Origin of the sequence: Psychrobacter sp. LV10R520-6, assembly GCF_900182925.1 — a bacterium.
In the GTDB taxonomy this organism is placed as follows: Bacteria; Pseudomonadota; Gammaproteobacteria; order Pseudomonadales; family Moraxellaceae; genus Psychrobacter.
In genome coordinates, this window is the sequence record NZ_LT900024.1 from 287,190 (window position 1) to 402,532 (window position 115,343).

91 protein-coding genes and 5 pseudogenes (2 of these 96 cut by a window edge) are annotated in these 115,343 nt (G+C 42.8%); 62 read left to right on the forward strand and 34 right to left on the reverse strand.

Annotation, left to right across the window (positions count from 1 at the left end; all coding sequences use genetic code 11):
- On the reverse strand, positions 1-198 hold the beginning of the coding sequence (locus U1P77_RS01305) for an LPS-assembly lipoprotein LptE (RefSeq protein WP_321155640.1). Its footprint begins 531 nt before the window's first position; only the first 198 of its 729 coding nucleotides appear in the window; the start codon lies at positions 196-198; the stop codon falls past the left edge of the window.
- Positions 199-252: 54 nt separating this feature from the next.
- Positions 253-2,967 (reverse strand): leucine--tRNA ligase, encoded by a 2,715-nt coding sequence (gene leuS, locus U1P77_RS01310; RefSeq protein WP_321155641.1) that lies wholly within the window; start codon positions 2,965-2,967, stop codon positions 253-255.
- A gap of 204 nt (positions 2,968-3,171) precedes the next feature.
- Here leuS and U1P77_RS01315 point away from each other — a divergent pair, with 204 nt between their 5' ends.
- The gene (locus U1P77_RS01315) at positions 3,172-3,549 is read left to right on the forward strand and encodes a Spx/MgsR family RNA polymerase-binding regulatory protein (RefSeq protein ID WP_321155642.1); all 378 of its coding nucleotides are present in this window, start codon (positions 3,172-3,174) and stop codon (positions 3,547-3,549) included.
- 172 nt (positions 3,550-3,721) lie between these two features.
- Here the strand turns inward: U1P77_RS01315 and U1P77_RS01320 are convergent, their stop codons facing one another.
- The 11 genes from U1P77_RS01320 to U1P77_RS01370 form a co-directional block, all read right to left on the reverse strand.
- Positions 3,722-3,955 (reverse strand): hypothetical protein, encoded by a 234-nt coding sequence (locus tag U1P77_RS01320; protein ID WP_321155643.1) that lies wholly within the window; start codon positions 3,953-3,955, stop codon positions 3,722-3,724.
- Between the two features lie 9 nt (positions 3,956-3,964).
- On the reverse strand, positions 3,965-4,873 hold the full coding sequence (gene argB / locus U1P77_RS01325; protein WP_321155644.1) for an acetylglutamate kinase: 909 nt from the start codon (positions 4,871-4,873) through the stop codon (positions 3,965-3,967).
- A gap of 204 nt (positions 4,874-5,077) precedes the next feature.
- Positions 5,078-6,901: a phosphohexomutase domain-containing protein gene (locus tag U1P77_RS01330; RefSeq protein ID WP_321155645.1), complete on the reverse strand. Its 1,824-nt coding sequence runs from the start codon at positions 6,899-6,901 to the stop codon at positions 5,078-5,080.
- Positions 6,902-6,976: 75 nt separating this feature from the next.
- Positions 6,977-7,441 carry a dUTP diphosphatase gene (gene dut / locus U1P77_RS01335; protein WP_321155646.1) on the reverse strand — a complete coding sequence of 155 codons (465 nt, stop codon included), beginning with the start codon at positions 7,439-7,441 and terminating at the stop codon, positions 6,977-6,979.
- A 142-nt stretch (positions 7,442-7,583) separates the two neighbouring features.
- A complete protein-coding gene (gene mgtE / locus U1P77_RS01340; protein WP_321155647.1) occupies positions 7,584-8,987 on the reverse strand; it encodes a magnesium transporter in 1,404 nt (467 codons plus the stop codon).
- A 98-nt stretch (positions 8,988-9,085) separates the two neighbouring features.
- Positions 9,086-11,119, reverse strand: a complete 2,034-nt coding sequence (locus U1P77_RS01345; RefSeq protein WP_321155648.1) for a UvrD-helicase domain-containing protein — start codon at positions 11,117-11,119, stop codon at positions 9,086-9,088.
- A 312-nt stretch (positions 11,120-11,431) separates the two neighbouring features.
- A complete protein-coding gene (hemB, locus tag U1P77_RS01350; RefSeq protein WP_321155649.1) occupies positions 11,432-12,439 on the reverse strand; it encodes a porphobilinogen synthase in 1,008 nt (335 codons plus the stop codon).
- 187 nt (positions 12,440-12,626) lie between these two features.
- On the reverse strand, positions 12,627-14,483 hold the full coding sequence (locus U1P77_RS01355; RefSeq protein WP_321155650.1) for an efflux transporter outer membrane subunit: 1,857 nt from the start codon (positions 14,481-14,483) through the stop codon (positions 12,627-12,629).
- Positions 14,480-17,818 (reverse strand): efflux RND transporter permease subunit, encoded by a 3,339-nt coding sequence (locus U1P77_RS01360; protein ID WP_321155651.1) that lies wholly within the window; start codon positions 17,816-17,818, stop codon positions 14,480-14,482. Before U1P77_RS01360 ends, U1P77_RS01355 begins: the two co-directional genes overlap by 4 nt.
- A 35-nt stretch (positions 17,819-17,853) precedes the next feature.
- A complete protein-coding gene (locus tag U1P77_RS01365) occupies positions 17,854-19,251 on the reverse strand; it encodes an efflux RND transporter periplasmic adaptor subunit (RefSeq protein WP_321155652.1) in 1,398 nt (465 codons plus the stop codon).
- A gap of 549 nt (positions 19,252-19,800) precedes the next feature.
- The gene (locus tag U1P77_RS01370; RefSeq protein WP_321156579.1) at positions 19,801-20,730 is read right to left on the reverse strand and encodes a polyprenyl synthetase family protein; all 930 of its coding nucleotides are present in this window, start codon (positions 20,728-20,730) and stop codon (positions 19,801-19,803) included.
- A gap of 675 nt (positions 20,731-21,405) precedes the next feature.
- Between U1P77_RS01370 and rplU the strand changes: the two genes are divergently transcribed.
- From rplU to U1P77_RS01455, 17 genes are all read left to right on the forward strand, one after another.
- A complete protein-coding gene (rplU, locus tag U1P77_RS01375; protein WP_201557454.1) occupies positions 21,406-21,717 on the forward strand; it encodes a 50S ribosomal protein L21 in 312 nt (103 codons plus the stop codon).
- Positions 21,718-21,807: 90 nt separating this feature from the next.
- The gene (gene rpmA, locus U1P77_RS01380; protein WP_201557456.1) at positions 21,808-22,065 is read left to right on the forward strand and encodes a 50S ribosomal protein L27; all 258 of its coding nucleotides are present in this window, start codon (positions 21,808-21,810) and stop codon (positions 22,063-22,065) included.
- Positions 22,066-22,584: 519 nt separating this feature from the next.
- Entirely contained in the window at positions 22,585-23,286 is a 702-nt protein-coding gene (gene lolA / locus U1P77_RS01385; protein ID WP_321155653.1) for an outer membrane lipoprotein periplasmic chaperone LolA, read from the forward strand.
- 942 nt (positions 23,287-24,228) lie between these two features.
- The gene (gene ndhC, locus U1P77_RS01390; RefSeq protein WP_321155654.1) at positions 24,229-24,858 is read left to right on the forward strand and encodes an NADH-quinone oxidoreductase subunit A; all 630 of its coding nucleotides are present in this window, start codon (positions 24,229-24,231) and stop codon (positions 24,856-24,858) included.
- A 131-nt stretch (positions 24,859-24,989) separates the two neighbouring features.
- A complete protein-coding gene (locus U1P77_RS01395; RefSeq protein WP_321155655.1) occupies positions 24,990-25,658 on the forward strand; it encodes a NuoB/complex I 20 kDa subunit family protein in 669 nt (222 codons plus the stop codon).
- A 176-nt stretch (positions 25,659-25,834) separates the two neighbouring features.
- Positions 25,835-27,610 (forward strand): NADH-quinone oxidoreductase subunit C/D, encoded by a 1,776-nt coding sequence (nuoC, locus tag U1P77_RS01400; RefSeq protein WP_321155656.1) that lies wholly within the window; start codon positions 25,835-25,837, stop codon positions 27,608-27,610.
- 181 nt (positions 27,611-27,791) lie between these two features.
- Positions 27,792-28,301, forward strand: coding sequence for an NADH-quinone oxidoreductase subunit NuoE (nuoE, locus tag U1P77_RS01405; RefSeq protein ID WP_201557481.1), 510 nt, complete (start codon positions 27,792-27,794; stop codon positions 28,299-28,301).
- Complete coding sequence (gene nuoF / locus U1P77_RS01410; RefSeq protein WP_321155657.1) at positions 28,298-29,722, forward strand: NADH-quinone oxidoreductase subunit NuoF; 1,425 nt, start codon at positions 28,298-28,300, stop codon at positions 29,720-29,722. The genes nuoE and nuoF overlap by 4 nt, the downstream gene beginning before the upstream one ends.
- 10 nt (positions 29,723-29,732) lie before the next feature.
- On the forward strand, positions 29,733-32,867 hold the full coding sequence (nuoG, locus tag U1P77_RS01415) for an NADH-quinone oxidoreductase subunit NuoG (RefSeq protein ID WP_321155658.1): 3,135 nt from the start codon (positions 29,733-29,735) through the stop codon (positions 32,865-32,867).
- Positions 32,868-32,919: 52 nt separating this feature from the next.
- Entirely contained in the window at positions 32,920-33,906 is a 987-nt protein-coding gene (nuoH, locus tag U1P77_RS01420) for an NADH-quinone oxidoreductase subunit NuoH (protein WP_321156580.1), read from the forward strand.
- Positions 33,907-34,254: 348 nt separating this feature from the next.
- Positions 34,255-34,770 (forward strand): NADH-quinone oxidoreductase subunit NuoI, encoded by a 516-nt coding sequence (nuoI, locus tag U1P77_RS01425; RefSeq protein WP_414479059.1) that lies wholly within the window; start codon positions 34,255-34,257, stop codon positions 34,768-34,770.
- The gene (gene nuoJ, locus U1P77_RS01430; protein WP_321155660.1) at positions 34,767-35,492 is read left to right on the forward strand and encodes an NADH-quinone oxidoreductase subunit J; all 726 of its coding nucleotides are present in this window, start codon (positions 34,767-34,769) and stop codon (positions 35,490-35,492) included. Before nuoI ends, nuoJ begins: the two co-directional genes overlap by 4 nt.
- A gap of 113 nt (positions 35,493-35,605) precedes the next feature.
- The gene (gene nuoK / locus U1P77_RS01435; RefSeq protein WP_321156581.1) at positions 35,606-35,899 is read left to right on the forward strand and encodes an NADH-quinone oxidoreductase subunit NuoK; all 294 of its coding nucleotides are present in this window, start codon (positions 35,606-35,608) and stop codon (positions 35,897-35,899) included.
- Between the two features lie 4 nt (positions 35,900-35,903).
- A complete protein-coding gene (gene nuoL / locus U1P77_RS01440) occupies positions 35,904-37,778 on the forward strand; it encodes an NADH-quinone oxidoreductase subunit L (RefSeq protein WP_321155661.1) in 1,875 nt (624 codons plus the stop codon).
- A 1-nt stretch (position 37,779) separates the two neighbouring features.
- Positions 37,780-39,408 carry an NADH-quinone oxidoreductase subunit M gene (gene nuoM / locus U1P77_RS01445; protein WP_321155662.1) on the forward strand — a complete coding sequence of 543 codons (1,629 nt, stop codon included), beginning with the start codon at positions 37,780-37,782 and terminating at the stop codon, positions 39,406-39,408.
- 3 nt (positions 39,409-39,411) lie between these two features.
- On the forward strand, positions 39,412-40,890 hold the full coding sequence (locus U1P77_RS01450; RefSeq protein WP_321155663.1) for an NADH-quinone oxidoreductase subunit N: 1,479 nt from the start codon (positions 39,412-39,414) through the stop codon (positions 40,888-40,890).
- A gap of 220 nt (positions 40,891-41,110) precedes the next feature.
- On the forward strand, positions 41,111-41,977 hold the full coding sequence (locus tag U1P77_RS01455) for a ferredoxin--NADP reductase (RefSeq protein ID WP_321155664.1): 867 nt from the start codon (positions 41,111-41,113) through the stop codon (positions 41,975-41,977).
- Between the two features lie 267 nt (positions 41,978-42,244).
- Here the strand turns inward: U1P77_RS01455 and U1P77_RS01460 are convergent, their stop codons facing one another.
- Positions 42,245-43,033 (reverse strand): hypothetical protein, encoded by a 789-nt coding sequence (locus tag U1P77_RS01460; protein ID WP_321155665.1) that lies wholly within the window; start codon positions 43,031-43,033, stop codon positions 42,245-42,247.
- An 89-nt stretch (positions 43,034-43,122) separates the two neighbouring features.
- A pseudogene (locus U1P77_RS01465) lies at positions 43,123-43,221 on the reverse strand (transposase); the annotation flags it as partial.
- A gap of 46 nt (positions 43,222-43,267) precedes the next feature.
- Here U1P77_RS01465 and U1P77_RS01470 point away from each other — a divergent pair.
- Both U1P77_RS01470 and U1P77_RS01475 read left to right on the forward strand, forming a co-directional pair.
- Positions 43,268-43,753: a winged helix-turn-helix domain-containing protein gene (locus U1P77_RS01470; RefSeq protein ID WP_321155666.1), complete on the forward strand. Its 486-nt coding sequence runs from the start codon at positions 43,268-43,270 to the stop codon at positions 43,751-43,753.
- On the forward strand, positions 43,750-44,304 hold the full coding sequence (locus tag U1P77_RS01475; protein ID WP_321156582.1) for an IS630 family transposase: 555 nt from the start codon (positions 43,750-43,752) through the stop codon (positions 44,302-44,304). The genes U1P77_RS01470 and U1P77_RS01475 overlap by 4 nt, the downstream gene beginning before the upstream one ends.
- Before the next feature lie 35 nt (positions 44,305-44,339).
- Here the strand turns inward: U1P77_RS01475 and tnpA (U1P77_RS01480) are convergent.
- A pseudogene (gene tnpA, locus U1P77_RS01480) lies at positions 44,340-44,615 on the reverse strand (IS200/IS605 family transposase); the annotation flags it as partial.
- A 54-nt stretch (positions 44,616-44,669) separates the two neighbouring features.
- On the opposite strand from tnpA (U1P77_RS01480), the pseudogene U1P77_RS01485 reads away from it, so the two are divergent.
- Positions 44,670-45,823, forward strand: a pseudogene (locus U1P77_RS01485) (RNA-guided endonuclease InsQ/TnpB family protein).
- Positions 45,824-45,836: 13 nt separating this feature from the next.
- Here the strand turns inward: U1P77_RS01485 and U1P77_RS01490 are convergent.
- Positions 45,837-46,586 (reverse strand): SDR family NAD(P)-dependent oxidoreductase, encoded by a 750-nt coding sequence (locus tag U1P77_RS01490; protein ID WP_321155667.1) that lies wholly within the window; start codon positions 46,584-46,586, stop codon positions 45,837-45,839.
- A gap of 434 nt (positions 46,587-47,020) precedes the next feature.
- Between U1P77_RS01490 and U1P77_RS01495 the strand changes: the two genes are divergently transcribed.
- The gene (locus U1P77_RS01495) at positions 47,021-47,908 is read left to right on the forward strand and encodes an energy transducer TonB (protein ID WP_321155668.1); all 888 of its coding nucleotides are present in this window, start codon (positions 47,021-47,023) and stop codon (positions 47,906-47,908) included.
- Positions 47,909-47,992: 84 nt separating this feature from the next.
- A complete protein-coding gene (locus U1P77_RS01500) occupies positions 47,993-48,868 on the forward strand; it encodes a mechanosensitive ion channel family protein (RefSeq protein WP_321155669.1) in 876 nt (291 codons plus the stop codon).
- 5 nt (positions 48,869-48,873) lie between these two features.
- Here the strand turns inward: U1P77_RS01500 and ybeY are convergent, their stop codons facing one another.
- A complete protein-coding gene (ybeY, locus tag U1P77_RS01505; RefSeq protein WP_321155670.1) occupies positions 48,874-49,521 on the reverse strand; it encodes an rRNA maturation RNase YbeY in 648 nt (215 codons plus the stop codon).
- A gap of 109 nt (positions 49,522-49,630) precedes the next feature.
- Positions 49,631-50,731, reverse strand: coding sequence for a PhoH family protein (locus U1P77_RS01510; RefSeq protein ID WP_321155671.1), 1,101 nt, complete (start codon positions 50,729-50,731; stop codon positions 49,631-49,633).
- Between the two features lie 932 nt (positions 50,732-51,663).
- On the opposite strand from U1P77_RS01510, the gene U1P77_RS01515 reads away from it, so the two are divergent.
- From U1P77_RS01515 to U1P77_RS13485, 3 genes and pseudogenes are all read left to right on the forward strand, one after another.
- Positions 51,664-53,028: an FAD-dependent monooxygenase gene (locus U1P77_RS01515; RefSeq protein ID WP_414479028.1), complete on the forward strand. Its 1,365-nt coding sequence runs from the start codon at positions 51,664-51,666 to the stop codon at positions 53,026-53,028.
- Positions 53,029-53,079: 51 nt separating this feature from the next.
- A complete protein-coding gene (locus tag U1P77_RS01520) occupies positions 53,080-54,348 on the forward strand; it encodes an FAD-dependent oxidoreductase (RefSeq protein WP_321155672.1) in 1,269 nt (422 codons plus the stop codon).
- A 93-nt stretch (positions 54,349-54,441) separates the two neighbouring features.
- Positions 54,442-54,645, forward strand: a pseudogene (locus tag U1P77_RS13485) (abortive phage resistance protein); the annotation flags it as partial.
- Between the two features lie 50 nt (positions 54,646-54,695).
- Here the strand turns inward: U1P77_RS13485 and U1P77_RS01525 are convergent.
- From U1P77_RS01525 to nadA, 3 genes are all read right to left on the reverse strand, one after another.
- The gene (locus U1P77_RS01525; protein WP_321155673.1) at positions 54,696-55,607 is read right to left on the reverse strand and encodes a LysO family transporter; all 912 of its coding nucleotides are present in this window, start codon (positions 55,605-55,607) and stop codon (positions 54,696-54,698) included.
- A 171-nt stretch (positions 55,608-55,778) separates the two neighbouring features.
- Complete coding sequence (nadB, locus tag U1P77_RS01530; protein ID WP_321156584.1) at positions 55,779-57,782, reverse strand: L-aspartate oxidase; 2,004 nt, start codon at positions 57,780-57,782, stop codon at positions 55,779-55,781.
- 91 nt (positions 57,783-57,873) lie between these two features.
- On the reverse strand, positions 57,874-59,013 hold the full coding sequence (gene nadA / locus U1P77_RS01535; protein ID WP_321155674.1) for a quinolinate synthase NadA: 1,140 nt from the start codon (positions 59,011-59,013) through the stop codon (positions 57,874-57,876).
- A gap of 317 nt (positions 59,014-59,330) precedes the next feature.
- Between nadA and U1P77_RS01540 the strand changes: the two genes are divergently transcribed.
- Both U1P77_RS01540 and nadC read left to right on the forward strand, forming a co-directional pair.
- Positions 59,331-60,434, forward strand: coding sequence for an NUDIX hydrolase (locus tag U1P77_RS01540; protein ID WP_321155675.1), 1,104 nt, complete (start codon positions 59,331-59,333; stop codon positions 60,432-60,434).
- A gap of 495 nt (positions 60,435-60,929) precedes the next feature.
- On the forward strand, positions 60,930-61,790 hold the full coding sequence (gene nadC, locus U1P77_RS01545; protein ID WP_321155676.1) for a carboxylating nicotinate-nucleotide diphosphorylase: 861 nt from the start codon (positions 60,930-60,932) through the stop codon (positions 61,788-61,790).
- 471 nt (positions 61,791-62,261) lie between these two features.
- Here the strand turns inward: nadC and tnpA (U1P77_RS01550) are convergent, their stop codons facing one another.
- Entirely contained in the window at positions 62,262-62,672 is a 411-nt protein-coding gene (gene tnpA, locus U1P77_RS01550; RefSeq protein WP_321155677.1) for an IS200/IS605 family transposase, read from the reverse strand.
- 48 nt (positions 62,673-62,720) lie between these two features.
- On the opposite strand from tnpA (U1P77_RS01550), the gene U1P77_RS01555 reads away from it, so the two are divergent.
- Together U1P77_RS01555 and U1P77_RS01560 are read left to right on the forward strand one after the other, a co-directional pair.
- Positions 62,721-63,815, forward strand: a complete 1,095-nt coding sequence (locus tag U1P77_RS01555) for an RNA-guided endonuclease InsQ/TnpB family protein (protein WP_321155678.1) — start codon at positions 62,721-62,723, stop codon at positions 63,813-63,815.
- A 528-nt stretch (positions 63,816-64,343) separates the two neighbouring features.
- Entirely contained in the window at positions 64,344-65,726 is a 1,383-nt protein-coding gene (locus tag U1P77_RS01560; protein ID WP_321155679.1) for a trimethylamine monooxygenase, read from the forward strand.
- Positions 65,727-65,857: 131 nt separating this feature from the next.
- Here U1P77_RS01560 and U1P77_RS01565 read toward each other — a convergent pair whose 3' ends face one another.
- Entirely contained in the window at positions 65,858-66,460 is a 603-nt protein-coding gene (locus tag U1P77_RS01565) for a LysE/ArgO family amino acid transporter (RefSeq protein WP_321155680.1), read from the reverse strand.
- A gap of 126 nt (positions 66,461-66,586) precedes the next feature.
- Between U1P77_RS01565 and U1P77_RS01570 the strand changes: the two genes are divergently transcribed.
- The 3 genes from U1P77_RS01570 to U1P77_RS01580 are packed head-to-tail and all read left to right on the forward strand — an operon-like array spanning position 66,587 to position 68,748.
- Complete coding sequence (locus U1P77_RS01570) at positions 66,587-67,387, forward strand: hypothetical protein (RefSeq protein WP_321155681.1); 801 nt, start codon at positions 66,587-66,589, stop codon at positions 67,385-67,387.
- A 36-nt stretch (positions 67,388-67,423) separates the two neighbouring features.
- A complete protein-coding gene (locus tag U1P77_RS01575; protein ID WP_321155682.1) occupies positions 67,424-68,089 on the forward strand; it encodes a hypothetical protein in 666 nt (221 codons plus the stop codon).
- Positions 68,090-68,136: 47 nt separating this feature from the next.
- On the forward strand, positions 68,137-68,748 hold the full coding sequence (locus tag U1P77_RS01580; RefSeq protein ID WP_321155683.1) for a hypothetical protein: 612 nt from the start codon (positions 68,137-68,139) through the stop codon (positions 68,746-68,748).
- Positions 68,749-68,815: 67 nt separating this feature from the next.
- On the opposite strand, the gene rluB is transcribed toward U1P77_RS01580, so the two are convergent.
- On the reverse strand, positions 68,816-69,751 hold the full coding sequence (gene rluB, locus U1P77_RS01585; RefSeq protein WP_321155684.1) for a 23S rRNA pseudouridine(2605) synthase RluB: 936 nt from the start codon (positions 69,749-69,751) through the stop codon (positions 68,816-68,818).
- 345 nt (positions 69,752-70,096) lie between these two features.
- On the opposite strand from rluB, the gene U1P77_RS01590 reads away from it, so the two are divergent.
- The 26 genes from U1P77_RS01590 (at position 70,097) to U1P77_RS01715 (ending at position 102,389) form a co-directional block, all read left to right on the forward strand.
- Complete coding sequence (locus U1P77_RS01590; RefSeq protein ID WP_321155685.1) at positions 70,097-71,170, forward strand: polysaccharide biosynthesis/export family protein; 1,074 nt, start codon at positions 70,097-70,099, stop codon at positions 71,168-71,170.
- Positions 71,171-71,198: 28 nt separating this feature from the next.
- The gene (locus tag U1P77_RS01595; RefSeq protein ID WP_321155686.1) at positions 71,199-71,630 is read left to right on the forward strand and encodes a low molecular weight protein-tyrosine-phosphatase; all 432 of its coding nucleotides are present in this window, start codon (positions 71,199-71,201) and stop codon (positions 71,628-71,630) included.
- Between the two features lie 31 nt (positions 71,631-71,661).
- Positions 71,662-73,893, forward strand: coding sequence for a polysaccharide biosynthesis tyrosine autokinase (locus tag U1P77_RS01600; protein WP_321155687.1), 2,232 nt, complete (start codon positions 71,662-71,664; stop codon positions 73,891-73,893).
- Positions 73,894-73,965: 72 nt separating this feature from the next.
- Positions 73,966-75,243, forward strand: coding sequence for a Vi polysaccharide biosynthesis UDP-N-acetylglucosamine C-6 dehydrogenase TviB (gene tviB / locus U1P77_RS01605; protein WP_321155688.1), 1,278 nt, complete (start codon positions 73,966-73,968; stop codon positions 75,241-75,243).
- A gap of 38 nt (positions 75,244-75,281) precedes the next feature.
- Positions 75,282-76,316, forward strand: coding sequence for an NAD-dependent epimerase/dehydratase family protein (locus U1P77_RS01610; RefSeq protein WP_321155689.1), 1,035 nt, complete (start codon positions 75,282-75,284; stop codon positions 76,314-76,316).
- Between the two features lie 19 nt (positions 76,317-76,335).
- Positions 76,336-78,135, forward strand: coding sequence for an ABC transporter ATP-binding protein (locus U1P77_RS01615; protein WP_321155690.1), 1,800 nt, complete (start codon positions 76,336-76,338; stop codon positions 78,133-78,135).
- A 45-nt stretch (positions 78,136-78,180) separates the two neighbouring features.
- Entirely contained in the window at positions 78,181-79,320 is a 1,140-nt protein-coding gene (locus tag U1P77_RS01620; protein ID WP_321155691.1) for a glycosyltransferase, read from the forward strand.
- A gap of 310 nt (positions 79,321-79,630) precedes the next feature.
- Entirely contained in the window at positions 79,631-80,161 is a 531-nt protein-coding gene (locus U1P77_RS01625) for an acyltransferase (protein WP_321155692.1), read from the forward strand.
- 59 nt (positions 80,162-80,220) lie between these two features.
- A complete protein-coding gene (locus U1P77_RS01630; protein WP_321155693.1) occupies positions 80,221-81,411 on the forward strand; it encodes a UDP-N-acetylglucosamine 4,6-dehydratase in 1,191 nt (396 codons plus the stop codon).
- A gap of 7 nt (positions 81,412-81,418) precedes the next feature.
- Positions 81,419-82,564: a LegC family aminotransferase gene (locus U1P77_RS01635; protein ID WP_321155694.1), complete on the forward strand. Its 1,146-nt coding sequence runs from the start codon at positions 81,419-81,421 to the stop codon at positions 82,562-82,564.
- Between the two features lies 1 nt (position 82,565).
- On the forward strand, positions 82,566-83,714 hold the full coding sequence (gene neuC, locus U1P77_RS01640; protein ID WP_321155695.1) for a UDP-N-acetylglucosamine 2-epimerase: 1,149 nt from the start codon (positions 82,566-82,568) through the stop codon (positions 83,712-83,714).
- A gap of 2 nt (positions 83,715-83,716) precedes the next feature.
- The gene (gene neuB, locus U1P77_RS01645) at positions 83,717-84,784 is read left to right on the forward strand and encodes an N-acetylneuraminate synthase (protein WP_321155696.1); all 1,068 of its coding nucleotides are present in this window, start codon (positions 83,717-83,719) and stop codon (positions 84,782-84,784) included.
- 30 nt (positions 84,785-84,814) lie between these two features.
- Positions 84,815-85,729: a methionyl-tRNA formyltransferase gene (locus U1P77_RS01650; RefSeq protein ID WP_321155697.1), complete on the forward strand. Its 915-nt coding sequence runs from the start codon at positions 84,815-84,817 to the stop codon at positions 85,727-85,729.
- 30 nt (positions 85,730-85,759) lie between these two features.
- Positions 85,760-86,812 (forward strand): nucleotidyltransferase family protein, encoded by a 1,053-nt coding sequence (locus U1P77_RS01655; RefSeq protein ID WP_321155698.1) that lies wholly within the window; start codon positions 85,760-85,762, stop codon positions 86,810-86,812.
- Positions 86,809-87,507: a pseudaminic acid cytidylyltransferase gene (pseF, locus tag U1P77_RS01660; protein ID WP_321155699.1), complete on the forward strand. Its 699-nt coding sequence runs from the start codon at positions 86,809-86,811 to the stop codon at positions 87,505-87,507. The genes U1P77_RS01655 and pseF overlap by 4 nt, the downstream gene beginning before the upstream one ends.
- Positions 87,504-88,538, forward strand: a complete 1,035-nt coding sequence (locus U1P77_RS01665) for a hypothetical protein (protein ID WP_321155700.1) — start codon at positions 87,504-87,506, stop codon at positions 88,536-88,538. Before pseF ends, U1P77_RS01665 begins: the two co-directional genes overlap by 4 nt.
- Positions 88,539-88,898: 360 nt before the next feature.
- Complete coding sequence (locus U1P77_RS01670) at positions 88,899-89,852, forward strand: glycosyltransferase family 2 protein (RefSeq protein WP_321155701.1); 954 nt, start codon at positions 88,899-88,901, stop codon at positions 89,850-89,852.
- 318 nt (positions 89,853-90,170) lie between these two features.
- On the forward strand, positions 90,171-91,088 hold the full coding sequence (locus tag U1P77_RS01675; RefSeq protein WP_321155702.1) for a glycosyltransferase family 2 protein: 918 nt from the start codon (positions 90,171-90,173) through the stop codon (positions 91,086-91,088).
- Positions 91,089-91,438: 350 nt separating this feature from the next.
- Positions 91,439-92,503, forward strand: a complete 1,065-nt coding sequence (locus U1P77_RS01680) for a glycosyltransferase family 4 protein (protein ID WP_321155703.1) — start codon at positions 91,439-91,441, stop codon at positions 92,501-92,503.
- A gap of 10 nt (positions 92,504-92,513) precedes the next feature.
- A complete protein-coding gene (locus U1P77_RS01685; RefSeq protein WP_321155704.1) occupies positions 92,514-93,644 on the forward strand; it encodes a glycosyltransferase in 1,131 nt (376 codons plus the stop codon).
- A gap of 2 nt (positions 93,645-93,646) precedes the next feature.
- Positions 93,647-95,602, forward strand: coding sequence for an asparagine synthase (glutamine-hydrolyzing) (gene asnB / locus U1P77_RS01690; protein WP_321155705.1), 1,956 nt, complete (start codon positions 93,647-93,649; stop codon positions 95,600-95,602).
- A gap of 26 nt (positions 95,603-95,628) precedes the next feature.
- Complete coding sequence (locus tag U1P77_RS01695; protein ID WP_321155706.1) at positions 95,629-96,825, forward strand: hypothetical protein; 1,197 nt, start codon at positions 95,629-95,631, stop codon at positions 96,823-96,825.
- 1 nt (position 96,826) lies between these two features.
- Positions 96,827-97,942, forward strand: coding sequence for a glycosyltransferase family 4 protein (locus U1P77_RS01700; protein ID WP_321155707.1), 1,116 nt, complete (start codon positions 96,827-96,829; stop codon positions 97,940-97,942).
- A 152-nt stretch (positions 97,943-98,094) separates the two neighbouring features.
- Positions 98,095-99,342 (forward strand): sugar transferase, encoded by a 1,248-nt coding sequence (locus tag U1P77_RS01705; RefSeq protein WP_321155708.1) that lies wholly within the window; start codon positions 98,095-98,097, stop codon positions 99,340-99,342.
- A 155-nt stretch (positions 99,343-99,497) separates the two neighbouring features.
- The gene (locus tag U1P77_RS01710) at positions 99,498-100,805 is read left to right on the forward strand and encodes an RNA-guided endonuclease InsQ/TnpB family protein (RefSeq protein WP_321155709.1); all 1,308 of its coding nucleotides are present in this window, start codon (positions 99,498-99,500) and stop codon (positions 100,803-100,805) included.
- Positions 100,806-100,913: 108 nt separating this feature from the next.
- Complete coding sequence (locus U1P77_RS01715) at positions 100,914-102,389, forward strand: capsule assembly Wzi family protein (protein WP_321155710.1); 1,476 nt, start codon at positions 100,914-100,916, stop codon at positions 102,387-102,389.
- Between the two features lie 258 nt (positions 102,390-102,647).
- On the opposite strand, the gene scpB is transcribed toward U1P77_RS01715, so the two are convergent.
- From scpB to tnpA (U1P77_RS01755), 8 genes are all read right to left on the reverse strand, one after another.
- The gene (scpB, locus tag U1P77_RS01720) at positions 102,648-103,220 is read right to left on the reverse strand and encodes an SMC-Scp complex subunit ScpB (protein WP_321155711.1); all 573 of its coding nucleotides are present in this window, start codon (positions 103,218-103,220) and stop codon (positions 102,648-102,650) included.
- A gap of 251 nt (positions 103,221-103,471) precedes the next feature.
- Entirely contained in the window at positions 103,472-104,254 is a 783-nt protein-coding gene (locus U1P77_RS01725; protein ID WP_321156585.1) for a segregation and condensation protein A, read from the reverse strand.
- A 159-nt stretch (positions 104,255-104,413) separates the two neighbouring features.
- The gene (locus tag U1P77_RS01730) at positions 104,414-105,496 is read right to left on the reverse strand and encodes a tryptophan--tRNA ligase (RefSeq protein WP_321155712.1); all 1,083 of its coding nucleotides are present in this window, start codon (positions 105,494-105,496) and stop codon (positions 104,414-104,416) included.
- A 295-nt stretch (positions 105,497-105,791) separates the two neighbouring features.
- Positions 105,792-106,907: an LpxL/LpxP family acyltransferase gene (locus U1P77_RS01735; protein ID WP_321155713.1), complete on the reverse strand. Its 1,116-nt coding sequence runs from the start codon at positions 106,905-106,907 to the stop codon at positions 105,792-105,794.
- 454 nt (positions 106,908-107,361) lie between these two features.
- On the reverse strand, positions 107,362-107,748 hold the full coding sequence (rpsI, locus tag U1P77_RS01740; protein WP_321155714.1) for a 30S ribosomal protein S9: 387 nt from the start codon (positions 107,746-107,748) through the stop codon (positions 107,362-107,364).
- 10 nt (positions 107,749-107,758) lie between these two features.
- Positions 107,759-108,187 carry a 50S ribosomal protein L13 gene (gene rplM, locus U1P77_RS01745; RefSeq protein WP_201555065.1) on the reverse strand — a complete coding sequence of 143 codons (429 nt, stop codon included), beginning with the start codon at positions 108,185-108,187 and terminating at the stop codon, positions 107,759-107,761.
- Positions 108,188-108,383: 196 nt separating this feature from the next.
- Positions 108,384-109,082 carry a 16S rRNA (guanine(966)-N(2))-methyltransferase RsmD gene (gene rsmD / locus U1P77_RS01750; RefSeq protein ID WP_321155715.1) on the reverse strand — a complete coding sequence of 233 codons (699 nt, stop codon included), beginning with the start codon at positions 109,080-109,082 and terminating at the stop codon, positions 108,384-108,386.
- Between the two features lie 57 nt (positions 109,083-109,139).
- Positions 109,140-109,550 carry an IS200/IS605 family transposase gene (gene tnpA / locus U1P77_RS01755; protein ID WP_321155716.1) on the reverse strand — a complete coding sequence of 137 codons (411 nt, stop codon included), beginning with the start codon at positions 109,548-109,550 and terminating at the stop codon, positions 109,140-109,142.
- A 49-nt stretch (positions 109,551-109,599) separates the two neighbouring features.
- Here tnpA (U1P77_RS01755) and U1P77_RS01760 point away from each other — a divergent pair.
- Positions 109,600-110,756: pseudogene (locus U1P77_RS01760) on the forward strand (RNA-guided endonuclease InsQ/TnpB family protein).
- Between the two features lie 24 nt (positions 110,757-110,780).
- Here U1P77_RS01760 and mrdA read toward each other — a convergent pair.
- Positions 110,781-112,778: a penicillin-binding protein 2 gene (gene mrdA / locus U1P77_RS01765; protein WP_321155717.1), complete on the reverse strand. Its 1,998-nt coding sequence runs from the start codon at positions 112,776-112,778 to the stop codon at positions 110,781-110,783.
- Between the two features lie 667 nt (positions 112,779-113,445).
- On the opposite strand from mrdA, the gene U1P77_RS01770 reads away from it, so the two are divergent.
- Together U1P77_RS01770 and U1P77_RS01775 are read left to right on the forward strand one after the other, a co-directional pair.
- A complete protein-coding gene (locus U1P77_RS01770) occupies positions 113,446-114,780 on the forward strand; it encodes a DUF445 domain-containing protein (RefSeq protein ID WP_321155718.1) in 1,335 nt (444 codons plus the stop codon).
- Positions 114,781-115,091: 311 nt separating this feature from the next.
- Positions 115,092-115,343: the beginning of a heme lyase CcmF/NrfE family subunit gene (locus U1P77_RS01775; protein WP_321155719.1), read on the forward strand. It continues 1,761 nt past the right edge of the window; 252 of the gene's 2,013 nt are visible here — the first part of the coding sequence; it begins with the start codon at positions 115,092-115,094; its stop codon lies off the right edge, out of view.

Sequence of the window (115,343 nt, forward strand, 5' to 3'; positions counted from 1 at the left end):
GGCGATATCAAAACGCATTGGTGTATCATAACCGCGTAGCTGAAAGCCGCATCCTGTAAGAGCCGTTGTTGCACCAAGCACCGCAAATATTGGCAAGGTTGTCAGTAGCACCGTGGCTATTTTTTTTGCATGACTTTTTTCTACACGATATTTTTGCGCAAATGGGGGTAACTGCGCAGTTCGGTGCTTGTACGACATAATCGCTATCCTTATTCTCAATAAAAAAGGCTCGAAAACTAAGTTTAAAAAGACCTAGCCTGCCACTACAATATTGACCAACTTATTGGGCACGACGATCTCTTTTTTAATCTCACCAGTGATGAACTTGGCCACACTATCGATAGCGCGTGCTTGTGCTTTAAGTTGCTCAGGATCAGTATTTGGCGCCACATCCATCTTGCCACGCATTTTACCATTGATCTGTACTACCATAGTGATGGTATCTTGCACCAAGGCGCTGGCATCAACAGTAGGGTAGTTCAGGGTCTTAGTCTCAAGCCCTAGCTGTTCAAGTAGATGCTCACCGACGTGCGGCGCGTATACTGATAGCATAATGAGCAAATCAATAAGCGCTTCATGCTGTACTTGAAAGTCTTGCTCGCTACTGGCGTCAAAACTACTCAGCTCGTTAGCAAGCTCCATTAGACTTGATACTGGGGTGTTTAGCGCCAAACGATCACCAAGGTCACCATCAATTTTAGCAATCGTTTCATGAGTCTTACGGCGTAGGTCTTTGGCCGCTTTGGTCAAGCCGTCGGTATTCAAGGCCGTACTGTTTAACGTATCAAGGTTTAAGTTCGCTACCGTTAGGGCCTGCATATGCTCAGTGGCAACTCGCCAAACTTTTTTAACGAAGTTATAAGGACCTTTTAGCGCATCATCTGACCATTCAAGGGTTTGATCGGCAGGGGCGGTAAATAAAGTGTACAGACGAACAGTATCGGCACCATATTGATCTATGGTGGTTTGTGGATCGATACCGTTATTTTTAGACTTAGACATTTTTTCGATTTTGCCAATGGTGACTGGCTGTCCGTCTGTTTTTAATATGGCTTTAATCGGTTGTCCACGCTCGTTATAGTCAATATCAACATCTTGGGTGAAGTAATACGTGGTACTACCATCGGTATTAACACGGTAGAACGTACCCGCCAAGACCATGCCTTGGGTCATCAGATTGGCAAATGGCTCATCGCCTGATACCAAGTTTTCATCACGCATTAGCTTATGGAAGAACCGCGCATAAAGTAAATGCATAACCGCGTGCTCAACACCGCCGACATATTGATCGACTGGTAGCCATTTGTTAGCAGCAGACTTGTTTACCATACTTTGCGTATCATGCGGACTGGCAAAACGCGAATAATACCAACTTGACTCGACAAAAGTATCAAAAGTATCAGTCTCGCGCTCAGCAGGATTACCACATTTAGGGCAGCTGGTATTCACAAATTCTGGGATGTTCTTAAGAGGGTTACCGCGACCATCAGGAACGACATCAGTAGGCAACACTACTGGCAAATCTTGCTCTTCAACGGGAACCGTACCGCAATGCTCACAGTTAACCATAGGGATCGGACAACCCCAATAACGCTGGCGCGATACGCCCCAATCACGTAAGCGGTATTGGATTTTTTTATTGGCAAGTTCTTGTGGCGCAAGTTTGACTAGCATAGCCTCGAAGGCCTGCTCAAAGTTCATACCGTCAAACTCACCCGAGTTGACTAAGGTATTACGCTCGGTGTAGGCACGGTTGCTATCAGTATCATCAGAAGCAGCGTCAGCATTTACATCGTCAAAGTAACCTTCAGGAATGTCAATAACTTGCTTAATAGGTAAGTTATATTTGATCGCAAATTCATAATCACGCTCATCATGAGCAGGTACTGCCATGACCGCACCTGAGCCATAGCTCATTAGCACATAGTTGGCGACCCAGACGGGTACTTTATCGCCTGTTAGTGGATGAGTAACCGTCAGACCAGTATCCATGCCAATTTTTTCAGCTTTAGCAAGATCCGCTTCAGCAACTGAGCCTTTTTTACATAGCGCACAAAATTCTGCAATGATTTCACTGTGCTCAGCCGCATACTGAGCCAAAGGATGCTCAGCAGCAACAGCGACGTACGTGACGCCCATCAAAGTATCGGGACGGGTGGTAAACACGTCTAAGGTATTGTCTTCGCCAGCAAGATTATAAGGGAAATGCACTTCCATACCGGCACTGCGACCAATCCAGTTGCGCTGCATGGTCAATACTTCAGACGGCCAGTGGCCCTCTAACTGATCTAAATCATCGAGCAGCTCGTCGGCATAATCGGTGATATTAAAGTAATACATCGGAATGTCACGCTTTTCGACTGCAGCGCCACTACGCCAGCCTTTGCCATCGATAACTTGCTCGTTGGCCAGTACGGTATTATCGACTGGATCCCAATTGACGGTAGCAAGCTTTTTATAGACCAAGCCTTTTTTGTATAACTGTAAAAACAACCACTGCTCCCACTGATAATACTCAGGGTTACAAGTCGCAAACTCGCGTGACCAGTCAATGGATAATCCGAGTAACTTAAGCTGCGCGCGCATGTTATCAATATTGGCAAACGTCCATTCGGCAGGCGGCGTTTGGTTGGCAATAGCGGCGTTTTCAGCTGGCAAGCCAAACGCATCCCAGCCCATTGGCTGCATGACTTCATAGCCTTTTAAACGGTAATAACGACTCAATACGTCAGAAATTGTATAGTTACGGACATGCCCCATGTGTAGCTTACCGCTTGGATAAGGAAACATCGACAGCATGTAGCGGCTCGGCTTATCGCTTGGCTCGTTATCGACTTCAAAGCGTTTGTCTGTCGCCCATTTGGCTTGCTGCTGCGCTTCAATAATCTGCGGCTGATAGACATTGACACTAATATCGTTTGTATTTTCTGCTTGGTTATTATTTGGGGCAGTTTGCGAGTTACTCATTGTCGGCTCTAATTGGTTAACACAGATAAAAGGGTAAGATTTTATAATGCCATAGCATAGCGTAATTTGGTGAAAATTGCGACGCTATGATAAGGCAATCGTATGCTAGGTCTACGATATTTTTAACTGCTAAAATGCTAGACTGGTATGTAAACAAACGATAATTTATATTAAAAATTTAAATAAAGAAAACTTGGAGACAATATGACCATTACCATTTACGGCATCAAATCATGTGGCACGATGAAAAAGGCATTTACCAAGCTTGATGAACTGGCGGTAATCTATAACTTCCATGACTATAAAAAACAAGGTATTGATAAGGAAAGCGTTCAGCGCTGGGTAAATATTTTAGGCATAGATAAAGTACTAAATAAACGTGGAACCACGTGGCGTAAACTGAGCGACGAGCAAAAGGCCGCAGCTGATGCTAATGAAACTACAGCAATTGAATTATTACTGGCCAATACCAGCATGCTTAAACGTCCTATTGTAGAAGGCCAGATCGAGAGTAAAAACCAAGCTCGGTCAGTATTGTTATGTGGCTTTGATGAAGCAGACTATGAAGCAAATCTTTTATAAAAGTGCTGTTTCTTAGATGGTGATAGCTATGAGAACGAAAATTATTTTTTTACCCAGCGTAAAGGCAATCATTATATGAAAGTGTATGGCAACAGTAGCCACAGCTCGGTAGAGTTCTGCGCTTATTAATAACGCCGAACGGTATTACCAATTGATTTAATTAAGTCCGATTTTAGAAAAGTCTAAGCCCGGGCTTAATAATTCCTAATATGAAATAAACCAGACTGGCCAGCCAAATAATCAATACATACATGCGGATTTGCTCTGCGTTCCAATCTAGCGCAATCCAATCAATTAAAAAGAACGACTTCCAGCCTTCTACCCATTTTGCGCCGCCATAACCGATAATCCACCAGCAGTATAAGCTATGAAAGGCAAAAGTCAGACACCACAGCCACAATGCCATCATCTATTCCTAGCCTGACGTACCTAAATCACGACTGATGAGCGTACCAACCCCTTCATTAGTAAAAATCTCCAACAAGGTAGCATGCGGGACGCGACCATCGACAATAACCGCGCTTTTCACGCCACTACGTACCGCATTCAGAGCACATTGGATCTTTGGAATCATACCGCCTGAAATAATACCATCTGCAATTAAGGCGTCTACCTTTTTCGGAGTCAAGCCAGTAACCACTTGACCATCGCGTCCTAATACCCCTTTAATATTGGTCAATAGCATGAGCTTTTCAGCTTGCAAAAACTCAGCAACTTTACCCGCGACTAAGTCGGCATTGATATTATAAGTATTGCCTTCGCTATCGACTCCAAGCGGCGCAATGACGGGAATGAAATTGGAGGCAATAAGCATATTAATCACGTCTTTATTGACGCTGACCACATCACCGACAAACCCCAAATCTACAGGGACAGCGATACCGTCTGCTCCGATTTTCTCCATCATCAATTTTTTGGCAGTAATCAAGTTAGCATCTTTGCCGGTCAAACCAATGGCGCTGCCACCATGCTTATTAATTAAGCTGACGATAGATTTATTGACACTACCGCCCAGTACCATCTCCACGATATCCATGGTGCTTTTGTCGGTCACACGCATACCATCAATACGTTCAGACTGGCGACCAAGCTCTTTTAGCAGATTATCAACTTGCGGACCGCCACCATGTACGACTACGGGATGCATGCCAACCGTTTTTAACAATACAATATCGCGGGCAAAGGAACTTTCAAGCTCCGGATCGGTCATGGCATTACCGCCATATTTGACCACAATTAGCTTATCTACAAAGCGTTGAATATAAGGGAGCGCCGTGGTTAATACTTCAGCGGTAATTTTGGCATCATCAAAATTAAGCGACATCGTAAACTCCTAAAATACGGTTTTAAAAATTACGTTCAACACACATATATACGTTGATAGTAAAAATTTTGTGTCTGACATTATTGTTATGGAGATATTCGTTTTAAATCAGTATCGGCTTTCCGCCATTGATTGCTGGTCATTATTGTAGTAGCACTTTGCTATAAATGACTTTCTTTTATTTTAAGTCGACTATAACCAAAGCTATTCGGGGTAAAGCGCCATAATTTGCTCAGCCAAATTATTATCAAATAGGCGACATAAAGTCACAAAGCGCATTTGTACGTCTTTGAGATCAGCGGCACTGTCACCGGCAAAACGCACAGTGAGATTATGGCTGGTATTTGATTGGCGCAATATCCCAAAACCACGAGCAAAATCCAACCGCACCCCATCAATACAGGTCAATCTTGTTCCTAGCGGTAATAACTGCTTTGCCTGTACTAACGTCATATGTTGTCTGCTAGCAGAGCAAGTACATAGCGACGGAGTACAGGACGTGGCAAGCCTATTATCAGAGGCGCTAGAAGCTATCGATAGCTCAACTAAGTGCTGTAAATAATGACAAAATGTGGCTAATTGTTGTACTACTGAGCAGTCTGTCGGTGGCGTATCTGGTAGCGGTAAATAGTGATCCGCAGTACTGACCAGCGTTGGTAATTGTCTAGTAATATCAGTTAATCTATGAGGGACTAGCGTGTCAATTCGTTCGCCCCACAAATCGACAGCAGGTGGCAATGTATCACTAGGCGCCGCCGTATATACCAACCAATGCAGTAAGCGTAGTCCAGCGTACATGGCATCATCATAAGGCGTAAAATAACCATCGTTAAAGATAAAATGGCCGGATAATTCACCAGCAAATATAATACGGTTTTCACAAGATTGCAGCTGCTGACGCATCAGGCTACTGCCCGTTTTACTAATAATAGGGGTAGCACCCAGATTGCTTAACAAAATAGGTAGATGATGTGAGCACTTGATATCAAACAGCACTTGCGGTGTCGATGTAGTATCAGCATCCCATGTTTTTGGACGCTCAGTGATGGCCACTTGCGCCAATAAATACAGCAAATGATCAGGCATGACGACTTTACCGCTATTATCAACAATCATGAGCCTATCGCCATCACCATCGAACGCCAGACCAATATCGGCGGCATTGATAATAACCGTTTGTTGTAGCTCTGCTAATCGATTGGGCTCAGTCGGATCAGGGTTGCCCATAGGGAAACTACCATCAGGCGTATCGTTGATAACAATAACGTGCTGGCAAAATTGGCTGAATAAGGGTAAAGCGATTCTACTGGTGGCACCATGCATACAATCAATAACGATCGTTAGATCAAGCTTTTTGACAGCCCATCTATTTGTAGCAGACAGGTTTTGAGGCGGATAAATGGTGGTAAACACTTCTACAATAGCTTGAATATAAGGCGCTGCTACGGTGTCAGTAGGCAAGCCTATAACAGACAGTACAGGGTTCGACTGAGCATCAATATTTTGGATAGCAGCGATGGTTTTACCGTTACTATTGTTATCGCTATTTTGAGTAGAATTAGACGGTATTGAGTCTTGGTAAAGCGCCTGAATATCTTCGGCACTAGGAGAAGCATTGCCAACCAACCATTTGATACCTAAGATACCTTTCGCAGAATGACTGGCGGTCACCATCATACCGTGACCATCATATTGCTCAGTCCAAAATGCCATCATCGGTGTGGTGATCAGTCCCAAGTTGATAACTTGTAGACCTTGCTGCTGTAGTATAGTGGCCAGCGTTTGGGCGATGCTATCGCTACCGTAGCGAACATCATAGCCGATAATAACGGTAGTCGCTTTGGGTTTGGTATGAGGCGTCAGCTCATTATTAGATCTAGATTTCACACTCTTAGCGGAATGATAGCGTTGATAAAGTCGAACAAAAGCCTTGCCCAAAGCCTGCACAAAAATAGGGGTAAAGTACTGCTCGTCACCGCGAATATCATAAGCACGAAATAAGGATTGCTGGGCGGCAAAAAACGGCATCGCTTTACTCTCCTTATGGTCGTTATTTGTGGAAATGAATGTTCGGGCACTATTAAACATACAAACTAGCGATTGCTATTGGCGACCTGAATGACCAAAACCGCCTGCACCGCGTGCGCTTTCATCGCTAAAGTCAGTCACGACTTCGAACTCAGGACGGGCGACTGGTACAACAATATACTGCGCCATACGCTCTGCTGGATTGAGGATAAAATCTTCACTACTGCGGTTCCAAATACTAACCATTAGCTCACCTTGATAGTCCGCATCAATCAGTCCGACCAAATTACCCAATACAATACCATGCTTGTGACCGAGTCCTGAGCGCGGCAAAATCATACCAGCATAATTAGGATTTTGGATGTAAACGGCCAAACCGGTACCGATCAAATGCGTTGAGCCTGCCTTAATCGTCAAAGGCTCATCAATACAAGCACGTAAGTCGATACCTGCCGATCCATCGGTGGCGCGGGTAGGTAGAGAGAATGCTTTATCTTGAGTGATTTTAGGGTTTAGGACTTTGACTTGTACCGCTTGCATAACACACTCACTTAATAGTTTGACTGTTTCTGTAAATAGGGTTTTATGAATAGCTTTGGCTAGATAATTTTTAATACATACGTTTTAATAAATAGCGACAACCACAATGCTACGATTTCTAAATTTATATTGAGATTTGGACCTAAAGTAATAACACACTCGCCAGTCCTAGGAACGACATAAAGCCGACGATATCGGTTACTGTGGTCAAAATAACTGAAGCTGATAATGCCGGATCAATATCCATATTTTTTAATACTATGGGAATAGTGATCCCCGATACATTCGCTGCTGTCATGTTAATAGCAATCGCACAGCCAATCACAGCGCTAATTCTAACATCCTGAAACCACATTTGGGCAATAATCGCCATGATTATCGCCCAAATGATACCGTTTATTGCGCCAACCCACAGCTCTTTATTAAACAACCACCAGCGGTTAGAACCACCAATTTGACCCATTGCCATACCACGGATAACTATGGTAAGTGTCTGGGAGCCGGCAATACCGCCCATACTTGCCACTACTGGCATTAGTATCGCTAGCGCCACTACTTTTGCGAGTACCGCCTCGAACTGACCAATGACCGCTGCTGCTAGTAGCGCGGTACATAAATTAATACCCAGCCAAATACTACGACTTTTGGCACTAGTGAGAATAGGCGCAAACAGCTCTTCATCTTGACTGACACCAGCCAAGTTTTTCATGGTGCTGTCGACATCGTCTTGGATGATTTCCATGATGTCTTCGCCATTTAACTGTCCAACCAGCTCACCATGACTGTTAATCACCGGAGCAAAACGAATATCTTCTGAACGAAAGATAGCTGCCGCATCTTGGATATCTAAGCGATCATTGATAGTGACAGCGGTATCAATGAAGCTGGAAACCAATGAGCTTTGCTCGTGCTTGATCAAATCAACGAGACTGAGTAGCCCGAGCAGTTGCTGGCTTTGATCGACTATCAGTAGTTCTTGGCTTTGGTCATCCAGCAGATCTTCATTATCGCGTAGCCATTGCTGCACTTGTGCCAGAGAGATATCATCTTGTACTTGAATGATATCAGGATCCATATAGCTACCCACTTCCCAATCGGCATAAGTATCGAGCTTATTGACCTGAATCCGTATATCTTCATCCAAGGTCGCCATTACTGAGGTACGGACAGTATCGGTAACGGTCTCCAAAATCTCTGAGATGTCCTGCGCATCAAGATCTTGGGTAAATAATGAGATTTCTTTTGAGGAGATATTCTCCATTAACGGCTGACGCGTATCAAATTCTAGTTCAGCGAGTACTTCACCTTTGAGCTGTTCTGGAACTTGCGCCCAAATCAGCAGTCTATCTTGGGTTGGAAACGACTCGAGTAGGTTGGCAATTTCATATTCAGACTGCTTCGCCAAAAACTCAGTAATGGCTGTATAGGCCTCATCCGCAACCAAATCCTGTAAATATAGCAGTTTATATTCAGCGCTATACTCTAAAGAATTATAGTTTCCCTGTAGCTTGGGCGGGTGTTCAGGGCTAGGCGTAGCGGCGGGCATAAGCATTCCAAAAGTGTTGAAAAGACACAAAATGAGTTAAAGCTAAAAAATAAATGAATAGTAACCTGATGTTATTCATTTAGACCTTAGTATAAATACTAGCGATTACCTAATAACGCTCGAATATTGGCTAAGTATTCATCAGCAACGGCTTCTGGATCTTTAGTGGCTTTTTTCTTTTTAGCTTTGGCTGGCCAGTCGATATGGTCTTCAGGTAGCTCCTCTAAAAATCTAGACTCTGAAGTAACACGCATCTGTCCCCCTGCACGGCGCTGCGTGGCTAAGGTTAAGGTCAGCTCACGACGAGCGCGGGTAATGCCAACATACATTAAGCGGCGTTCTTCTTCTACCGTTTCACTGATAATAGAGTTACGGTGCGGCAGCATCTCTTCTTCTAAACCCATAATATAAACGTAATTAAATTCCAAGCCTTTTGCCGCATGCAAGGTCATTAGATTGACCTTATTGGTGTTTTCGTCTTCTTGCTGTTGCTCCAGCATGTCGAGTAATACTAGCTTGCGGATGATGGTATCAATAGTACGATCTTCATCGTTTTCTGCACGGTTGATGAGTGATTGAATACTGGTATACAGCACTTCAATATTATCTAGACGGTTTTTTTCTTGCTGCGGGGTTTTTGCCTCTGAGCGCACCACATCGACGTAACCGGTTTCATCAATCATCTGCCGCACGATTGGGACAGGGTCAGGATGCTGATCAAGGTCGCGGGTATAATGTTCAATAAAGTCGCCAAACTCTTTTAGGGTACTATAGGCTTTGGTCGGTAATACATGGCTGAGGCCAGCATGGGTACAAGAGGCCAGTAACGAGATACTATGCTCTTGCGAAAATAGACCGAGCTTCTCTAATGTCGCAGGTCCCATACCACGCTTGGGTGTATTAATAATCCGTAAAAAAGCACTGTCATCTTCTGGATTTAGAATTAGACGTAGGTAGCCCATAATATCTTTAATTTCACTGCGCGCAAAAAATGACTGACCGCCAGATATCTTATAAGGGACTTGTAATTGGCGTAATTGTGCCTCTAACATTCGTGCTTGAAAGTTACTGCGATAGAGTACGGCATAATCTTCCCACTCATTACCAAAACGTAGCTTATGGGTGACTATCTCTTTAGCAACGCGTTCAGATTCATCGTCATCATTACGGCAATTGATAATACGGATTTTTTCGCCATGACCTTTATCTGACCAAAGTTTCTTTTCAAATAAATGCTCATTGTTGGTAATAACCGCGTTGGCCGCGGTCAAGATACGACTGGTCGAGCGATAGTTTTGTTCCAGCATAACGATTTTTAATTTGGGAAAATCTTCTTTTAGCAGTGCCATGTTTTCAGGCTTTGCCCCACGCCAGGCATAAATGGATTGGTCATCATCACCCACTACGGTAAAGCGTCCTTGTGGCCCGACTAAATACTTAATCATCTCATACTGAGCAGTATTGGTATCTTGATATTCATCGACCAATAGGTAGCGAATACGGTTCTGCCACTTATCCCGCAGCTGGGTATTGTCACGTAGTATTTTAGTCGGTAATACAATCAAGTCATCGAAATCAACGGCATTATAAGCGCGTAAATTACGCTCATAGAGCGCATATAAAGTTGCAAAGATCATATCTTCAGGATCGTCTAAGGTCTCCATCGCTTTATCCGGGTCAATCAGATCATTTTTCCAGTCAGAGATAAATTTCATCGCTTTACCCACCAGCTCGCGACTCTCAGCGCCACTTAAATTGTCGCGCATCATTAGCTCCATCAATAAGCGCTTGCTGTCCTCGCCATCCATGATGGAAAAGTTGCCTTTTAGTGGCGTATGTATCAACTCATAACGCAAAAACTGTAAGCCAAATTGGTGAAAGGTCGATACGGTCAGGCCGCGGGTCTTATCACTGGGCATTAATTTACTGACTCGAGCTTTCATCTCGCGCGCCGCTTTATTGGTAAAAGTCACCGCCGTAATACGTTCCGCTGGCATGTTGCACTCTTGTATAAGATAGGCAATCTTACGGGTGATAACCGAGGTTTTGCCAGAGCCTGCGCCTGCTAATACCAGTAGCGGACCGGATACGTAGAGCATGGCTTCTTGTTGTTTGGGATTAAGTTGACTCATAGCAAGACCTTTGGGACAAATGGTTCAAAAGCAAAAAAGAGGGTAGTCGCGGAATTAACTAATTAAAGCCCTAGAAAAATGGTTGGGCAGGCGACAGAATAAAGGCAATAAAATGTGGAGGGTGGCGTAAACACACGTTTAAAATTAGGTAGGCTATTATAAAGCAAAAATCGTAAGTTTTGGCAGTAGATGGCGGATGGTTAGTGTTGTTAAGAAGGAACTAAGAATAAGAGAAGAGTAAAAATAAAATCGCGCCAGCTGGCTTAGACCAGATGACGCGAAAAAGTAACGTTTTAAATAAATATATTAATACTAAGCATTGTTTAACTGACGTGCCGCCTCTAACGCAAAATAAGTCAAGATACCATCGGCGCCAGCGCGGCGGAAGCCAATCAGCGATTCTAAAATAACAGCATCACTCAACCAGCCGTTTTGAATCGCGGCCATATGCATAGCATATTCGCCAGATACTTGATAAGCAAAGGTCGGTACGCCAAAGGTATTTTTCACTTCACGAACCAGATCTAAATAAGGCTGACCCGGTTTAATCATCACCATATCAGCGCCCTCATTGATATCCATTGCCACTTCATGCAAAGCTTCTGCGCGATTACCAAAGTCCATCTGGTATTGCTTTTTATGGCCGCCTTTTAGATTACCAGCACTGCCGACTGCGTCACGGAATGGACCATAATAAGCGGAGGCATATTTGGCAGAATAAGCCATAATAGCCGTATTGAAAAAACCTTCTGCTTCCAAAGCATCACGCATGGCTTTAATGCGGCCATCCATCATATCGCTAGGGGAGATAATGTCTGCACCAGCGCGGGCATGTACCAGTACTTGCTTGACTAACACTTCAACGGTCTCGTCGTTGACCACATAACCTTCGTCATCGAGCAGACCATCTTGACCATGTGAGGTATAAGGGTCTAAAGCCACGTCAGTCATCACTACGATTTCTGGTACGGCATCTTTGACTGCTTTTACCGCGCGCGCGCTCAAGCCATTTTCATCATAAGCGGCATGACCATCGGCCGTTTTTAAGCGGTTATCAATGACTGGGAAAATATCAATCGTGGTGACACCTTCTGCTAATAACTCTTTAGCATACTTAATAAGCAGATCGATTGATAAGCGCTCAACGCCTGGCATACTAGCGATAGCCTCACGCTGATTGTTACCTTCTAGGACGAATACTGGCGCAATGAAATGCTTAGGGTGTAGCTCAACTTCACGAATCATCGCCCGTACATTGTCGTTATAACGTAGACGGCGCAGGCGAGTTTCGGGAAATTGGCGATTGAAGGTGTAAGTCATAATGGTTCCTTATTATATTTTCATCTGGTTGTTGTTTATAACATTATTATTTATTAGATAGCCGTTTAAAAGTAGCGCGAAATGTTGTGAGACTACTATAACCAAAAGCGGCGCTCAAAAGCAAAAAACCCCACCGAAGCGGCAAGGCTGATTGTGCGATATTTATCCACTATTGACCAGCAAGCAGTTAAGGCTCAATAATCTGCGTGACTGGTACTTGTTCAACAGGAGTTTCTTCAATCAAAACACCGACTGCTGCATCAGCATCGTTATCATTATCGATATCGACAATCGCAGTTGGTTCAAAGACAGCTGTCGTTGGCGAATTTGACTGCTTAATGGCAATGGCTTCTTGCACAGAAATTACCCGCGCTGAACTGGCGGCATCGATAGCGTAAGCGGCTTTTGCTTCAGCACTATTGCCAGGCGCTCTACCTAATTGTGCCACGTTGGTATATTGTGGTACTGGAATAATGGTTGGCACACCAAAATTAGCACCGCCACCAAGGGCCTGGTACAATTCAACTTGGCTAATAATTTTTTGTAGCTCTAAATCTAAAATCCCTTGTTGAGTTGAGAACAATGAGCGTTGAGCATCGAGTACGTCTAGGTAGTTGGATATACCGGCTTTAAAACGAGCGTCCGCAATTTGATAGGTTTGCTCGAAGTTATCTTGTAGACGGTACTGTGACTCAAGCTGCTCACCTAATGTTGCCCGCGTTGCAAGAACATCTGATACTTCACGAAACGCCGTTTGAATAGATCTCTCGTAACTGGCAAGCGTTTGTTCACGTTCGATTTTAGCCACATCATAGTTGGCATCCAAGAGTCCGGCATCAAAGAGGGGCACGCTGATACTTGGGCCAAATGACCAACCTACTGCGCCACTGCTAAATAAATCATTTAAACTATCACTACTCACGCCCACACTACTGGCAAGGCTAATTGAAGGGTAATAAGACGCGCGTGCCACTTCAATATTAGCACCAGCGGCTTTAAGATTATATTCCGCTTGTAATACATCAGGGCGATAGCGTAGTAGCTCGCTTGGTAGACCGGCACTAAAGATTTCTTGTGTGGTCACATTACTAACAGCAGGCGTTGGAATAAGACCGCCTGGAATGGGAGCACCTACTAAAAACTGTAGCGCATTACGTGAGGTTAAGATGCTGCTTTGCGCCCGTAGTACCGCAAGTTTAGCATTCTCAAGCGATGCACTTGACTGTAACGAGGGCAGTTTAGGATCGATACCTGCTTCAAAGCGCTTACTGGCAATGAATAGCGATCTTTCACGGCTCTCAACCGTCGCTTCTGCCAGTTTTAGCTGCGCTAAGCTATAGCTTAAATTAGCATAGCTTTGGGCAATATTACTAATTAAGCTAATTTGGGTGGCATCTTTTGCCGCAGTCGTTGCTAAGAAATTTTGCAATGCCTGCTCTTTTAGACTGGCAATTTTGCCCCAAAAGTCGAGCTCGTAGTTGGCTAAGCCCAATTGCACATTGTAACTATCGCCAGTTTGACTGCCGCCTATTGGACTGCTTTGACGCCGGCGAGAGTAGCCGGCGCTACCATCAATGGTGGGCAGATCACGAATATCAGTAATTCGATATTGAGCGCGTGCTTTTTCAATAGCCAAGCTGGCACTTTCAAAGTCTTTATTATTCTCAAGACCCAATGCAATAAGACCCTTCAGACGCTCATCACTATAAAAGTTCTGCCAGCGTTGACTGGCGAGACTTGGTTGCTCGGCGTTACTGATAGTCTCACGATCGAATGCACCATAGGCTTGCTCAATCGGTATATTAGGCTCAGCAAGTACAGGGCTCATATCCGCTTTTGGGATGGTATTACACGCTGCCATACTCATTGCTAATGCCGTCAAACCTAATAAGCGTCCACTATTCTTGCGTACCCGCGATACTGAGAAAGTCGCAATCATAGCGGTAGAGACAAACCAAGTGCCTGTCATTGGGCGCACGCTGGCAGTAGAGGTAACTACTGCTTTGGTGGCTGAGTTAGGGGTAAATAACGTACTAAAACTCATTTTGTATTATCTCCAAAGCTTAGAGGCTGATAACTCTCAGAGGGAGTTGGGTCTTGCATATCATCGGTCGGTGTATCTAGCACTTTTGGCGTAACTAGGGTTTCGTCAGGATCATGTGAGCCATTGGGATCAGTCGGTCCATCTTGATTGTTTGGACCATTTGGATCATTGCCGTCATCTTTATCATTCGGATCATTCGGATCATGCGCTTCATTACCTCTATAAGGGAAAATGCTACGCACCCAAATGTAGAACATAGGAATAAAGAAGATACCTAAGAGGGTAGCGCTGACCACCCCACCAACCACACTGGTACCGATCGCATTTTGGCTACCAGACCCGGCGCCAGTGGCTATGAATAATGGCACAACACCCAGACCAAAGGCAAGCGAGGTCATAATAATCGGACGCAAGCGTTGCCGAGCCGCCGTCATTACCGACTCTTTGAGGCTATAACCTTCTTCTTGGTGATCCCTCGCAAACTCGATAATCAAGATGGCATTTTTGGCTGATAGCCCGACTACCGTGAGTAGACCGACTTGTAAATAAATATCGTTGGAGAAACCACGGAACCAGGTAAATAGTACCGCCCCCAATACCCCAAGTGGAATCACTAATAGTACTGAGAATGGCACTGACCAACTTTCATACAGCGCCGCTAGACATAAGAAGACCACTAAGATTGAAATGGCATATAGCATGGGCGCTTGAGCGCCTGACTTTTGCTCTTCTAATGACAGGCCTGTCCATTCGTAGCTGATGCCATCAGGCAGTTTTTCGACCATGGCTTCCATGGCCTCCATCGCTTCACCCGTACTTAAGCCTTCAGCCGCATTACCCTGAATGTTCATTGACGCCAAACTGTTATAGCGCGTGAGACCTGGTGAACCGGTTTGCCATCGGCTACTAGAAAAAGCATCAAACGAAATCATCTCGTTGCTGTCATTGCGCACATACCATTTACCAAGATCATCAGGGTTGGTACGGCTACTAGGCTGACCTTGTACAATCACGCGTTTAACACGACCACGGTCGATGAAGTCATTGATATAACTTGAGCCCCAAGCGGTGGAGATAACACTATTAATACTCGCCAGAGATAAGCCATAAGCAGCGGCTTGCTCTTGGTTGATATCAATTTTAAGCTGCGGTGCATCTTCTTGTCCGTTGGGACGCACACCGGATACTTGATCGTTTTGAGCGGCCATACCCAGTAACATATTACGTGCTTCAAGCAGACCTTCGTGCCCAAGGTTACCAGAATCTTGGAGCATCAAATCAAAACCACTAGAGTTACCAAGCCCACTAATCGCTGGCGGTATAATATTAAAAACAGTCGCTTCGTTAATTTGGCTAGAGAAGTAACCCTGTGCCCGATCAGATATGGCCCGCGCTGTATTCTCATCCCCTTTACGATCTGCCCAGTCACTTAATTTTACGAAGGCGATACCGACATTTTGTCCTTGTCCAACAAAACTGAAGCCCGCGATTGTAAACGCTGAAGCAACATTATCCGGTTCTTGGCTACTATAATAATCGCTAACTTTATCAAGAACATCTTGGGTTTCATCCAATGTCGAACCAGCGGGTAGCTGTACGGCGGTAAACATAATGCCCTGGTCTTCTTCTGGTAAAAATGAGCCGGGGATACGTAAGAATACCACTGCCATAATACCGATAATGGCGGCATAGACAATGAAGTATACCCATTTAAAGCGGAAACTTTTACCGACAAAACTTTCATAAGAGCGACTGGTTTTGGTGAAAGAACGGTTAAACCAACCGAAGAAGCCTTTTTGATGCTCGCTGTTGCCTTTTTCATGGCTCTTATTACGTTTTAGTACAGTCACACAGAGGGCAGGGGTGAAAATAAGGGCCACTAGAGCTGACAGCACCATGCTAGTGATAAGCGTAATGGCAAACTGACGATAAATTACCCCAGTTGAGCCGCCGAAGAATGCCATCGGAATAAATACTGCTGATAAGATAAGCGCGATACCCACCACGATTTTACTAATCTCACCCATTGATTGGATCGTGGCATCTTTAATAGAGATATGCGGGTCTTCTTCCAAAATCCGCTCGACGTTCTCTACTACCACAATGGCATCATCCACTAGTAGACCAATGGACAGCACCATGGCAAACATGGTCAGTACGTTAATACTAAACCCTGCGACATACAGCACCGCAAAAGTACCTAGCAATACCACAGGTACGGCTAGGGTCGGGATAATAGTCGCGCGCCAGTTCTGCAAGAAAACAAACATGACAATAAATACCAATACAATCGCTTCAATTAAGGTCTTAACCACTTGCTCAATAGACAAGCGTACAAATGGAGTGGTGTCGTAAGGAACGACTGACTTTAGACCTATAGGGAAGTTTGCTTCTAGCTCGGCGATTCGATCACCGACCAATTCGCGGGTTTCAAGAGCGTTAGCACCGCTTGATAGTGAGACGGCAAGGCCAGCTGCTGGTTGGCCATTAAACAACGAAATAGTACTATAATTTTCACTACCAATTTCAACGTCTGCAACATCACCTAAGCGCACTTGTGCACCAGAGGTATCTGTTTTTAGTAGAATTTTTTTGAACTCGTCAGGCGTTTTTAGATAACTCTGAATGGTGACTGTCGCATTAATAACTTGTTCATCGACATCAGCGGGTGCTTGACCTAATTGACCGGCGGATACTTGGGCGTTTTGCGCTCGTACGGCATTGATCACATCAGATGGCACCAAACGATAGCCACGTAAGCGTTCAGGGTCGAGCCAAATACGCATTGCGTAAGAGGCACCGAATGTTTGTACTTGACCAACCCCTTCAACACGGCTGAGCGGATCGACGACATTAGAGTTAATATAATCACCAATATCAGCACGATCCATACTGCCATCTTCGGAGACAAACCCAAACACGGCTAAAAAGCCTTCAGAGGCTTTATTGACGTTGACGCCCTGACGCTGTACTTGCTCAGGCAACGAGCTCATTGCGGCCTGTAATTTGTTCTGAACTTGTACTTGCGCCGTATCGGCATCCGTACCGTTCTCAAAGAAAAGCTGTACAGAAGCACTACCATTTGAAGCACTCGACGACTTTATATACATCAAGCCATCAAGGCCCTTCATGCGCTGCTCAATAATCTGTACCACTGAGTTTTCAATGGTTTCAGCGTTAGCACCAGGGTAGGTGGCGCTAATCGAAATGGTTGGCGGCGCAATAGCCGGATACTGCTCAATCGGTAGGTTGATAACCGATATTATCCCGATGAGCATAACCAAAATGGCCATCACCCATGCAAAAATAGGGCGATTAATAAAAAAACGTGACATAGTATATCCCTAAGTCTTCCTAACTTTGAATGGAATTAGTTGGCGGCTGCTTGTGCCGGTTTATTGGCAGTTTTGCCATCGGTAGACTTATCCACATTTTTTGCAGCTTGCTGCGGTGTTTTGGCAGCAGTGCTAGCAGGAGCGCCTTGCTCAGAGGGTGCTGGGTTTGGATTTTCTAAAGGCTTAGCGACCACCTCTTGTTCAGGTTTAACCTTTGCGCCACCGATAATCACCACTTTATCACCACTCTTTAGACCATCAGTGACCACCCACTGTCCATTATAGGTACCATTAATAGTAACCGGACGAACTTGGATTTTGTTATTTTCATCAACGATATAAACTTGAGTTTCGCTTTTAGTTGACCGCATAACCGCACTTTGTGGGACTAAGGCGGCATTGGTAATGACACTTTGGGTCAAGCGTGCGCTGACATACATACCTGGTAGCAGTATATTATTACTATTGGGGAATACGGCACGTAAAGTTATAGCCCCAGTTGACTCATCGACTTTCGCCTCTGACAAAGCAAGCTTACCTTTTACCGGATAGACAGAGCCGTCCTCTAACACCAGCTCAACCGTATTCATGCCGGCTTGGGCTTTACCAGAGGAGATTTGTTGACGTAGATTGAGCAGCTCAGACGACGATTGACTGATATCCACATAGATAGGATCTAAGCGTGAAACAGTGACTAGCGGATCGGCCTGACTGGCGCTAACTAGCGTACCCGCAGTGACGCTTGAGCGATCACTACGACCTGAGATCGGCGCACGGACGATAGTACGATTGAGATCTAGGGTGCTGGCATCTAAACCAGATTTTGCGGTTTGAATACCGGCTTTTGCGCTTTCGATACCGGCTCGCGTTTGCCCAATAGCGGCATTTGCACTTTGGACGGCCGCTTGCGCGGTACGCACTTGTGTTTGAGCCTGCTCATACTGTTGCTTGGAGATGGCGTCAATACTGACTAACCCTTGCAGACGCTGTAGGTCATTTTGCGCTTGGGCTAGTGACGCTTGGCGACTGACCCGTTCAGCTTTCGCATTGGCATTATTAGCCAAGGCTGTCTGGTAGTTGGCTTCCGCCTGTGCTACCGCAGCCTTACCACTAGTAATAGAGGTTGCGTAGTTATCGGTATTGATACGATATAGGGGCTGGCCCTTTTTGACGGTGCTGCCCTCACGGAACAGCACTTCGTCAATGATACCGTTTACTTGTGGACGGACGTCTGCTATTTGATAAGCAGTAGTACGTCCAGAAAAAGTCTGTACTTGGGGTACGCTGTCAAAAGTCACGGTCTGGACGTTGACGACGGCAGGCGGCATCTGCTGCGTAGCTTCACCTGCGGCGTCCTCATTTTTGTCACAGCCAACCAGTACAGCTCCAGAAAGTACAGATGCTATTACAAGCGCAAGATAAGAGTGCTTCATCAATGTCCTCGGCAATAATCTAAAATAGATACAGTATAAAAATGTAGTGATAAATTTTAACGTGATAGATGTGATAAAGAATATGCATTCAACGCTGCTAATATCTATCAGTTGCTAAACACATAAAGATAAGCAGTAGACGCATAAGAAACGGATAGGCATATTTAATTTAATCGACTATTATAAACTATAGGGTGTACCCCGCAGTCAAGCGATTTAAAACCAGCTTTGCCCCATAAAACCATCTCTTAGTTTTTACTAAGTGCAAAAAACACCGACAACACAAGCGTTACACGAAAAAATGGTTAAGAAACTTTATAATAACCTCTGAGTCAGAAGATTGTTAAGTTTTGTTGTATAAATGAATTTGAATAAAATCAATCAATTAATAAGGTATAAATCAAGTAAGAATATGAGCTGTCCAGAAAACAAAGGGTTTAGCAATACTTAAATGTGAACGCTAAAATAGCTAGGCATGAACGGTCACTTTAAATCCACCGTATAAACGAGTGATAAAAGCAATAGCATTATGCCAGAACAGCTGTAACCTTACGACAAACGTGCGCTGGCAAGCTCAGTCAACTGGTATAATCCTTGACGATGGCGGTTATCGGGTAGAGTGGCGAGTGCTTGCTGAGCGAGTTTGGTCTCTTCCAAAGCACGCTGTTTACAGTAATCTAATGAGCCCGAACCGCGCACTAGCTCAATCAATTGTTCCGCGTTCGGCGTTTTACCAGTCTGTACGGCAATTCGCAATTGCTCATAGCCGTCTTGATCCGTGTCTTTTAATAACTCAAGTGCCTTAATCGTTGGCAGAGTAGGCTTGCCTTCTGCTAAATCATCGCCTAGGTTCTTGCCCATCACCTCACTGTCGCCACTGTAATCAAGCACATCATCGACAATCTGAAACGCGTTACCAAAGTGCTGACCAAAATCTGCTAATGCTTGAAGGTGCTGGGTTTGATCTTGTAAGATAGCGGCCCCTTGGGTAGCCATCATAAATAACCGTGAGGTTTTGCCATCAATGATACGCAGATAGTCAGCCTCAAGCGCGGTAGGGTTATGTTGATGCTGAAGCTGCAATACTTCACCTTCGGCAATATCGCAAGTACCATCTGAGAACAATTGCAATAAGGGTAAGCTTTGAAAGCCGACCAATAAATTAAACGCCCGGGCGATCAGATAATCACCGACTAGCACCGCCGTGGCATTGTCCCATGTGGCATTAGCAGTAGGCTTGCCGCGGCGCTGTCCTGATTCGTCAATCACGTCATCATGTACCAAAGTTGCGGTATGCAACATTTCAGTAATGGCCGCCAAATGCATCGCCTGCTGTGACGGGGCATCATGAAACATTCGTGCACATAACAAAGTAATCAGCGGGCGCATCCGTTTGCCACCCGCGTTAATCACATGTTGTGAGACGCTCATCACTAGTTGGACTTTGGAGTTAAGACTACCAAAAACTTGCTTATCCATAATATCAAAATCATCAGCAACGATGCTTTGGATATCGGCATAGCTTGGTGTGGATAACAACAAGGGGGCAGATTCATTAAATGAGTCATTAGATAAAGAAGTACTGGTCATAAGGATAGTCATATCAATTAGAATAAAGAGAAAATTTTGATAGCAAGACCTACCAATGCTATCGACCCGCTCATAATAGCATAGCTGTATGCTCAAATCGGAGACTAAAATGTGACATAAAATGAGCTCAGGTACAAAGCTTCATTATATTTATCACTCAATGCTTATCATTCAAAATTCATTATGAACCTTACTCAAAAATAGCTAAGATCGCCTCTAAAAATAACTAATAGTGATCAACAATAAAGACAAATAGATAAAGCGTTGTAAGTCACTGATTATATAAGTTATAATAACCCCCGTTAAATGTAGATCAGTAGTCGTTGTTCCTACTATTGATGTCTTGGTGTCGAGTGCCATATCAAATGGCTTAGATAATTAATGACCTCAATCTTGATATGAACAAGGATTATTGGTATTACCACCTCACAAAAACAAGACGAGCGGCTTGCTTTTATTAGCAAAAAGCCGTAAAATCTTGCTTTTAATTTTTCCCTGTCGTGTTCGTTGACGAAGCGTTAGTATCATACTAGCCACGGCACACGGGTTAAACGGAGTTATACAATGTACGCAGTAATCAAAAGTGGTGGTAAACAGCACCGTGTCGTCGTCGATGAATTGCTTAAAGTTGAACTACTAAAAGTAGAAGCTGGCGAAACGATCAAATTTGAAGACGTGATGATGGTTGTTGACGGCGATAACGTCAAAATCGGTCAGCCAGTCGTTGATGGTGCAAGCGTAGAAGTAGAAGTGGTTAAGCATGGTCGCGGTGACAAAATCCGTATTATCAAGCATAACCGTCGTAAGCATTATCACAAAGAGCAAGGTCACCGCCAATGGTATACCTTGTTAAAAATCAAAGCGATTAATGCTTAGTTACCAGCTTACTTATTAAAGCTTAACAGCGCACTAAAAGCTTAAGATGTATCGCACACGCGATAATCATATTAACAAGGAGATTTTCTCATGGCACATAAAAAAGCTGCCGGTTCGACCCGTAACGGTCGTGATTCAAACCCAAAAATGCTCGGCGTAAAAATCTTCGGTGGCCAAACCATCGTTGCTGGTAACATCATCGTTCGTCAACGTGGTACAGAGTTCCACGCTGGCGAAGGCGTTGGCATGGGTCGTGACCATACTTTATTTGCATTGAATGACGGTGTGGTAAAGTTCGCGACCAAAGGTAAATTCAACCGTCGCTATGTGATGGTTGAAGGCGCATAATTGTCGCTGTGCTATTAACTTATTGTGTTTAGATAAGTTCCTATAGTGAATAAAAAAGTCCTTATTACCAGCCGGTGATAGGGACTTTTTTATGTTTATATCTTATTCTTGTTTTGTTCTTTACTTATTAATTTTACTTAATATATCAATATTGCCAGAGGTATAGAAACGGTATAAACACAAGGGTGAAATAGTGTAAATTTCTTGGTTACAAGCGTGTATGGCAGGCGTAGTATTGATTGCAATTCAGGTCTAGGCGCGTAATAAAAAAGCTGCCACACTGTTGTCCTTGATTGAATGCTCTTGGTCAATAGTGCCGTGATAACTAATGATGGTTGGTTCTTATTTATTTATTAAAGCTAATAACTGTTAAAGCTAATAACTAACACGCAACATATTTGACCACAATAAATACACGGCTGATTCGATAACTAGCAAACTAATTGTGAAAGACCAATAATTAAAGAACGATTTTTAGAGAATAATTGATGTTTTATTTTTATTACGAGAGGAAAAACGATGACTTTATTAACTAAGCAAGACTCTAAACCAACAACGACTGCAAAACAGAAATGGATGAGTGGTGCTTTGGCCGGAGTATTGATGACTACATTTGGCGTTGCTGCGCCTATGGTGGCATTGAGCCAATCAGCGAACGCGGCTCCAGCAAGTAATCTAGTCGCAGCTCAGCGCTTAAACAAGCTATTAACCAATACTAAGAGTATGACTGCTAACTTTACTCAAACGACCAAAGGGGCAAGCAGCGGCACCTTTAAGGGCTCAATGAGCGTTCAGCGCCCAAATAACTTTCGCTGGGAAACCAAGTCACCATCAGAACAGCTGATTGTGGCCAATAGCAGCTCGATGTGGGTTTATGATAAAGATTTAGAGCAAGCTACCCAGCAAGCGGTAGACAGCCAAGTAGGTAATACCCCCGCACTGCTACTATCAGGTGACCCAAGTAAAATCGATAAAAACTTTAAAATTACTCAGCCTTATGCTACCAAGAACTATTACGTACTCTACCCTAAGTCAAGTGACGCCAGCTTTAAAAACTTATCCGTAAGTTTTAGTGGTGGCAAACCGGTAATGATGGTACTTAACGATACTTTGGGACAAACTACGTCAATTAAATTTAATGGTATCAAGCTCAACCCAAGTATTAGCAGCAGCCAGTTTAAATTCACGCCACCAAAAGGTGTGGATGTGATCAACCAGTAATCTGTAATTAAGCCTATTATGAGATAAATATAAGTAAGTCACAGAGAAAAGGATCAGCCGTAATTCGGCTGGTCCTTTTTTTATTGAGTAACTAAGAGTAAATCGCTAAATAATCAAAGATAAGTACCTATATCTTCTATTAATATTTGTTCAAAGTAGAGCAAGGACAGGTTGCAATTAGGACTAATAGGTTTACAATATCTGTCTACTTATAACGTATATCATTAAGCTTATTGACTTGAGCTGCTTAGTTGAATGTCTAGAATTGTGATCAGGCATTTTTTTAATTTTTAGCCGTAAGGTGTAATCTTGTTGTTACGCTTATTTGGGTAGGTTTTTAGGCTGATTTTTATGTTTGGTAAAGCAAGTATAAGCCATAGTCTATAACATAATTTTTTGCTCTAAATACATATTTAGTAGCATATAAAGTGACCACCCAATACAGTTATAAACTGGCTTTTGAGCCTTGATATGCGTATAGTAAGTAAACAGTTTATGCCAGTTATCACGTCATTGTTGACTACGTGTAATGAGTTATTAAATCAATTAAAAAAGTCACTATTTAAAAAGTTACTATTTAAATAACTAAGATATTGATTTAATAAGTTTATCCAACGTTGCTAAAAGATGCGTTTGACGACCAGCCCTTACCTAAGATTTATACTTAAGTATTTTACGGTTGGTATTGTTCTACACTGTCATTAATAAGCTTGATAATTGGTCATTACCAGCAAAGTGACCTATTAGTTATTTACAGTGACTCAAAGAAGTCACTTACCGTTGTTTAAAGAAATGACTTAACTTAATAATAAACAGTTACTTTGTGTTTTCGTCTGCGTCAGGTACGTTGTCATGTCATCATTTTGCTATTAATGCTAAGTTGCAATTAGTGATGGCGTGCGGTATTTATGACACTCGATTGGGTGAGGAGCACGTATTATCATGTTTGCCTTTAATTGGTCAGCAGTTGCTTTTGTTTTAGCCGCTATCGGCCTAGTTGTGTTTATGCTGGTCGTTCCGCGCTTGCTTGGCGGACGTTCTCACGGCTTACAAAAAGAAGAAGTATTTGAGGCAGGTGTTGTCGGATCTGGCAACGCCCACATTCGCTTGTCAGCGAAATTCTATTTGGTCGCGATCTTTTTTGTTATTTTTGATTTGGAAGCCCTGTATTTATACGCCTACGCAGTTTCAATTCGTGAAACTGGTTGGGCGGGATTTATTGCTGCTGCGACTTTTATTATCGACTTGCTGATTGGTCTGATCTATGCCTTAAGTCTAGGGGCACTAAACTGGGCACCTGCTGATAAGCTGCGCAAAAAAGCGCGTCTTTATGCGGCACCCGCCGGTTTCAATCTAGCAACCATCACTAAGTTTGATGGCGTTGATGAGCTAATGGTGGATCCTACTGGTAAGATTCCGGCGCAGTCATCAGGGCAAATCAACGTTTCAAATAATATTGAAGCCAATCGTCACCACCTACAAAATATCGATCATATCAATACCACAGGTAATATTACTTCTGTAGATTTTGCGGCGTCTGCTCAGAATACCAATGTTGAGCCCAATCGCTAGCAGATATTATGTAGCTAACCTTCTATTATATTCTATTAAATTAATAGTATGCCAGTTACGACATGCCAGTTACGACAATATATCTAAGCAATGTTATTGCCACGCTGCGCTTAATTTAAAGGTTGTATGTTATGAAATACACATTAACAAAAGCCGACCCAGATGCAGATAATTATCCTGCAGAGACTCGTCAAACTGTCAACGATCCTGTTGAAGATGAAGTCAATAAAAACGTCTTTATGGGTCGTCTAGAAGATCTAGTACATACGACGGCCAACTGGGGACGCAAAAACTCGTTATGGCCATTTAACTTCGGTACTTCCTGTTGCTACGTGGAATATGCCACTACTTTGACGTCGGTTCATGATTTATCGCGCTTTGGGGCAGAAGTTATTCGTGCCTCGCCGCGTCAGGCAGACGTAATGATCGTGGCAGGAACTTGCTTTATTAAAATGGCACCGGTTATTCAGCGCCTTTATGAGCAAATGCTAGAGCCTAAATGGGTTATCTCTATGGGTGCCTGTGCTAACTCTGGCGGTATGTATGACATCTATTCTGTGGTACAAGGCGTGGACAAAATTATTCCGGTTGATGTCTATGTACCTGGCTGCCCGCCACGTCCAGAAGCTCTGATTCAAGGGTTAATGTTACTTCAAGAGTCTATTGCCAAAGAGCGCCGTCCACTGGGTATTCATGTCGAAAATCAAGGCGTCTATCAACCGCAAATGACCCCTGAGCGTGATCGTAAGCAAGCGGATCGTATCGCGGTGAAGAACTTGCGGAGTCCGGACAGCATTTAGCTTACTGATTTTTGTTTAACGATTTTCGTCTAATGGTTTTTGCTTAATGATTAGTAGTCGTTAGTAGTCGGCAAGCTCAAAAGTTAATCGTTAATATTTATGCGCTCATCACACTCTAGTTATAAACAGTTTAGTTACAATTAATTAGTTATGATTAATGAAGGAAGACATCATTCATGGTCACGGTAGTTGAAAATACAGATCCTAAGATTAAACTTGTACCAGCGGTCATCAAAGAGCTGGAACATGAATATGCCGGTAAGTTTGTCGTGCAGCAGACCGTTGATGAAATTCCAACGGTGTGGGTGGCGCGCGCTGATGTATTAGACATATTAATGTACTTACGCAAGCTGCCTAAGCCGTATGTCATGTTGTTTGACTTATCGGCGATAGATGAGCGCCTGCGTCAGCATCGTCAGGGACTGCCAGCTAGTGACTTTACGGTGTTTTATCACTTGATGTCGCTTGAGCGTAATAGTGATGTACGTATCAAAGTGGCGCTCAGTGAAGATGACTTAAATATACCCAGTGCTACCAAGATTTGGCCCAATGCCAATTGGTATGAGCGCGAAGTATGGGATATGTTCGGGATTGTTTTTAGCGGCCATCCGCATTTAACCCGTATCTTATTACCTAAGTACTGGGAAGGACATCCGCTACGTAAAGAATATCATGCGCGTGCGACTGAATTTACCCCGTATTTCCTTAATAACGCCAAGCAGCAGTATGAGCAAGAAAACCTGCGCTTCGTCCCTGAAGAATGGGGCATGAAGCGTTCAGGGCGTGATGAAGACTTTATGTTCTTGAACATTGGTCCTAACCATCCCTCAGCTCACGGTGCCTTTAGATTGGTGTTGCAGCTTGATGGCGAAGAGGTCATTGACTGTATTCCAGATATTGGCTATCACCATCGCGGCGCAGAAAAAATGGCTGAGCGCCAAACGTGGCATTCTTATATTCCTTATACCGACCGGATTGATTATCTCGGCGGCGTGATGAATGAGCTGCCTTATATCATGTCGGTCGAAAAGCTGGCAGGCATCACTATTCCAGCTCGCGCTGAAACCATTCGCGTGATGATGAGTGAGTTTTTCCGAATTACCAACAATTTATTGTTTGTCGGTACGTTTATTCAAGATGCGGGTGGTATGACGCCCGTCTTCTATGCATTTACCGATCGCCAAAAAGCGTATGACGTGATTGAAGCGGTTACCGGTTATCGGATGCATCCGGCATGGTTCCGTATTGGCGGTACAGCGATGGATTTACCGCGTGGTTGGCAGCGTTTGGTTCGCGAGTTCTTGGACTGGATGCCCAAGCGTTTGGATGAATATGTCAAAGTAGCGATGATGAATAGCGTGCTTAAAGGTCGTACCCAAGGCGTCGCTCAGTATGATGCCAAGCAAGCATTGGCTTGGGGTGTGACGGGTGCAGGTCTACGTGCAACGGGTGTCGATTTTGATTTGCGTAAAGCGCGTCCGTATATGGGTTATGAAAACTTCGATTTTGAAGTGCCGCTTGGTCATAACGGTGATGCCTATGATCGCTGTATGATCAAAATCGAAGAGATCCGCCAATCAATGCGTATTATCAAACAGTGTATGGATAATATGCCCCAAGGCCCTTATAAAGCGGATCATCCTTTAACGGTACCACCACCGAAAGACCGTACCTTAAATGATATTGAAACTTTGATTAACCATTTTCTCTCAGTCTCTTGGGGTCCTGTGATGCCAGCCGGTGAGTGCTCGACGATGGTCGAAGCCACCAAAGGTCTTAATAGCTATTATATTACCTCCGATCACGCCACCATGAGCTATCGTACGCGTATTCGCACACCGACATTTGCGCATTTACAGCAGATGCCATCGGTTATTAATGGCTCATTGGTATCTGACGCTATCATGTATCTGGCCTCCATCGATATTGTGATGGCAGATTGTGACCGTTAGCGGTTACTAAATTGAAAATACAATGCTCAAAAGTTAGTGTTTAAAAGTTAATTGCTGTAGCTGTAATAAATAATCTAATCAATATGTTATCGCCAATAGGCACACCAAAACGCTGTAGCATTTCAACTGTGGCGACAGTCGCAATCTGACACAGCGTGATGAGTGAGGATAAAGACAAGATATGAAAATTGTTTCCGATAAAGCGCCAACAGTGAATGTGGCAAGTATTCTAACCGCTCAAGAAATTGAGGCTATTCACGAGTTTATGCACCATTATCCGCAAGCTCGTTCCGCTTCGCTAGATGCGCTAAAAATTGTGCAAAAGCGTAATGGCTGGGTTGATGATGCACAGGTCAATGCCATTGCCAATATATTAGATATTCCAGTAACGGATATCGATGGGGTTGCAACCTTCTTCAATCGAATCTATCGCCAGCCTGTTGGTCGTCATGTAATCTTAATTTGCGATTCAGTAGCGTGCTTCTTGACGGGTTACGAAGCGTTGTCCACTGAGCTAAGATCTCAACTGGGTATCGAGTATGGTCAGACCACTAGCGATGGCCGTTTTACAATATTACCGATTTGCTGTTTGGGCAACTGTGATAAAGGCCCTGCGGTGTTGATTGATGAAGATACTTATGGCCCTGTTCAGCCTGATGAAGTCGCCCAGTTATTGGAGCTATACGCATGAGATTAACCGTTTCAGAGCAGATTGCTCTTCGCAGCCAAGGTAAAGCGCCAAGCCAACTTAATGAGCAGCGCATCGCTGTTTATGGTGATAAAGCGACCGCTACTAGTGAAACCAAACCGCTGACATGGCGTTTAGCGCATCACGATGCGATATTAGACCTTGCTACTTACGAATCACTGCGCGGGTTTGAAGCGCTTAAAATGGCTTTGAATCAATCGCCAGATGCCACCCTAAATACGGTTAAAGAAGCAGTGGTCAAAGGTCGTGGCGGTGCAGGTTTCCCAGCGGGTATTAAGTGGTCACTAATGGCGCCACCCGATGGCGGGCCGCGCTACTTAGTTTGTAATGCTGATGAGATGGAGCCGGGTACTTTTAAAGATCGCTTGTTAATGGAGCGTTTACCATTACAGCTTATCGAAGGCATGATTATATCTGCTTATGCCCTTCGCGTAACGGCTGGTTATATCTTTATTCGCGGTGAATACATTCTGGCTGCTGAGCGTTTAACGGCTGCTATTGAAGAGTTAAAGGCCAATAATATCCTTGGCGACGATATCTTAGGCTCGGGCTTTAACTTTGATCTACATGTGCATACCGGCGTAGGTCGCTATATCTGCGGTGAAGAGACGGCGCTACTCAGTTGTTTAGAAGGTCGCCGTGCCATTCCACGTACCAAGCCACCATTTCCGCAAGTGTCAGGGGCATGGGGTCGACCAACGGTAGTTAACAACGTTGAAACCCTTCATAATGTGCCCGCCATTATTTTGCATGGCAGCGCATGGTATCAAGATTTGCCAAAGGCTAAAGGCGTGGTCGAAACCCCAGGCACTAAGCTGTTTGGTTGTTCCGGACTGGTTAATGATCCGGGTCTTTGGGAACTGCCTTTTGGTTATACCGCGCGGGAGGTTATTGAAGACTTCGCTGGCGGTATGCAAGAGGGACGCACGCTTAAAGCCTGGTTACCGGGCGGTGCGTCAACCGACTTTTTGACAGCTGATCATTTAGATGTGGTAGTAGATTTTGATACTATTCAAAAAGCTGGTAGCCGAATGGGTACAGGGCTAATTATGGTAGTCGATGAACAACAAGATATGGTGCCGCTACTGCGTAACCTTGAGCTTTTCTTTCAGCGTGAATCATGCGGTTGGTGTACACCGTGCCGTGATGGTTTGCCGTGGGGTGTTAAATTGCTCACTGCTATTAATGATGGCGAAGGGCAGATAGGCGATGTAGAGAAGCTTGAAGGCCTAACCCGTGACTTGTGGCTTGGGAAAACGTTCTGCGCGCACGCCCCCGGTGCGATGGAACCCCTCATGAGTGCGATTAAATATTTCCGTCCTGAGTTCGATCAAAAAATTGCACAGGCGGTTGGTGTAGATGTCATTGAGGCTGCAGCCAGTCAACAGCCAGTAGTGAAATAAGGAGAGCGGCATGGCAGTCATACATATTGATGGAACCACTGTCGAAGTAGATAGCGCAGACAATTTGCTCCAAGCATGCTTGTCACTCGGCATTGATGTGCCGTATTTTTGTTATCATCCTGCTTTAGGTTCGGTAGGTTCGTGCCGTCAGTGCGCGGTTAAGCAGTATAAAGACAAAGAAGACTTAGAAGCTGGACGCGGTAAATTAGTAATGTCATGTATGGTCGCGCCCACTGAAGATATGTACATCTCAGTCGATGACGAAGAAGCAAAAGCCTTTCGGCAGTCGATTGTTGAGTTCTTAATGACCAACCATCCTCATGATTGCCCAACTTGTGAAGAGGGTGGTCACTGTCATTTGCAAGATATGACTTATATGTCAGGTCATCACCGTCGCCGCTATCGCTTTACCAAACGCACCCATCATAACCAAGAGCTTGGGCCATTTATTGGCCATGAAATGAACCGCTGTATCGCCTGCTATCGTTGTGTGCGCTTTTATAACGACTATGCCGGCGGCGAAGATTTGGGTGTTTTTTCCTCGAGCAACCGGGTCTATTTCGGCCGTGATACTGATGGTCAATTTGAAAGTGAATTTTCGGGTAACTTGACCGAAGTCTGTCCAACCGGTGTATTCACGGATAAAACCCATTCTGAGCGCTATAACCGTAAATGGGATATGCAATATGCCCCTAGCATTTGTCATGGCTGCTCGGCGGGCTGTAATATCTCAGCCGGTGAACGTTATGGTGAGTTGCGCCGTATTGAAAACCGCTATAATGGGGAAGTGAATCGTTACTTCTTATGCGACCGTGGCCGCTTTGGTTATGGTTACGTCAATCGTGACGATCGCCCAACCCAAGCGCTTGAACGTATCAATGACAAACATGTCAAAATCAATATTGACTACGCCCTCGATGAAACCATCAAACGCCTCAAAGACAAAAAAGTGATTGGTATTGGCTCACCGCGCACCAGTTTAGAAACTAACTTTGCGCTAAAGAATCTAGTAGGTTTTGATAACTTCTCAACTGGTCTCAATCATCAACAACAGGCCTTAGTGAATAAATGCATTGAGGTGTTAAGTACTGAAGGTATTTATAATCCAGGCATGACTGACATTGAAAGCCATGATGCAGTGCTAATTTTGGGTGAAGATATCACTCAGACTTCAGCACGGGTGGCATTATCAGTACGGCAAGCCGCAAAAAATGAAGCCGTCAAAATGGCCGCCGCTGCCAAAACCCAAGAATGGCTAGCAGAACCGGTAGAACGTATCGCTCAAGGCGCGCTCAGTCCGGTTTATATTATCGACGTCACCCAAACTAAACTCGATGATATTAGCAAAGTCAGCGTGGTAGCGACTCCTGAAGATATTACTAAGCTGGGCTTTAAAGTTGCTGATGAGATTAACCTACTAGCAGATGACTTATCACAAATAACAGATCCGCAAGTGTCTGAATCTTCGCCTACTCAAGCATTAGAGCAAGATCAAGTAGAAGAGTCTGATCCTATGCAAGCGCTGGCACAGCAAATTGCTTATGACTTAGTACGAGCAGATCAACCGCTGGTTATCTCAGGTACTGGTTTGTCCTCTGTTGCGTTGATTGAAGCTGCGGCACAAATCACTCAGGCGCTCAGCCAAAAGCGTGCGGCTATCAAAGCGACTGAACATGAGCAAGTTGAAACTCACAATGCCAAGGTTCGTAATGAGAAGGTTCAAGCGGCTGAAGCAATTGCTGAAACTGCTCAGCCTACCGAAGATAAGGAACTGGCTGCCAAACCTGCTAAGCTTGAAACCGGTGCCGATAAAGAGGAACAAGACGATATTGAGCGTGAGCCAGCTACTGAGCTTGAGCTTAGAGAAAAAAATACCAACTATCGTGCGCAAGCAGGTATTTATCTGACCGTGATTGATGCTAATAGCATGGGCGTATGTCTACTGGGTGGACGGTCAGTAGAAGAGCTATTGGCGACGGACTTTGATGTGGTCGTGGTCGCTGAAAATCAGCTAACCGATGCAATTGATGCACAGAAACTCACGCAGCTACTAGCAGATAAAACTGTTATTGCACTCGATCATCAGCTATTAGATTGGCATAAAGATGTCGATATTGTACTACCAGCGGCAAGCTTTGCCGAAGCGGATGGAACATTGGTATCCGCTGAAGGCCGTGCTCAGCGATTCTTCCAAGTTTATGACAACAACTATTATCATCCGCTTAGTAGTATTAAAGAAGGCTGGCGCTGGTTGCACGCGGTTCATAGCAGTTTAATAGGTAAGCCTGTTGATTGGACCCAGCTTGATGATGTGATAAATGCTTTGATAGCGACCCATCCAAAGCTTGCCGGTATTAAGGACGCGGCTCCGGATGCTGATTATCGCATTACCGGTCTAAAGATTGCCCGTGAGCCGCGCCGCTATTCAGGTCGTACCTCGATGCGTGCGCAAATGTCAGTGCATGAGCCTATGCAGCCCAAAGATTTGGATACTGGTTTGACCTTTTCAATGGAAGGCTATAGCGGTAATCAGACGCCAAGCTCGATGATTCCTTTTGCCCAATCACCTGGCTGGAACTCACCACAAGCGTGGAATAAATATCAAGATAAAGTCGGTGGCAGTCTGAAGAACGGTGATCCTGGTGTGCGCTTATTTGATCAGCTACAGCGCTTAGCGATCCGTCAATATATTGCGCCGCAAGCAACGTCTCTGACCACTACGAATATTCAGCAAGGGCAAGCCAAGCTAGTGCCTGTTTATAATATTTATGCCAGCTCGATGATGGCATCACGTAGCCCAATCGTCGCTGGACAATTACCGATTGCCGCTTGGCGTATTGGTATTGAAGATGCTCAAGATTGGGAAATTGCGGATGGTGATTATTTAGCCATCGAAATTGACAACCAGCAAGTCACTTTACCTGTGCAACTGGTACATTATTTAGCCGAAGGGTGTATTGGTTATCCGGTCGGGCAGGTAGATATTATCCACCCTTCCCTGCCAGCTTCGGTACGTAAAGTTGATGAGCCTGTAGATGTTGTTACTATGACCGGTGCCATGGCAAACGATACTGCTGATGCTAATTCTAATGTTGATCGCGCGACGCATATAACAGCAGCGCCGACCACAACTCAGGAGGTGTAATATGCAAGTGACCCGTATTATTCCTGATGTGCCGAGCTTTTTGGCCGGTAGTATGACTTTAGATACTTGGTCGATTCTATTTATGGTGGTGCAATCGATAGTTATCTTTTTGGTGGTCGTTATTGTGGCTGCTATGATGATTATTTATGAGCGCCGGATGCTTGCGCTTTGGCAAGATCGCTATGGCCCTAACCGTGTAGGACCTTTTGGCTCTCTGCAATTAGTTGCCGATATGCTCAAAATCTTCTTTAAAGAAGACTGGACCCCGAAGTTTACGGATAAGTTTATTTTTACCCTGGCGCCGGCAATGGCAATGTTTACCGCGCTGGCTTCTTTTATCATTATTCCGGTATCGCCAACGCTTGGTGTGGCTGACTGGGATATTGGTATATTATTCTTCTTTGCTATGGCTGGTATTGCTGTTTATGCGGTAATGTTTGGCGGCTGGGCATCAGCGAATAAGTTCTCGCTACTTGGTGGACTCCGTTCTGCGGCGCAAACCATCAGTTACGAGGTGTTTTTAGGATTGTCATTAATGGGCGTGGTCGCGTTGACCGGCTCATTTAACCTACGCGAGATTGTCGAGTCACAAATTGATGGCTGGTATATCATTCCGCAGTTTTTTGGTTTTTTAACCTTTGTAGTGGCAGGGGTGGCAGTCACGCACAGACATCCTTTTGATCAGCCAGAAGCAGAACAAGAACTAGCTGAGGGTTATCATGTCGAATATTCTGGCATGAAGTTTGGTATGTTCTTTATTGGTGAATACGTTAACGTAGTGCTGATATCTGCCTTGATGACTTGTTTGTTCTTTGGTGGTTGGCTTGCGCCTTTTAACTTAGATATTCCGTTTGTTCCACCCACTTTTTGGTTCATGATTAAGACATTATTCTTTATGACCCTATTTATTTTGGCACGGGGCTCATTGATGCGTCCGCGCTACGACCAGGTAATGAATTTTGGTTGGAAAGTTTGCCTACCAGTGACTTTGATTAATCTGCTGGTTACCGCTGCAGTTATTTTACTGATGATGGATTAAATATTTAATCATAGATTTATTGCGTAACTATTTACCGAACAACTGGTTACTGGGCAACTGGCAGAGTGCAGATAGAACGAGTGCAAGCTCGAAAGGTCCATGCAAAATCATCGCGGTAGTTTGGAATGAAAGAAGAATACCTTATTTTGTTAGCTTATTTATTGTAGAGACAACCGCAAGTTTTGCGGATAGAAATGAGGCGATTGCCCGTATTGGTGAGCAACTTTATCCCTACTTGGGATAAACCTAGTATTTGGGATAAACCCAGTCATTTAGCATTGCAAATATGCAAAGGAAAGTTCCATGTTAGCACCTTTTTTTACGGCCATAAAAGAGACTGTCATTGGTATGTTTACCATTGTTCGCAGCATGTGGATGGTCAATAGCCACGCGATACGGCCACGCGATACCATCTTGTATCCTGAAGTGCCAGTACCAGTGCCGCCGCGGTTTCGTGGACGTATCATATTGTCCCGTGATCCTGACGGCGATGAGCGCTGCGTCGCTTGTAACTTATGTGCAGTGGCCTGTCCAGTTGGCTGTATTTCTCTACAAAAGGCCGAGCGCGAAGATGGGCGCTGGTATCCAGAGTTTTTCCGTATCAACTTCTCGCGCTGCATCTTTTGCGGACTGTGCGAAGAAGCTTGTCCAACCACAGCCATTCAAATGACCCCTGATTTTGAAATGGGTGAATATGTGCGTCAAGATTTAGTCTATGAAAAAGAGCATTTGCTCATCTCAGGGCCGGGTAAATATCCTGATTATAACTATTATCGCGTATCCGGTATGGCGTTGACAGATAAACCAAAAGGCGCGGCGCAAAACGAAGCGGCACCTATTGATCTAAGGAGCTTGCTGCCATGATGGATTTTTTGAACCACCCTGATTTGGTAGGGTTTTATGCGTTAGCGGCGGTGGCTATATTTGCCAGTCTGCGCGTCGTTATTCATGCCAATCCAGTGCATGCTATTTTATCAATGATTGTGTCGCTGTTGGCTGTGGCAGGCATCATGTTCATTTTGGGTGCGCCATTTGCTGGTGCGCTTGAGATTATAGTCTATGCCGGTGCGATTTTGATATTGTTTGTCTTTGTGATTATGATGCTCAATTTAGGTATGGAGAATGACGCGCGAGAAGAGCGCTGGCTTGATGCGAGAACATGGGCAGTACCTACGGGGCTGACACTTATTATTGCAGTTGTGCTGTATGCGATGATTGGGCTCAATCATGACGAAGCTGCCGTTATCGGTGGGGTCAGTGTTCCCGCTAAAGCGGTCGGTACCGCGTTATTTAGTAAGTATATTATGCTGGTTGAAGTGGCGGCACTATTGCTACTTGCAGCCTTAGTTGCGGCTTATCACTTGGGTAAAGAGTCCATAGATGACGAGATTATCGGTAATGACAGTCAAGCCTTTAGCCCAAGTGTTGGTAGCATTAAAGAGTACGACAATAATGATGGCAAGAGCCACAATAGTCACGATGCGGTTGAGATGGCTAAGCCTTATGTATATGAAGCAGTAGACCCACATGATTACGTAGGTATGCAGGTGGGCATGCAGAAAGTCACGCGCAAGGAGTCAGACTGATGGTACTAGCAGTAAGCGTGGCACAAGAGGTGTCAAACGTGCCGTTTGCCCACGAAGTAGCAGGCTTAGTACAGCCGGTTACTGAGGGGCAGAATGTATGGGGTGTGATACCCATGAGTCATGGACTAATATTGGTAGGTATTTTATTCGCTATTGGTCTGTGCGGCGTGATGGTACGACGCAACTTCTTGTTTATGCTGATGAGTCTTGAGATCATGATGAATGCTGCCGCATTGGCATTTATAGTGGCCGGCAGTCGCTGGGTCGATCCAGATGGACAAGTTATGTTTATCCTTATTTTGACTTTAGCAGCGGCTGAAGCAGCAATAGGTCTGGCAATATTATTGCAGTTTTATCATAAGCGTGGGCATCTCGATGTCGACAGCGCCAATGAGATGAAAGGATGATGTCATGAGTTTATTACCATTAACCTTTATATTCCCGCTCATTGGCTTTTTGATCTTAGCCTTTATGCGCGATCGGTTAACTGAACAGGCTGCCGCGTTTGTCGGTGTGGGGAGCATGTTACTATCGGCATTATGTACGCTGGTAGCTAGTTTTGTCTTTTTGACGACGTATCCGGCGGGTACCGTAATAGAAATACCGCTATGGACGTGGTTTCAAGTGGGTGACTTTGCGCCAAGCTTTGGCTTAAGCTTTGATGGCTTAGCACTAACCATGATGGGTGTGATTACTGGCGTTGGCTTTTTGATTCATCTGTTTGCCGCTTGGTATATGAAAGGTGACCCCGGCTTTGCGCGCTTCTTTAGCTATATGAATTTGTTTGTCGCCAGTATGATATTACTGGTATTGGGCGATAATTTACTACTGCTATATCTCGGCTGGGAAGGGGTGGGTATTTGTTCTTACTTGCTGATTGGTTTTTATTTCCAAGACCGTGCCAATGGTCGCGCTGCTATGAAGGCCTTTATCGTCACCCGTATTGGTGATGTGTTCTTAGCTTTTGGGCTGTTTTTATTATTCCGCGAATTTGGCACACTCAATATTCAAGAGATTATTACTCGCGCCCCTGAGGTGTTTGATGTTAATAATCCAACCATGATTTTGACCACCATGATGTTGGTTGGTGGGGCGATGGGCAAGTCAGCACAACTGCCACTACATACTTGGTTGGCTGATGCGATGGCAGGCCCAACGCCAGTATCAGCACTGATTCATGCCGCAACCATGGTAACGGCTGGGGTTTATTTAATCGCCCGTATGCATCCGTTGTTTTTACTGACCCCTGGCGTATTGCTGTATTGGGTTGGGGGTGTGGGTGCGTTGACCTTAGTAGTTGCCGGATTATGTGCGCTGGCACAAACTGATATAAAACGAATTCTAGCCTATTCGACTATGAGCCAAATTGGCTATATGTTCTTAGCACTAGGTGTCGGCGCATGGCAAGGGGCGATTTTTCATCTGATGGCACATGCCTTCTTTAAAGCCTTATTATTCTTATCCTCAGGTGCGGTGATTCTCTCCGTTCACCATGAGCAAAACATCTTCAAGATGGGCGGATTGCGTAAGAAGATACCATTAGTATTTTGGTGTTATATTGTCGGTGGTGGTGCGCTTGCCGCGATACCTTGGGTGACCGTTGGTTTTTATTCAAAAGAAGCCATCCTTTGGGAAACCTATGCTACCGGCCATCAAGTTCTATTTTATATGGGCGTGTTCGGTGCTTTCTTAACCGCGCTATATACCTTCCGTATGATTTGGATTGTGTTCTTCGGCGAAGAAAAGACCAAAGCACACAAGCTATCTGGCGTGTCGTATTGGTTACCCCTTAGCGTATTGTTGATACTATCAACCGCCGTTGGTGCGTTGATTACCCCGCCATTACAAGGCGTGTTACCAGAAAGCGTTGGCCATTTATTAGAAGTGGCCAATCAAGCGCATGATAAACATACCGCTGAGTTTATCGCCATGGGTGCGATGCTCGCAGGTCTAATATTAGCCGTATTGTTATATGTGGTAGATAAAGGCCGTATGCTAGCGAGATTCAAACAATCACGCATTGGCGGGGCGCTATATTATTGGTGCTATCACGGTATGGGCTTCGATGCGCTGTACGATTTAGTTTTTGTAAAACCCTTTTTACTCATCGGCCACTTATTCAAAGCCGATCCTGTTGATAAGACCTGGCTGGTGTTACCAAAGCTAGCGTCAGTGGGCAATAAAATGTTGTCCGCGACCCAAACTGGGTCACTTCGAGGTTATGCTGCAAGCTTTGGCTTGGGTATGGCTGTGCTGTTGGTGCTGGTAATGATGACGGTGGTATAAGATGATAGAGTTACAACAAACGTGGATGCTACCAGCATTAATTGCAATACCCTTTATTGCAGGATTGTTATGCTGGCTGGTTGAGCGGTTTAATAAGCGTCTGCCGCGCTGGATTGCCTTGATTGGTATGACGTTGACCTTTGTGCTGTCGCTAGTGTTATGGCAGTATGGCGACTTCGGCGGTATGAGTAAGCAGGTGATTGCACCTGACTCTGCAGTGCCTTGGGTTGCTGAATTTAGTGTGCCATGGATACCTAGCTTTGGTATTAGCTTCCATTTAGCGATGGATGGTTTGTCGCTAATGATGGTTGCCTTGACTGGCCTATTGGGTGTTGCCGCTGTTGCTTGTTCGTGGAATGAGATTCAACGCCGTGTTGGTTTTTTCCATTTGAACTTATTATGGAGCTTAGGCGGTGTTATCGGGGTCTTTTTAGCCATTGATATGTTCTTGTTCTTCTTCTTTTGGGAGATGATGCTGGTTCCTATCTACTTCTTGATCGCTATTTGGGGTCATGATGTGGTCGGTGGTAAGACCAAAGAATACGCCGCTACTAAGTTCTTTATCTATACCCAAGCGTCTGGGCTTATCATGCTCATCGGTATCTTGATGTTAGTTATTATTAGCTATGCTTCTAGCGGTGTGGTTAGTTTTAATTATAACGATTTGCTCGGTACGCCACTTGGCGGCTGGGAATATCCTATAATGCTGTGCTTCTTTATTGGCTTTGCGGTTAAGCTGCCGATGGTTCCCTTTCATGGTTGGTTGCCGGACGCACATGCGCAAGCACCAACGGCCGGTTCGGTGGATTTGGCAGGGATTCTAATCAAGACTGCGGCTTATGGTTTGATTCGCTTTGTATTGCCTTTATTCCCAGCAGCGTCACAAGATTTTGCGCCGATTGCTATGACTTTAGGTACCATTGGTATCTTCTACGGCGCATGGCTGGCCTTTATGCAGACCGATATGAAGCGTTTGCTCGCTTATACCAGTATCTCGCATATGGGCTTTGTGGTACTGGCGATTTATGCCGGTACCTTGCTAAGTTTACAAGGATTAATGATTCAGATGCTGGCGCATGGCTTAAGCTCAGCAGCGCTGTTTATCATGGCAGGACAGTTGTATGAGCGCCTTCACACTCGCGACCTAACATTAATGGGCGGTATGTGGGGACAATTTCGCTACTATGCCCCGATACTCATGTTCTTCTGTGCAGCGCTCCTTGGTATTCCGGGTACGGGTAACTTCATTGGTGAATTTATGATTTTGCTGGGTTCATTTGCCCAGTATCCAGTGTTTGTGGTGTTCGCGACCTTTAGCTTAGTATTGGCGGGTCTATACTCACTAATCTTGATCCATCGGGCGTTATTTGGGGCCAATAATGTCAAAGAATTGGCCATGCGCGAGACCAAATCACATGGCTTGCCTGAGCGTCCATTAAAAGACTTGGGTAGGCGTGAGTTGTCTCTACTATTGATTTTAGCCGTTGGCTTGGTATGGCTCGGACTGTATCCACAACCGTTTTTGGATACCTCGAGCCACGCCATGCAATGGATTAATAATGCGTATATTTACAATCAAGTGACACAAGTAGATGCGTCGCAGTTACTTGATGCAATGGAGGCACGTTAAGTCATGAATGAATTTACGATGAATGATTTGATGGGGCTGATGCCTTATGCGCCAATCATTGCGGTAGTGACTACGGCACTGATAGTGATGATTGCTATTACCATTAAACGCTCACATTTCGTCACTGGTACCCTGACGGTAGCCGGTCTTAATATTGCGCTGTTCACTTTACTTGGACAAATGGCAGGATTGATCGAGAGCGGATCGGTGCTACCAGATGCTGAGCAGCTGTTCGTTGTTGATAATTTTGCCCAGTTCAATATGGTGGTGATTCTTATCTGTGCGCTGGCGTGTTGTACACTATCGTATGCCTATTTGGCCAATCTAAAAGACAATAAAGATGAGCTATATTTGCTCATGTTGCTATCGACTATTGGCGCGCTGCTGATGGTCTGTGCTCAGCATATGGCATCGTTCTTTATGAGTCTAGAGCTGCTATCAGTACCCTTATATGGTCTGCTGTCTTATACCTTTATGCGTAATAAATCGCTTGAGTCAGGGCTTAAGTATTTAGTGCTGTCGGCTACCGCGTCTGCTACCTTATTGATGGGTATGGCGTTTATTTATGCAGAAGTAGGTTCTTTGGCCTTTAAGCCTATTAGTCTTATGTTAGGTGATTTCTTTGAGTCGCCCCTCTTGATACTAGGCGCGGCGATGATGATGTTCGGTATCGGCTTTAAACTATCCGCTGCTCCCTTTCATACTTGGACGCCAGATGTTTATGAAGGCGCGCCCGCACCTATCGCCACTTATCTAGCCTCAGTTACTAAAGTGGCGATGATGGCGCTTGCCGTCCGGTTCTTAATCGATACTGCATTACTGGCATTGCCATCCGTGCAAATGCTTCTTATGGTAATGGCGACCTTATCAATACTTGTAGGTAACTTATTAGCCGTACGTCAAACCAACCTCAAACGTCTGCTGGGTTATTCATCTATTGCCCATATGGGTTATGTGCTGATCGTTATTGTTAGTATCGGGTCAGCCGCTGACAGTATCTCTAGCATGTATATGGCGGTTTATGCCTTCACTTCTATCGGTGCCTTTGGGGTTGTGACCTTGATGTCGAGTCCTTATCGTTTATCGGGTGAAGCAGATGAATTAATTCATTATCAGGGTCTGTTTTGGCGACGTCCGGTACTGACAGCAGTCATGACTATTATGATGCTGTCGTTAGCCGGTATTCCGTTGACGGCAGGCTTTATTACCAAGCTATTTGCTATTCTTGCTGCTGTACAAGGGACCCATTGGTTCTTAGCGGCGATGATAGTCTTGGGTAGCTCAATCGGCTTGTTCTATTATCTGCGCGTGATGCTAACGTTATTTAAGCGTCCAAAAGAGTTTATCGAATTTGACGTTGCGGGGCAGTGGGGTATTCGGATGGGCGGTATTATGGTGATTGCTGTGACAGCGATTATTGTCTTCTTTGGGATATTGCCCAATAGCCTGATTGAATGGTCAAGTCTAGCGCGTATTTGGTAGGGTAAACTTTGTAACAACATAGTGAATCGCAGCAATATTGTTCTTTTAGCTATTGCCTATTACTTATCGGCTGTTACTGATAGAAAACCAAGAGGCGCCACGTTTATGCTAAGCTTGGTGCCTCTTTTTTATTGCTTTTTTGCATAAGATTTAATACCTTTTTATCAAAGACGTAGACTGACGACGAAATACATAATAATGATATAAGCGAATAATTTTTATGAGTGACAATATTCAAACCGTGAAAGTGCTTAGTAAAACCACCTGGACACCCAGTTTATTTAGTTTTACCGTTGCCCGCCCCGATAGCTTTAAATTTACTGCTGGACAATTTGTGCGTTTGGGCGTTAACCCTAGTCATCTGCAACACTATCAGCAACAAAGTACGGAACAGCAGCAAGGCTCAGGACAAAGCCAAGATGACACCGCAGAGCAGGCATCTGACGTGGCCCTAAATGATGACACCTTTCGCGCTTATTCCATTGTTTCCTCACCATTTGATGAAGTATTGGAGTTTTTCTCTATTGTTATTCCAGATGGCGCATTTACCTCACAGTTGCAATACCTAGAAGTAGGCGATGAGTTATTGCTTGATACCACTCCGTTTGGGTTCTTGACCTTAGCGCGTTATCAAAAGCCACACTCAAAAGACTTATGGTTACTGGCTACCGGAACGGGGCTGGCGCCGTTCTTATCGATGCTACAAGATCTGCAAACCTGGCAGGATTACGAGCACATTGTGCTGGTATATAGTGCGCGTACGTCCGAGGAGCTAGCGTATGTCGAGAAGATTGAAAGCTTGCAAGAAGACATTGGCTCGCTGGTCGATAATCCGGCTCGATTAATTTTTATTCCGATTGTGACCCGCGAGCATGTTGAAGGGGCACTAACCGAGCGACTACCCAAGCTACTATTAGAGGGCACGCTGCAGGAGCAAGCCGGAGTTGCGTTGGATGTGGATAGCACGCATGTTATGTTATGTGGTAATCCAGATATGGTAAACGATACTAAAGAAGCACTTAAAACCTTGGGACTGGTTATGAATCGCCGCGGTGAAGGCAATATTGCGGTCGAGAATTATTGGTAGAGAGCTGGTGTTAGTGAATCACTACAGTCAGTACCAAATAATATGGTTTCGTATAGCGGGTAAAAATTTTTCTAGCTTGCTGTGCGACTGCGTCACTCCAGAGGCTTCGAAAATTTCTCCCAGCCATACTGTATTCGTTTTAAAGTAGCTCAACTATACTAAATTAGTGAATTGATAGATCAATTGACATAAAAACGCCGCGCTCTTATTGATGTTAAGGTCGCGGCGTTTTAATTTAAAAGTAGCTGCATCTAAAAGCTGTAGTAATTATTCTTGGCTTGGCTCAGTGGCATCGCTCAATGGGTTAACAGAGCCTTGCATCAGCTCAGGTTCATCATCATCGCCAATGATATCTTCACCGTTGCTTGAACCTAATAAGTCGCGATAATTAATTTGAGTTTTTAAAATAAGCTGTTCTTCTTCCACCTCACCATAATTCACTTGCACTTTATGTAAGGTGCTCATAATTTTTTTGTTCTTTTTGAGCCAACGATTAATATCAAGATAAATGATATTTTCTTTGGCGCGAGCAATATTGATATAAGCCAAGATGACGCCTAAAGGATCTTTTTTGAGGACGCTATGATAAAACCAGATAGCAAGTTTAATACCTTGGCGCTTCACAAAGGATTCACAGCGTAAGTTAAGTACATCGGTATAGGTCTGCTGTCCAAAGACGAAGCGCTGAACATTGCGATCAAGCTGGACGTGAACCAATCTGAAGTTACTGGCAACTTCAGCATAGATACCGGCGGCATTGACCGTGCAGTAGAGGCGGAACCAGTCATCATGTAGCTCAACACGCAGCTCTAAGATAGCTTTTACATTGTCAGTCACGAACTTTTGCAGCGCATCATTAATATATTGTTGCGCAACCGGCAGCGCTATCTCGTCATCAAGCTTGTCAGTGGTTTTGTTATATAGTTTTCTGATGGCTTGGGTCAGGCTGTCCCAACCATCGCTAAATGACTCGTCAAAACCGTAGCCAATATTGTCAGAAAAATCATCGAAATCATCTAAATTATCAGTATGATCAAAATCATCAAATTTACTCAAACTTATTATCCTTATGACTGATTCTGGTATGGTTATTTATCAACTAGCGCCGTAACACCTCGCCATTCAGGGCGAGGCTATCAGGCGTATCAGTCAGGTGTTTTTTGTTGCTCTATGTATTGACGTATAACGTCGAGTGGCGCACCTCCGCAACTGCCTGCAAAGTAGCTGGGCGACCATAGCGCATCGCCCCACAACTTATACCAAACCCAAAATATATAGTATAATTCAGCTATGACTATACCAACAGACACCCTAAAAGATCATGACTTTGGCAAACTCTCGAAGACCGAGAGTAACCCCAGAGCTCGCCAACGTCTCCTTATGCTATATCAATATAGCATAGGCAAAGCCACTAACGATATTGCCAAAGACCTCTACATTCACCCTGAAACTGCCAGACGCACCAAGAAACGTTATCTTCAACGGGGACTTGACAGTATCTATGACCGTCCCCGCCGAGGTCGACACAGCAAACTGGCGGAATCCGACATAGATGCCTTCAAAGCCATGATCGTATCTGAGCAAGAAAAGCGAGCTGGCGGTCGTCTAACCGGTCAAGACATCCAACAGATAGCCAAAGAACACTATAACGCTCACTATACCGTTAACGGTATTTACGAGATGTTAAAGCGTATCGGTATGAGCTGGATAAGTGCTCGTAGTCAACACCCAAAAGCAGATGAAGAAGTACAAGAAACTTTTAAAAAAACTTTATAACCCGTGTCAAAGAGGTATTACCTGAAGGTATTGACTGTCAACAAGTCGATATCTGGTTTCAAGATGAAACTCGCATAGGACAACAAGGATCACTGACTCGAGTCTGGCATTACCGCGGGCAAAGACCTCGGCTTATCAGACAGCAGCAGTTCTTATCAACCTATATCTTTGGTGCCTTTTGTCCTAAAACAGGCAACAGTGTGGGACTGATATTACCTTGGGTTAATAAACATACCATGCTCTTGCATATGCAAGAGATTAGTAAAGCGGTTCCAAAGGATCGTCATGCGGTTGTGGTTATGGATGGAGCATTGTGGCATCAACCAAGCTTGAATCAGTCTAATGTAACGATGCTTAAACTGCCGCCTTATTCACCTGAGTTAAACCCTTCTGAAAACGTCTGGCAGTATCTTAAGCAAAACGAGTTGTCTAATCGCTGTTATGAGAGCTACGAATCCATTGTCAGCGCTGCCTGTATGGCTTGGAATAAGTTGCTTGAGCAGCCAGAGAGAATTCAGTCATTGACTACTCGGACTTGGGCGCAACTTTAATTATTGGGATTAGTATTAATTCCGATAGATGGGTACTGCTTCTTACGAATCATGCGACTTGATACGCCTTTTAAGCTATTAACCAAGACCGATACCCTAACCTTTGGCGAATAATTAACCAAAAGGTGAACCTGATCGGCCTCACCATCAAACTCAACAAGCCGAGCGTCAAACTTAACACACACCTCATCAAGTATTACTCGTAGGTCATCAAGCACCTCTTTAGTGAATACCTTGCCTCTATATTTAGTGACAAAGACCAAATGCACATGCAATCTTGAAACTACGTGTCTGCCAAGTCTGAAACCGTTTTAAATATTGTTAGACCAAATGTAGAATAGTAAGAAACCATTATAAGTTAAACCATGAAAACGCTCAAGTTACGTATCAAAGACAAGCACACGGTTCAGCTAAATATCTTAGCTGGGTCGGTTAACTTTGTCTGGAATTACGTTAACGACTTGAGCTTCAAGCATTTACAGCGTACCGGTAAGTTCTTTTCAGCCTATGATTTAAGCGCCTACACCAAAGGCAGTGGTGAGTATCTAAACCTGCACAGCCAAACGATTCAGGCTATTAGTGAGACTCATGCTAAGGCTCGTAAGCCATTTAAAAAAGCCAAGCTTAATTGGCGCACTAATAACCCTAAAGCAAGTCGCAAGAATCTAGGCTGGATACCGTTTAAGAAATCTGCCATCAAGCCTCTAGCGACTAGGCAGACTGGTAAGAAGTCATTGAAATCAACCATTCAATTTAGCCTAACGACAGGTAAAAAGTTAGTCATCGACCTATGGGACAGCTACCACTTAGCCCTATATACCATCAACACTTGTGAGCGGGTGCAAGACAGTCGCGGTCGCTGGTACGCCTGTATTACCGTTAAAGACTTCCCAAAGATTGAGTGCGGCGCTAATGACGTTGGTATTGACTTGGGTTGTAAAGAGTCCGCAACCACCAGTGAGGGTCAAACGCTTACCGCTAAGATTACTCATAAGTATGCTGAGAAATTAGCGACGGCTCAACGCGCTAAGAATAAAAAGCGTGTGCGCTCTATTCACGCTAAGATTAAAAACACCCGCCAAGATTTGATTCATAAATTCACTACTGGGTTAATAAAGACCAATAACCTAATTGTGGTCGGTAAACTTCACTCTAAATCATTCACTTCAAGCAATCTAGCCAAATCCGTCTATGACGCTGGTTGGTTTGAAATTAAGCGGCATGAGCGAGGATAAAGCAAAGCACTGCTTTGCCCGAGTGCAAGGCGTAGGGCTATGCCCCAGTTGATTATAAATGCGCGAACGCAGGTTGCCATTATGACGAGGTGAATGAAAGCGACACCACCCAAACTTGCTCGTGTTGCGGCTCACGCCAAAACAGTCCGAAAGGTAGAGCTGATTTGCGAATAAGAGAATGGACTTGCGAGTGCGGTGTCACTTATGACCGCGATATTAATGCGGCAAAGAACATTCTCGCGCTCGGGCTTGAGCGTCTAGCAGTAGGAATCCCCTCCGTTTAGGGAGGGGAGGAAGTCAAACGGCTGTGTAACCACCATCAACGAGAAGACTTGCTCCTGTAATAAATGATGCATCATCGCTTGCTAAGAAAAGTACTGTTTTAGCTACTTCTTCTGGTCTACCTAATCGACCAATTGGATGAAGGGCAACAAGTTCTTGCTTCTCTTCAGTTGATAGATCTTTAAGCAAAGGTGTTTCAATGTATCCAGGGTTAACGTTATTAATTCGGATACCTCTAGAAGAATATTCAGCACTAGCTGTTTGTGTCAATAGTTTTACGCCGCCTTTTGTTGCACCGTAAGCTCCGAGTGTTTTTCTACCGACAAATCCGTGAATGGAGTCGGCATTAACAATTGCTCCACCGTTTTCCTGTTTCAGCATTTGAGTGATCGCATATTTATTACATAAGAACACACCATTTAAATTGATATCAATTATTTTTTTCCAATCAGAGTAGTCTGTTTCATGTATTAGAGAAAAAATTGCAATTCCAGCATTAGCAAAGAATACATCAAGTTGACCGTATTTTTCGACAGTAGAGTCAACTAAGTGTTCAACTTCATCCTCGTTTGATACATCTGCTTTAATAAAAACGGTTTCATATCCATCAGCATTTAACTTCTTGGATAATTTTTCTCCAGTAGTCGATATATCTGAGATCACAACATTCGCGCCTTCCTTGGCAAACTCAATTACTGTTGACTCACCAATTCCACTTGCTCCACCTGTGACAATGACTGTTTTGTTTTTAAAACGTTCTGTCATAATACATCCTCCTCTTTCTTTAAAAAGTTTAAGATCTTATAGATCTACGGTAGCATATATATATATATTATTTTACAATATTTGTCTTTATGCCGTAAATAAACTTTTTTCTACCAGCCATTTAGTGGATAGTTTTTTTATCTTTATCGTATCGTACATAATATAATTTAATACATGAAATGTTATAAAATCGTGTATCCCGAATCCTTTAACCAAAGGGTTCTTTTTTTATGCCAGTCTATGTGTGTGATAAGGCGTCAGAGTAGTGATGTGTCAGCTTAACCATTAGCCAACGCTCATGTTATGATAGCGCCGATCTCAAGGTGATAATGGCTGGATATTACCGACGTTTGCATGCTGGTAGTTAAAATAACAGCGGTTGGCTGTACAAAGGCGGCTATCGCTACGTTTACCTCTATAAGCTGAGACCCACTGTGGCCCATATCAAAGACTCGCAAAGCTATCACTTTTCAGCGCAAGTACCCGCGCGTAATTTTAGCTTGCCGATGGCTATTGTTGTTTCGATGGCAGCACATGCGCTGCTTATCTTTGGCGTTAGTTTTTCTATGGGCCAAGACCCAGCCGCATTAATTCAAGATGTCGCTAAAGCGATGACCGAAAATATGCAGCCGAACGAAGACGCTCATTTTATAGCTAATGCCTCACAAGAGGGCGGCGGTAAGGTGCAACAGCATTTAAGGCAGGAGAGCGCACAGACCAGTCCATTATCTGCCGAGCAGATAAACGAGACCCAAGATGTGATCGATTTGCAGCGGCAAGTCCGCCAGCAGCGTTATCAAGAAAGCTATCTACGGACAACATTGAGCTGGCGTCAGGCCAGTGTAGAGTCAGATAACGACAGCAAGCAAGCGCAAGATGATCTGGCCGCGCAAGAAGAGCGGCTACGTAAGCAAATCGCTACTTTAGAAGCGCAACTGTCTCAGCGTCAGCAGCTGTATGCGACCAAGTCGAAAGTGGTGACCGTGGATAGTAATTCAACCACACGCGGCGCGGCAGCTGATTATATTGATACTTTCCGTGAGCATGTCGAGCGTGTGGGCAACCTTCATTACCCCGTACAAGCACGAGCGCAAGGCATCACCGGCGAAGTACGTCTGATGGTCATTATCAGCGATGATGGTAATATCAAAGCCATTCGCCTGCTTGAAAGCTCAGACTCAACAATCTTGGACGAAGCGGCTAAACAGTCAGTACGACAAGCCGCGCCCTTTGGTAAATTTACCAAAGACATGAGCGATATTGTCGAGCTGCGCTTGATTCGTACCTATCGTTATAGTGATACGGTGGAAGTGACTTATTAAGACTATAGTTTAAGACCACAGTTAAAATTTGATTTTAAGTTCAATTTTTATAAAAATAAAGCCATAGAATAAAGAAGAGTAAGTATGGAATTTTTAGGATTTACGCTGGATATCGCCGCGCTGACCGACAGTGCTTTAACGTTGCTATTTAAAGTCATCTTAGCGCTACTGATATTTGTAGTGGGACGCTGGCTGGCCAAAAAAGCCATCGGCGTTGCTAAACGCATTATGGTGCGGAGCCGTTTAGATGATACGGTAGCCAGTTTTTTGAGCCGCTTGCTATACGGCGTTTTATTGGTGATAGTCGCCCTAGCGGCGCTCAGTAAAGTTGGTGTACAGACGACTTCGGTTGTCGCTATATTAGGTGGTGCAGCCATTGCAATTGGTCTCTCACTAAAGGATCAGCTGTCAAACTTTGCCGCTGGTATCATGATTGTGACCTTTCGTCCGTTTGTGCGTGGCGACTATATACAGATCAATGGTTTTACCGGTACGGTTACTGAGATTACCTTAATTAATACTCATCTGACGACGATTAACAATCACGATATTATTGTCCCAAATAGCGAAATCACTACCTCAGCCACCACCAATTATACTTCGCTGCCCAATCGCCGCGTGGATATCACCATAGGTATTGGCTATGATGCAGACATCAAAACAGCAAAAGATATCATGCTGAGTTTGGCCAAAAACAATCCTATTGCTTTTAGTGATCCTGCGCCTATCGTGCGAGTCACCAATTTGGGTGATAATTCGGTTGATTTGACTTTGAATGTTTGGACCACTAATGCGGATTGGTGGGACATGCAGTGCGATTTACTTGAGCAACTTAAATACGCGCTTGACGATAATAAAATTGATATCCCATTTCCGCAGCGCAGTGTGCATGTTAAAGGCTTGGATATGTTGGTCAATAATATGGATCAATCGCAAAAGCTACCAATAAATAAAGACTAAAGCGGTTAAAGATAAGGGTTGGGCAGTGCTAAGCGTTTTAAAATATCAATCTCAAAACTTTCCATCTCGTCTTGCTCAGCTTGCCCAGTCATATGATCGAAGCCAAACAAATGCAGCACGCCATGTATCAATAAATGGCTGATGTGTTGCGCCACGGTTTTATCTTGCTCAGCGGCTTCACGCACCACCACTTCGTGACAAATAATCAGCTCACCCAATAGCAATGTCGGCATCAGCTCAATAATGTTGGCCGGCATCTCGCTTGGATAGGATAAAATGTTGGTCGGATGATCCTTACCGCGCGCTTCTAAGTTCAGCTCGCGTCCTTCAATGCCATCAGTAATATAAATATCCAGCGCTTTGGGCTTTTGTTGCCATAACTCATCATCAATATCGGCAAAGTAAGGCAAATTAAGACCACTTTGAAGCCGCTGATCAATATAGTCCAAGGTCGCTATCAACACTGGTTGTAACGCCTGTTCTGTATAAAAAGTATCTAACAGCTCGGCATCAACACCGTCTATGTCAAAGCTATCTGCGGCGCTAATGTTTAGCTCAGGCTGATTTGGGTTATTGGCATGCTTGTTGTTTGTATCTGGGTTATGCATATCGGTATCATTCACATTAAGGTCTTCGTGATGAGATTGGCTCATTATTATATCCTTTGTCTATTGCCTTTATCTTATTAAGATTAAACCATAAAAAACCGGACAAAAATATCCGGTTTTTTATTTTAATAAACCATAAGTTCATTAGTATGAACTATAACTTAGCCGCCGCATGAGCAATGGCCTCTCGGCGATCTTGCTCAGCCATACGCTCTTGCTTGCGCTTCTCTCTGAGCCTTTCTTCCTTCTCATCAAACACATCATACGCTTCAACAATTTTTTGTACCAACTGATGGCGTACCACGTCTTTTGAATCAAATTTGGTGATATGAATCTCTTCAATGTCGCTTAAGATTTCCATTGCTTGTGCCAGCCCTGACTTACTACCACGCGGCAAATCGACTTGTGTGATGTCACCAGTAATAACCGCACGTGAACCAAAACCTAAGCGCGTTAAAAACATTTTCATCTGCTCAGGGGTGGTATTTTGCGCCTCATCTAAGATCACAAATGAATTGTTCAGTGTACGACCACGCATATAAGCCAATGGCGCAACCTCAATCTCTTGGCGCTCAAGCATTTTGCCAACTTTTTCAAAACCTATCATCTCATACAGCGCGTCATATAATGGGCGCAAATAAGGGTCGATTTTTTGGGTTAAGTCGCCAGGTAAGAAACCCAACTTTTCACCGGCCTCAACTGCTGGACGCACCAGCAAGATACGTTCAATCTCATTGCGCTCTAACATATCAACCGCACAGGCTACTGCCAGATAAGTTTTGCCGGTACCTGCAGGGCCAATACCAAATGACACATCAGAAGATAGAATATCCCTAACGTAGCGCTGCTGATTGCCACCACGCGGCACGATTTTGCCATTACGAGTACGCAGGCTGACAGGCGTAAAGTCGCTAGGCGAATCTAAATCATTTTTATCCTCGCTAGCTGCGGTCTGCTCATCGTCTTCTATATCTTGGTCGCGTGAAATACTCGATTGGATAATGAGATGGAGCTCTTCTGGGCTAATGTCTTTAGTGTTTTGGGTTTCATCAACTAGCTTATATAAGATACGTTCACCGCGCTCAACGTCTATCAACTCGCCACTTAGGCAGAAATCACCTTGGCGCTGGCTAATTTTGATATTGAGGCGATTTTGGATATATTTCATGTGACTATTATATTCACCAAGCACAGTTTTGAGCTGGGCTGGGGTCAATGATTCGAATTTTATACGGCGGCTCATGGAGTCAGTCAAGCGATTATCCTTGTATTGGTTGCCCCAATGATGTGGTGTTATAACATCGTGGTTATAACACCACATCATTGATAGGCTAATATATAAAGTGCTAAAAAAGGTTATGAGATTCAAAATACTATTTTTTACAGATTATATCTTAAAGGCTGTTTTTTAAAGTGACGGTCAACAAGGCTGCTAAAAAAATTAATAGGAATGAAAGTAAAGGGACTACTGTCATTATGGTTGAAAGTTTCTAAATTTCAAGCACTGCGCCGCGCTAGACCAAACTGTTTTGTATATTAAATGCTAAATAAAAGCGATACGTAGATGAAGGCGCGCAGCTGGTAAAAATTTTCTAGCGTGCTGTGCGCTTCGCCAGACAGAGGCTGCAAAAATTTCTACCAGCCACACTGTCTCTGTTTTAAAGTGTACTGACTATATATCGATTGCAATCACCTAACATACCGCTATTATTTGTTTCAGCTATCGATATAGATTTATTCTCATTTAGCGGTCATTTAACCTTTAACGCACGGGTAGAGCACGCTTAAAAGCAGTCACACTAGTGCTTAGATACAGTGAAGCTCACCGAAATTTGGGTAATTTATGGTAATCTATTAGCCTCTAATAATTGTTTGGTCATTATCTGTTAGGGGTAATTAAAACTGTATTTACATGAGAAAATAACATTAAAAGAGATATTCGAAACAAGCCTGCGAACAGCACGCCAGAAAAACTTACATAGTCAGAACTAAATAAAATGGATACACACCTGGTTTGGTATAACTGGCAAAAATTTTTCTAGCTTGCTGTGTGACTGCGTCACTCCAGAGGCTTCGAAAATTTCTCCCAGCTATCCTGTATCTGTTTTAAAGCGACTCTATTTTATTTTGAATCAACTATATAACAAAGATGACTGTAATGATGGTAACACCTTAATAGGAATAATAATGATGGATAATAATGATTTAAAAGAGTCAAACGCTAAGCAACTCGATACTACTGATCATAAAGAAACGCTACAAGCTCACAAACAAGCAAACTCATCAAAGCTGACCGAGCAGCAAGTGCTTATTGCCGGTGGTGGTCATGTCGGTTTGTCCTTTGCGTTATTGTTAGCACATCATGGCATTGCCAGTACTTTGTTAGAGAAAAACAGCTATCCGACTATTAGTCCAAACGATGACAGCAAGCGTAGCCATTATTTAGACAGCCGTAATACCGCGTTGTCGCGTCGGACGGTACAGATTTATCAAGAAATTGGCTTATGGTCAGAGTTACAAAGCCATGCCTGCCGTATTGATGCGGTGCAGATTAGCGAGCAAGGCAGCTTTGGGCATGCGCAGCTGAATAAGGCTGATGAGAAGGTAGAATCATTTGGGCAAGTGATGGAAAACGCTTGGCTGGGTCGTAAGCTATTATTGGCCGCGCAACAGGAGGCTCTGATTACTCTAATAGACAAGGCTAATGTCACGGCTGTTGAGCAGCAGACAGGCTCACAATCAACAGCTGGGGTCACGCTTAGCTTTACCTATTATGATAGCGATGAGCACGAGCAGCAATTACAGGGTAGTGTATTAGTGGCTTGTGATGGTCGCGATTCTACTGTGCGCCAGCTCTTAGATATTGGCACGACGACTTATGATTACGGACAAACGGCTATCGTGGGCGTGGTACAGACCGATCAGCCGCATGAGCATGTCGCTATTGAGCGCTTTAGTCCAGCAGGGCCACTGGCGGTATTGCCATTGACTGATCCCGAGGGTGATGGCAATGATGACTATCAGACGGGTTATCGACGTTCGGTGGTTTGGGTCTGTCCAACCGGCGAAGAGACTCAATATTTGGAAGATGATGAACATTTCTTGCAGACTTTGCAGCAAGCCTTTGGCCAGCGCGCTGGCACGTTTACCACGGCTGGTCGTCGCGGCGCTTATCCATTAACGCGTGTGCTGGCAGATGCACAAGTTGATGGCCGCTGCGTCATCATGGGTAATGCGGCTCACACCTTGCATCCAGTAGCGGGTCAGGGCTTTAACCTCTGTATGCGTGATGCACACGTGCTCGCGCAGATGATGAGTGCGCAAGTGCTAAAGGGTGCCGATATTGGTGATCCGCAATTGCTAAAACGCTATGAGAAATCACGGCAAACCGATCAAAAGCGAGTCATTCGTTTTTGTGATGCGGTAGTACACGGCTTTACCCATCCCAATCCTGCTATTAAGCTGGCGCGTAATATGGCCTTGGTTGCCTTTGATAAGTTGCCCAATATTAAACCGTTAATTGCTAATTATGCAATGGGTTTGAAGTCATAAGCTTTATATTGAAGGTATTTATACTGATAGTTTTATACTGAAGGATACTTTATGAAAAACAACCATACGCTTATTATTGGCGGCGGTATCGTCGGTGCCAGTCTGGCGCTAAAATTAGCCCAAGCCAAACGACGGGTTACTTTGATTGATGCACGACCCAAACGCAATGATGCAGATTGGCAAGACAAACTCAGCCACCGAGATGCGCGGGTCTATGCGCTCAGCCTTGCCAGTATCGAGTTGCTAAAAGATATCGGTACCTGGCAAAAAATTGCTGCCTCAAGTCGTAAAGCCGACTATTCGCAAATGCAGGTATGGCAGCTCAACGGTATTGGCGAGTTAAAGTTCGGTGATCAAGACAGCTGTGATAAAAAAAATGCAGCTCCTAAGCTACTCGGTAGTATGGTAGAGCCGACGGTCATTGAGTATGCCCTTTGGCAGCGCTTGCAGGAAGATGATGTTAAGGATTATCTGACGGTCATTGCAGGGCAAAAGGTCATACAAATGGACTGGCGGGGTGGGCAACAAGGCTACCGGGTCACATTAGACGATGGCACGGCGATTGATGCGGGTCTGTTAATTGGTTCTGACGGTCGTGGCTCGTTTGTCCGTCGGCAAGCAGGGATTGAGCTGGATACTTTAGATTATAATCAAACAGCGATTTGCTGCGCGATTCAAACGGTTAAGCCCCATCAAGCGACCGCTCGCCAAGCGATGCTGCCGACCGGTACGCTTGCATTATTACCATTAGCAGATATCACCGCAGAAGATAAAGCCAATCCGCAGCATTGGCAGTCAGTGGTCTGGACATTACCACGCAATCAGGCGCTGGAGCTTGAAACCCAAGAGCCACGTGTTATCGCTGATAAATTAGCGGCTGCTAGTACTTATGAGCTTGGCGCTATCAGTCAAATTGAATCGATTGCGAGCTTTCCGTTAACGGCGCAGCAAGCACGCAGTTATGTTGCTGACAATCTAGTATTAATCGGTGACGCTGCGCATGGCGTGCATCCGCTAGCTGGCCAAGGATTGAATCTTGGCATGCTCGATGTACAAGCATTAAGCAATCAACTAGAGCATGATTTTGCCCGTAGTGGTGGCAAATTATGGGGAGCCACTCAAACACTGCGCACCTATGAGCGCCTGCGTCGTCCGCATAACAGTCTGATGATGCACAGCTTTTCTGCGCTTAATTGGCTGTTTGCCGGCGAGTTTGCGCAACTGCGACCTATCCAACAATTGCGTAATGAAGGTATGTCTCGGGTCAGTAAAATCAAACCGTTGATGCGACTTTTTGCTAAGCAAGCGAGTGGGGTGTAGGGGTTTATGTCTATGACACTTAATAGCGCAAAGCAGAGTAGGTTAAATGAGTAAATCTTGGTTTTCATTTCAACAGCAACTTAACAGTCTAAATGGTTACGTAGTTTGAACTTTATTCGTAATGTCAGCGCTCATCATAGTCGACTATGGAATGCTAATATTCTTGAACAATCAGCTCCTATCAAATTAGATGAAAAATGGACATTGCTTGTAAATCATCGACCATTTTTTTATTTTTGTATCATGCAGCATATGCTAAAGGTTATTTGTCCTAATTCTAGTTGGGGTAAACGCTAAAATGTATCTGATAGCAGGCTAATATTAGAGCACAGGATAAATATTTATATCTACCCAAACGCCGAAAACACCACCATCAGCACCGGCGAGACAATATTGATAATAAAACCAAAGCTGATGGCAAGCGGTACGACTTTAAGGCCGCCTGATTGCTGAATAATCGGTAAGGTAAAGTCCATACTGGTCGCGCCGCCAAGCCCTACCGCCGATGATGGATACTTGCGCATAAATACCGGGATAAACAACAGCGCAAAGAACTCACGTATTAAGTCATTAAACAGCGCCACACTGCCCCAAATCGCTCCATAAGCGTCGGTCATCACAATGGCCGATAGTGAATACCAGCCAAAGCCTGACGCCAGTGCCAGCCCTTTAGTCCAAGACACCTCTGAAAATAATAGCGCAAAACCTAGACCGCCAACCAGCACCGACAGTGTAAAAATGATACTCATCTCAACGCCGCGCTTATTCAGTATCACTTCTTTCAGGGTAATACCTGAGCCTTTAAGACCAATGCCAACTAGCAATATCAGCAGCATAAGCATGACTGTCATAGAGTTTTCAGGGGGCATATAAGATTCTGGTAAAAAGTATCCAATGACAAAACCAATCGCTACGCAAATGACCTGTACTAAGCTGCCACGGATACTGACCCGATGTTGCTGACTTTTTGCGGTTGGCTTTTTGGCATGCCATGGGCGCAGCCGATCAAACAACATGAGTGCAAATAATCCGGTGCCGACGGTCAGTATCGATAGCACGGTTACATACAGCGCAATCTCACCCAGTTGGCTGCCCAGCTCTTCCACTTTTGACAGCTCAATACCGATAAGCGTTAAGATAATAAATACTAAATAAGATAAGCTCTTGTCAGCAAACCTCGTCACCTTCGGGCTGGTAGGAATAACAAAGCCAATGAACAATGGCATTAAGACTAAAACAAGGGTGATTAGGCTTTGCATGGTGGCAGGCTCGTAACATTTTTAACAAACCGGTGATTGTAGCATATTAGGCGATTAAAGCTGACTTGAGCCTGCAAAATTCATTACTGAAGTATGGTTTTATAAACTAGGCCTTCAAAAATAAATGGCACGCAAGAATAGTAACCGTTATGACATTTAGCTCAAAAATTATTAAACAGTAGCAACCGCCTGTAAATGTTTGGCATCTACGTCATTTACCCTAGGCTTGTTCAACCAATCCATTGCGTTATCTATGCTATCTGTTTTGCTTGCTAAGAAAGGCTCAATGATACTTATTAAAGGCTGGCTTGCTAAAAGCGGATAATCTTTTCTAGAATGTCCACCGCGACTTTCACAGCGCTGATAAGCGGATTGGATAATAAGGGTCGCTAATTGCAATTGTCGTGTTAGCTGAAAATGGGGAAGGCTCTTGAATGTAGTAGAAGCCTCTAAGCCAAAACATTGACACTCCTGTTGCCACTGTTGTATTTGTGCCAGTGCTTGTTCTAATTGCACCGCGCTACGCATGATACCCATATGGCTGCTCATCAAGGCTTTTAACTTCGCGGTGATGTCGTTAATGTTGGCATTGCTATCAACATGAATACTGCCGTTGATATTAAGAGCCTCTTTATGTTCAGCTATTGAGCCGAATGAGGGCAGGGCGATAGTCTGAGTATCAGCTATTTGCAGCGGTGTCCAAATATTAGAAGTGAAAGTTGAAGTGAAAGTTGAAGTGAAAGTTGAAGTGGAAAATGCTGATTTGGTACTGGGGTTAGTTTTTTTAGAGGACTCAGACATTGCTTCTAAATAGCGAGGTAGATGAGCGGCAATATTGCGTCCAACCACCACACATTCTAATAAAGAGTTACTCGCCAACCGGTTAGCACCATGCAAACCCGTATAAGCGACTTCACCAGCAGCATATAATCCTTGTACGTCGGTCAAGCCATTGGCGCAAGTGACCACACCGCCGCAACTATAATGGGCGGTCGGGGCTACCGGAATGGGGTCAGTAGTGATATCGATGCCAAGGTCTAATAGCGTCTGATGAATTTGCGGAAAATGCTGCTGCAAAAACTCCGCTGGCAGGTGACTGACGTCAAGATGGACATAGCCAAAACCGTTATTATTAATTTGCTCAGCAATTGCACGCGCAACGATATCTCGCGGTGCCAGCTCAGCGCGCGGATCAAGGTCCAACATAAAGCGTTTGCCTGTTTGTGGACAATATAGATGGCCACCTTCGCCGCGCAAAGCTTCTGAAACCAGAAAATTACTGTTCCCTAATGCCAAACCCGTCGGGTGAAATTGAATAAATTCTAAGTTTGCCAATCGACAGCCCGCTTGCCATGCCATCATCAACCCATCGCCCACACAGACGTTGGGAGCGCTGGCACGTTGAAACAGTTGCCCTAAACCGCCACTTGCCAGTACTACCGCACGACCATAAACGGTCAATTGGCGCTGAGTATTGTGGTCAAAGACAATTGCACCTTGGCAGTGTTGGTGTGGGTTTGAGGCTGCTGCTTGCACAGTCAAACTGGTGCCGTTTAATGACTCATTTGACGCTTCTGTTAATAACGTCAGCGCCTCATGATAAGGCAAAATAGTGATATTAGTAGCAGCTTGTGCTTGTGCCGATAGCGTTTGCATAATATGTCGACCGGTGGCATCGTCAGCGTGAGCGACTCGTCTGCAGCCATGGCCGCCTTCTTTGGTCAAATGCAAATTGGCTGTTTGTAATTCAGCCAGAGCGTCAGTAGTCGCCTTAACTGCTTTTCCATTCAGAATATTGTTTTTAATGTTGACTTGAACGTTATTTTTCTGAGTATCGTTAATGTGAGAAACTTGGGTAAATGGCACGCCTTGGGCACATAGCCATTGTACGGCTTGTTGTCCCGCACTTAATATACGGGTGGTATTATCGGTAGCACATAGTCCTGCGCCAGCGATAAGTGTGTCCGCCACATGATCAGCGATGGAGTCATTTTTGTCTAAGCTTGCCGCGATACCGCCTTGGGCATAATGACTTGAGCAAGTTTCTAGCGCTGCTTTACTTAAAATAGTAACACTTAGCGATTTTGGCAAGGCCAGCGCCGTACTTAGTCCTGCGAGTCCGGCACCGATGATAAGAACGTCTGTTTTGATAGAAGACTGAGGTTCAGCAGTCATTGTTTTATTAACATTAGGTTTTTTTACGTTAAGCTTTTCAAAACCAGTCTCGTCAACGCCTTTACTCTCAGTGCTTACTATTGCGCTCATATCAGGCAGCTCCGACATTAGCAAACAGCGGACGGTCTTTAATAATATCGCCACTGGCAGTCACGCGTTGTTTTTCTGCGGCGGCAAAATCAAGCATCCGCTGTAGTGGCTTTCTAGCCGCTGTTGCTAGTTCAGGCGTTAGAGTGACCTCGCCGCTGTGCTGAGTTAAACACTGCTCGATACCTTGTAAGCCATTCATCGCCATCCATGGACAAAAAGCACAGCTTTTACAGCTGGCACTTTCACCCGCTGTAGGTGCCGCTAAGAAGCGTTTATGCGGTGAGCGCTTTTGCATTTCGTGCAAGATACCTAAGTCAGTGGCGACAATAAAGGTATCGGCATCCATCTCATAAGTTGATTTAAGCAGCTTACTGGTCGAGCCGACCACATCGGCCAATTGCACGACGCTATCAGGAGATTCAGGATGTACCAACACTTTTGCTGCTGGATGTTCTGCTTTTAACTGCTCAAGCTCTGTGGCTTTAAACTCATTATGCACCATACAAGAACCTTGCCATAACAGCATATCAGCGCCCGTTTCCTGCGCAATATACTTACCTAGATGTCTATCAGGACCCCAAATAATCGCTTCACCTTGCTCATGCAAATGACGGATGATATCAATGCCCACCGATGAGGTCACCACCCAATCAGCGCGCGCCTTAACCGCTGCGCTAGTATTGGCATAGACCACCACAGTACGCTCAGGATGGGCATCACAAAAGGAAGAAAATTCATCGGCAGGGCAGCCCAAATCGAGAGAGCATTCCGCCTCTAAGTCTGGCATTAGGACGGTTTTTTCCATACTCAAGATTTTAGCCGATTCGCCCATAAAGCGAACCCCAGCGACTACTAAGGTCTGCGCGCTATGAGCTTGTCCAAAGCGAGCCATTTCTAACGAGTCACCCACACAGCCACCGGTTGCCAATGCCAAATCTTGAATAAAAGGGTCGACATAGTAATGTGCGACCAGCACCGCGTTATTGTCTTTTAACAGCTGTTTAATATTGTCCTCAACTACCAAACGCTCAGCGCGCGGCAAATCAGCTGGCATTTTGGCCTTGGCATATTCGATATTAAGCTTAATAGCACTGCGGTTGTCAGTACTTAATAGGGGAGCGTCATAAGGATAAGTTTTCATAAATGCGTGCCTCTGGTGCGATAACAATAATAAATAAACGGCTAGAAGTGATTAAAACCAGGCGAATTACCCTAGCAGTTGAATTACGATACTTTAATTATGCTCATTTTGAGCATAAGTGCAAGTTATTTTTGTAGCATTTACTTTTTAAAGCTATTATTTAGCACGGTAACGATTCAGCATGGTAATGATAGCTATCTGTAGTGATAAGACAGAATTTAGGACCCTATTCACGCTATACTGAGTTTTGCTATCAGCATCTTGCTTTATTAAAGCATCACTACATTATTAAAAATAAAGGGTAATCAATAAACACTATGACGTTGTCTTATTCGCATGCGCACCAGCAGGGTAATGGCACCACCGAAGTGGTCGCCGTGCTTGTCGCTATCACTGACCATACAGCACGTGTCCTAACGGTAGACCAAGGTAAGCTGCTACCCAATGGCCCTTTAATGCCCTTACATCGCTCGTTGCAAGCGGGCGTGCGTCAGTGGGTTGAAGAGCAGACGCAGCAACCGCTGGGTTATTTAGAGCAGTTATATACCTTTGTCGATACCAATCGCCGCAATATCGATGGTCATGCGCTGGTCTACGTCAGCTATTTAGGCTTAGTACAAGAGACCCAAACGGCTAATTTACAAAGCCAAGCGTTATGGCGCGATTGGTATGATTATTTTCCATGGGAAAATCATTTGGCTGGCGCGCCTGCTATCATTACGCGCTTTATTGTGCCTGCATTATTGACTTGGGCAGATGCTGCAGTAGATACGACTGCCCAGCATCGCCGCCGTCAGCGCATCCGCTTATGTTGGGGTGTGGGTACGGAGTTTTTGCAAGACGATGAAGATAAAGATAAAAATAAAGAAGGTCATCCTGAATTAAGCGACAATCATGAATATGATAGAAACGAGTACGCAAGTAGTGAGTCCGCAGGTAGTAACTATGAGTATGAATGGGTTGCAGAGCATGTGTTGCTGCGTTATGAGATGCTATACGAAGCCGGTCTGATTCCGGAAGCGCCCACTTATCCGCCTACTTACTTATCCAATGATCAGCCTAATAAATTGCCAGCGGATTGGTCACAAATGATAGGCGTGCCGATGTACTACGACCATCGCCGCGTGATTGCCACTGCCATCTCAAGGCTACGAGCAAAGATTGAGTATCGGCCCCTTATCTTTGGCTTGATGCCTGATGTCTTCACCTTATCGCAGCTACAACAAAGTATTGAAGCTTTATCAGGGATGCGTTTGCACAAGCAAAACTTTCGCCGTCTACTGGATTCGCAAAATTTAGTCATGCCGACCGGAGAGAGCAGTAATGCTCAGCGTGGTCGCCCAGCGAAGCTATTCCGCTTCCGTCATGATATTGAATTACAAAGCTTATTGATGGATAGCAAGTTGCCCAAACGTAAATAGCTTTTATAGCTGTTCAAAACATAGCCAGTCCAAACATAGCCAGCCCAAAAAATAAACTAACATGGTCAAACTCCTCAAGTCTGCTAATGTAGTACCTAGCGTCGTCATAATATAGTCAGTTCAAAATAAAAAAGAGTCGTTTATACGACGTGCTACTGGTATAAATTTTTCTGGCGTGCGGTTCGCAAGCGGGACAGAGGCTGCAAAAAATTCACACCAGTAGCACTGTGTCGTTTTTAAATTAGATTAACTATACTAACAATAGTCTGTTTCGTTATTTTTAAAAAGTGCTGCTCTATCTTGCGACCAGACTTGTTTTATCTTGCGAGCGCGCTTGCTTTACGCTATATTTATGCTCACTTTGAGTTTAAATAGTTAGATTTTGATAAGTGGTATAGTCGATTAAAAATAAAAGAGAGTCATTTGTAGCAATGCGCCGTTTCTAAATTGGATTAACTATACTGATATTAATAAAAAGCAAAATAAGGGGCAAAGATGACAACCAAACCAGAGCCAGCGCTAGATGAAGTGTTACTCAAGCCATTGGTAGAGGCGGCATTGACGGAAGATTTGGGGCGGCGCGGTGATGTGACTTCGCAAGCAACTATTCCGGCAGATATGCAAGCGCAATTACAGATAAAAGCACGGCAAGCCGGCGTGATTTGCGGGATGGACTTGGCGCGCTTATCTTTTGCATTGCTTGATACCCATATTGAGTTTGTAGCAAAGGTTGTAGATGGTGAGAGGGTTGCGGCTGATACGGTATTGGCTACCGTTCGCGGTAATGCCCGTCATCTACTAACAGCAGAACGAACTGCACTGAATTTTATGACTCATCTGAGCGGTATTGCTACCGCTACCCGGCAAATTGTCGATAGCGTAGCAGATTATCCAGCGCAGATTACTTGTACTCGTAAGACTATCCCAGGACTGCGAATCGCGCAAAAGTATGCGGTACGCTGCGGTGGTGGACGCAATCATCGACTAGGATTGGATGATGCGATTTTAATCAAGGACAATCATATTGCGATAGCAGGTGACATTACTACTGCTATTCAACAAGCACAAGATTTTGCCGGGCATTTGATTCCGATTGAGGTCGAAGTTGATAACTTGGTGCAATTAGAGTTGGCATTACAGGCGGGCGTGAGCTTAGTATTATTAGACAATATGTCGCCCGAAATTTTGCAGCAGGCGGTAGCTATGTGTCAAGGACGAGCAAAAACCGAAGCATCAGGCGGTATTACCCCAGAAACAGTGCAAGCTGTGGCAAAAACGGGCGTTGATTTTATCGCCATGGGTTATCTGACTCATAGTACCACCGCGCTTGATATCGGCCTTGATTTTAGTGCATAGGATTAAAAGCACTGTTGTTTGCCGGTTTAATAATCATTTAATCATCGTTTTTAAGTTAAATTTTAATCAATATACGCGACTCTCAACTTAATAGGGGCTATCGTAGGCTGGCGCTTTTAGCCCAGTCAATCGTAACCATTTGCCAAAAACGCTGGGCTAAAGCCACAGCCTACGCCAAAAATTATGATAGTTGAGAGTGGGGTTCAATATAGTTAATTTCATTTAAAAACGGTACCAGTGCTACTGGGATGCTACTGTAACAAACGTTTTGCAGCATCGAAACACGCTTGCGAACCGCACGCCAGAAAAATTTATACCCGTAGCACGTTGCTATAAGTGTATTTCTTTTATTTTGAACCGACTATAGACAAGCGAGCGCTCAGTGAATACTGAAATTATTAAAATTATCTTAGCCTTTATCAAAAAGTGCCGTAAAACCACGTCGTTCTAGGGCGTGGATGTAAGGCATTTCTAGTTAGGTACTTGCTGTTGGTCGATATATTGTCTAATAACTTCAATTGAAGCCCCGCCACAGCTTGAAGCAAAATAACTGGGCGACCACAGTGCGCTACCCCAAAGTTCTTGATTGATAGAAACGTAGTTTTTTTTACGAATCATTCTGCTAGACACCCCTTTTAAGCTATTTACTAAAGATGAAATGCTGACTTTTGGCGGGTAATTAACCAAAAGATGCACATGATCTTCTTCACCATTAAACTCTACGAGCTGAGCATTAAAATCCTGACAGACCTGATTTAATATTAAGCTCAGTTCATCTAACCCCTCTTTGGTAAATACTTTTCCTCTATATTTAGTAACAAAGACCAAATGAACGTGAAGATTATAAACAACGTGTCTACCACGCCTTAATGTGTTTGACATACCATTAGACCAAATGTAAAATAACATTAAATCATTATAGTTTAAACCATGAAAACACTCAAGCTACGTATCAAAGATAAGCACGCCAATCAGTTAAATAAGCTGTCTGGCGCGGTGAATTTTGTGTGGAACTATGTGAATGATTTGAGTTTTAAGCACTTACAACGCACCGGGCATTTCTTTTCAGCATACGATATAGCAGCCTATACCAAAGGCAGCGGTGAATTTCTAAATCTGCACAGCCAAACCCTTCAAGCGATCACTGAAACCCATGCCAAAAGCCGCAAGCAATTTAAGAAAGCAAAACTGAATTGGCGCACTAACAACCCTAAAGCCAAGCGTAAAAGCTTAGGCTGGATTCCTTTTAAAAAATCGGCCATCAAGTATTTAGGTGTCAAGAAGGCGGGTAAGAAAAGCCTTAAATCCACCATTCAATTTAGTCTTACCAAAGGTAAAAAGCTGACTATTGATGTGTGGGATAGCTACAATTTAGCCCTCTACACCATCAATACTTGTGAATTAATACAAGACAGTCGTGGTCTTTGGTATGCGTGCGTGACGGTTAAAGAGTTTCCAAAGATTGAGCGCGGTACTGGTGAGGTTGGTATCGACTTAGGGTGCAAGGATTCAGCGACGACAAGCGACGGTGACACCTTAGTAACCAAATTAACCCATAAATACGCATCAAAACTAGGCATCGCTCAACGCGCTAAGAATAAAAAGAGGGTCAAGGCCATTCATGCCAAGATCAAAAACACCCGCCAACACCTGATCCATGCTTTTACCAGTAAACTCGTCAAAGATAATAACGTAATCATCGTTGGTAAGCTTCAATCAAAATCATTCACCTCAACCAAACTAGCCAAATCCGTCTATGACGCAAGTTGGTTTGAAGTAAAACGGCAACTGACTTACAAATGCGAGAACGCAGGTTGCCAATACTTAGAAGTGAATGAAAGCTACACCACCCAAACCTGTTCGTGCTGCGGCTCACGCCAAAACAGTCCGAAAGGTAGGACAGATTTGAGAATAAGAGAATGGCTTTGCGAGTGCGGTGTCACTCATCAACGCGACGTTAATGCGGCAAAAAACATTCTCGCGCTCGGGCTTGAGCGTCTAGCAGTAGGAATCACCGTCGTTTAGGGCGGTGAGGAAGTCAAGAGCCGGATTATGGGTATGTTACTGGCAGCAGTTTCCATCGAGATTATCGTCAGCGGACTGCGCACGTTGTTTCCTGATTTGATGTAATGATACTGCTTATTACTGTTAATTCAAAATAGTATTCAAATTAATGTCGCGCTTTATAACAATTTATTAAAGAAGCCATTTAAGAGAAAACCTTTAACTCCACTGCTCGTAAATGCTCAAAGTTGCTTGTTTATCTCTAACAAATCATAGCTACCGCTTTTTTATTTAGCTTTGATATAAATGCCACGCCAAGTACCGTATTAATATCTCTAAATTAAGCCTGTTATGATACCAACTATATCAGGTATCAAATATATAAGCCCTAAAGTACATGCCACACTTTTGGCTGTCGCAAACGGTAATCTTAATAGCGGTAATCCAAAATCCCTCCACCACTCCTATTAATTACCAAAATTTCTCTTCTAAACGCTATCTATAAAAAAATGTTATAGTAACAACCCCTTATTTTTATAGGAGTTAGTGTTGAGTAACAAAAAAATTGCTATATTAGGTTCAGGTCCAAGCGGTTTGGCGCAATTGCGGGCTTTTGAAGCGGCTCGTTTAGCGGGTGTTAAAGATTTGCCAGAGATAGTTTGCTATGAGAAGCAAAATGATATTGGCGGTATGTGGAATTACACTTGGCGTACGGGCTTAGATAAAAATGGTGAGCCGGTACATGGCAGCATGTATCGCTATCTGTGGTCGAATGGTCCAAAAGAATGCTTGGAATTTGCAGACTATTCTTTTGAGGAACATTTTGGTCAGGCTATTCCGTCGTATCCACCGCGTGAAGTGCTTAAAGACTACATTATGGGGCGAATTAATAAGCAAGATATTCGTAAATATATACGTTTTGAATGCCCGGTACGTTGGGTAACTTTTGACGATGAAACAAAGAAGTTTACGGTTACGGTTATGAATCATAAAACCGAGGAACAGGAAACGGAAGAGTTTGATTACGTAATAGTTGCTACCGGTCACTTTTCAACACCGAATATGCCTTATTTTGAAGGGCTAGAAGAGTTTCCTGGCCGCGTTATGCATGCCCATGACTTCCGCGATGCTCTAGAGTTTAAAAACCAAGATATTTTATTGGTGGGCAGCAGTTATTCAGCAGAAGATATTGGTACGCAGTGTTATAAGTATGGCACCAAATCTGTCACTATTAGTTATCGCAGTGCAGCGCTAGGTTATGACTGGCCCGAAGGCATTTGTGAGGTGCCATTAATTACGCATTTTGATGGTAATATGGCTCATTTTGTAGATGGCACTAGTCAGTGTTTTGATGCTGTGATTATGTGTACGGGTTATCTATTTCACTTTCCTTTCTTGCCTGATGAACTGCGTTTGCAAACCCATAACTGCTTGTATCCCGCTAATTTATATAAAGGTATTTTTTGGCAGCCTAACCCGCAGTTGATTTATTTAGGCATGCAAGATCAGTACTTCACTTTTAATATGTTTGATGCCCAAGCTTGGTTTGTACGTGATGTCATTTTAGACCACATTCAATTGCCTGATTTAGCGGCACGGGCAGAAGGTGAACAAAGTTGGTTAGCAGAATATGAACAGGTAAAAACAGTTGATAACGCGATAGATTTCCAAACTAAATATATTCGTGATTTAACCAATGCGACAGATTACCCAGAGTTTGCCGTTGAGAAACAAGCCGATATCTTGAAGCAATGGCAAAAAGATAAGGTCGCAGACATTATGGGATTTAGAGAAAAAGCTTACCGTTCTACTTCAACTGATACCTTAGCGCCCGAACTACCAGAGCCTTGGTTGGATATTCTTGATGACTCACTAGAACACTTTCTGAACTTATCATTTATTAAAAGTAAAAAGACCAAAAAAGTATCCTAAATAAAGGTAAATTGTTTGGTTGCCGTCTTTGTTGATAGCTACCTTTGTTACTATCAATGAGATGATCTACTAAAACCAAATACGTCAATTAGGCGTGTTTGGTTTTTTCATTTTATATGCTTATGTTTATTTTAGCTTTGATATAAATGCCACGCCAAGTACAGCATTAACAATCCTACTAATGCATCTAATACATTCCACGCTTTTGGTTGTGCAAATAATGGTTTTAATAACCGTGCGCCATAGCCCAGTGCAAAGAAAAATACAAACGACGCACTGACCGCCCCACTAGCAAATAGCAGTTTGCTACTCGCTCCGGTTGAAACCATGCCAACTAGCACCAAAGTATCTAAGTAGACATGCGGATTGAGCCAAGTAAAGCCAAAACATAACAGCAGCGCTTTTTTTAAGCTGGTAACCACTTGTCCTTCAGCAGTCAGCGCATGGGACAAGCGCACACTGGCATATAAACTCTGCAAACCATACCCGAGTAAAAATAACACGCCAGCAAATTTGGCTATGTTTACCACTTGCGGGTAGCGCGCGGTCACCGTGCCAAAACCTGCGACCCCAGCAGAGATAAGTAGCGCATCACTGACTGCACAAAACAGACAGATGAAGAATAGGTGTTCGCGTTTGATTCCTTGCTTGAGGACAAAGGCATTTTGTGAGCCAATGGCTATAATTAGGGTCAGACCCAGTAGGAAGCCAGAAAAGTAATCAGTGGGATTCATAATATTTGCTTTTTGGGTAATACAACGGTGACGTTTGCTTACTGGCAGACCAGTAAAAAACTGTTAAGATAAGCCATCTAGTAATCGAGTGCAATAGTAATAAATAGGTGAGGAGCAGAGTAGGTCATGGTCATAAGTTTGACGAGAATGCTACAGTCATTTGGGCAACCACAAGATGACCTGCCGGCTACAGCTGCCAAAAACGCTAAGCAAGCGGCTACTGATATCACAACCAGTAGTAGGAACGGAGACAGTAATAATGGGGTCGATGCTGAGCAAGAGCCCAATCATAACCACAACCACAACCACAACCACAGCCACAACATCGAGTCACCGCTCAGAGCGCCCCAACGTGCTGATCGTATTTGCGATGCGTTAGCGCAAGTGAGTGATATCCGCTCGCCAACCCCACTTACCGATCGCTATTTGGCCAATCGGGCGCAGATGCCACGAAACAATCGCCCTCCTTTTGACCCCGATACCTTATGGTATCTCAAACATGGACGCTGTCCTATCATGACTGAACTTGTCGATGTGGTTGATGAGGCCACCCTAAACGCTATGCCTATTGAGGCAGTAGCTATCTTAGACCGAATTAATGGCAAGCTCAAACGCTATCGCGACTGGAGCCAAGAGCTTAATGAGCAACAACAGCAACAGCACAATGAGCGGCAGTTTGCGATCGATAAGCTGGTGACCGAAAGTATTCCAGAAGCGCTCTATCATTATGAGCAGCTGCTACGCTTTAGCCCGCAGCGTACTAAGAACAGTACCGTACAAGGCAATATGACCGCCGGTGATATGCTGACTGATTTGTTCTTAGAGATTGATTATGAGCTGGATGAATTATTAGATGAGCTCCATCAAACCGTCCTCAACCGCTTGGCCTCTACCCATCGCTATGTCAAAAGTCGCACCAAAAGCTAAGCTTGGTTTCATTCGAGTTTTAATTAGGACCGTACTATGACCCAAATAACTGCCATGTTAGTGATGTTTGTATTATACGGTGTGCTGCCGGCAGCTGGGTTATATCTGGGCTATCGCGGTGTCAAAAAGGTTACCGCGCCCAAGATGCTGGAATACAAAGCCATGCCGCAGTTGGGCTATATTCCTGAAAAAAGCTTACCAGAGACGGTCAAGAACGCACTGGATCAGATTAATAAAAAAGGTGAGAAGCTACGGGTGATTTATGGCGATACCAATAATGATGGCAAAATCGATGATAGGGATACCGTTAACGAAACTTATATCATGATTCAAAATTTGATGGATAAACATATTCCGCAGGCAGTGGCTGACTATCGGCGCTTACATGACTTAGACGGTGCACGTGCTGATACCACTAAGATAAAACACTCTGATGTCACGGGTAAAGAGGCGTTATTAGAAGTACTTAGTACCGTCAACACCCAATTCGATGACTTGCTTGACGCTTCTTATCACCAGGATGGCCAAAAACTACTGGTGGCCAATCGCTATTTACAACAGCGTTTTGACAGTTCGTCCTCTGACCCGCTGGATCAACGGTCTACTAATAGCAATGCTAATGAGGTTAATGAGGAAGTTATTGGCAAGGCTATAGAGAATCCTACCCCTGATAAAACCAGCATCGATAAAATAAAGCTATAAATGATAAGTTATAGACAGTAAAAATGGCTAATAAAGGGTAGACGAACATGAGTATGTTATTAGGCGTTGGAGTACTTACTACGATCACCGTCTTTTATCTGGGTAAAAAAGGCTGGCAAGCGCTACATAAAGCGGTCGGCATTACCCCAGGGGTGCTCACTTATCACGATCCACAAGCGCCAATAACGCTCACTGATATGACATGGCAAAATTTAACCTTAAACAATAAGCATCTAAGTGTGCTAGCAGACAGCCAACTACGTCAGTTGCAACGTATTGATCATAAGGTAGCGACTTATCAAGGTTATCAGCAACATCTACAAGCGCAAAACATAACCCCAGCGATCACCGAACAGCAATTTGTATTGGATAAGCTGCTGCATACCAGGTTAGCAGAGATGTTAGCCAGTCATTATCATTTAGCAGGGGTTAATGGAGGTGCTGACGCTACTACTAGTACTGACATCACTAGTGATAAAGGCACTACTAATGACAGAGGCGTTACTAATGATAAAGGCGCTGAGGCTGGGCAACTCTTACAAGCGGCATTAAATAATATTGACAGCCGTTTAGATGAATTATTAGAGCAGGTGGACAGCCAGCATTTGCAAGACTTACGGGTGATGAAAAATTATATAGACAGCCATAACGCGCCATAAAAAAGCTGCCAGAGCTTAAATATCTTTGGCAGCTTTTTTTATTACGCAGCATTAGTATGCTGCTATTTTAACGTCGATTGTTGCGATCACTAGTGTTACGCGTACCACGATTGGCCGGTTTGGTACTATCGCTAGATTTTGGACCATCGCTAGGCTTGGGCTTTTTATTGTGGTTGCTGTCACTATGTCGAGCTTTAAGTGGCTTGTTTTTGATACGTTCCTGCTTGTCTTTAGCCACGCCGTGTAGACCCGTACCGTAGCGAGGACGTAAGTCTACCATGTCCGTTAAGGTATTAATGTCTTTCCTATCCAGCTCTAAAAAGCGACCGGTACGTAGCTCTTTTGGTAGCGCGATGCCGCCATAGCTGGTTCGTAATAGACGGCTAACCTTGAGACCTTGTGACTCAAATAAACGGCGCACTTCACGGTTGCGACCTTCTTTGAGCTTGACGTGATACCACTTATTGACCCCTTCGCCGCCACCTTCTTTGATATCTTCAAACTGTGCCATACCATCTTCTAGCTTGACTCCATTGGTCAGTGCACGGGTAATCTCTGATGTCACTTCACCCAATACGCGTACGGCGTACTCACGGGTAACTTCATTAGAGGGGTGCATCAAGCGGTGTGCCATCTCGCCATCATTGGTAAATAACAACAGCCCTGTAGATTTGATATCTAAGCGGCCGACCATGACCCAGCGGTCGTGGGTCAATTTAGGCAAGCGTTCAAACACGGTTGGACGACCTTCTGGGTCGTTAGCCGAGCAAATCTCACCTTCAGGCTTGTAATAAGCCAATACCCGGCGACGCTTTTCATTCTCAGCGGTATATTTAATCTGACGGCCATCGACGCGAATCTCGTCGCCTTGCTCAACGCGATCACCAATGGTTGCAGGCGCATTGTTAACGGTTACACGACCCGATTTAATGACTTCTTCCATCTGACGGCGCGAGCCAAGTCCCATACGGGCGAGGGCTTTTTGTAATTTTTCATCTTTCATAATTATATCCTGGAGTCGGTTAGGGTTACATTTCTCAATGTACGAATTTTGGTAAATTAATTTACAGCGGCTATTGTACGCTATTTGGCAGCATTTATACTAACTTGTTCTTTTTTTTGAGAAAAAGTAGCTATTAGGCATTAGGAGAGGTTATCAATTAGCATCTTCCTTAAGTACTAAACTATTTTATAGAGATAAATAATAACCCTTGATTAATTATTAACGACTTATGTTATGATGCGGATTATTTTTGCTACTAATGTAAAGCTAAGTTAATATTATAATGAGCTTACCCTTTATATTATAATATTTGCATTATCGTTGTGATTGATAAGGATTTCTCCTATGCGACAGTCAACCAAGCTATTAAGTGCAGCAGGTTTAATACTTAGCAGTCTGCTTTCTGGCTGTGCCACCACCACCATTAACTCTGGATTACAAGCTGGCGACTTGCCTCCCAGTGGTTCATTTGTTGCAGAGAATGGCATACAGTTTGACGTACAGCCGTTGAGTTTGGCAACACTGCCGCCTAAGCAAGTGGTTCAACCCAGTAGTGACTTAGCACGCCTAGTAAGAACCTCTACTCGAGTGGATTACCGCATTGCTCAAAGCGACATTCTCAATGTTGTCCTTGTGGACTATCCAAACATCAATGCCTCAACCTCGAGTCTAACAGTCGATCAGCAAGGCTTTGTTCAAATTCCTCTAATAGGTCGTATCAAAGCCAGCGGTATGAGTGTCCCGCAATTTACCGCAAATCTACGCGGGCAGTTGCAACGCTATCTAAAATATTCAGATCCCCAAGTAAAAGTTACCGACTATCGCGGCAATAAATTTATTGTTGATGGTGAAGTCAGTAAAATGGGCGAATTTAATATCACCGACGCCCCCGTGTCTCTTTATAGTGCCATTTCTATGGCAGGCGGGGTAACCGCTACTGGGGATTCAGACAACATCGTATTGAATCGTAAAGGGACCAGTTACAACATAAACCTATCCTCACTTCGGCAAATAGGCTCATCGGCCAATCAAATTTATGTACAAGATGGCGACTCAATCCACGTCAATACCCTAGACATTAATAAAGTATATGTCTTAGGTGAGTTTGGACAAGTCGCGCCTGTGCCTATCCTTGAGCAAGGATTGAATTTGGCTCAAGTATTGGGGGAGTCTGCCGGTCTGAACGCCAATACCGCCAACGCTGCCAAAGTATACATCGTTCGTGACCATCCCAGTTACCCGCGTACCAACATCTACTATGTGGACATGCAAACCATTACCAGCTTTCCATTAGCCAATCGTTTTGAGATGCGCCCCAATGACATTGTGTATGTTGATCCGACCGGCTTGACCCGTTGGAATCGTGTTCTTAGTTCGTTGTTACCCTCTTCGTCGGCAATTAGAAGTTTTGGTCTCTAGGTAGATACACATTAGGTAGATACGTATTATGAGTTTTAATAACATCTTAGTGGTCTGCGTGGGCAATATTTGTCGCAGTCCAATAGCGGCTGCACTCTTAATGAACCATTATCCACAAAAGCATATTGATTCTGCTGGTTTATCGGCCGTCGTCGGCCATGCTGCTGATTCAAAAGCGCAAGAGGTAATGACAGCCCGCAATATAGATATGTCTGACCATATCGCTAAGCAAATAAGCGAAGAGTTGGTCATGACAGCCGATCTAATATTTACGATGTCAGAGAGCCAAACCAAATGGATCGAAGATCGCTGGCCGCATTGCCGCGGTAAAACCTTTAGGATTGGTCATTGGATTGACAAAGATATTGCCGATCCTTATCAGCACGATAAATCAGCATTTGAGACTGCCGAAAAAGATATCGTTGATAGTCTTGAGCGGTGGACTGATAAAATCAGCTAAACGACTACCATTAAGTGATGAATATATAGTTATGAATACAGATGCGAATAACCTATCGAAGCCTGCGGCAGAAAACAATAATGATATTGATTTATTAGCTTTGTTATCGGTATTTTTACGTGGCTGGAAAACCATACTCTTTTTGGCTTTGTTGGGTGTGCTTATAGGTGTGCTATACAGCCGCTATGAGAATCCTACTTTTAAGTCAGATGCTCTGATACAGATTGAGGAGCAGTCACAAGGCGTTTCATCAGCACTAGGTTCAAGTAATCTGGTGTCGTCAAATTCTGGCCCGGCTCAGACAGAAGCACAGTTAATAAAGTCACGTATGGTACTAGAGCCAGTGGTTGACCTGTTACACTTAGGTATTCGGTTAAGTGATCCTACCGTCAACGGCTTAGATAGAATAAAAAGCAACCATACCAGTACTCAACTAAGTACCCCTAAAGGAGTACTGTTAGAGACTGAAGACGGCCGAGTGCAAGTCAGTCAATTTGAGGTCTCACAAGCATACTTGGATCGGTCTTTTACCTTAGTGAGATCCGGCTCTGATGCTGATGGGGGTTTTACACTTAGCAATGGCCTTGATGATTTTAAGGGACAACTGAACCAACCACATCGCTTTAGAGGCTCAAACGGTATCATTCAAATCACAGTGAATGACTTACCCGCTAGCAACCACCCTATCAATATTGCCAAACAGTCACTACAGAATACCACAGATGCTATAAACGGGGCTTTGACAGTAACGGAAATCGGTGGAGATACCGGTATTCTCCAGCTGTCACTGATTGGCTCGAATCAGCAACAAGTGAGTTTAATACTAAGGCAGATTATTGTGTCTTATATTGATCAAAACCAATCTCGAGGCTCTGAGGAAACCACCAAAACCATTAAGTTTATGGAAACCCAAATACCTTTATTAAAGCAAAAGCTGGAAGCTTCTGAAGCCGTCTTTAATAAGTTCCGTGAAGAGTCTGGCACCATCGATATTGGTCAAGAAGCAGGAATTTTAGTGGGACAAAGCGCTGAAATTGATTCTCAAGTTAATGAGCTCAAGCTTAAAAAAGCAGATTTGACCACTTACTATACCGAAGAGCATCCACTGGTCATTCAAATAAACGATCAAATTGAAGTCTTGAACAATAGGCAACAAGAAATAGAAGATAGAGTGGCAGATTTACCTGAGATACAAAGAGAGTTTCTAAAATTATCTGAAGATACGGGTATTAATAGAGAAATTTATCTCACCATGCTCAAAAATTATCAACAACTAAAAATTGTTAAAGCAGGTCAAATTGGTTACGCCCGTATTATTGACCTGCCTATCAGTACCTATCGGACTATCGCCCCTAAGAAGCAACGGATAGTAATGCTAGCGACATTATCGGGGCTAATGCTGGGAATATTGTTGGTATTCCTTAGAAGCTTGCTCAGAAACACGGTCAAGGACCCTGATCGTGTAGAAGCAAAAACAGGGATACCGGTGATTGCCACGATTCCGCGCTCACCATCGCTATCCCGGCTGTCAAAGAATAAAAAAGTGCCAAATCGACTGCTGGCTTATGCTGACCATAATAGCTTAAGCTATGAAGCCATAAAAAGTTTAAGAACACACTTGATGTTCGGCATGCCCACAGAAGGCAAGGCCGGCCAGCGTGCTAAGGTAATACTTATTTCAGGTGAAAGCCCAGGGGTAGGCAAATCATTTATCTCTGCCAACCTAACAGAGGTATTTGCCCAACTCGATAAAAAAGTCTTGATCATAGATGCAGACATGCGCCTAGGCGAGTTGCATAAGATGTTTAATATGGAGCAAAATAACGGGCTGGCAGATTATTTATCGCAGAGCAATGGTAGCGAGCAAGTAGATAACACATTAGCTACCTTTATCCATCCTACTACTATGGATCATATTGACCTTATGCCCAGAGGTCAGCAGCCACACAATCCAACCTCACTGCTAGCGGGTGATAAGTTTGGTGGCTTGATGGCGCAGCTGAATGCTCATTATGATTATATTATTATAGATTCTCCGCCTATTTTGTCGGCTTCAGATGCCGTGATACTGTCACAATATGCTGATAAAGTGCTGATGGTCACTCGATATAACAAATCGATAGAGGGACAGTTGGTTTACGCGATCAACCAATTGACCAAAGCACAGGTGCAAGTCGATGGTATTATCCTTAATGATGTACAACAAGGCGTTATGGATAAATATAGCTATCACTATAGTTATGCGTATGGCCATAATAAGTAGCTGTTGCATCGATTAGTAACTGTTACATTAATGGGTAATATTTTTCAACGGGACAGTATTTAAAAGGGCGCTATGACAAACATTAATAATATTAAGATAGCGGTGATTGGTCTTGGCTATGTGGGTCTACCGCTCGCTGTTGAGTTTGGTAAGCACCATTCAGTCATTGGTTTTGATATTAATACTAACCGTATCAATGAGTTAAAGTCAGGCACCGATCATACGCTAGAAGTCAGTAATGAAGAGCTAGCACAGGCCACACAGTTGAGCTATAGCTCGGATATTGCCGCGCTAAAAGACTGTAACTTTTTTATTGTCACGGTCCCGACGCCTATCGACGACTATAAGCAGCCCGACTTGACGCCATTAATAATGGCATCAAGGGCTATTGGTGGTTTGCTCAAAAAAGACGATATTGTGGTCTATGAATCAACCGTCTATCCTGGTGCCACTGAGGAAGTCTGTATCCCTGTATTAGAGCAAGTCTCTGGATTGATCTTTAATCAAGACTTTTATGCCGGCTACAGCCCTGAGCGTATCAACCCTGGTGACAAAGAGCACCGCGTTACTAATATTCTAAAAGTTACCGCAGGCTCTACTCCTGAAGTCGCAGACTTCGTTGATGAGGTATACAACTTAATTATTACCGCAGGTACCCACAAAGCACCAAGTATCAAAGTAGCAGAAGCGGCCAAAGTCATCGAAAATACCCAAAGAGATGTCAATATTGCGCTAATCAATGAGTTAGCGGTTATCTTTAATAAGATGAATATAGATACCGAAGCGGTACTAGAAGCCGCCGGTACCAAATGGAACTTCTTGCCATTTCGCCCAGGACTAGTGGGGGGGCACTGTATCGGGGTCGATCCTTATTATTTAACTCATAAAGCACAGGCCATCGGCTATAACCCAGAGATTATTCTCGCTGGACGTCGCTTGAATGACAGCATGGGTGAGTACGTGGTCACCCAATTAGTCAAGACCATGATCAAAAAACGTATTCAAGTCGAAGGCGCGAAGGTACTAATCCTGGGGCTTAGCTTTAAAGAAAACTGCCCAGATGTACGTAATACTAAAGTAATCGATATCGTGAATGAGTTACAAGAATATAATATTGAAGTCGATGTTTATGACCCTTGGGTGAATACGGCTGAAGCCCAGCGCGAATACAACATCACTCCTGTGAGTGAACCAGTAGTGAATGATTACGACGGCATCATCTTAGCCGTCGCCCATCACCAGTTTGTGCAAATGGGAATAGACAACATTCGTGCCCTTGGCAAAGACGAGCATGTCCTCTATGATCTAAAATATGTCTTTGCTAAAGATAAGACCGATATCCGACTATAAATATTGAGTTCATATGATAAGCAATTGGGAAAATAATAATGATACAGACACAGACAGCCTATGAACAAATTAAGCAAACACTGGCAAATGAGCCAAAAACCTGGCTGGTCACTGGGGTAGCCGGGTTTATAGGATCGAACTTACTCGAGACTTTACTACTGCTTAACCAAAAGGTAGTGGGTTTAGATAACTTCGCTACAGGCTTTCAGCATAATTTAGATGAAGTACAAAGTCTAGTGAGTGCGCAACAATGGCAGAATTTTACCTTTATAGAGGGCGATATTCGTAATCTTAAAGATTGCCAAGCGGCGTGTACCGGTGTGGACTATGTCTTGCATCAAGCGGCCTTAGGCTCGGTACCGCGCTCTATCGCTGATCCTATTGCTACTAATGAGACCAATATCTCCGGCTTTTTAAATATGCTAACGGCAGCCCGTGATGCCCAGGTATCAAGCTTCACCTATGCGGCCAGTAGTTCAACCTATGGTGACCATCCTGCGCTACCAAAAGTCGAGGACGCTATTGGCAACCCGCTATCGCCCTATGCAGTCACTAAGTACGTCAATGAGCTCTATGCCGATGTGTTTGCTCGCACTTATGACTTCAATACCATTGGTTTGCGTTATTTTAATGTGTTTGGCAAACGCCAAACCCCCGATGGTGCCTATGCCGCAGTGATTCCTAAGTGGACGGCTGCTATGATTCAGGATGATAAAGTATTTATCAATGGTGATGGTGACACCAGTCGTGATTTTAATTTTATTGAAAACGCGGTACAGGCCAATATTTTGGCAGCAACCGCAAATAGTGACGCTAAGAATCAAGTTTACAACGTGGCAGTCGGTGGACGTACGACGTTGAACACTTTATTTACCGCCTTAAAAGAAAGTCTAAGTAAAAATGGGGTGAGCTATAACCAAGAGCCTGTCTATCAAGACTTTCGTGCTGGCGATGTGCGCCACAGCCAAGCAGACATTAGCAAAATTCAAACCCGATTGGGTTATGATCCGCAGTTTGATATTATCCAAGGCATTGAGAAATCAATGCCTTGGTATGTACAGTCTTTAGCTTAATTTTGATAGTGGGATTTATATGTTTAAGATGATTAGGCAGCTTTTCTCATTGCTTTCCCCTCGGCAAGTAAAGCAGTTTTATATCTTGCAAGTGCTGGTAGTGGTCATGGCTTTTACTGAGTTGTTGGGTATTGCCTCTATAGCGCCCTTTATGGCTCTAGTCGGTGATATTTCTATACTAGAAAAAAGTAATGTCTTTGCAGAATTGTATCAAATGTCTGGCTTAACAGATCCTATGGATTTTGTGTTTTATACCGGTCTACTGGTACTGGTAGCTTTAACAGTTTCTACCCTAGTGTCTATGTTTACAATCTGGAAGTTATCACTCTATGGCGCTAGTGTAGGGATTGAAATTGCGGATCGTCTTTATGCTTATTATATGCAAGAGGACTGGCAGTTTCATGCCAGTGGTAGTAGTGCCCAATTGACTAAGCAAGTATCTACAGAAGCGATGCGCATAACGGGTGGAATAATACAGCCACTGATGCAAATGAATGCCAAAGTGGTTTTAGCGGTCCTTATAGCTGTCAGTATCTTAATTTATAACCCGGTTATAGCGATAGTTGGTTTATTAATATTTGCCATGGCCTATTTTTTACTTTATAAGCTGGTCCGTAACAAGCTAGTCTCCAATGGTCAAAAGATATCTCAAGTCTCTACTGCTCGCTTTAGGTTAATGAACGAAGGCTTTGGTGGCATTAAAGATGTCTTGCTGCTTAATCGTAGCCATGACTTTGTCAAACGTTTTGAAGAAAGTGGCACCATTTATGCTCGCGCGTTAGGATTAAATGCCGGTATAAGTCAAGTGCCGCGCTATTTTATGGAGCTGATAGCTTTTGGTAGCATGATTGGATTAGTACTACTACTGATTCAATGGCATGACGGCAATCTAGGGGCGGTACTGCCAATTTTAGCCGTTTACGCTCTAGCGGCATTCAAATTACTGCCTGCTTTACAGCAAATTTATTCTAGCGTGGCACAAATTAAAGGAAATATAGCGGCGTTTGAAGCGGTCAAAGAAGACCTAGAACAGTCTCTTGATCATAAAAACTCTGTTACTGAAGCAACCATACCCATACGTAAAGATCTAAAGGAAAAAATTACTTTAAGCGATATTAAGTTTGGTTATCCTGGCAAACCAAAACCTGCTGTCAATGGGGTCACTATGACTATTCCTGCTAATAGCGTGGTCGGTTTAGTAGGATCGACTGGTTCTGGAAAGTCTACCTTAATAGACTTATTACTTGGTTTGCTAACGCCACAAAGTGGTCAGTTAACTATAGATGATACTTGCATTACTACTGAAAATAAACGCGCTTGGCAGAACACATTAGGCTTCGTCCCGCAAAGTATTTTCTTAAGTGAAGGCACTATTGCTGAAAATATTGCTTTTGGTTTACCTGCCGCAGACATCGATATAGAGCAAGTAAACAAAACACTCAAACTTGCTCATCTAACAGAGCTGGTTGAACAGCTTCCGGATGGCGTAAACACAAAAGTAGGCGAGCGAGGGGTACAGCTGTCTGGTGGCCAACGTCAGCGTATTGGTATTGCGCGAGCACTTTACCATGAAGCAAAGGTCCTGGTGTTTGATGAAGCAACCAGTGCCTTAGATGGCATTACAGAAAAAATAATCATGGATGCTATACATGACTTTAGCGGTCAAAAGACTATAATCATGATCGCTCATCGTCTGAAGACTGTACAGAAATGTGACATTATTTATTTAATGGATCAAGGAAAAATAGTGGATCAAGGCACATATAAAGAACTGGTAGAAAAGAACTCTCAGTTTAAAGAAATGGCGGAGCATGCTTAATCTTGAAAGACTTTGCGTATAACCAAAATGACTAATGAGATAGAAATGGCGCATATATTTAAAGAACCAACTGAGAGTGCAAAAGGAATCATAGTTTTTACGCATAAGGAGTTTTCTTCCTTTAGTAAACGCTTGAAGGTAAGCAAGTCAGATTTATTTAGGCCGTCTAAATTATTAAAAAAGCAATTATCCAGTCTTTCTCTTAAACATAAGTTTGAAAGTAAATTAGAAGATATAAGTAAGAACTATTACATAGGAGTACATTGGGGCTCTTACTCAAAGGATATCTATTCTCCTAAGTGGGTAGATTTTCATATGACAGCTAAAGGAACAACAACATTTGTTAATCATTCATATATTATACCTTTAAATTCAGCTAACTTTACTCCTAGAGTTATGAAGAACGAAAACGAAAAAAAGTATTGGGACATAATATGTGTTGCCAAAAATGATAATAAAAAAAATTATCCGCAATTAATGAAGGCAGTAAGAAGGATTTATGATTCAGGTTATAATTATAAAATTTTATTTATCATTGCTTCAAATATAAATGAAGCAAAAAATAGCTATTATACTAATATTCTCGATGATTACTATAAGCTCTTTACAGCAAAAGAAAGAGAAAACTTCACAATTATAAAAACACATCCAGAAACGGGCTTTCAAGGCTTTTCATATACCTTTTTGTCTCATCTTTATAACCAGTCTAAAGTATTTACAATATTTTCACAAAGAGAAGGAGAATGTCGTGTCATAAAAGAAGCTCAGCTTTGTGGTTTACCTATTGTCGTTAAGTCAGATTTAGAAGGTGGTGGGCGAGATTATTTAAATAGTAAAAACTCTGTTTACTTCGATAACTACGAAAAAGCACATGAGGCTTTAATTTATACAGTAAAAAACTATAGTGATTTTAGGATTGAAACTACTATTTTGGAACAAGAAATTGGTGAGATGGCTTCCATATTAAAACTGCATAGTTCCTTTAATATATTGTATGAAAAAAATAGTGAAGTTTATGATGAGATTCTATTTAATACTGATAACTTAAACAGAAGATTACCTGCACATTATTTCGATGAGTCAATATCTTGGGCTAGCGAAAATAACTTTAGGTTCTCTACAGCAGATATAGTAAGTAGCAAAATGTTTAGTGATTTCTGCAGTGAGTTAAAATCGGAGTCTTAAATGAAATTTGAGTTTGTATGTCTGAACGTAACATTGAATAGAAAAGAGTTTTCAGTTAAGAGAGCAGAAGAAGGATTTCTAAGCCAGAAAGATGTGGATGTTGTTAACAATAATCTCATTAAGAAATGCTATTGAGTCTCTAGAATTCAATGAATTCTCTAAATTTTTAACTCAATGGAATGAGAAATCTTTTAGTACTTTAGAGGGACACTGGAATAGTTTTTTATAGACTTAATTTTGTTGTTAGTTCTATGATTTTTTATACTACCCTATTTCCTAGCTAAATTGACAGAATACTTTGGAGACCAACATGATTTATTTTTTAAAATTATTTAAAAGAAAGGTACAAAAGGTACAAAGAAAAGTACAGCGAAACACACGTATTTACGTGGTAAAAAAAAGATGTGGTAGTTATGTAGATCGTGTCCAAGTAGGAGGAGTTACCGAATTAACTAAAAATACATTTTTAGGTGATAATGTAAACTTTAATGGATTAATAGTTAGTGGTGGTGGACGTGTGGTTATAGGTGATAATTTTCACTCTGGTCCTGATTGTCTATTCATATGCCAAAATCATAATTTTGATAAAGGTGAAGCAATTCCATATGACTCTACTTATATTCTTAGAGATATTACAATTGAAGATAATGTTTGGCTTGGTAGTCGAGTGATCATATTAGGAGGCGTCACTATAGGTGAAGGAGCTATCATTCAGGCGGGTAGTACCGTTGTTTCAGATATACCTAAGTATGCAATTGCTGGAGGGCATCCAGCTAAATGCTTTAGTGAAAGAAATATTGAACATTATGAAAAATTAAAAGCTGAAGGAAAGTTTCATTAATTTAACTAAATACTTTGAACGTATACTGAACTAGTTCTTTTGTTCTCAGCGAGTGTTTTATGACTTCTATTTTAAATTTAATCGGTAGAGAAAAAGAGCTCTTTACTACTGATATTAGTAATAACTCAGAAGCTCTTGCAGAAATCGTTTCTAGCTCGAAGTTCCTAGTGTTAGGCGGTGCTGGATCTATTGGGCAAGCAGTCGTCAAAGAAATATTTAAGCGTAATCCGCAAAAGCTTCATGTTGTGGACATCAGTGAAAATAATTTAGTTGAGTTGGTACGTGATATTCGCAGTTCTTTTGGTTATATCAATGGCGATTTTCAAACCTTTGCCTTAGATATTGGTTCTATTGAATATGATGCGTTTTTTAAGGCCGATGGTCAGTTCGACTATGTGCTTAATTTGTCTGCCTTAAAGCATGTGCGTAGCGAAAAAGATCCTTATACCTTGATGCGTATGATTGATGTAAATATCTTTAATACGGATAAAACATTACAGCAGAGTATTGATAAAGGTGTTAAAAAGTATTTTTGTGTATCAACAGATAAAGCCGCTAATCCAGTCAACATGATGGGGGCATCCAAACGTATTATGGAAATGTTCTTAATGCGACGTAGTTTGGAAATTAATATTTCTACTGCACGTTTTGCCAATGTTGCTTTCTCTGATGGATCGTTATTACATGGTTTTAATCAACGTTTAGAAAAGCGGCAACCTATTGTCGCGCCTAATGACATCAAACGTTATTTCGTTACCCCGCAAGAGTCTGGCGAGTTGTGTTTGATGTCATGTATTTTTGGAGAAAATCGTGATATTTTCTTCCCTAAGCTCAGTGAAAGTTTACATCTAATTTCGTTCGCTGATATTGCGGTTAAGTATCTCGTACAAAAAGGTTTTGAGCCGGTGTTATGTGAGAGTGAAGATGAGGCACGTGAGTTAGCTAAAACTCTGCCCGAGCAAGGCAAGTGGCCTTGCCTATTCACTGGTAGCGATACCACTGGCGAAAAAGACTTTGAAGAGTTTTTTACTGATGCAGAAACACTTGATATGCAGCGTTTCAGTAATCTGGGTGTGATTAAAAATGAGCCGGTATTTAATGCTGATTTGCTAGCAGAATTTGAAGCCAGTATTGGTTTAATGAAAGATAATTTAGCTTGGGATAAAGACGCTATTGTTGAGCTTTTCTTTAAAATGATCCCTGATTTCGGTCACAAAGAAACAGGTAAGTATCTTGACGGTAAGATGTGAGGTAAAAATGCAAACACAGTTAATCAAGTTGGTCAGAGATATTTATGCTACTAATGAATTTATTCCGCTGCATGCGCCAACTTTTTCAGGTAACGAGCAGGCATATTTAGCCGAGACTATTTCTAGTACTTTTGTATCGAGTGTTGGTAAATTTGTTGATGAGTTTGAGCAAAAAATTCAGGATTTCACCCACACCACACGCGCTATTGCTACTGTCAATGGCACTGCTGCATTGCATAGCGCTTTGCATTTGGCGGGTGTAAAGGCAGGTGATTTAGTACTGACGCAGGCTTTAACCTTCGTAGCAACTTGCAATGCATTGCATCATATGGGCGCTAAACCAGTATTTATTGATATAGAACCAAAAGCTTTTGGCTTGTGCCCTAAAGCGACCTCTGTATGGTTGTTTGAGAATGCAGTATTGGACGTTGATGGCCAGTGTCGTCATAAAGAAAGTGGCGCTGCTATAAAAGCGATTATGCCCATGCACACCTTTGGTCACCCAGTACAGATTGATGAGCTATTAACAATTTGCCAAGAGTGGAACTTAACTCTAATTGAAGATGCAGCTGAAAGCTTAGGTTCTTATTATAAGAATCAGCACACAGGTACTTTAGGACGCTTTGGCGCATTAAGTTTTAATGGCAACAAAGTCATTACTACTGGTGGTGGCGGTATGCTGTTGTGCCGTGAGCAAGATGATGGCGTTAGAGCCAAACATATTACCACTACTGCTAAAACACCCCACCCTTATGAGTTCTACCATGATGAAGCAGGGTTTAATTACCGAATGCCCAATCTTAATGCGGCTTTAGGCTGTGCACAAATGGAGCAGCTTGAGGCCAAGCTTGCAAGTAAGCGAGTTATTGCTGAGCGCTACGCTGATTTTTTCGAGGGTAGTGATTATCTGTTTGTGAAAGAGCCAGAATATGCGCGTTCCAATTATTGGTTAAACGCGATAGTTTGCCCTGATTTAAAAACACGTAATGCTTTGTTAGAAACTACCAATGCACAAGGTGTTATGACACGCCCCGTTTGGCAATTGATGCATCGATTGCCGATGTTTGCCAATGCTTTACGTGGTGATCTTACTCATTCTGAGTATGCAGAAGCTAGATTGGTTAATTTGCCTAGCGCTCCTGTAGGAATTTAATATGAGAAAAATTGCAGTATTTACCGGAACACGAGCAGAATACGGTTTGTTATATTGGCTATTAAAAGACATACAAGCAGACCCCACGTTAGAGTTACAGTTACTTGTATCGGCTATGCATTTGTCACCCGAGTTCGGCATGACCTACCAACAAATCGAAGCGGATGGTTTTGTTATAACCGAAAAAGTGGAAATGTTGCTTTCTTCAGATTCTGCAGTAGGTACTGCTAAAAGCATTGGTTTGGGTGTGATTGGTTTTGCAGATGCATTAGCACGTATGCAACCGGATGTATTGGTTATTTTGGGTGACCGTTTTGAAGCGTTAGCCGTTGCTCAGGCTGCTATGATTTTACGTATCCCTATTGCTCATATTCATGGTGGGGAAATAACCGAAGGGGCGTATGATGACGCCATTCGTCATGCTATTACCAAGCTGAGCCTATTGCATTTTACATCAACTGAAACGCATCGGAATCGTGTGATTCAATTAGGAGAATCCCCTAACCGTGTACATAATGTTGGGGCGGTAGGACTGGATCACTTACAACGCAGTAACTTGATGTCGATTGATGAATTAGCAAGTTCCTTAAATTTTAAGCTTGAGCAGCCTTACCTCTTAGTTACCTATCATCCAGTAACCTTGGCTTCTGAACCCGCTAAAGCGTCTTTTTTAAATTTATTAGCGGCACTTGACCAATTTCCAGAGCTGCAAATTATATTGACTTACCCGAACGCTGATGATGGTGGCAGGGAGATTATTCCTGTTCTAGAAGCGTATGCGAAAAAACAGCCACAACGTGTATTGGCAATACCTTCTTTAGGCCAGTTGCGCTACTTAAGTGCCGTAAAACATGCGGCAGCTGTTATGGGTAACTCTTCTAGTGGCATTATTGAAGTCCCTTCTTTTAAAGTACCAACGGTTAATATTGGCGAAAGACAGCGTGGGCGCTTAGCTGCTAATAGCGTTTTTCCTTGTACAGCTGATACGGATGCTATCGTTACCACGCTTAAAACAGCATTAGATGCTGATCTCAGTCAAGTAGTGAATCCTTATGGCAAAGGTGATGCAAGTGGCACAATTTTAGAGCATCTAAAGCTTGCCAAATTAACCGAAATAAAGACATTTTATGATCTTCAAGGAGTTACCTGATCATGGTAAAAATTATTGCTGAAGCGGGTGTTAACCATAATGGTAGTAAAGATTTGGCTTTTAAACTGGTTGATGCCGCCCATGCAGCGGGTGTTGATATTGTAAAGTTCCAAACCTTTAAAGCTAAAAATCTAGTAACCAAAAGTGCTGAGCAGGCGGAATATCAAACACGCAACACAGGTGTTGCTGAATCACAATTTGAGATGCTAAGTCGACTTGAACTGGATTATGAAACCCATCAAGAATTGATCGCTTATTGTGCTGAGCTTGGTATTGAATTTCTTTCCACCGCTTTTGATATAGAGAGCTTGCAGTTTTTAGTAAACGATTTGAAATTAAAGACCCTAAAAATTCCATCAGGTGAATTGACGAATGCGCCTTTTGTATTGGATCATGCACGAACAGGCTGTGATCTGATTGTCTCGACAGGCATGGCCAGTTTAGCTGAAGTTGAAGCTACTTTAGGTGTTATTGCATTTGGTTTGACTACTACAGACGGCTCAAAGCCTAGTGAGCAAAATTTTGCAGCAGCCTATATTAGTGAGGCAGGTCAAGCCGCACTTAAGTCTAAAGTGACACTATTACATTGTACGACTGAATATCCGGCACCTATCAATGAAATTAATCTTAATGCTATGCAGACTTTGGCGTCAGCTTTTAAACTGACGGTTGGTTATTCGGATCACAGTGCCGGTATTACCATTCCTATAGCGGCTACCGCTTTAGGCGCTCAGTTAATCGAAAAGCACTTTACCTTAGATAAAACGCTACCTGGCCCTGATCATAAAGCATCATTAGAACCTGATGAATTAATTGCTATGGTGAAAGCTATTCGTGATGTTGAGCAAGCCTTAGGTAATGGTGTTAAAGGCCCACAACCTTCAGAGATAAAGAATAAGCCAATAGCACGTAAAAGTCTTGTAGCTGCTAAAAACATTAAATATGGTGATTTATTTAGTTCAGAAAACTTAACAACAAAAAGACCTGGCACTGGATTGAATCCAATGAAGTATTGGGATCTACTAGGCCAGTCTTCTTTGCAAGATTATAAAGAAGACGAAATTATTTAAGCTTAAATAATATTAAATTTGGGTGTTTATATGAAAGTAGGATATTTTGCAGATGGGCCTTGGTCGCACGAAGCTATAGAATTGCTAGTCGATAAAGTAGATTTAGTTTTCATTGTCCCGAGATATGATACCCAAGATCCAGTTCTAAAAGAATGGGCTGAAAAGCTTGGTATACCATATTATCCAGTTGCTAATGTAAATACTAAAGAGTTTATAGAGTGGTTAAACTCTTTTGATGCTGACTTGTTTATATCAATGTCGTTTAATCAAATACTGAAGAAAGAAATACTTAAAGCTTCAAAAAAAGGATTCATAAATTGTCATGCGGGCGCTCTACCTTTCTATAGAGGTAGAAATCCTTTAAATTGGGTTTTGATTAATGGTGAGAAAGAATTTGGTATCACAGTTCACTATATTGATGAAGGGATAGATACTGGAGACATAATCTTACAGAAAAAATATGAAATAAAAAATCATGATAATTACTCTACTTTATTAGATAAAGCTATAAAAGAATGTGCTTTATTATTAGCAGAATCAGTAGAATTGATAGAAAAAAATAGTGATAAAGTGATAATCCAATCATCTATACATCCAGTTGGCACATATTATGGAAGACGAATAATAGGTGATGAACTGATTGATTTTTCATGGAGTGCAAAAAGACTATTTAATTTTGTGAGAGCTATAACACTACCAGGCCCTGGTGCAAGATGTAATAGTCCACAGGGAGAAATAGCGGTTCTAGAATGTGAGTTGATTGAAGGTGCACCTACATATATAGCCACTGAAGGTGAAGTTGTTGGTATAAAAGATAGTGGTGTGGTTGTGAAAGTAGGTGACAGCACTATCTTAATAACAAAATATGCAGAAATTAATAACGAAGAACTGAAGATAGTAAAAAAGCCGTCTTTTAAAATTGGTACAAGACTGCGTGGTAAGTAAAATTTATAATAAACACCATAAGGCTTATAAATGAATGATTGGAAAGGTGTTATTTTAGCGCCTAGCGCGACAATTCGTGATGCAATGCGCACCATTGATGAAGCAGCACTACGTATTGCACTGGTTTGTAATGAGCAGCAAACCTTGCTCGGGACGGTGACCGATGGTGATATCCGTCGTGGTCTATTAGCAGAATGTGATATGCACGATCCTATTACTCAAGTAATGAATACAAACCCCGTTGTCATAAAATTAACTGACACGCGGCAACAACGTATAGCGCTTATGGATAAGCATGATTTGTTGGCTTTACCTGTCACCGACGATAATAACTGCTTAGTTGGATTAGAGACCTTGCATCAAGTTTTACAACCAAAAAAACGTGACAACCCAGTATTTATTATGGCGGGTGGTTTTGGTACACGCTTACGTCCTCTAACGGATCATTGTCCTAAGCCTATGCTACGTGTGGGTGATAAGCCGATGCTAGAACATTTAATTGATCAGTTCATTGCATTTGGTTTCCACGATTTCTATATTTCTACTCACTATATGCCAGAGCAAATTAGTGATCATTTCGGTGACGGTAGTGAGTGGAACGTAACGGTTACTTATATTCATGAAGAGGCACCATTAGGTACTGGAGGCGCTTTAGGCTTGTTACCAAAAAACCTACCTAAGCTGCCACTAATAATGATGAATGGTGACGTGTTAACTAAAGTAGATTTTAAGCGTTTGCTGGATTGTCATGAGCTAAACCAGTTTGATGCCACTATGTGTGTACGGGAATTAGAACATAAAATATCTTTTGGTGTAGTAGAAAGCGAGGACGATTTAATTACTGCAATGGTTGAAAAGCCAACCTATCGTTATAATATTAACACAGGTATATACGTCTTAAGTCCTGAATGTGTAGCCTCTGTTAAGCCAAATATTAAGATAGATTTACCTACTTTGCTTGCCCAGAGAATGGATCAAGAAGAGAAAATTGGTATTTATACTAGCTACGATTATTGGTTAGATATTGGACAAATGGCTGATTATCAAAAAGCGCAGCAAGATATTAAAGGTCTGCTTTTATGAATATAGCTATTATTCCTGCTCGTGGTGGTAGTAAGCGTTTACCAGGTAAAAATATAAAGCTCTTAGCAGATAAGCCTTTGATTGCGTGGACCATCGAAGCCGCATTAGAAAGTAATATTTTTGACCATGTATTCGTAAGCACTGATAGTGATGAAATTGCACAAGTGTCTAAAGAGTTTGGCGCTGAGGTTCCATTTCTAAGACCAGCAGAGATTGCTACAGACAACGCTACAACTAATGATGTAGTAACTCATTTGGTCGAATGGTTCGAAAAAGAGCATAACAAAGAGGTGACTACGATAGCGATTCTTCAGCCTACCTCACCGCTACGAAATGCTCAGCACATAAAAGAAGCAATGCAGTTGATGAAAGACAAAGCTGCGAAAGCAGTGGTTTCAGTTTGTGAACTCGAGTACCCTATCCAGTTTTGTAACCAGCTAGATGCTAACGGCTCAATGAACGGATTTATAAAGAAAAGTGATATGAAGCGAACACAAGATCTTGAACCTTACTATAGATTAAATGGTGCTCTATATTTTTTCTCTCGAGATTATGTGAATAAATTAAGTGAACTTTATAGTGAGGGTACTTACTCATACGTAATGAACTCGCGGACATCAGTAGATATTGATACAGAAGATGACTTCAATTTGGCTACATATTATATAATTCAAATAAATGAGAAACTATCTTGAATAACCTTTATATTGTTGAATCTCCATTGCAGGTACTATGTGCACTTGAAGTTTCATTAGGAAAGAAAGATGAAGTTCATAATATAATAGTTAGAACATCTGGTGGAGTCAATATCAGAAACGATGACCAAATACTAAATTTAGTTAATAAGTTTAGTTGGAACTCTAAAACCATAATTAATAATAAACCGAATCCTGGACGTTATTCTATTCATTTTGAAAATAAATCTCTCCTTGCTGATATAGCAAATAAATATAAGGGTAAAATAAAAAATTTATATATTGGAGAGTTTCGTTCTTCTTTTATGCATATGGCTAGAGTAGCGGTTGAAGCACCAAATGTTACTTTGCTTGACGATGGTGCAGTAAGTGTGAGAATTATTAATAACTATATAAATAAAGGTTGTTATTGTCCTTTCAGCTCTTTTTGTCCTGAAAATAAATTTAAAAAATTAGTTTATAAACTAATTTATAGAAAATATATTAATACTGATATCTTAAATAAAAGAATTAATGTATTAACAGCTTTTTCTAATCAAGAAAGTAATAATATAGAAAAATTAGTATTTAGTAACATTAAAAAACTACTTAAAAAAGAAAGATATATTGATAGTTCTTTAGTTTACTATTATGGATCCAAATACAGCGAAGTGGGAATTATTAGTCAGGATTACGAGCTTCTATTCTTAAAAAGAATAAAAAATTTTTATGATTTCAAAAATAAAAAAATTATTTATTTTGCACATAGAGAAGAATCGGAGGAAAAGTTAGATTTATTTTCTAAAGAATTAGATATTAAAGTTATTACTTCAGGCACTATGGCTGAATTATATTTACTGGAAAGTAAAGTCTTACCAGTTGAGATTTCTGGTGCATACACAAGTATTTTAAATAACGTAAAAGTTATTTTTCCTGAAATTTCTTTACGGAGTTTTAAGCTAAAACCAGAGCAAGTTGGCTATAAATGGCGTAAAGACATTGGTTTGGTATATGATTACTATCAAAAATTGAATATACCTATAGAGGAATGATATATGGATTCTTTTTCAGCTGAATAAAAAATAGGGTAATCATTATGATTAATTAAAAATAGTCTATTCGTTATTATAACTCTACTTGTTAAACTGAATGAGAAAATCAAGAGGACAGTTTTTACTGAATATTTAATGGCTACTAATAATAAAAGAAAGACTATTATAGACTCAGTAACTCATTTTAATTTAGCCTCTTAAAAAACTTCACTGCTTTTAGTATACTTGAGGCAAGCTATAATATTTTTGTTTAGTGTTATGAGTTTAAAGGTACTTATATCTTTGATACAGTTCCATCCATTTAAACTCTTTCAATATAACTTAAGGTGCAAACTTTACAAAGCTAGAGGAGCGTAGACATTGGAAAATGTATCAGTAGTGATACCCAGTTATAGATCAGAAAAACTAATTTCTAGAACTATATTGTCAATTCTAGATTCTGGGGTACTTTCTAGTAACATATTTGTTATAGAGGATGGAGTCTTCGATAATACTGGAGATGTATTAAGAAAAATATCTGGAATTAATCATATTTCATATAAACAAAATAAAGGTGCTCCCTATGCTAGAAACTTAGGGTTAAGTAAAGTTGAGACAAAATATGTAATGTTCATAGACTCCGATGATTTTGTTTCTGAATCGCTAATTATAGGTTTAGTCAATTCAGCAGAAAAAGATAATGCTGATATGGCATTTGGACCATGGAGGCTGAATGGTGATAGCATTCCTCAAGGTGAGTTATGTCAACCTCCAAATTTAAGTACTAGTGATTGGGTTTTGCACTGGATAAATAGTGAATACGTGCCTACATGTAGTGTTTTATGGAAAACAGAGAAAGTAGTAGAAATAGGAAGGTGGGACGAAAAGCTAAGGAAGAACCAAGATGGGGAGTTAGCAGTCAGAGGACTAATGAGCACGACCAACTTATCAATAAGCACACAAGGTTATAGTACTTATTGGCAACATAATTCTGAGTTTAGAGTAACTAATGCTTCTATTGAAGATAAACTATTCGCTTCAAATTTAGTATACACCAATGTACTAAATTGGATTAATACTGATAAAGCTTTAAAAAAATATAGTATTGAGTTGGGGCTTTACTGTTGTAAAACTGCTTGGATAGCTCAAGCTAAAAACTTAGAGACAGTATCTAATGAGTGGCTTTTAAGAGCAGAAAATTTAGGCTATAAAAGTAAAGGCTATGGTAATAAAACGAAATACCTATCAGCTTTATTTGGTTTCCGTTATGCTGTTTCTATCCATTCTAAGTTGAAGGGTAGTTATTCCGCTTTAAAACGGATTCATAGAGCATAGATTTAACTCTCTTAAAAGACACTATAAACTAAACTCTTATTACAAATAATCATAGCGTATTTTCACTGATTTTTTAAAAGTTATTTTCAGCTATAAATATTCGCAGAAAAATTTTATAACTATTTCGGTTATTGTTGAAAAAACTTTATTTATATAAAAAATTAATTTTAATGATTGGTAAATTAAATGATTGTGCTGAAATAAAATATATTAAGTAAAATAACTTATTGAAAGAAATTAATTACTTAGATTTATTGATAGTTTTATATCTCGATATATCACAGTGTGGAATAGGTATGTTATTTACAGGAACGAACAATGAGTATTTTAAAGTCTGATACAACAGTTATCATAACGACATATAATGATAGCGTAACAGATTTACGCTGTGCATTAAAATCAACAATCAATCAGAGTCTACCTCCAGAACAAATTTTAGTTGTAGACGATGGATCTGATACTAATACAGCTGAGAAGGTTGTATTGACTGAACAAATTGCCTCTATTGTGCCAATAACACTTTTAGTAAAAAAAAATGGAGGTCCATCATCAGCCAGAAATTATGGTTTACAGCGCTGCTCTACAAGTTATGTAACGTTTCTTGATTCCGATGATGAAATGCTTGAGTCAAATATTCAAACAAAAGAGAGCTGCTTAAGTTCGCTAGGAGATGATTATTTTGGAGTGTATGGAACATACATAAAAAATCCAGGTGGATTGCATGAATATATCGATCTTGACGGCTTATTAGATACAGATTTAGTCGAAAAAACAAAGGGTATTCCAGGTGGTGTTCCTACCTATTTATTTCGTACGAAATATCTGACTGATATAGGTGGATTTGATGAGTGCCTATCTAATAATGAAGATTTTGATCTGATTATTAGGCTTGCAAAAAAGGGTCTGAAGATCAAGGGCAGTCTCGGGGCGGGATTTATTCGTAATTTTAGATACGGCTCTGTTAGTAGAAATAGTAAATATTTTGAAACATATACAGAAGTAAATAAGTTTTTGGTTAAAGCTGAAATTAATAATTATTTCTCGAAAAATGAGTTGGCAGAACGTAAAAAAGGTAACGAAACTTGGCTTGGTCGTAAGCTACTAATGAAGAGTGGTCTACGCAAGCAGGGGTTGATTCATCTTAATAATGGTTTCGATTATTCAAACCCTAAAAGTGTTAATCAGTATATTGCATTTATTCTTGCTCGAAGTAGTCGCATTATTTTTAAGCTTTGAAATTTTAAATAGGCAGGGTTAAAATATTTTATACTAATTGAAAGTATTTCTATAAGTAATCACTATTATATGACTAAGTGTTCATTACTTAACATAAATGTGATGATACATTTATAGTGATGGAAAGCTTACGTATTTTTATTTTACTAGCTGCTTCAGGGTTTTGATTAAAACATATAAGGTAATAGTATCAATTTCAAATATTATTTAGTAAAAACTCTTATTTTAAGTAATCAATATCACTATAATATTTTTAGAGTTGTACTCTAACATCGAGGAGATCTTAAGTTTACTCGGTTTCAAAATTAAGCTATTAGTATTTTAATGAATCTAATTAAGAGGCTGTATTGATGATATGTATTTACTCTCCTAGTGAGAAAATTTGGGGTGGTGGTCAAATTTATATAGAAGGCTTATGTCGCTATATGAATGAAAAAGGCCTGCCAACTATTATCGCAACCTCAGAGCCTGATACATTCTCTTGCCCCACGATAACGATGAACTCGGTCGCTTCAAAAGCCAAGCGATTGTCTAGCTCGCTAAAACTTACAAAGACTCTTAAGCATTCTGGCATTAAAGTTATTGTACTTAATGACCTCTCTTCGCTATGGTTAGCGCCAGTATTTCGATTACAGGGATTTAAAGTAGTATCTCTTCTACATTTGTATTTACAGAAGAAAAATGCAGCTGGACTGGGGCATAGTGATGCTGAATATCATCTGTTAAGGTTCTCTAGCCGTTTTTGTGACAAAGTATTTAGTGTGAATAAAGAGAACCTACAGGCACTTCCGGTCGAAGTAGAGTTTGTGGGTAACTTTATATCACCTTGGTTTTTTGGTAAATCTAAAGCATCTAAACTATATGATTTAGGGATTATCTCTAGGCTTTCTAAAGAAAAAAATATCCTACTTTTCGTTGATTTAATAAGTAGGCTTAGCTCTCAAAGTGCTGAACCAATCAAAGCTCTGATATTAGGTCGTGGCGAAGAAAAAGCTACTATTATAAAAGCGATTCAGCAAGCAGGGCTACAAGATACTATAGATCTGCAAGATTGGGCGGATAGAAAAGAACTACCAAAAATATATGACAGTATCAAATGCTTTGCGATTACCAGTCATCATGAAGGGTTTGCCACTACCTTACTCGAAGCACATGCTCGCGGTGTGCCAGCCATTACTACTAAAAGTGCTGGATTTTGTGCTGAGTTTGTTGAAGGCTTTGGTTCTGCGACAGGTATCTCTTTTAGTCCTGAAGACATAGATTCATCAGACTTCCAACAAAGCGTACTGTCATTGATTGATCATGCAGAAGACTATTACGATGCCTGTGTTGATAAAGCGTCACTATTCGATGAAGATAGGGTGTTAGGACAAATCAGTACAGGTATTGAATCACTGATAAGTAAAAAACTATAAGGTAAGCCAAGTGAAAGTATTGATGGTGATAACTGGTTTAGGCATGGGTGGCGCAGAAAAAGTCGTGACAAGTTTAGCTGATCAGCTTGTAGAAAAAGGGCACGAGGTGATTATTGCTTATATGACCGGAGAAGCGTTGGTTACCCCTAAGAACAGTAGTATCAATCTGATAAGTTTAGAAGTTAACTCAGCTAAAGACCTATATAGCGCATACTTCAAATTACGTAAATTAATTAATAAGTTCAAACCTGATGCAGTACATAGTCATCTGGTACATGCTAACATTCTTTGTCGCACCCTTCGTCTGACTACAGCTATGCCTAGGTTAATTAGTAGTGCTCACAACACTGATGAAGAAGGATGGACAAGATTTTTGGCTTATCGTTTAACGGATAAACTTACTGATATCTCTACTAACGTTAGTGATGAGGCCGTTGACGCTTTTATTGAGCAAAAAGCAGTGCGTCCGGGAAGAATGCTAACTTTACATAATGGTATTTCTACTACTGAGTTTGTATTCTCTGAAAAGGCAAGAAGTGAAATTCGTGCAGAGTTAGGTATTGTTGACGGTCAACAGTTGATCCTAGCAGTCGGCAGACTGAGTGAGCAAAAGGATTACCCTAATCTCTTATCGGCTATATCGATTCTCTCTGAAAGTCAGCAAAATATTAAGGTTGCTATAGCGGGTCAAGGACCTTTGTTAAATGAGTTAGAAGAGAGAGTAAATACTTTAGGTATAGAGGATAAAATTTGCTTTCTAGGCGTGAGAGAAGATATTCCACGCTTGATGTCTGCTGCTGATGTTTTTGTACTGTCTTCAGCATGGGAAGGTTTTGGGTTGGTTGTAGCTGAGGCGATGGCTTGTGAGCGTATTGTAGTTGCTACCGACTGCGGTGGCGTAAAAGAAGTGGTGGGAGATGCAGGCTTTCTTGTGCCACCAAAGGATTCTGTAGCGCTTGCTACTGCATTGCAACAAGCTTTGACAGTGAGTTCTGATGAGCGTCTACAATTAGGCAAAAAAGCACGTCATAGGGTTTTGCAACATTATTCATTGGATATGGCTACTGACAAATGGTTGCGTCTTTACTCGGCACCAATAGGCAAGTTGGCAACTTCTTTGAATAACGATATAAAGGCATAGTTATGTGTGGTGTAAACGGTTTTTTTAATGCGCATACAAGTGTACCTGCGCCTAGCGTAATAGCTCAAATGAATACGGCTATCGATCATCGTGGGCCAGATGCTGGTGATGCTTGGTTAGATGAAAATATTGGCTTGGTTCTTGGTCATCAGCGTTTGGCTATACTAGACCTTTCGCCTGCGGGTGCGCAACCGATGCATTCTGCCTGCGGTCGGTATGTGCTGGCATTTAATGGTGAGATCTATAACCATCTACAGTTGCGAGAGCAACTAATGAGTGAAGGTCATTCACCCGCTTGGCGTGGTCACTCAGATACAGAGACTATGCTTGCCGGTTTTGTAGCTTGGGGAATAGAAAAGACCTTACAGGCTATGGTAGGAATGTTTGCTATTGTACTGTGGGATCGTAAACAGAAAGTTTTGACCTTAGCAAAAGACCGAATGGGTGAAAAGCCATTATATTGGGGTTGGCAGGGCCAAAGCCTATATTTTAGCTCTGAGTTAAAAGGGCTCAAAGCCCATCCAGCTTTTAAAGCGGATATCAATCGCGATGCGATAACCCTATTATTGCGACATAACTGCATTCCTGCCCCTTATAGTATTTATCAAGGTATTGAAAAACTGCGTCCTGGGCACTGGCTACAACTGCCTTTAGCAGATATAGAAAAAGCCAAAATGGCACGGCCACAAGCGTACTGGCGCTTTAACGATATCGTTGAAGCCGGTTTGGCAGATCCGTTTACAGGCAGTCCAGAGCAGGCTGTGGATGCTTTAGAGTCTGCGCTGATGAAAAGCATCGGTGGACAGATGCAGTCTGATGTGCCACTTGGTGCTTTTTTAAGTGGCGGTATAGACAGCAGTGCAGTAGTAGCCTTGATGCAAGCGCAAAGTTCTCGCCCAGTAAAGACCTTTACCATAGGCTTTGATGATGCAGGTTATAACGAAGCCACTCATGCAAAGGCGGTGGCCAAGCATATTGGTACTGAGCATACTGAACTATATATCCGCCCTGAAGATGCTTTATCGGTAATACCTAAGTTGTCATCTATATACTGCGAGCCATTTTCAGACAGCTCGCAAATTCCGACCTTTTTAGTGAATCAGATGGCGCGTCAGCACGTGACCGTGGCACTAAGCGGTGATGGTGGTGATGAGCTATTTGGGGGTTATAACCGCTATCTTATGGCTCAGCAGGTTTGGAGCAAGAGTCGTAAGTTGCCTAGACCACTACGGCAATTAGCAGCAGCTGGTCTGACTGCTTTGTCACCAAAGAGCTGGGACTCACTATTTAATACGCTTAGCCCCGTTGTGCCTGAAAGCTTGCAATTACGTACTCCGGGAGATAAAGCACATAAGTTAGCGGGTGTCCTTAATATTGATAGCGAGCAAGATTTTTATCAGAGACTGACCAGTCATTGGCAGGATCCAGCCCAATTGGTTATTGGCGCGCAAGAGCCAACAACTTTAATCAGTGACTCAGGTTGCTGGCCGCAAACAGACAGCTTTCAGCACGCCATGATGGCTATGGATGCGCAAACTTATATGACTGACGATATTCTGGTAAAAGTTGATCGAGCGGCTATGGCAAATAGCTTAGAGGCAAGAGTACCAATGCTTGATCATCGTATTGCTGAATTAGCTTGGCGTATGCCGTTAGATTATAAAATACGTAATGGCGAAGGCAAGTGGTTGCTTAAACAAGTATTATTTCGTCATGTGCCCCGTGAACTGATTGAGCGTCCTAAGATGGGCTTTGGTGTACCCTTGCATGACTGGTTGCGTGGTCCGTTACGTGATTGGGCTGAAGCATTATTGGATGAGAACCTTTTGCAGCAGCAAGGTTATTTTCACCCAGCGCCAATACGTGCAATATGGAACGAACATCTTAGTGGAGTATGCAACCATCAGCATCGGTTGTGGGACATACTTATGTTTCAGGCTTGGCTTGAAACCCAATAAATTATATGAAATAGAGCGGTAACTGAATGTCAGACCCGGATTGGATTAATGCCTATGGCTTTTTAGGGACTAGGTTGTTTGATTTACCTAGTCTGTTTATATGCTTGTTGACTGTATTTGTACTTGGATATAAATTTAATATCTCACCTAAATATCAAGTTGTATTAGCACTGCATTGTTTTTTACCCTTTGTTTTAAATGATGTGTTATTTAGTGCTTCTTATATGGGCGACCAGTTTCGCTACTGGCGTGGTGTTAATGGTTTTAGAAGTGGAGAGCTAAGCTTTATTGAAGCATTAGTAAACGGTGATACCGTTTTGACAGCCAGTGCTTTGCTGGCGTTGATCCCATTCCCAACACCTGTTTCAGTTATAAGCTTAGGATTCTACAATACCTTTCTCTACATCATTCTGTTTTTTGTGCTACATGTGAAGAAGATATTTACCAAGGTATCGGTGTGGTTTTACTTGCTATTTCCGAGTGCTGCCTTGTATACCGCTCTTAGCTTAAGAGAGACCTTGATATTCTTCTTTATGATTTTGACCATAGTCTATGCCCGTGAGTCTAAAGTCTTCAGAAGTGTTATCTGTATCGCCCCTCTATACTTAATTAAATTTCAAAACTTCTTTATTTTGGGCCCTATAGTCCTATTGTATTTCATATTTAATGTTGCTAGGAAAGGTATGGGGGTAACCAAAGCCTTGATTATTGGCGCTATTAGCCTAGCTGGCCTACTGCTCTCTGCCCCTATTGCGATTCCGTTGGTTAATAAGTTTAGAGTGGCGATGTTCGTTGAAGATGGTGGAGAGGCAGAAAATATTAGCCTTATTACCGGTGCGGGTGACTTTGTGTTTCAAGGTCTAACCTCAGCGTTGTATTTCTTATCTAAGCCTTTACCGTGGGAAGCAAGCAGTGCTTTACAATTCGTGCAGTCATTTGAAAATCTAATTGTACTGGCTATTTTATATTTAATAACCCGACAAGCTTGGCAAAAATTTCCTGATAAACTCACTTTTTGGTTGTTGTTTATGGCCTTAGGCATGTCTGTATATGGCTTGGTTGTGGCCAACTATGGTACGGCTGTCCGTTATCGTTATCCATTTATCATGATTTATGTATTGTTTGTCTGTGCTGATTGTCATGTTCACAAGCTGTTTCCGAAAAAAAATAAAGCTTCTTCAATAAATCAGCCAGTAACACACGATAAAGTGGATAGGACGTGAATTGAAAATATTATATATCGTTAATGAGCCTTGGTTTTTCTTATCTCATCGTCTGCCCATCGCTTTGGCTGCTAAAGAACAAGGTCATACCGTACAGGTAGCGACTAGAGACGGTAAAGCAGTCACAGAAATTACTGACATGGGTTTTATTCATCATAAGATCCCACTCTCGCGCAGTGGCAGTAGTCTGCTTAGTGAGGCGATGAGTTTATTAGCCATTTGGAAACTGCTAACACAGGTTAAGCCTGATGTTCTTCATTTAGTCACTATTAAGCCCGTTCTATACGGTGGAATCGCTGCTCGATTTGTATCGGTGAAAAAAGTAGTCGCTGCTGTGTCAGGTTTAGGGACTTTATTTTTGGCTGAAGGCGTTAAAGCACAGTTAAAGCGTAAGCTTGGTACGTGGTTATATCGCTTGGCTTTACGCACAAAAAAGACCACAGTGATTTTTCAAAATCCTGATGATAAGAAGATGTTTATAGATCTTAAAGCGGTCAAACCAGAGCAAACTGTCTTAATTCGCGGTTCCGGTATAGACCTTTCGGCTTTTCGTTTTTTCCCTGAGAATCTAACTGACAAACCTGTGGTGACTTTTGCTGCTCGTTTATTGTTTGATAAAGGCTTAACTGAGTATATCGAAGCTATTAAGCTGTTGAATAACAAAGGAATAGCAGCAAGTTATCAGATAGTAGGGGACCTAGACCCCGGTAACCTCACTAGTGCTAAAAATACAGATATTGAGCGCTGGCAGTCTATTCCTAATTTAACTATTATGGGCTACCAAAAAGATATGGCGGCTGTTTTTAGACAGTCTAATCTGGTGGTATTGCCTTCTTATCGTGAAGGCTTGCCTAAAGTTCTGATTGAAGCCGCCGCTTGCGGGCGAGCGGTCATTACAACCGATGTACCCGGCTGCCGTGATGCCATAGAAGCAAACGAAACCGGTTTGTTAGTAGCCGTTAAGAGCCCCAATGAGTTGGCTGATGCTATCGAGAAGCTGGTTACAGACACTGCTCTTCGAGTACGTATGGGTACGGCAGGGCGTCAGCTGGCAGAAAGCGCGTTCTCAATTGAACAAGTGGTCGATCAGCATTTGTCTATCTATCAGCAGTCTTGATTGCCATCTTTTATAGTTGTTCGTTTCTTATCGCACCTCCTTTATCTAAATTGCTCACCTACTACAATAGTACCGTTCTTCACACTCTCGATAAGTTATAATTGCTAAGCTTCCAAATGCACTTTGTAATCTACGAATGAAAGACTCTAATTATGTTTAAGACAAAAACACTACAGTATTTGCGCTTCCTGCCTGTCCAGCTATTCGTAGGATTATTACTATGTACTTGGATTCCGTACTTATTTTTTGACTGGAACTATTTAACTCAAGGGTTTAACAAAGCGAGTGTTTTTAATATTCTTACTAGTGGCACACTTACTTTATTGACTTTGTTCACTCTGAACTGGATACGTCAATTCCCAGGTATTACCTCAACGTCATACATATTACCGGTATTCCTATTTTGGTTTGCTATCATTTTTACCTTAGCCACACCAACCGATTTTCCTTTTTCTTTAACCTATTACTACTTAAGTAGCATTTGTTTGTTCAGCTACCTTTTTATCGTTAATATAATCAATCGTCATTACCAAGTTCAAACCTTAGCTTATATTCCAGTGGGTAGAGCAACGGATATGCCAGAACAAGTGCCCTCCGCGGATTGGATGAAGTTAGACACCACCAATTTAGAGCAGGATGTCAGTGGTATCGTAACAGACCTTCATAGCCATGACTTGACTGATGACTGGCAAGAGTTTATCGCTAATAAAACTTTAGAAGGTATTCCCGTCTATCATTATCGTAATATCCGCGAGTCATTGACGGGTAGAGTCAGAATCAATCACATGCATGAGAATGAATTGGGCTCTTTGCTTCCTTGTGAAAATTATATGTTAATCAAATACTGCCTTGATTTCTTAATTATTCTAATATTACTGCCATTTACCCTTATAATCTGTCTATTGACTGCTATAGCGATTAAGCGTGAAGATGGGGGTAAGGTTTTTTATGTTCAATCACGAGTGGGCTACCGTGGGAAAACCATCAAAGTTTATAAATTCCGCAGTATGCGCGAAAATGCGAAAGAAATCTTAACGGTCGATAGTGACAATCGAATAACTAAGGTGGGCAAGTTTATTCGTAAGACTAGAGTTGATGAGCTGCCTCAATTTATTAACGTTATTAAAGGTGAAATGAGCTTAATAGGTCCGAGGGCTGAATTTATTGATTTTGCGGTCAAACTTGAAAAACAAGTGCCTTTTTTTAATTATCGTCACATTGTCAAGCCCGGTATCTCTGGTTGGGCACAGGTCAACCAAGGTTATGCAACCGGCGCAGAAGAAACCCAGTTAAAAATTGAATATGACTTTTATTATATCAAGCATATTTCCTTTACCTTGGACTTACTGATTTTCTTTAGAACCATTCATACCACGCTGACAGGATTTGGTTCGCGGTAAACTATCAAAAAAGCGAAAGAGGACACCACCCGAGATTAGGGTGGTGGTGAATTTCGTATCGTTTTATTATCTTTTAAACAATTTACTTACTGAAAATATCATTATTAATCTTTAGTGTTAATCTAGGATTATATTAAATAAGATGCACAGCCATTATGAAAATTAACAAGGCGTACAAATTTAGGCTTGAGCCTAATGCAGAGCAAACCGTTATTTTGAATAACCTTGTCGGCTCTGCGCGTTTTGTTTGGAATCAAATGCTAGCAATGTCGTTTGAAATGTTTGCCAAGAATGAGTTTATAAACGCCACCAATCTTGTTAATAAAATTATGGATGTAAAGAACAATCCTGATTTTTCTTTTTTGAAATCCAGCTCTAATGCCGTGTCTTTGCAACAAAAGATTCGTGATCTCGCGTCGGCTTGGTCTAAGTTTTTTGACCCTAAATCACACGCACGGTACAAAGAAAATAAAAAGAAACCTAAAAAATCCAAGTTTTTTAAGTTGGCTGACGGCACAGAAATCCAGTTACGCCCATTGATGCCAAAGTTTAAGCGCAAATCCGACGGCTGTGACTCAATTCGCTTGGTTCAATTTGATAAATATTGCCGTATTGAAGGCAATCGAGTGAAGCTGCCTAATGGCGTTGGTCTGGTGACATTCAGAAAATCACAAGAAATCATTGGCACAATTAAAAACGTCACCATCAGTAAAAAATCAGGACATTGGTACGTGTCTTTTGGCACGGAAAGAGAGCTATTGCAAAACCCAACCCACCCCGCCACAAGCGCACTGGGCTTGGATTTGGGCATCACCAAGCTTATCACCACCTCAGACAATCAATACATCAAACCCAAAAACAGCTTTAAAGCCAATCAACGCAAACTTGCCAAGCTGCAACGAGGGCTAGCAAAGAAAGTCTTGTTTAGCGAAAACTGGAAAAAGCAGAATCGTAAGATCCAAAAGTTGCACCACCACATTGCCAATATCAGGCATGACTACTTGCACAAAATCACAACCACGCTCAGCAAAAGCCACGCCATGATCGTCGTTGAAGATTTAAAAGTAGCTAATATGTCGAAATCAGCAAGTGGTTCGATTGAGAAAAAAGGTCGCAATGTCAAAGCCAAGTCAGGATTGAATAAATCAATCCTAGATCAAGGTTGGGGATCAATGACCGACATGCTTGAGTATAAACAGCAATGGCGCGGTGGCTTACTGATCAAGGTAAACCCACGCTACACCAGTCAAACCTGCTTTAAATGCAAGCATGTTGCTAAAGAAAATAGGCAAACTCAGGCAAGATTTGAGTGCGTCGAATGTGGTTATGTTGCGAATGCAGATTTTAATGCGGCACGCAATATATTAGCGGCAGGACATGCCGTTTTGTCTGTTGAGGGAAGATGTAGTAAAAGTCGCCCGCTGACGCAGAAAACCAGCGAAATCCGTGAGGAAGTCGCCTAAGAGCGTTTGCTTTTAGAATCCCCCACTTGAGCTGTGCGAAAGTGGGGTGAGTATGTCAATGAGTTAATAACCCATCTGTTTCATAAACTAGATTATGAGTAAACCACTATGAGCAAGCAACTGTCCCACCGCCGTCTAAACGCTTTAAGTCTAATCAGTATTTTATTGAGCTTTGGTATGGTGAGTACCCTTGCCAGCGCACAGAACCTGTATATGAATGACCTTAAACTCAAAGCAGATCTTGATTGGCTCAATACTCAAGGTGTGACCCAGATTAGTACCAGCACTTGGCCCTTGACTGCCAACGAGATTAAGCGTGCTTTGGCTTCTACTGATGCCGTAACGCCTGCGCAACAGCAAGTATTACAGTCGGTACAGACTAGGCTAGCTCAAAATCGTGAGTCTCTGGTTGGCGCTTCTGTAGGCTTATACGCTCAGACCGACCGCCAGCAGCTGCCACAAACCTTCGCGGATGATCAGCTGGCAGGACAACAAGCTAGCGTACAGGTAGGACTTAGCGAAAAGGATTGGGAATTTAACTTACAAGCCAATATAAAGAATGATGAGCTGATTGATGACAACAGTGATGTCAGCTTCGAAGGATCGTACATTGCTGGGACGGCTGCCAATCAATGGTTAATCGCCGGGAAGATTCCAGCATGGTGGGGTCCTGGCAACGATGGTAGCCTCATTCGAGGAGATGCCAGCATTCCAGTCACCGGCATCACTATGCAGCGTGATCAGCAAAGTGCGCCCACTTCTCAATATCTATCTTGGGTAGGCCCTTGGCAATATCAGCTGTTTGCGGGTCAGCTGGATGATTATGAAGCCATACCGGATGCTAAGCTTTTTGGTGCTCGTCTTACCGCTAGCCCGTGGCCTTGGCTAGAAGTTGGTGCTTCTCGTACCTTTATGTGGGGCGGAGAAGGCCGACCGGAGAGTTTTAGCTCTTTTGGTGACGCTGTTCTAGGAACCAGAGACAATGAGGCTACTGCTGGTAATACTGACGATGACCCCGCCAATCAGCTGGCTGGCTTTGATGCGCGCCTGAGTCTAGCGCCGTTAATCAAAGTACCGGCAGGTGTCTATGCTCAGTATGTGGGTGAGGATGAAGCAGGGGGACTGCCTGCTAAAAATATGTACCTGCTGGGTGCAGATTATGCTGCTGATATATACGGTAAGCCCTATCAGCTTTATGCTGAATATGCAGATACCCGTACTAGTGGTGAATCGCGTGGGATATCTTATGACCATTTCTTATATACCGATGGCTACTATCAGCAAGGCTATCCTCTCGGTCATGCGTTAGGCGGTGATGCTGAGAGTGTAGCGGTTGGTGGTAGACTATGGTTGGACCAACGTAATTTTATTAACGCAAAATTGCAGCACGCTAAAGTAAACCAAGCCAATGAGCCCATCAATCAGGCCTTTCCAGATTCCGATACGTTAACGGCTATTGATGTGGCTTGGGAACATCAGCTACAGCCACTAACGACGATCAGTACTAGACTGTGGGCGGTAGATTCTGATACTCAATCAAGTGACATTGGTGCAGGCATAGGGGTAGAGTTTAAAACTTATTAAGTTTTACTTTTGAGTACTTCTAAAATTTTATGCTTGAGTACTTCTAAAATAGGATCTGTTGAGTTTTCGGCAGATTCTATTTTTTTGTATGAGAACCACTTAAGATACAGCGCCTATTGCAGTCATATAGCTAAAATACCTTAAAAACGCGACGGTACTGCTGGTATAAGCTTTTTGCAGCCTCTGTCTGCGTAGGCACAGCAAGCAAGAACAACTTATGCCAGCAGTAGGTTAGGTATCGATATTACGTTTCATTGACTATATTGCATTCATATCCGGCATTGGCGGCAGCTGCTCTAAACTCGTTAGCCCAAAAGCATCTAAAAACTGCGGCGTGGTATGTAATAGCGCTGGGCGACCTAAGCTGTCTTTATAACCGTCTTCCATAATCCAACCCTTATCAAATAACTGCCGCAAGATATTACTCGATAGCGTCACCCCGCGTACCTGCTCGATATCACTACGGGTTACCGGCTGCTTATAGGCAATCACGCTTAAGGTTTCCAGTAAGGCTTGGCTGAGACGCTCTTGACGCTGCGGAAATACCCGCTGAATGAGTGTGCTATAGCTATCAGCGACTTGTAAGCGGTAACCACTGGCAGTTTCACTAAGACTGAGTACACCAGTACTTAAACGCTCTTGTAGCGCTTCTAATGCCAGCTGTAGTTCTTGCGTAGACAATGAAAGATGCTTTTTAAGGTCGCTTGCAGTCAGTGGCGCTTCCGAGGCATGAAGCAGTACTTCTATGTGGTGGCTGCTAGTGTCCTGTTCATTATTACTTAGTTTACTATTACTTGGTTTACTGTCACTTGGTTTATTAGGGTCAACCATTATTATACTGCTCTTTTAAAAGGATTCTGATATAAAGGATTCTGATATAAAGGGTTCTGATATAAAGCTATGACAAAAAAGTGTGAAGTATAGTTAAAATACCTTAAAAACGCTACGGTACTGCTGGTATAAGCTTTTTGCAGCCTCTGTCTGCGTAGGCACAGCAAGCAAGAAAAATTTATACCAGTAGTACGCTGACACAAATGTATCTATTTCATTTTGAACTGGCTACAGTGGGATCTAACCAGGTATTACCTCAACCATTGTAAGGTTAACTGATCAAGTTGATCATCACCTGCATTATCCGTACTGACTACCCCCACCAGCTGACGTTTCATCAGCTCTAACACTGCTACAAAGCTGACCACCACCCCGATTTTTCCTTGCGACTTATCTAGTAGCTCGTAAAAGGAGCGTGTGCCACTAGTGCTCAGCTGCCGACTAATACTGGCAATACGATCCGCAAGCGGCACCGCATCGACCTTAATAGTATGTATCTGCATGTGATAATCCGGCTGCAATTGCATCTTAAATAAGCTATCAATCAGTAAGTTAGGCGAGTAACTGGGTAGCTCTGCACTCATAATATCTTGATTGGGTAGACTGACCATAGCTAGGAAAACGTCACGTTCAAGACGGACTAGATTGTCTAAGCGCTGGCTCGCCCCTTTGATTTGCGCGTAGGCTTCCAGACGCTCAATCAGCTCCGCCTTGGGATCACGCTCGTCATTTGGCGTCTGTGGCTTGGGTAATAACAGCTCAGTCTTGATGGCAATCAAGGTTGAGGCCATCAATAGGTAGTCACCGGCCAATTCAAAATGCTCAGTATCTAACTCATTGATATAAGCCAGATATTGCTCAGTAATGGGCAGTATCGGCATTTGGGTCAGATCAACATTGTTCTTTTTGACCAGATATAACAAAAAATCCAGTGGCCCTGCGAACTGCTCTAACCAAATGGCAAATGCCTGTGGCGGTACGTATAAGTCCTCCGGCAAGTGCTGTACCGGGGTCTGATAAATACGCAGCGACATATCATGAGTATTAGCAGCTATATCATAAGCTTCAGTATCAGCCCTAACCAATGTAGCACTGATGCCTACTGGTGTTTGGGTCTCAGCTCGTTGGTATGAGGTCACTTGCATAAGTTGAAATCTATATTGATTGCAATGGGTAAACGATTATTTAAGCCATCATTTAAGTTTGGCAAGTGGGCGGATACCAATGGCGCGACGGGTTTTATCGAGCTGCTTACGGCTATGGCGACGTGCTTTTGCTGCGCCCATCTGTAAGATTTCTTCTAGCTCTTTTGGATTGGCCATTAGCTCTTCATAGCGTGCACGGAATGGCGCAATCTCGTCATTAATCTTATCAAATAATGCTTTCTTGGCATCACCCCAACCAATACCCGCCGCGAATTGGGCGCGCATATCAGCAATTTCTTCAGGTGTGGCAAAGGCTTTATAAATCTCAAATATGGCAGAGTCATCAGGATTTTTCGGCTCAGCGGGCAGTTGCGAATTGGTCACGATTTTCATAATCGCTTTATGCATCTGCTTCTCAGGACTTACTTGCGGATTAAGCTCACCAAATAAGGGAATGGTATTGCCATAACTTTTACTCATTTTACGGCCATCAAGGCCAGTTAATAATGGGGTGTCATCATCGACTACCGCATTTGGCATGGTAAAAAGCGGCTTATATTTATGGTTAAAAGTACCGGCAATATCACGCGCCATTTCAATATGCTGGATTTGGTCACGGCCAACCGGAACATGAGTGGCGTTAAACATTAAGATATCTGCTGCCATCAGCACCGGATAGCCAAACAGCCCCATGGTGACACCTTGATCAGCATCAACATCATTATCTATATTAATATCGACTGAGGCTTTATAAGCGTGGGCACGGTTCATCAACCCTTTGGCGCATGAACAGTTTAAAATCCAAGCCAATTCTGGAATTTCTGGTACATCCGACTGACGATAAAAGGTCACGCGCTCAGGATCTAGACCGCAAGCCAGCCAAGTGGCGGCAATCGATTTAGTGGATTCATGAATAACCGCAGGATCATGACAGCCGATAATGCCATGATAATCTGCCAAAAAGAAAAACGCCTCATCATTACTATTTTGGATAGACTCAATAGCGGGGCGAATCGCACCCACATAATTACCCAAATGTAGGGTGCCGGTTGGTTTAATGCCGGTTAAAATACGTTTCACTGCCGTGTTTGCAGGGTTATTTGAATCATCAGAAATGCTATTGTCGCTCATGAGAGTTCCGTCTTTAATCTATGGTTGTTTATTTTGAATGAATGCTATGGCTTAGCCACTTTAAAAAAGAAACAGTAGCGCTGGGAGAAATCTTCGCAGCCTCTGGAGTGACGCAGTCACACAGCAAGCAAGAAAATTTTTACCTGTTATACGAGATCATCACTATATGAGATCATTACTTTGGCTGAGTCATAAGATACGATAAAAAATCGCCATGACTGCAAGCAGCATAGCGGATTTTAATGGCGGTCAGTCAATAGACCTAATAGCTGATTATAGCAAACTTGGCTTAAATTTATTTGTCATTATCCTGGTCATAGATATCAGTGCGACCATTAGGGCCATTTTTAAAGCGGCGATGAAACCACATCCACTGAGTCGGATCAATACGAATCAAGCCTTCTAAGATTTCATTAACCCGGGTGGCATCAGCAATTTCGTCATTACTGGGATAATTATCGAGCTCTGGGGTAATCGTCAGATGATAATGTGGACGCTTACCTCTGGGAATACTATCAGGTGTTTGCCGGTAAGTATGTAGCGCCATCACTGCTGGCTGACGCCCTTCCTCGCCCACTGTAGCCAAGCGCCGCGTTGCGGTAATAGTGGCTGCTGGTACCCCAAAAAATGGCGCCATGACCCCATGCTTAAGACCGTAATCTTGATCAGGCGAATACCAAACCACGTGTCCGGCTCTAATAGAATCGACCAAACTACGCATATTGCGACTAGAGATTAGCTTACCAAAGATAGGGGCACGACCGTTATAAATAAACCACTCTAATAGCGCATTATTCTGCGGTCGATACATACCATCCATAGGGAAAAACTGGGTGCATAGCATGGCGCCTAGATCCAGCATCGTATAGTGGGCACCCAGCAAAATAACCGCGCGGCCCTCATTTTGAGCATTGACCACATGCTGTAGCCCCGAGATAGAGACCGTACGGGTAAATATATTAGGACGAAACCAAGTGCATAAAGTTTCAAATATGCCAATGCCTTGATTGACGAACACTTGCTTGGCCATCAGTTCACGCTCAGCTTCCGGTTTGTCAGGGAAAGCCAGTCTGAGGTTAATCAAGGTATCACGCCGCCGCGAGGCTAACATTTTATAGAATAAAATACCCAACTTGCGACCCAGCCAAAACTGCCAACGTAGCGGCAAATATACTAAGGGTACCACAAGGGCCAGTAGTAGCCATATAGCCCAATACTTAGGCAACAAGAACTGCCACTGAAAGGGCTGTTTCTCCGATTGCGCGGTTTGCTTATGGGTCTGCTTGATAGTCGGGGTGCCAGCAGGAATTGCTGGCGACTTAGCAAGCTTGCCATGCGGCGCGGCGGCGTCTGGTGGCGTGCCGTTTTGCGCAGAAGACTTACTGGGATCAAACTGTTCGGGCGCTTTCATAATATCCTTTTGCGCTATAAGGGCTAATGATGAAAAGTTATTATGATGATGGGGTAGTACAGGTATCTTTGCAAGGTAATTTACGCATTGTTGTCATAAGAGGCTCTAGTCGATCCAATTTAAGAATGATACAAGGTTACTGGGCTACTGGGCTACTGGGATGCGACTTGAATAAATGTTTTGCAGCATCGAACCACACTTGCGAACAGCAAGCAAGAAAAATTTATACCAGTAGCACGTTGATATGAACGACTCTCTTTTATTTGGTATTCGCTATAACTTACAAAAATGCACCGACAGAAAGGCACGCATAAAAAAACCTTATAAGCTGTGACCAACTTATAAGGTTTCGCAAATCTATTATTTTATCAGTGACTACTATGAAACGGTTTTCACCAAACAACTATGGAAGAACCCGTAAACGTAATAGCAAACAGATAAAAAATAGCTTTGATTAACGTTTCGAGAATTGTGGACGTTTACGTGCTTTACGTAGGCCCAATTTCTTACGTTCAACTTGACGTGAGTCACGAGTTACAAAACCAGCTGCTTTTAGGGCAGGCTTCAAGGTTTCGTCAGATTCGATAAGGGCACGAGTGATACCGTGGCGGATTGCGCCCGCTTGACCCGTACTGCCGCCACCGGTAACGGTGACGTATAAGTCATAAGCGCTGACAGAATCGAGTAAATCTAATGGCTGACGAACAACCATGCGTGAGGTTTCGCGGCTGAAATATTCATCAAGTGGCTTGCCGTTAACAACGATAGTGCCAGTACCTTTTGATAAAAAGACACGAGCAGTAGAAGTCTTACGACGACCAGTTCCGTAATTGCGTTCCATAAGTTTATCCTTAGATGTCTAATTCTTTAGGTTGCTGTGCTTCATGTGGATGTTCGTTACCCACATAAAGTTTCAGCTTCTTGATCATCGCATAGCCAAGAGGGCCTTTTGGAAGCATACCCTTAACGGCTTTGTGTAGAACATCTTCAGGCTTATTTGCAAGCAACTTGGTGAAGTTGGTTTCTTTAATACCACCTGGATAACCACTGTGACGATAGTATTTTTTATCTTGCGCTTTTTTACCCGTTACCGTGATTTTTTCGGCATTGATGACAACAATAAAGTCACCAGTGTCAACGTGCGGAGTAAAAGAAGCCTTATGCTTACCACGTAGGCGGTGAGCGATTTGGCTAGCTAGGCGACCAAGGGTTTTGCCGTCAGCATCGACGACAAACCAGTCATGGGTCACTTCAGCTGGTTTTGCACTAAGTGTTTTCATGATAAAACCTTTAATTTGAAATTCGTTGAGAGTTTGTCTGGGAACGGGGCTCTCAAAAAACAGACTGCACATTATAAGCAGTAGAGCTTAAGCTTGCAAGCTGCATTGTGGTTTATTTTAGCCTGCTAAGCATTAAATGCGAGCATCTAGCTGGATTTTTAGCAGTTTTTAGCATTTCTTAATAGTAGCCGACTGATTATGACGATACTAGTCGATAAAGTCCAGCAACAACTTGCCCTACTTTTGTGTTTTTGATACATTCAAAGCCACTTAGCCTTTGTGCGGTCAAAGTATCGCCAAGAGACAACACTAGCTCGTCTAATTGTCCACTCAAGTCTTTATCGGCTTCTAGATAAATCAGCGTCTCTACTGTGATTAACTCTTTAATAATCAATGCGGTCAAAATCGGCTGCCATAAGTCTTCAGCATAAGGTGGGTCGATAAAAACTATGTCAAAAGGTTGAGGGAAAAAGGGCTGAGATTGTTGATTTTGACTCAAAATTTGCTGGGCTGCGCCGTGCAAAATTTGATAACTGCCAGCATCAATATGTAACTGCTCTGCGCTTCGTAGTAGCATTTGACTTTGGGCGAGATTGGCTTCAATAAAGCTGCAATGTGCCGCGCCGCGCGATAACGCTTCAAACCCTAATACGCCGCTACCAGCGCAGCTATCGAGTACGCGCGCACCATGAATATCAGCCAGCAACCAATTAAACAGGGTCTCACGTAAGCGGTCTGGCGTTGGTCGCAAGCCGTCTGCATCAATAAAATTGACGTTACGACGTTTATACTGACCACCGATAATCCGCACGTTACCAGCAGCGGTCTGCTTAGAGTTTTTAGCCTTTTTAGCCTTTTTAGGCTGATTTTTAGACGATGCTGGAGATTTTTTCATAGTATTTATCATTTCCGCCGTAAAACCATGCCCTTCTAGGGCGTGGATATCAGGCGGCTAGTTAGGTGTGTTTTGTTGCTCAATATATTTCTTAAGTATGCCAATAGGAGCTCCACCGCAGCTACTAGCAAAGTAACTAGGTGACCATAGCGCATCGCCCCATAATTTAGACTCTATTGACTGATACATCTTCTTTCTAATCAATCGACTTGATACGCCTTTTAAGCTATTCACCAAGGCTGATACACTTACCTTTGGCGGGTAGCTAATCAATAGGTGTACGTGGTCACACTCGCCGTTAAACTCAACAAGAATGGCGTCAAACTTACTACACACTTCTTTAAAATATGTCTCAAGGTCATCTAAAATCTCTTTCGTGAACACCTTACCACGATATTTAGTTACAAAGACCAAATGTACGTGTAGATTATAAACAACGTGTCTACCTCGCCTTAAAGTGTTTGACATTGTATTAGACCAAATATATAATTAACGAAAATACATTGTAGCCTAGACCATGAAAACACTCAAGCTAAGAATCAAAGACAAGCATGCAAAGCAACTGACTACGCTAAGTAGCTCAGTAAATTTTGCATGGAATTATGTCAATGATCTTAGCTACAAACACTTACAGCGCACAGGATTATTCTTTAGTGCCTACGACTTAGCTGTCTATACTAAGGGCGCTGGTAGTGAGCTTGGCTTGCATAGCCAAACAATACAGGCTGTCACTGAGACACACGCTAAAAGTCGTAAGCAATTCAAAAAAGCTAAGCTTAACTGGCGTACTAACAATCCTAATTCTAAGCGTAAAAGTCTAGGGTGGATTCCTTTTAAAAACTCAGCCATCAAACATATAGCGACCAATCAAACTGGCAAAAAGGGTTTAAAGTCTACTCTGCAACTGAGCTTAGCTAAGGGTCAGAAGTTAATTATTGACCTATGGGATAGTTACAACCTCGCTCTCTACACCATTAATACGTGTGAGCTTGTGCAAGATTCTCGCGGTCGTTGGTATGCCTGTATTACCGTTAAAGAATTTCCCACAGTTAAGGGCGGTATTGGCAAAGTTGGCATTGATTTAGGGTGTAAAGATGCGGCAACTACCAGTGATGGTAATGTGCTAGCTACCAAGGTTACTCACAAGTACGCCACTAAGTTAGCGGTAGCTCAACGCTCAAACAATAAAAAGCGTGCTAAAGCTATTCACGCTAAGATAAAAAACACTCGTCAAGATTTGATTCATAAGTTTACTACCAGTTTGATCAAAGGCAATGCCTTGATCGTGGTAGGTAAGCTTAGCGCCAAAACATTTACGTCTACCAAGCTAGCTAAGAGCGTCTATGATGCTGGCTGGTTTGAAATGAAGCGACATGAGCGAGGATAAAGCAAAGCACTGCTTTGCCCGAGTGCAAGGCGTAGGGCTATGCCCCAGTTGATTACAAATGCAAGCATGCAGGTTGTCACTACACAGAAGTAAATGAGGCTTACACAACCCAAACCTGTTCATGTTGTGGCTCACGCCATGATAGTCCGAAAGGTAGAGCAGGGCTTGGAATAAGAGAATGGTTCTGTAGTTCTTGTAAAACTACCCATGACCGTGATGTTAATGCGGCTAGTAATATTCTCGCGCTCGGGCTTGAGCGTCTAGCAGTAGGAATCCCCTCCGTTTAGGGAGGGGAGGAAGTCAAAAGCTCTTTATTCGCTTGTCGTCGTAGCTTCTGATGCAACCTCTGCCTTTTCTTTTAATGCGTTTTCTTCTTTTAGCGCCTGTTCTTGATCGCGTATTATGTCACGCGCTATTTTGTCTAGTGCTTTTTGGCGTTTGATCACTTTGAGCTCATCGGCAGTGGGCGGCAAAATAGGATCATTTTTGCGTTGTAGTACCCAATAATCAAATAAGGCGCGACCAATAGGGGCGGCAACGGTACTGCCACCACCGCCATTTTCGACCAGGACTGACAGGGCAATTTGTGGGTCTTCTACGGGTGCAAAGCCATTGAACCAAGCATGATCCCACTCACGTTTATCCAGCGCGGATTTATCATAGTTTTTACCTTGGGCGATAGACTTTACTTGCGCGGTACCGGTTTTGCCAGCGATACGATAGCGAGAGGTATAGATGCCACGTCCGGTGCCGTTCTCAATGACGTTTTCCATGGCATCTTGCATGCGTGTCCAGTCGGAGGGCTTGCCGTTATATTTAATTTTACCATCAGGCTTGGTAATGACATCGACCTCTGCAGCACCTTCGCTACGTTTTAATAGATGCGGGGTGATGTGATAGCCCTTGTTGGCAGTCATGGCGGTGGCATTGGCAATCTGTAGCGGCGTGGCTAAGAAATACCCTTGACCGATACTGACCGAAATAGTGTCACCCGGAAACCAGTCTCTATCATACCTATCTTTTTTCCATTTCGGTGACGGCATGATACCGGCTTTTTCATTGGGCAAATCAATACCGGTGTCTGCGCCAAAGCCAAAGCGCACCATCCAATCATGCAGGCGTTGAATGCCCATCTCATAGGCCAATTTATAATAATAAGTATCGACTGACTGCACGATAGACTTTTTTAAATCTACGGTGCCATGACCACCACGCTTCCAATCGCGGAATCGATGGCTATCACCAGGCAGACTAAAATAACCGGGATCATAAATGGTGGTGTTCCAGTCGCGTAGTCCATAATGGATACCGCCTAGGCCTTCAAAGGGCTTGATAGTTGAGCCGGGTGGATACATACCTTGCAGCGCCCGATTATATAGGGGCTCATCAGGGTCTTCACGTAGCGCGGCGTAGTCCTTAAAGGAGATGCCTGAGATAAAGGGGTTGGGATCGTAGCTTGGGTTGCTAACAAAAGCCAGCACATCGCCATTTTTGGGATCTATGGCCACAATTGCTCCGCGTCGACCATCGAGCTGCTGCTGAGCAACCTTTTGTAAACCATAATCTAGACTTAAAGTAATGTCGTTACCAGCAATCGGCGGCTTGGTCTCTAACTGGCGCAAAATGTTGCCATAAGCGTCGGTTTCTACCGACTGATAACCGGGTTGACCCAGCAAAATGTCTTCATAAAAGTCTTCGATACCGATTTTACCGATAAGGTCCGTACCCGCATAGCGATCCTTATCAATCCTTTTGCTCTCTTTATCGTTGATACGGCCAACATAACCGATCACGTGTGCAAACAGCTCATCATAAGGGTAGGAGCGCGTTAGCTTACTTTGAATAGTTACGCCGCGAAAGAACGGTTTACGCTCACTAAACTGTGCCAGCTGCGCTTCAGTCAAGTCAATTTTGATGGTGACGGGATCATTTTTATTTTTGCTAAGACGCGCTAAGATATCGGTAATGTCGGTATCGGTCAGCTCAAAAATAGGCGCGAGTAAGGTTAACGTACGTTCTGGATTTTCCACTTCATTGGGGCTGAGCATCGCCGTAAATACCGGCTGATTGTCTGCCAGCAGTATTCCGTTACGATCGTAGATATAACCTCGGCTTGGCGGCGCTGATATCAGCTTGATACGATTGTTGTCCGACCGCGTCGTATATTTATCATGGGCATACACCTGCAGATAACCATAACGTAGCAGTAACACGCTCAAACCCACCACGATCAACAAACCAAAAATAATGATTCGATGCATAAAAATTTGGTTGACCTGTTCAGTGTCTGGAGTGAGCGGTTTCTTCATAAAAGGTCAATAGCCAAAAAGTCGGTGAATAAACAGAGTAGTGAATTGATGGGCAATATAATAAATAGGATAATAAGTAAAAGCGCCGCAAATATAAACGATGAAAGTAACAGTTTCAAGCAGATAGCGCAATTTATCTAGCAATACTGGCTATAGTCAGAACTAAATGAAATGGGTACACCTATAGCTTCGTATAACTGACAAAAATTCATAACAACCAAACTGACTCTTTTTTAGGGTTGGTTCAACCCTATACAGGCTTGCATGGCAGTCTTCACGGCTATTACAAGCGGCTATTACAAGCGGCTATTAAGCGACGAATTATAGCAGAACAAAATATATGACGTTGAACTTACCCGTTTGCTTTGTCTATGCCTTTATCAGTCACAGCCATGCAGTAGGTTAGTGCATTAGCGGTTGCGAGGTGACCATAAAACGTGTCATGTATAGTCACAACTTGACTGGGGTGTATGTGTGCTAATAAATGGCAAGTATGCTAAAATTAGGCGATTTATTTTAACGTATTTTTTTAACGTATTTATGCTTGATAAAGCGCTGTTTTTGCTCAGCGTGGATCAATATTGTAATAGCAACGACGACAGTTCATCGACAGTAAATTAATGATAATGAATTAACGACAACCGTTACGTCAGGGGCACAAAGAGTCATGGTCGCAACTTCAATATGGCAGACGCTCGCTGAGCATCCGGAATTTATTGCCATGCTGACCATCCCACCGGTGACCGCATTTGTCACTTGGGTCCATGTGTGGATGGCGCTAAAAATGCTGTTTTATCCCATTAAGTTTCGGGGTATCCGCATTCCCAACTTTCCTTTTTTTGGACTACCAGGGATTGGCTGGCAAGGTATCGTACCGCGTAAAGCCGGCAAGATATCAGGGGTTATCGTAGATCAGACGCTGTCTAAACTCGGCTCGCTTGATGAGTTTTTTCAAGCGATGGAACCGGAGCAAATGGCGGCGTTCATTACTGAGGCGATCGATAAGAATCTTGAGTCGTTGATTGACGAAATTATGCTTGAGCGTTCAGAGACCTTATGGCGCAACCTTCCTTATGCGTTAAAACGCCGCCTATACACGCAAGCGCACCAAGAGTTGCCTGCAATCATGCAGTCACTGGTGACGGATTTGACCTATCATGTCGAAGATTTGGTCGATATGCGCCAAATGATTGTCAATAAGATGGAGAGTGATCGGCGCTTGATGGTCAATATGTTCTTAAAAGTAGGCCAAAAAGAAATTGATTTTATTTGGCATATTAGTGCGTTGGTTGGACTTATCTTTGGCATTATCCAGATGTTTATCTTTTTGGTAGTGCCGCAACATTGGACGGTACCCTTCTTTGCGGCGGTCTGGGGTCTATTGACCAACTGGATTGCGATTTGGATGGTGTTTAATCCAGTACAGCCGCGTTTTATCACTTATGTGAAGTTATTCGCGCGGGGTAAGACCTTTCCCTTTATTAAATTGCAACTGCCCCATATGGCGAAATTTCGCTGGCAGGGCGGCTTTATGAAACGTCAAGAGGAAGTGTCTGAGGTTTTTGCTGAAATTGTCGTCACCGATTTGGTTACCCTTGAGAACATCATGAATGAGATGATGTATGGTGAGCAAGCCGCGCAAACCCGTGAACTGATGAAGTCGCATCTTTATCAAATGTTAGAATCACCAGTGGTCAGTGCTACCTTACGGATAGGACTTGGTCGGCGTGAGTTTGGCCAACTCAAAAATACTATTATTGATAAATCAATTACCGCGACTATGGTGCCGATGCGCGATCCTAAGCTCAATGAGAGCCGCGCCAGTAAAATTTTCGGTCTGTTTCGAGATCGTATCCGTGCGCTCTCGCCCGATGAGTTTCAAAACTTGTTACGCCCAGCGTTTCATGAAGATGAAATGACCTTAATTGTGCTGGGTGGTTTGACAGGATTTTTGGCCGGTTGGCTGCACCTAGTTTTGGTATTTTTTCCCGCTATGCAGTAACCAAATATATAGTAATAGTTAAGTCCTTATAGTCTCTATACACATCGTACACAAAGCAGATATGAGACCGTGACAAGTTAACGCTAGTGTACCTTGTTGTAAGTGTTTCGGATAGTAATAGCTTATGACGCTAACGATAGCATTAGTGAATACAGTACCTACAACAGTACCTAAATAAGTAACTAAAAATAGCTAAAATAGCTAAAATAGCAACTACAACAGTAAAACCTACTGAGTGCTTTTTAAGGCTATAAAAAGTTCAATTCATAAAGTAAACAATGACCGTATTAAGGTAAACAAGGTTAGACCGTATGTTAATCACAGAATTAGGTTATTTTGCCTTGCTGGCCGCGTTTGTGTTGGCGATCTTGCAAGTAGTGTTACCAACCATCGGCGTTATTCGTCATAAAGTCGCTTGGCAGCGTCTGGCACCAAGTTTGGCTTGGGCGCAATTTGCAGCCATGATTGTGTCGTTTGGCGCGTTAATGGCAGGCTTTTATTACAACGATTTTAGTCTAGTCTACGTTTCGCAGCACTCTAATACTTTGCTGCCTTGGTACTAC

Bases quoted from the DNA above. Each gene is read 5' to 3' on its own strand.
- ybeY (WP_321155670.1), bottom strand. From the start codon at position 49,521: ATGAGCCAATCTCATCACGAAGACCTTAATGTGAATGATACCGATATG.
- nuoM (WP_321155662.1), top strand. From the start codon at position 37,780: ATGATAGAGTTACAACAAACGTGGATGCTACCAGCATTAATTGCAATA.
- nadB (WP_321156584.1), bottom strand. From the start codon at position 57,782: ATGACTGCTGAACCTCAGTCTTCTATCAAAACAGACGTTCTTATCATC.
- U1P77_RS01715 (WP_321155710.1), top strand. From the start codon at position 100,914: ATGAGCAAGCAACTGTCCCACCGCCGTCTAAACGCTTTAAGTCTAATC.
- nuoC (WP_321155656.1), top strand. From the start codon at position 25,835: ATGGTCACGGTAGTTGAAAATACAGATCCTAAGATTAAACTTGTACCA.
- scpB (WP_321155711.1), bottom strand. From the start codon at position 103,220: ATGGTTGACCCTAATAAACCAAGTGACAGTAAACCAAGTAATAGTAAA.
- U1P77_RS01620 (WP_321155691.1), top strand. From the start codon at position 78,181: ATGGCGCATATATTTAAAGAACCAACTGAGAGTGCAAAAGGAATCATA.
- U1P77_RS01615 (WP_321155690.1), top strand. From the start codon at position 76,336: ATGTTTAAGATGATTAGGCAGCTTTTCTCATTGCTTTCCCCTCGGCAA.
- tnpA (WP_321155716.1), bottom strand. From the start codon at position 109,550: ATGTCAAACACTTTAAGGCGAGGTAGACACGTTGTTTATAATCTACAC.
- U1P77_RS01320 (WP_321155643.1), bottom strand. From the start codon at position 3,955: ATGGCATTGTGGCTGTGGTGTCTGACTTTTGCCTTTCATAGCTTATAC.
- U1P77_RS01315 (WP_321155642.1), top strand. From the start codon at position 3,172: ATGACCATTACCATTTACGGCATCAAATCATGTGGCACGATGAAAAAG.
- dut (WP_321155646.1), bottom strand. From the start codon at position 7,441: ATGCAAGCGGTACAAGTCAAAGTCCTAAACCCTAAAATCACTCAAGAT.
- U1P77_RS01330 (WP_321155645.1), bottom strand. From the start codon at position 6,901: ATGCCGTTTTTTGCCGCCCAGCAATCCTTATTTCGTGCTTATGATATT.
- tnpA (WP_321155677.1), bottom strand. From the start codon at position 62,672: ATGTCAAACACATTAAGGCGTGGTAGACACGTTGTTTATAATCTTCAC.
- U1P77_RS01355 (WP_321155650.1), bottom strand. From the start codon at position 14,483: ATGAGTTTTAGTACGTTATTTACCCCTAACTCAGCCACCAAAGCAGTA.
- U1P77_RS01625 (WP_321155692.1), top strand. From the start codon at position 79,631: ATGATTTATTTTTTAAAATTATTTAAAAGAAAGGTACAAAAGGTACAA.
- neuC (WP_321155695.1), top strand. From the start codon at position 82,566: ATGAGAAAAATTGCAGTATTTACCGGAACACGAGCAGAATACGGTTTG.
- asnB (WP_321155705.1), top strand. From the start codon at position 93,647: ATGTGTGGTGTAAACGGTTTTTTTAATGCGCATACAAGTGTACCTGCG.
- nuoJ (WP_321155660.1), top strand. From the start codon at position 34,767: ATGATGGATTTTTTGAACCACCCTGATTTGGTAGGGTTTTATGCGTTA.
- rpsI (WP_321155714.1), bottom strand. From the start codon at position 107,748: ATGGAACGCAATTACGGAACTGGTCGTCGTAAGACTTCTACTGCTCGT.
- U1P77_RS01345 (WP_321155648.1), bottom strand. From the start codon at position 11,119: ATGAGTCAACTTAATCCCAAACAACAAGAAGCCATGCTCTACGTATCC.
- leuS (WP_321155641.1), bottom strand. From the start codon at position 2,967: ATGAGTAACTCGCAAACTGCCCCAAATAATAACCAAGCAGAAAATACA.
- nuoF (WP_321155657.1), top strand. From the start codon at position 28,298: ATGAGATTAACCGTTTCAGAGCAGATTGCTCTTCGCAGCCAAGGTAAA.
- U1P77_RS01520 (WP_321155672.1), top strand. From the start codon at position 53,080: ATGAAAAACAACCATACGCTTATTATTGGCGGCGGTATCGTCGGTGCC.
- U1P77_RS01370 (WP_321156579.1), bottom strand. From the start codon at position 20,730: ATGGATAAGCAAGTTTTTGGTAGTCTTAACTCCAAAGTCCAACTAGTG.
- hemB (WP_321155649.1), bottom strand. From the start codon at position 12,439: ATGACTTACACCTTCAATCGCCAATTTCCCGAAACTCGCCTGCGCCGT.
- U1P77_RS01365 (WP_321155652.1), bottom strand. From the start codon at position 19,251: ATGAAGCACTCTTATCTTGCGCTTGTAATAGCATCTGTACTTTCTGGA.
- U1P77_RS01635 (WP_321155694.1), top strand. From the start codon at position 81,419: ATGCAAACACAGTTAATCAAGTTGGTCAGAGATATTTATGCTACTAAT.
- U1P77_RS01580 (WP_321155683.1), top strand. From the start codon at position 68,137: ATGAGTATGTTATTAGGCGTTGGAGTACTTACTACGATCACCGTCTTT.
- U1P77_RS01710 (WP_321155709.1), top strand. From the start codon at position 99,498: ATGAAAATTAACAAGGCGTACAAATTTAGGCTTGAGCCTAATGCAGAG.
- U1P77_RS01450 (WP_321155663.1), top strand. From the start codon at position 39,412: ATGAATGAATTTACGATGAATGATTTGATGGGGCTGATGCCTTATGCG.
- U1P77_RS01600 (WP_321155687.1), top strand. From the start codon at position 71,662: ATGAATACAGATGCGAATAACCTATCGAAGCCTGCGGCAGAAAACAAT.
- ndhC (WP_321155654.1), top strand. From the start codon at position 24,229: ATGTTTGCCTTTAATTGGTCAGCAGTTGCTTTTGTTTTAGCCGCTATC.
- rplU (WP_201557454.1), top strand. From the start codon at position 21,406: ATGTACGCAGTAATCAAAAGTGGTGGTAAACAGCACCGTGTCGTCGTC.
- pseF (WP_321155699.1), top strand. From the start codon at position 86,809: ATGAATATAGCTATTATTCCTGCTCGTGGTGGTAGTAAGCGTTTACCA.
- nuoI (WP_414479059.1), top strand. From the start codon at position 34,255: ATGTTTACCATTGTTCGCAGCATGTGGATGGTCAATAGCCACGCGATA.
- rsmD (WP_321155715.1), bottom strand. From the start codon at position 109,082: ATGAAAAAATCTCCAGCATCGTCTAAAAATCAGCCTAAAAAGGCTAAA.
- nuoL (WP_321155661.1), top strand. From the start codon at position 35,904: ATGAGTTTATTACCATTAACCTTTATATTCCCGCTCATTGGCTTTTTG.
- rplM (WP_201555065.1), bottom strand. From the start codon at position 108,187: ATGAAAACACTTAGTGCAAAACCAGCTGAAGTGACCCATGACTGGTTT.
- U1P77_RS01695 (WP_321155706.1), top strand. From the start codon at position 95,629: ATGTCAGACCCGGATTGGATTAATGCCTATGGCTTTTTAGGGACTAGG.
- mrdA (WP_321155717.1), bottom strand. From the start codon at position 112,778: ATGAAGAAACCGCTCACTCCAGACACTGAACAGGTCAACCAAATTTTT.
- U1P77_RS01575 (WP_321155682.1), top strand. From the start codon at position 67,424: ATGACCCAAATAACTGCCATGTTAGTGATGTTTGTATTATACGGTGTG.
- U1P77_RS01705 (WP_321155708.1), top strand. From the start codon at position 98,095: ATGTTTAAGACAAAAACACTACAGTATTTGCGCTTCCTGCCTGTCCAG.
- U1P77_RS01570 (WP_321155681.1), top strand. From the start codon at position 66,587: ATGGTCATAAGTTTGACGAGAATGCTACAGTCATTTGGGCAACCACAA.
- mgtE (WP_321155647.1), bottom strand. From the start codon at position 8,987: ATGCCCGCCGCTACGCCTAGCCCTGAACACCCGCCCAAGCTACAGGGA.
- U1P77_RS01395 (WP_321155655.1), top strand. From the start codon at position 24,990: ATGAAATACACATTAACAAAAGCCGACCCAGATGCAGATAATTATCCT.
- nuoG (WP_321155658.1), top strand. From the start codon at position 29,733: ATGGCAGTCATACATATTGATGGAACCACTGTCGAAGTAGATAGCGCA.
- U1P77_RS01455 (WP_321155664.1), top strand. From the start codon at position 41,111: ATGAGTGACAATATTCAAACCGTGAAAGTGCTTAGTAAAACCACCTGG.
- U1P77_RS01595 (WP_321155686.1), top strand. From the start codon at position 71,199: ATGAGTTTTAATAACATCTTAGTGGTCTGCGTGGGCAATATTTGTCGC.
- U1P77_RS01515 (WP_414479028.1), top strand. From the start codon at position 51,664: ATGATGGATAATAATGATTTAAAAGAGTCAAACGCTAAGCAACTCGAT.
- nadC (WP_321155676.1), top strand. From the start codon at position 60,930: ATGACAACCAAACCAGAGCCAGCGCTAGATGAAGTGTTACTCAAGCCA.
- U1P77_RS01540 (WP_321155675.1), top strand. From the start codon at position 59,331: ATGACGTTGTCTTATTCGCATGCGCACCAGCAGGGTAATGGCACCACC.
- nuoK (WP_321156581.1), top strand. From the start codon at position 35,606: ATGAGTCATGGACTAATATTGGTAGGTATTTTATTCGCTATTGGTCTG.
- U1P77_RS01565 (WP_321155680.1), bottom strand. From the start codon at position 66,460: ATGAATCCCACTGATTACTTTTCTGGCTTCCTACTGGGTCTGACCCTA.
- nuoH (WP_321156580.1), top strand. From the start codon at position 32,920: ATGACTTTAGATACTTGGTCGATTCTATTTATGGTGGTGCAATCGATA.
- U1P77_RS01655 (WP_321155698.1), top strand. From the start codon at position 85,760: ATGAATGATTGGAAAGGTGTTATTTTAGCGCCTAGCGCGACAATTCGT.
- U1P77_RS01675 (WP_321155702.1), top strand. From the start codon at position 90,171: ATGAGTATTTTAAAGTCTGATACAACAGTTATCATAACGACATATAAT.
- rpmA (WP_201557456.1), top strand. From the start codon at position 21,808: ATGGCACATAAAAAAGCTGCCGGTTCGACCCGTAACGGTCGTGATTCA.
- U1P77_RS01730 (WP_321155712.1), bottom strand. From the start codon at position 105,496: ATGAGCGACAATAGCATTTCTGATGATTCAAATAACCCTGCAAACACG.
- U1P77_RS01630 (WP_321155693.1), top strand. From the start codon at position 80,221: ATGACTTCTATTTTAAATTTAATCGGTAGAGAAAAAGAGCTCTTTACT.
- U1P77_RS01555 (WP_321155678.1), top strand. From the start codon at position 62,721: ATGAAAACACTCAAGCTACGTATCAAAGATAAGCACGCCAATCAGTTA.
- neuB (WP_321155696.1), top strand. From the start codon at position 83,717: ATGGTAAAAATTATTGCTGAAGCGGGTGTTAACCATAATGGTAGTAAA.
- U1P77_RS01650 (WP_321155697.1), top strand. From the start codon at position 84,815: ATGAAAGTAGGATATTTTGCAGATGGGCCTTGGTCGCACGAAGCTATA.
- U1P77_RS01590 (WP_321155685.1), top strand. From the start codon at position 70,097: ATGCGACAGTCAACCAAGCTATTAAGTGCAGCAGGTTTAATACTTAGC.
- nadA (WP_321155674.1), bottom strand. From the start codon at position 59,013: ATGAAAACTTATCCTTATGACGCTCCCCTATTAAGTACTGACAACCGC.
- tviB (WP_321155688.1), top strand. From the start codon at position 73,966: ATGACAAACATTAATAATATTAAGATAGCGGTGATTGGTCTTGGCTAT.
- nuoE (WP_201557481.1), top strand. From the start codon at position 27,792: ATGAAAATTGTTTCCGATAAAGCGCCAACAGTGAATGTGGCAAGTATT.
- U1P77_RS01735 (WP_321155713.1), bottom strand. From the start codon at position 106,907: ATGAAAGCGCCCGAACAGTTTGATCCCAGTAAGTCTTCTGCGCAAAAC.
- U1P77_RS01360 (WP_321155651.1), bottom strand. From the start codon at position 17,818: ATGTCACGTTTTTTTATTAATCGCCCTATTTTTGCATGGGTGATGGCC.
- argB (WP_321155644.1), bottom strand. From the start codon at position 4,873: ATGTCGCTTAATTTTGATGATGCCAAAATTACCGCTGAAGTATTAACC.
- U1P77_RS01725 (WP_321156585.1), bottom strand. From the start codon at position 104,254: ATGTCGCTGCGTATTTATCAGACCCCGGTACAGCACTTGCCGGAGGAC.
- U1P77_RS01490 (WP_321155667.1), bottom strand. From the start codon at position 46,586: ATGACAGAACGTTTTAAAAACAAAACAGTCATTGTCACAGGTGGAGCA.
- U1P77_RS01470 (WP_321155666.1), top strand. From the start codon at position 43,268: ATGACTATACCAACAGACACCCTAAAAGATCATGACTTTGGCAAACTC.
- U1P77_RS01610 (WP_321155689.1), top strand. From the start codon at position 75,282: ATGATACAGACACAGACAGCCTATGAACAAATTAAGCAAACACTGGCA.
- rluB (WP_321155684.1), bottom strand. From the start codon at position 69,751: ATGAAAGATGAAAAATTACAAAAAGCCCTCGCCCGTATGGGACTTGGC.
- U1P77_RS01770 (WP_321155718.1), top strand. From the start codon at position 113,446: ATGGTCGCAACTTCAATATGGCAGACGCTCGCTGAGCATCCGGAATTT.
- U1P77_RS01680 (WP_321155703.1), top strand. From the start codon at position 91,439: ATGATATGTATTTACTCTCCTAGTGAGAAAATTTGGGGTGGTGGTCAA.
- U1P77_RS01500 (WP_321155669.1), top strand. From the start codon at position 47,993: ATGGAATTTTTAGGATTTACGCTGGATATCGCCGCGCTGACCGACAGT.
- U1P77_RS01525 (WP_321155673.1), bottom strand. From the start codon at position 55,607: ATGCAAAGCCTAATCACCCTTGTTTTAGTCTTAATGCCATTGTTCATT.
- lolA (WP_321155653.1), top strand. From the start codon at position 22,585: ATGACTTTATTAACTAAGCAAGACTCTAAACCAACAACGACTGCAAAA.